The organism is Enterovibrio calviensis DSM 14347, assembly GCF_000621165.1.
GTDB lineage: Bacteria > Pseudomonadota > Gammaproteobacteria > Enterobacterales > Vibrionaceae > Enterovibrio > Enterovibrio calviensis.
Window position 1 is genome coordinate 290210 of record NZ_KK211218.1, and the last position, 115343, is coordinate 405552.

The 115343-nt window shown below is 46.4% G+C and carries 99 protein-coding genes and 4 tRNA genes (2 of these 103 running past the window's edge); 36 read left to right on the forward strand and 67 right to left on the reverse strand.

All coding sequences use genetic code 11. The annotated features are described in order from the left end of the window. Positions 1–608: the 5' portion of a formyltetrahydrofolate deformylase gene (gene purU / locus Q365_RS0122480; protein WP_028025475.1), read on the reverse strand. The gene continues 253 nt to the left of window position 1, outside the view; the window shows 608 of its 861 coding nt (coding positions 1–608); its start codon is at positions 606–608; its stop codon lies off the left edge, out of view. 141 nt (positions 609–749) lie between these two features. Here purU and Q365_RS0122485 point away from each other — a divergent pair, with 141 nt between their 5' ends. Beyond that, a complete protein-coding gene (locus Q365_RS0122485; RefSeq protein ID WP_028025476.1) occupies positions 750–1505 on the forward strand; it encodes an IclR family transcriptional regulator in 756 nt (251 codons plus the stop codon). 3 nt (positions 1506–1508) lie between these two features. Next, the gene (locus Q365_RS0122490; RefSeq protein ID WP_245621599.1) at positions 1509–1940 is read left to right on the forward strand and encodes a hypothetical protein; all 432 of its coding nucleotides are present in this window, start codon (positions 1509–1511) and stop codon (positions 1938–1940) included. 114 nt (positions 1941–2054) lie between these two features. On the opposite strand, the gene Q365_RS0122495 is transcribed toward Q365_RS0122490, so the two are convergent. The 6 genes from Q365_RS0122495 to Q365_RS0122520 all read right to left on the reverse strand — a co-directional run bounded on the left by Q365_RS0122495 (position 2055) and on the right by Q365_RS0122520 (position 5180). Then, positions 2055–2130 (reverse strand) — tRNA-Val (locus Q365_RS0122495). Between the two features lie 49 nt (positions 2131–2179). Further along, positions 2180–2256: transfer RNA gene (locus tag Q365_RS0122500), tRNA-Val, on the reverse strand. A gap of 32 nt (positions 2257–2288) precedes the next feature. Further along, positions 2289–2365 (reverse strand) — tRNA-Val (locus tag Q365_RS0122505). Positions 2366–2388: 23 nt separating this feature from the next. Further along, positions 2389–2465 (reverse strand) — tRNA-Val (locus Q365_RS0122510). Between the two features lie 189 nt (positions 2466–2654). Beyond that, a complete protein-coding gene (locus Q365_RS0122515) occupies positions 2655–3677 on the reverse strand; it encodes a DUF3080 domain-containing protein (RefSeq protein WP_028025478.1) in 1023 nt (340 codons plus the stop codon). A 132-nt stretch (positions 3678–3809) separates the two neighbouring features. Then, complete coding sequence (locus Q365_RS0122520; protein ID WP_028025479.1) at positions 3810–5180, reverse strand: MATE family efflux transporter; 1371 nt, start codon at positions 5178–5180, stop codon at positions 3810–3812. A 259-nt stretch (positions 5181–5439) separates the two neighbouring features. Here Q365_RS0122520 and Q365_RS0122525 point away from each other — a divergent pair, with 259 nt between their 5' ends. Next, positions 5440–6057, forward strand: a complete 618-nt coding sequence (locus tag Q365_RS0122525) for a riboflavin synthase (RefSeq protein WP_028025480.1) — start codon at positions 5440–5442, stop codon at positions 6055–6057. 101 nt (positions 6058–6158) lie between these two features. On the opposite strand, the gene Q365_RS0122530 is transcribed toward Q365_RS0122525, so the two are convergent. The 10 genes from Q365_RS0122530 to hutC all read right to left on the reverse strand — a co-directional run bounded on the left by Q365_RS0122530 (position 6159) and on the right by hutC (position 17009). Continuing rightward, a complete protein-coding gene (locus tag Q365_RS0122530) occupies positions 6159–6362 on the reverse strand; it encodes a CPXCG motif-containing cysteine-rich protein (RefSeq protein ID WP_028025481.1) in 204 nt (67 codons plus the stop codon). A gap of 329 nt (positions 6363–6691) precedes the next feature. After that, positions 6692–7342, reverse strand: a complete 651-nt coding sequence (gene hxpB / locus Q365_RS0122535; RefSeq protein WP_028025482.1) for a hexitol phosphatase HxpB — start codon at positions 7340–7342, stop codon at positions 6692–6694. Positions 7343–7441: 99 nt separating this feature from the next. Continuing rightward, positions 7442–8308 (reverse strand): fructosamine kinase family protein, encoded by an 867-nt coding sequence (locus tag Q365_RS0122540; protein WP_028025483.1) that lies wholly within the window; start codon positions 8306–8308, stop codon positions 7442–7444. A 178-nt stretch (positions 8309–8486) separates the two neighbouring features. Then, on the reverse strand, positions 8487–10019 hold the full coding sequence (gene hutH, locus Q365_RS0122545; protein WP_028025484.1) for a histidine ammonia-lyase: 1533 nt from the start codon (positions 10017–10019) through the stop codon (positions 8487–8489). Between the two features lie 10 nt (positions 10020–10029). Next, entirely contained in the window at positions 10030–11724 is a 1695-nt protein-coding gene (gene hutU, locus Q365_RS0122550; protein WP_028025485.1) for a urocanate hydratase, read from the reverse strand. After that, positions 11721–12734, reverse strand: a complete 1014-nt coding sequence (gene hutG, locus Q365_RS0122555) for a formimidoylglutamase (RefSeq protein ID WP_028025486.1) — start codon at positions 12732–12734, stop codon at positions 11721–11723. Before hutG ends, hutU begins: the two co-directional genes overlap by 4 nt. Next, positions 12727–13935 (reverse strand): imidazolonepropionase, encoded by a 1209-nt coding sequence (gene hutI / locus Q365_RS0122560; RefSeq protein ID WP_028025487.1) that lies wholly within the window; start codon positions 13933–13935, stop codon positions 12727–12729. Before hutI ends, hutG begins: the two co-directional genes overlap by 8 nt. A 143-nt stretch (positions 13936–14078) precedes the next feature. Continuing rightward, on the reverse strand, positions 14079–15065 hold the full coding sequence (locus Q365_RS25995) for an AraC family transcriptional regulator (protein WP_051563854.1): 987 nt from the start codon (positions 15063–15065) through the stop codon (positions 14079–14081). A gap of 107 nt (positions 15066–15172) precedes the next feature. Further along, on the reverse strand, positions 15173–16105 hold the full coding sequence (locus Q365_RS0122570) for an alpha/beta hydrolase (protein ID WP_028025488.1): 933 nt from the start codon (positions 16103–16105) through the stop codon (positions 15173–15175). A gap of 199 nt (positions 16106–16304) precedes the next feature. Next, entirely contained in the window at positions 16305–17009 is a 705-nt protein-coding gene (hutC, locus tag Q365_RS0122575) for a histidine utilization repressor (protein WP_028025489.1), read from the reverse strand. A gap of 298 nt (positions 17010–17307) precedes the next feature. Between hutC and Q365_RS0122580 the strand changes: the two genes are divergently transcribed. Next, entirely contained in the window at positions 17308–18516 is a 1209-nt protein-coding gene (locus Q365_RS0122580) for a glycerophosphodiester phosphodiesterase family protein (RefSeq protein ID WP_028025490.1), read from the forward strand. A gap of 246 nt (positions 18517–18762) precedes the next feature. On the opposite strand, the gene Q365_RS0122585 is transcribed toward Q365_RS0122580, so the two are convergent. Next, complete coding sequence (locus Q365_RS0122585) at positions 18763–19557, reverse strand: hypothetical protein (protein ID WP_028025491.1); 795 nt, start codon at positions 19555–19557, stop codon at positions 18763–18765. 631 nt (positions 19558–20188) lie between these two features. On the opposite strand from Q365_RS0122585, the gene Q365_RS0122590 reads away from it, so the two are divergent. Beyond that, positions 20189–20650, forward strand: a complete 462-nt coding sequence (locus tag Q365_RS0122590) for an RNA methyltransferase (RefSeq protein ID WP_028025492.1) — start codon at positions 20189–20191, stop codon at positions 20648–20650. A 111-nt stretch (positions 20651–20761) separates the two neighbouring features. Here the strand turns inward: Q365_RS0122590 and Q365_RS0122595 are convergent, their stop codons facing one another. Then, entirely contained in the window at positions 20762–22111 is a 1350-nt protein-coding gene (locus tag Q365_RS0122595; RefSeq protein WP_028025493.1) for a magnesium transporter, read from the reverse strand. 368 nt (positions 22112–22479) lie between these two features. On the opposite strand from Q365_RS0122595, the gene thrS reads away from it, so the two are divergent. The 4 genes from thrS to rplT all read left to right on the forward strand — a co-directional run bounded on the left by thrS (position 22480) and on the right by rplT (position 25650). After that, positions 22480–24408, forward strand: a complete 1929-nt coding sequence (thrS, locus tag Q365_RS0122605; RefSeq protein ID WP_028025494.1) for a threonine--tRNA ligase — start codon at positions 22480–22482, stop codon at positions 24406–24408. Positions 24409–24411: 3 nt separating this feature from the next. Continuing rightward, positions 24412–24957: a translation initiation factor IF-3 gene (gene infC, locus Q365_RS0122610; RefSeq protein WP_081796374.1), complete on the forward strand. Its 546-nt coding sequence runs from the start codon at positions 24412–24414 to the stop codon at positions 24955–24957. A 103-nt stretch (positions 24958–25060) separates the two neighbouring features. Continuing rightward, entirely contained in the window at positions 25061–25255 is a 195-nt protein-coding gene (gene rpmI, locus Q365_RS0122615; RefSeq protein WP_017010327.1) for a 50S ribosomal protein L35, read from the forward strand. Positions 25256–25296: 41 nt separating this feature from the next. Then, positions 25297–25650: a 50S ribosomal protein L20 gene (gene rplT / locus Q365_RS0122620; RefSeq protein WP_016962081.1), complete on the forward strand. Its 354-nt coding sequence runs from the start codon at positions 25297–25299 to the stop codon at positions 25648–25650. A gap of 78 nt (positions 25651–25728) precedes the next feature. On the opposite strand, the gene Q365_RS0122625 is transcribed toward rplT, so the two are convergent. From Q365_RS0122625 to Q365_RS0122650, 6 genes are read right to left on the reverse strand one after another with little or no spacing between them, the layout of a single operon-like run. Then, a complete protein-coding gene (locus tag Q365_RS0122625; RefSeq protein WP_035025600.1) occupies positions 25729–26634 on the reverse strand; it encodes an SMP-30/gluconolactonase/LRE family protein in 906 nt (301 codons plus the stop codon). A gap of 4 nt (positions 26635–26638) precedes the next feature. Further along, positions 26639–28219, reverse strand: a complete 1581-nt coding sequence (locus Q365_RS0122630; protein ID WP_028025497.1) for an aldehyde dehydrogenase (NADP(+)) — start codon at positions 28217–28219, stop codon at positions 26639–26641. Between the two features lie 17 nt (positions 28220–28236). After that, positions 28237–29172, reverse strand: a complete 936-nt coding sequence (locus tag Q365_RS0122635; protein WP_028025498.1) for a YncE family protein — start codon at positions 29170–29172, stop codon at positions 28237–28239. Between the two features lie 21 nt (positions 29173–29193). Continuing rightward, entirely contained in the window at positions 29194–30204 is a 1011-nt protein-coding gene (gene araD1, locus Q365_RS0122640) for an AraD1 family protein (RefSeq protein ID WP_028025499.1), read from the reverse strand. A gap of 10 nt (positions 30205–30214) precedes the next feature. Beyond that, positions 30215–31387, reverse strand: a complete 1173-nt coding sequence (locus Q365_RS0122645; RefSeq protein ID WP_028025500.1) for an L-rhamnonate dehydratase — start codon at positions 31385–31387, stop codon at positions 30215–30217. Then, a complete protein-coding gene (locus tag Q365_RS0122650) occupies positions 31388–32425 on the reverse strand; it encodes a 4-hydroxythreonine-4-phosphate dehydrogenase PdxA (protein ID WP_028025501.1) in 1038 nt (345 codons plus the stop codon). A gap of 581 nt (positions 32426–33006) precedes the next feature. On the opposite strand from Q365_RS0122650, the gene Q365_RS0122655 reads away from it, so the two are divergent. The 6 genes from Q365_RS0122655 (at position 33007) to Q365_RS0122680 (ending at position 39546) form a co-directional block, all read left to right on the forward strand. Further along, entirely contained in the window at positions 33007–34113 is a 1107-nt protein-coding gene (locus Q365_RS0122655) for an ABC transporter ATP-binding protein (protein ID WP_028025502.1), read from the forward strand. Between the two features lie 61 nt (positions 34114–34174). Further along, a complete protein-coding gene (locus tag Q365_RS0122660) occupies positions 34175–35521 on the forward strand; it encodes an extracellular solute-binding protein (protein ID WP_028025503.1) in 1347 nt (448 codons plus the stop codon). Positions 35522–35576: 55 nt separating this feature from the next. Next, complete coding sequence (locus Q365_RS0122665; RefSeq protein WP_028025504.1) at positions 35577–36545, forward strand: carbohydrate ABC transporter permease; 969 nt, start codon at positions 35577–35579, stop codon at positions 36543–36545. Positions 36546–36560: 15 nt separating this feature from the next. After that, a complete protein-coding gene (locus Q365_RS0122670; RefSeq protein WP_017010338.1) occupies positions 36561–37388 on the forward strand; it encodes a carbohydrate ABC transporter permease in 828 nt (275 codons plus the stop codon). 158 nt (positions 37389–37546) lie between these two features. Next, positions 37547–38353, forward strand: a complete 807-nt coding sequence (locus Q365_RS0122675) for a c-type cytochrome (RefSeq protein ID WP_245621600.1) — start codon at positions 37547–37549, stop codon at positions 38351–38353. After that, entirely contained in the window at positions 38353–39546 is a 1194-nt protein-coding gene (locus Q365_RS0122680; RefSeq protein WP_028025506.1) for a cytochrome and DOMON domain-containing protein, read from the forward strand. Before Q365_RS0122675 ends, Q365_RS0122680 begins: the two co-directional genes overlap by 1 nt. 84 nt (positions 39547–39630) lie before the next feature. On the opposite strand, the gene Q365_RS0122685 is transcribed toward Q365_RS0122680, so the two are convergent. Beyond that, the gene (locus tag Q365_RS0122685; protein ID WP_028025507.1) at positions 39631–40374 is read right to left on the reverse strand and encodes a FadR/GntR family transcriptional regulator; all 744 of its coding nucleotides are present in this window, start codon (positions 40372–40374) and stop codon (positions 39631–39633) included. A gap of 406 nt (positions 40375–40780) precedes the next feature. Further along, positions 40781–42139, reverse strand: coding sequence for a polysaccharide deacetylase family protein (locus tag Q365_RS0122690; RefSeq protein ID WP_035025603.1), 1359 nt, complete (start codon positions 42137–42139; stop codon positions 40781–40783). 486 nt (positions 42140–42625) lie between these two features. Between Q365_RS0122690 and pheS the strand changes: the two genes are divergently transcribed. The 6 genes from pheS to btuD all read left to right on the forward strand — a co-directional run bounded on the left by pheS (position 42626) and on the right by btuD (position 49831). Next, positions 42626–43609: a phenylalanine--tRNA ligase subunit alpha gene (gene pheS / locus Q365_RS0122695; RefSeq protein ID WP_028025509.1), complete on the forward strand. Its 984-nt coding sequence runs from the start codon at positions 42626–42628 to the stop codon at positions 43607–43609. A 19-nt stretch (positions 43610–43628) separates the two neighbouring features. Next, entirely contained in the window at positions 43629–46016 is a 2388-nt protein-coding gene (gene pheT, locus Q365_RS0122700) for a phenylalanine--tRNA ligase subunit beta (protein ID WP_028025510.1), read from the forward strand. A gap of 411 nt (positions 46017–46427) precedes the next feature. Further along, the gene (gene ihfA / locus Q365_RS0122705; RefSeq protein WP_016962084.1) at positions 46428–46724 is read left to right on the forward strand and encodes an integration host factor subunit alpha; all 297 of its coding nucleotides are present in this window, start codon (positions 46428–46430) and stop codon (positions 46722–46724) included. Positions 46725–46973: 249 nt separating this feature from the next. After that, positions 46974–48029, forward strand: a complete 1056-nt coding sequence (locus Q365_RS0122710; protein ID WP_028025511.1) for a succinylglutamate desuccinylase — start codon at positions 46974–46976, stop codon at positions 48027–48029. Positions 48030–48092: 63 nt separating this feature from the next. Then, positions 48093–49079: a vitamin B12 ABC transporter permease BtuC gene (gene btuC, locus Q365_RS0122715; protein ID WP_028025512.1), complete on the forward strand. Its 987-nt coding sequence runs from the start codon at positions 48093–48095 to the stop codon at positions 49077–49079. Further along, a complete protein-coding gene (gene btuD / locus Q365_RS0122720) occupies positions 49076–49831 on the forward strand; it encodes a vitamin B12 ABC transporter ATP-binding protein BtuD (protein WP_028025513.1) in 756 nt (251 codons plus the stop codon). The genes btuC and btuD overlap by 4 nt, the downstream gene beginning before the upstream one ends. 216 nt (positions 49832–50047) lie before the next feature. Here btuD and Q365_RS0122725 read toward each other — a convergent pair whose 3' ends face one another. From Q365_RS0122725 to Q365_RS0122735, 3 genes are all read right to left on the reverse strand, one after another. After that, positions 50048–50506, reverse strand: a complete 459-nt coding sequence (locus Q365_RS0122725) for a tellurite resistance TerB family protein (protein WP_028025514.1) — start codon at positions 50504–50506, stop codon at positions 50048–50050. A gap of 192 nt (positions 50507–50698) precedes the next feature. Then, entirely contained in the window at positions 50699–51106 is a 408-nt protein-coding gene (locus Q365_RS0122730; RefSeq protein WP_028025515.1) for a VF530 family protein, read from the reverse strand. A gap of 106 nt (positions 51107–51212) precedes the next feature. Then, positions 51213–52817: an ABC-F family ATPase gene (locus Q365_RS0122735; RefSeq protein WP_028025516.1), complete on the reverse strand. Its 1605-nt coding sequence runs from the start codon at positions 52815–52817 to the stop codon at positions 51213–51215. A gap of 517 nt (positions 52818–53334) precedes the next feature. Between Q365_RS0122735 and Q365_RS0122740 the strand changes: the two genes are divergently transcribed. The 3 genes from Q365_RS0122740 (at position 53335) to Q365_RS0122750 (ending at position 57828) form a co-directional block, all read left to right on the forward strand. Next, positions 53335–54396 (forward strand): AraC family transcriptional regulator, encoded by a 1062-nt coding sequence (locus Q365_RS0122740; RefSeq protein WP_028025517.1) that lies wholly within the window; start codon positions 53335–53337, stop codon positions 54394–54396. 304 nt (positions 54397–54700) lie between these two features. Beyond that, positions 54701–56158, forward strand: a complete 1458-nt coding sequence (locus Q365_RS0122745; protein WP_028025518.1) for a coniferyl aldehyde dehydrogenase — start codon at positions 54701–54703, stop codon at positions 56156–56158. A gap of 89 nt (positions 56159–56247) precedes the next feature. After that, positions 56248–57828, forward strand: a complete 1581-nt coding sequence (locus Q365_RS0122750; protein WP_028025519.1) for an AMP-binding protein — start codon at positions 56248–56250, stop codon at positions 57826–57828. Between the two features lie 567 nt (positions 57829–58395). Here the strand turns inward: Q365_RS0122750 and Q365_RS0122755 are convergent. From Q365_RS0122755 to Q365_RS0122780, 6 genes are all read right to left on the reverse strand, one after another. Further along, positions 58396–59691, reverse strand: a complete 1296-nt coding sequence (locus Q365_RS0122755) for an outer membrane protein transport protein (RefSeq protein ID WP_035025607.1) — start codon at positions 59689–59691, stop codon at positions 58396–58398. Positions 59692–60021: 330 nt separating this feature from the next. Continuing rightward, positions 60022–60390, reverse strand: coding sequence for a hypothetical protein (locus Q365_RS0122760; protein ID WP_028025521.1), 369 nt, complete (start codon positions 60388–60390; stop codon positions 60022–60024). 19 nt (positions 60391–60409) lie between these two features. Beyond that, positions 60410–62575: a lipoxygenase family protein gene (locus Q365_RS0122765; RefSeq protein WP_028025522.1), complete on the reverse strand. Its 2166-nt coding sequence runs from the start codon at positions 62573–62575 to the stop codon at positions 60410–60412. Between the two features lie 696 nt (positions 62576–63271). Then, positions 63272–64255 carry an oxygen-dependent tRNA uridine(34) hydroxylase TrhO gene (gene trhO, locus Q365_RS0122770; protein ID WP_028025523.1) on the reverse strand — a complete coding sequence of 328 codons (984 nt, stop codon included), beginning with the start codon at positions 64253–64255 and terminating at the stop codon, positions 63272–63274. Between the two features lie 203 nt (positions 64256–64458). Continuing rightward, a complete protein-coding gene (locus Q365_RS0122775) occupies positions 64459–64872 on the reverse strand; it encodes an OsmC family peroxiredoxin (RefSeq protein WP_028025524.1) in 414 nt (137 codons plus the stop codon). Between the two features lie 574 nt (positions 64873–65446). Next, entirely contained in the window at positions 65447–66283 is an 837-nt protein-coding gene (locus tag Q365_RS0122780; protein WP_028025525.1) for a calcium-binding protein, read from the reverse strand. Between the two features lie 476 nt (positions 66284–66759). On the opposite strand from Q365_RS0122780, the gene hrpA reads away from it, so the two are divergent. The 4 genes from hrpA to Q365_RS0122805 all read left to right on the forward strand — a co-directional run bounded on the left by hrpA (position 66760) and on the right by Q365_RS0122805 (position 73872). Next, a complete protein-coding gene (gene hrpA / locus Q365_RS0122785) occupies positions 66760–70662 on the forward strand; it encodes an ATP-dependent RNA helicase HrpA (RefSeq protein WP_028025526.1) in 3903 nt (1300 codons plus the stop codon). 336 nt (positions 70663–70998) lie between these two features. After that, positions 70999–71610, forward strand: coding sequence for a murein L,D-transpeptidase catalytic domain family protein (locus Q365_RS0122795; RefSeq protein ID WP_028025527.1), 612 nt, complete (start codon positions 70999–71001; stop codon positions 71608–71610). Positions 71611–71835: 225 nt separating this feature from the next. After that, entirely contained in the window at positions 71836–72741 is a 906-nt protein-coding gene (locus tag Q365_RS0122800) for a DNA ligase (protein WP_028025528.1), read from the forward strand. Positions 72742–72867: 126 nt separating this feature from the next. Then, complete coding sequence (locus Q365_RS0122805) at positions 72868–73872, forward strand: substrate-binding domain-containing protein (protein ID WP_028025529.1); 1005 nt, start codon at positions 72868–72870, stop codon at positions 73870–73872. 51 nt (positions 73873–73923) lie between these two features. Here Q365_RS0122805 and Q365_RS0122810 read toward each other — a convergent pair whose 3' ends face one another. From Q365_RS0122810 to Q365_RS0122825, 4 genes are read right to left on the reverse strand one after another with little or no spacing between them, the layout of a single operon-like run. Beyond that, entirely contained in the window at positions 73924–76773 is a 2850-nt protein-coding gene (locus Q365_RS0122810) for an FAD-binding and (Fe-S)-binding domain-containing protein (protein ID WP_028025530.1), read from the reverse strand. 2 nt (positions 76774–76775) lie between these two features. Further along, the gene (locus Q365_RS0122815; RefSeq protein ID WP_028025531.1) at positions 76776–77450 is read right to left on the reverse strand and encodes a LutC/YkgG family protein; all 675 of its coding nucleotides are present in this window, start codon (positions 77448–77450) and stop codon (positions 76776–76778) included. Continuing rightward, positions 77447–78877 (reverse strand): LutB/LldF family L-lactate oxidation iron-sulfur protein, encoded by a 1431-nt coding sequence (locus Q365_RS0122820; RefSeq protein WP_028025532.1) that lies wholly within the window; start codon positions 78875–78877, stop codon positions 77447–77449. Before Q365_RS0122820 ends, Q365_RS0122815 begins: the two co-directional genes overlap by 4 nt. Beyond that, on the reverse strand, positions 78874–79647 hold the full coding sequence (locus Q365_RS0122825; protein ID WP_028025533.1) for a (Fe-S)-binding protein: 774 nt from the start codon (positions 79645–79647) through the stop codon (positions 78874–78876). Before Q365_RS0122825 ends, Q365_RS0122820 begins: the two co-directional genes overlap by 4 nt. A 151-nt stretch (positions 79648–79798) precedes the next feature. Between Q365_RS0122825 and Q365_RS0122830 the strand changes: the two genes are divergently transcribed. Further along, positions 79799–80704 (forward strand): LysR family transcriptional regulator, encoded by a 906-nt coding sequence (locus Q365_RS0122830; protein ID WP_028025534.1) that lies wholly within the window; start codon positions 79799–79801, stop codon positions 80702–80704. Positions 80705–80773: 69 nt separating this feature from the next. On the opposite strand, the gene Q365_RS0122835 is transcribed toward Q365_RS0122830, so the two are convergent. The 6 genes from Q365_RS0122835 to Q365_RS0122860 all read right to left on the reverse strand — a co-directional run bounded on the left by Q365_RS0122835 (position 80774) and on the right by Q365_RS0122860 (position 86493). Then, positions 80774–81598: an HDOD domain-containing protein gene (locus tag Q365_RS0122835; RefSeq protein WP_028025535.1), complete on the reverse strand. Its 825-nt coding sequence runs from the start codon at positions 81596–81598 to the stop codon at positions 80774–80776. A gap of 153 nt (positions 81599–81751) precedes the next feature. Further along, complete coding sequence (locus Q365_RS0122840) at positions 81752–82471, reverse strand: DUF3581 family protein (protein WP_028025536.1); 720 nt, start codon at positions 82469–82471, stop codon at positions 81752–81754. Between the two features lie 158 nt (positions 82472–82629). Beyond that, complete coding sequence (locus Q365_RS0122845; protein ID WP_028025537.1) at positions 82630–83079, reverse strand: NUDIX domain-containing protein; 450 nt, start codon at positions 83077–83079, stop codon at positions 82630–82632. Between the two features lie 106 nt (positions 83080–83185). Next, on the reverse strand, positions 83186–84820 hold the full coding sequence (locus Q365_RS0122850; RefSeq protein ID WP_028025538.1) for a sensor domain-containing diguanylate cyclase: 1635 nt from the start codon (positions 84818–84820) through the stop codon (positions 83186–83188). Next, entirely contained in the window at positions 84804–85238 is a 435-nt protein-coding gene (locus Q365_RS0122855; protein ID WP_028025539.1) for a type 2 periplasmic-binding domain-containing protein, read from the reverse strand. Before Q365_RS0122855 ends, Q365_RS0122850 begins: the two co-directional genes overlap by 17 nt. Position 85239: 1 nt before the next feature. Then, a complete protein-coding gene (locus Q365_RS0122860) occupies positions 85240–86493 on the reverse strand; it encodes a hypothetical protein (RefSeq protein WP_028025540.1) in 1254 nt (417 codons plus the stop codon). A gap of 168 nt (positions 86494–86661) precedes the next feature. On the opposite strand from Q365_RS0122860, the gene cobB reads away from it, so the two are divergent. Next, complete coding sequence (cobB, locus tag Q365_RS0122865) at positions 86662–87387, forward strand: Sir2 family NAD+-dependent deacetylase (RefSeq protein WP_281173705.1); 726 nt, start codon at positions 86662–86664, stop codon at positions 87385–87387. 116 nt (positions 87388–87503) lie between these two features. Here the strand turns inward: cobB and Q365_RS0122870 are convergent, their stop codons facing one another. The 4 genes from Q365_RS0122870 to potA all read right to left on the reverse strand — a co-directional run bounded on the left by Q365_RS0122870 (position 87504) and on the right by potA (position 91382). Beyond that, a complete protein-coding gene (locus tag Q365_RS0122870; RefSeq protein WP_028025542.1) occupies positions 87504–88547 on the reverse strand; it encodes an extracellular solute-binding protein in 1044 nt (347 codons plus the stop codon). 129 nt (positions 88548–88676) lie between these two features. Continuing rightward, complete coding sequence (gene potC / locus Q365_RS0122875) at positions 88677–89447, reverse strand: spermidine/putrescine ABC transporter permease PotC (RefSeq protein WP_028025543.1); 771 nt, start codon at positions 89445–89447, stop codon at positions 88677–88679. Next, positions 89444–90298, reverse strand: coding sequence for a spermidine/putrescine ABC transporter permease PotB (gene potB / locus Q365_RS0122880; protein WP_028025544.1), 855 nt, complete (start codon positions 90296–90298; stop codon positions 89444–89446). Before potB ends, potC begins: the two co-directional genes overlap by 4 nt. Continuing rightward, the gene (gene potA / locus Q365_RS0122885) at positions 90285–91382 is read right to left on the reverse strand and encodes a spermidine/putrescine ABC transporter ATP-binding protein PotA (protein WP_035025614.1); all 1098 of its coding nucleotides are present in this window, start codon (positions 91380–91382) and stop codon (positions 90285–90287) included. Before potA ends, potB begins: the two co-directional genes overlap by 14 nt. 358 nt (positions 91383–91740) lie before the next feature. On the opposite strand from potA, the gene Q365_RS0122890 reads away from it, so the two are divergent. Genes Q365_RS0122890 through Q365_RS0122900 form a run of 3 tightly spaced genes read left to right on the forward strand, consistent with a single transcriptional unit; the run spans position 91741 to position 93968 of the window. Continuing rightward, positions 91741–92550 (forward strand): DUF2189 domain-containing protein, encoded by an 810-nt coding sequence (locus Q365_RS0122890; RefSeq protein ID WP_028025546.1) that lies wholly within the window; start codon positions 91741–91743, stop codon positions 92548–92550. Further along, positions 92551–93327: a glucosaminidase domain-containing protein gene (locus Q365_RS0122895; RefSeq protein WP_028025547.1), complete on the forward strand. Its 777-nt coding sequence runs from the start codon at positions 92551–92553 to the stop codon at positions 93325–93327. Then, positions 93324–93968: a DUF2987 domain-containing protein gene (locus Q365_RS0122900; protein ID WP_028025548.1), complete on the forward strand. Its 645-nt coding sequence runs from the start codon at positions 93324–93326 to the stop codon at positions 93966–93968. Before Q365_RS0122895 ends, Q365_RS0122900 begins: the two co-directional genes overlap by 4 nt. Positions 93969–94048: 80 nt before the next feature. Here the strand turns inward: Q365_RS0122900 and ttcA are convergent, their stop codons facing one another. The 11 genes from ttcA to ccoN form a co-directional block, all read right to left on the reverse strand. After that, complete coding sequence (gene ttcA / locus Q365_RS0122905; RefSeq protein ID WP_028025549.1) at positions 94049–94981, reverse strand: tRNA 2-thiocytidine(32) synthetase TtcA; 933 nt, start codon at positions 94979–94981, stop codon at positions 94049–94051. Between the two features lie 183 nt (positions 94982–95164). Beyond that, complete coding sequence (gene uspE, locus Q365_RS0122910) at positions 95165–96115, reverse strand: universal stress protein UspE (RefSeq protein WP_028025550.1); 951 nt, start codon at positions 96113–96115, stop codon at positions 95165–95167. 144 nt (positions 96116–96259) lie between these two features. Further along, positions 96260–97003 (reverse strand): FNR family transcription factor, encoded by a 744-nt coding sequence (locus tag Q365_RS0122915; RefSeq protein ID WP_028025551.1) that lies wholly within the window; start codon positions 97001–97003, stop codon positions 96260–96262. A gap of 63 nt (positions 97004–97066) precedes the next feature. Continuing rightward, positions 97067–97741, reverse strand: a complete 675-nt coding sequence (locus tag Q365_RS0122920) for a sulfite exporter TauE/SafE family protein (RefSeq protein WP_028025552.1) — start codon at positions 97739–97741, stop codon at positions 97067–97069. Further along, entirely contained in the window at positions 97741–97929 is a 189-nt protein-coding gene (gene ccoS, locus Q365_RS0122925; protein WP_028025553.1) for a cbb3-type cytochrome oxidase assembly protein CcoS, read from the reverse strand. The genes Q365_RS0122920 and ccoS overlap by 1 nt, the downstream gene beginning before the upstream one ends. Positions 97930–97931: 2 nt before the next feature. Next, a complete protein-coding gene (locus Q365_RS0122930; RefSeq protein WP_028025554.1) occupies positions 97932–100325 on the reverse strand; it encodes a heavy metal translocating P-type ATPase in 2394 nt (797 codons plus the stop codon). After that, positions 100322–100813, reverse strand: coding sequence for a FixH family protein (locus Q365_RS0122935; protein WP_028025555.1), 492 nt, complete (start codon positions 100811–100813; stop codon positions 100322–100324). The genes Q365_RS0122930 and Q365_RS0122935 overlap by 4 nt, the downstream gene beginning before the upstream one ends. Positions 100814–100886: 73 nt before the next feature. Further along, positions 100887–101858 (reverse strand): cytochrome-c oxidase, cbb3-type subunit III, encoded by a 972-nt coding sequence (gene ccoP, locus Q365_RS0122940; protein ID WP_028025556.1) that lies wholly within the window; start codon positions 101856–101858, stop codon positions 100887–100889. Continuing rightward, positions 101855–102028, reverse strand: a complete 174-nt coding sequence (locus Q365_RS0122945) for a CcoQ/FixQ family Cbb3-type cytochrome c oxidase assembly chaperone (RefSeq protein ID WP_028025557.1) — start codon at positions 102026–102028, stop codon at positions 101855–101857. The genes ccoP and Q365_RS0122945 overlap by 4 nt, the downstream gene beginning before the upstream one ends. Positions 102029–102037: 9 nt before the next feature. Continuing rightward, positions 102038–102649 (reverse strand): cytochrome-c oxidase, cbb3-type subunit II, encoded by a 612-nt coding sequence (ccoO, locus tag Q365_RS0122950; protein WP_028025558.1) that lies wholly within the window; start codon positions 102647–102649, stop codon positions 102038–102040. Positions 102650–102660: 11 nt separating this feature from the next. Further along, a complete protein-coding gene (gene ccoN / locus Q365_RS0122955) occupies positions 102661–104088 on the reverse strand; it encodes a cytochrome-c oxidase, cbb3-type subunit I (protein WP_028025559.1) in 1428 nt (475 codons plus the stop codon). A gap of 273 nt (positions 104089–104361) precedes the next feature. Between ccoN and Q365_RS0122960 the strand changes: the two genes are divergently transcribed. Continuing rightward, positions 104362–104772 carry a hypothetical protein gene (locus tag Q365_RS0122960; RefSeq protein WP_028025560.1) on the forward strand — a complete coding sequence of 137 codons (411 nt, stop codon included), beginning with the start codon at positions 104362–104364 and terminating at the stop codon, positions 104770–104772. 113 nt (positions 104773–104885) lie between these two features. Here the strand turns inward: Q365_RS0122960 and Q365_RS0122965 are convergent, their stop codons facing one another. Then, positions 104886–105509, reverse strand: a complete 624-nt coding sequence (locus tag Q365_RS0122965) for a hypothetical protein (protein ID WP_028025561.1) — start codon at positions 105507–105509, stop codon at positions 104886–104888. Between the two features lie 157 nt (positions 105510–105666). Here Q365_RS0122965 and Q365_RS0122970 point away from each other — a divergent pair, with 157 nt between their 5' ends. Beyond that, positions 105667–106860: an FIST signal transduction protein gene (locus Q365_RS0122970; protein WP_028025562.1), complete on the forward strand. Its 1194-nt coding sequence runs from the start codon at positions 105667–105669 to the stop codon at positions 106858–106860. Then, positions 106857–108944 carry a PAS domain-containing hybrid sensor histidine kinase/response regulator gene (locus tag Q365_RS0122975; RefSeq protein WP_028025563.1) on the forward strand — a complete coding sequence of 696 codons (2088 nt, stop codon included), beginning with the start codon at positions 106857–106859 and terminating at the stop codon, positions 108942–108944. Before Q365_RS0122970 ends, Q365_RS0122975 begins: the two co-directional genes overlap by 4 nt. 243 nt (positions 108945–109187) lie before the next feature. Here the strand turns inward: Q365_RS0122975 and Q365_RS0122985 are convergent, their stop codons facing one another. The 5 genes from Q365_RS0122985 to Q365_RS0123005 form a co-directional block, all read right to left on the reverse strand. Continuing rightward, entirely contained in the window at positions 109188–110084 is an 897-nt protein-coding gene (locus Q365_RS0122985; protein ID WP_028025565.1) for a LysR family transcriptional regulator, read from the reverse strand. 63 nt (positions 110085–110147) lie between these two features. Then, positions 110148–112760 carry a nitric oxide reductase activation protein NorD gene (locus Q365_RS26000; RefSeq protein WP_081796375.1) on the reverse strand — a complete coding sequence of 871 codons (2613 nt, stop codon included), beginning with the start codon at positions 112758–112760 and terminating at the stop codon, positions 110148–110150. Positions 112761–112842: 82 nt separating this feature from the next. Continuing rightward, positions 112843–113664 (reverse strand): CbbQ/NirQ/NorQ/GpvN family protein, encoded by an 822-nt coding sequence (locus tag Q365_RS0122995; protein ID WP_028025566.1) that lies wholly within the window; start codon positions 113662–113664, stop codon positions 112843–112845. 207 nt (positions 113665–113871) lie between these two features. Next, positions 113872–114231, reverse strand: a complete 360-nt coding sequence (locus tag Q365_RS0123000; protein WP_028025567.1) for a ribulose bisphosphate carboxylase small subunit — start codon at positions 114229–114231, stop codon at positions 113872–113874. Between the two features lie 48 nt (positions 114232–114279). Beyond that, positions 114280–115343 carry the 3' portion of a form I ribulose bisphosphate carboxylase large subunit gene (locus Q365_RS0123005; protein WP_028025568.1) on the reverse strand. Its footprint extends 355 nt past the window's final position, so only the last 1064 of its 1419 coding nucleotides appear in the window; its start codon lies off the right edge, out of view; it ends in the stop codon at positions 114280–114282.

The following is a 115343-nucleotide window of genomic DNA, read 5'->3' on the forward strand; positions in this document are numbered from 1 at the left end:
CCTTTAAAGCTTGGCAGAAAAGAGTGGTGAATGTTGATTGCTTTGCCGTGCAGCTTCTTACACAGGTCATCGGATAGGATTTGCATGTATCGAGCGAGAACCACCAACTCGGTTTGTGTTTCTGCCATTACGTCGAGCAGCGCGGCTTCTTGGCGCGGTTTATTTTGCGCGGTCATGGGCAACCAAATGAATCGAATGCCGGCACGTTCGACCATGGGTCTGAGATCTTTGTGGTTGGACACCACGGCGGTGATTTCCATCGGCAACTCACCATTCTCGTGACGGTACAGCAGGTCTTTGAGGCAATGGTCGAACTTACTCACCATGATTAACACACGCGTAGGGGCGTCGGCATCGAAGAATTGCCAATCCATGTTGAAGCGGCTGACCTGTGCTTCGAAGCCTTCTCTGATGGTGTCTAATTCCACATCCGGTGATTCGATGCGGCAGACGGCGCGCATGAAAAAGTTTTGGTTCTCTTCATCATCAAATTGATGCAGCTCAGAGATGTAACAGCTCAAACCCGCCAGATAGGAAGTGACTGCAGCAAGAATGCCGCTGGATGCATCACACGTTGCTTTGAGAATAAATTCCTTTGAATCTGGCATGTTTCGTCCTGTTTGATTGCTGGAGATATGTTCACCTTAATAAGTGAAATAACAGAAAATTAACAATCAAGTTGGACATCTCAGTAAAAGAACCACATATTTTATTCAAATATGAAATTTTCATTTACTGATGAGAAAAACATGAGCAAGGCAGACTATCAGGTTCAGTCACTCGCGAGAGGGCTGGAAATCATCGAAATGTACGACGCGGAACGCCGGATCCTCAGCACCCATGACTTTGCTGAGAGATTAGGCGTGAGCCAATCGTCGATTTACCGCATTGTTCAAACCTTGATCGATAAAAACTACCTGCGGAAAGTGGCAAGAAATGCCTATACCATCGGGCCACAAGTGGTGTCTCGCGGATTTTCGTATTTAGCGGGGCAGAATTTGGTGGATGTTGCCGCCCCTCACTTGCAGCGGCTCAGGGATGAAACCAGTATTTCTTGTCACTTGGCAGTAAGGGATGGGTTGGAAACCCTGTATATCTATCGCGCTCAGGCGTCTCAAAGGCTGTCGGTGAATATTCCTCTGGGAACACGGCTTCCTTGCCACACGAATGCAATGGGGCGCATCTTGCTGCAACAGCTCAGTGACATTGAATTGAGCGCTGTTTACCAAACCATTCAACTGGATGTGTACGCCAAACCCAATCCTCAAACGTTTCCTGAACTGAAGCACCTTATTGCAACAGAGAAGAAGCAGGGTTTCGCATTCTCACGCTCAGACAATGCAACGGCCATCGCCGTGCCGATCACGGATTATCTCGGAAAGATCATCGCCGCCATCAACATATCGGGCGCAGAACAAATCATGGATAAACAGCATCAATTCGAGGCTGCCAAAACGAGCCTATTGAACACCGCCAAGGCGATTTCTAATGAGGCGGCAGGCTAATTCATGGATAAATTAAAGTCGACGTTAACTTTGGCACTTATTGCGCTGACTTCAGGCATTGTTTTCTCTGAAGAGGTATCGATAGAAAGGACGAATGAAGCCAGAAATAGTCTTAAAGACTATGGTTTGGTTTCTTGTCTTATCGCTATCGAGCCGAGCAGTGTACTGGCGACAGATCTTGGATACATAAAACGTTCACTTTCTTTTATGGGGAAGGGGAGTTATTCAATCGTTCAAGATGAAGATACGTTTGAGATTAAACATGATCCTTACTCAGAAACCGTCGTGTTCATGCTTAAAGAGGCGAAGAAGTCAGTTGGCTATATGAAAAGCGGAGAGACTTCGAAAAGCATTGGCTGCTTCAAGGTTTATCACTCGATAGCTTTTGATGCATTCATCACTGAGCAGGATGCCTATATCATGGTTAACCGGTAGCGTTATGGGTGAGATTATATTGCAGAGGATTATGAGGATAGTTGCAAATAGGGCTAAGAGGAATTGCAATAACCGGAAAAGCAAAAAGCCTGCTCGAAAGCAGGCTTTTTAATGTGGTGGGCGATACCGGGCTCGAACCAGTGACCCCCTCCTTGTAAGGGAGGTGCTCTCCCAACTGAGCTAATCGCCCGAATAATCGCGATTGGGATTCTCTAAAAGAGAGTGCGATTATTGGAATTTGGTGGGTCTAGGCAGACTCGAACTGCCGACCCCTGCCATGTCAAGGCAGTACTCTAACCAACTGAGCTATAGACCCAAATTCTGATTCCATCCTGGTTAGGGAAGGAATGGTGCGTCCGGGCAGACTCGAACTGCCGACCCCTGCCATGTCAAGGCAGTACTCTAACCAACTGAGCTACGGACGCATTACATTGTTGCTAGGAAAGCTTGGTGCGTCTAGGCAGACTCGAACTGCCGACCCCTGCCATGTCAAGGCAGTACTCTAACCAACTGAGCTATAGACGCATCGTTTGCTGAACTTCAGCGAGGCTTTCCGTGAAAGCGGGGTGAATATTAGCGAGTAGGGCGAAGGCGCGCAAGCGTAAAACCCGACTTTTTTGCGCTTCTGCGTTCGTTTGATGCTTTGGTGAGCAAATTGCTCTCTCTGTGTGCATCAAAGCACAAGTAATTGGTTTCACGAAAGTAACGCGTGGTCTATTTTTTGATCGAATGGCCGATTTCTACGTGGCATCGCGCAAAGAGGGTTTGCCAATAACTCACGTGATCTTTGACAGAATCTTGAAAATTTCGGTAATGCTCACCACCGAAATAGGCGTCATTGAAGTCAGATGAGGGTGAAGTCGTCGATAAATGTTGATGAAATGCATTAAGTGAAGGCTGAACATCGAGATAAAGACTGTTTATTTTGGACAAATATGGCTGAACTGCGCCAATGAAAAACGTATCAAACACATTTCTCATGTAATTGAGCCGAGTTTGATTTCGATTAGCGCCGCATATGACCAAGGCATCATCGCGTTTTAGTTGTTGTGTAATGGTGTTCAGCCAACGCGTCGTCTCATCCATAGAATAAAATAGTGCGCCGAGGTAACGCTGTTTCTCAATGGGTTCTTGAAGAGCCACCACGTCCGTGTGAGTCATGGGTGTATTGATCGCCTTTGAGTATTTCTCGATAGCGAGTAAGGCTTCACTGTGAGGAAACGGCTGTCCAGGCGCGATTAGTGAGGTACTCGGAGGCGTCAGTTGTTTTCTCCATGCCTCGCTGCCTATTAAGGTATTCCAGTAAACCAGTGGGAGTTGTTCCTCCTTCTGACTTTGAACCTCTTTTAGTACATCCGACAAAACGGGGTCTTCAATCATGCCTAAACATGTCGCTAACGTGTTGATTAGCCGTATCTCGTAGTCCAACTGGTGAAAGGCATCTTGAACCTTGCCTAAAATGGAATTTCGATCAGCAATCAACTGGAACAAACCGCACTGCCTGAGTTCGTAAGCATCGAGCAGACCCATGCGCACATCACCAATGGGCAAAACGGCATCGCGCTTTCTAGGCAGTGCAATAGCGATAGAGTCTTGAAGGGGGACGGGGTCAGTGTCGACGACGTTGGCGAGGCGTTGCTGATAGGTGGAAAAGGACTCTACAGCGGGATCAGTGCCAAAGCAGCCAAACAGACTGAGTACGAGTAGTGTACCGACAACTGATCTAAGTATCTTCAAGCAGCCTGTTTCCTTTTTGATTCCCTCATGTGGGTTGCTACGAAGTATATGAAAAGGACGATCGAAAATCGTGTGACAGAAAGAAAAATCCCGACATGACGTCGGGATTTGAGAAGTAAGGATCTTAAACTGTTATTTCTCTGCCATTGCCAACTGGTAGGAGTCGGGTTGCTTACGAATCCACTGCAGTCGCATACCTAGCATGATAGCTGCAGAGGTTAAGCCGATAATAATACCAATCCAAAAACCGTAAGCCCCCATAGGCTCAACGATCCAATCAGTCATACCCAACACGTAACCCATAGGTACGCCCAATATCCAGTATGCGATAAAGGTACGTTCGAAAATGGCGCGCATGTCTTTGTAACCGCGCAGTGCACCGGCAGCGACAACTTGAATCGAGTCAGTGCATTGATAGATAGCAGCAAGCAACATTAAGTTTGCTGCCATAGCAACTACCTCAACATTGTCGGTATACAATCCAATAATCGATTCACGGAAGACCACAGTCAGTGCTGCGGTGATAATCGCGCTGCATAGGCCAATAAGAATGCCTAATTTTGCCGCGCGCGCAGCACCTTCGATTGAACGCTCGCCCAATTGGTGGCTAACACGAATACTGACCGCAGTCGCCAAACTCATTGGCAACATAAACACCATAGAAGAGAAGTTAATCGCGACTTGGTGTGCAGCAACAACGGTAGAGCCCAATGGCGCAATCAAAAGTGCAATGACAGCAAACAAGGTCACTTCAAAGAAGATGGCTGCAGCAACAGGAACACCCAGTTTGAAGATTCGCCAAAGCGCTGAGACATCTGGTTTGCTGAAACCGGTGAAAGCTTCCACACGGTTAAGGCGTTTGTTAATTTTGATGTAAAGAAGCATTGCTGCCAGCATCAGCCAATAAACGATGGCCGTTGCGACGCCACAACCCACACCACCTAGCTCTGGTGCACCGAACTTACCGTAAACAAAGATCCAGTTCAGGGGAACGTTTGCCGCCAAGCCAATAAAGCCAATCACCATCGCAGGAACGGTGAGTGACATACCTTCAGCTAGGTTTCGTAATGCTTGGAACAATAAGAAAGCAGGCACAGCCCAGCTCACTGCATGTAGATAACCGATGGTTTTCTCCGCAAGAGCAGGTTCAACATCCATATAGTTGACGATATGGCCAGCATTGATCAGAACTAGGATGATAGGCACCGACATGATCAATGCCATGTAAATACCTTGCTGAACTTGAAACGGAATTTTGCTTTGACGGCCTGAACCATGCAGTTGTGCAATGATTGGTACCATGGCGAGCAAAATGCCAATACCAAATAGTATTGAAGGTAGCCAAATACTGGATGCCACCGCAACCGCAGCCATATCGGTCGCGCTAACGCCGCCAGCCATGACGGTGTCTACAAAACCCATAGAGGTTTGCGCGAGTTGCGCGATAAAAACAGGGATACCCAACTTGATGATGGATTTGGCTTCTAGGCGGTAATTTTGCACCTATAACTCCGAAATAAAAAGGAAGCAGAAAAAAGGACAGCGCATTATACGTTCGTATAGATATTGGGCAATCAATACTACGGGTAAACTACAAAATATTCACATATGGTGCCGCATCAAGTGAGTAGCGCCGAGCAAGATGTTGTTTTAGTAATGATTACCGAAATTGGCTGAATGCTTTGTGTCTGTTTTCAGACTTACATACACTGAGCGCTAAGAGTTTGAAATACAGATTTGAAATACAGATTTGAGGGTGGGTATGTTTACAGGAATTGTTCAGGCAACGAGTGAAGTTGTACATATTGACAAGAAAGTGGACTTTCAAAGCCACGCTGTTCGTTTTACGAAACCGCTGTTGGATGGATTGGCGCTTGGTGCGTCAGTGGCGCATAACGGTTGCTGTTTAACGGTGACCAAAATTGAAGGCGATTTGGTGTGGTTTGATTTAATGCAAGCGACACTCAATTTGACCAACCTTGGCGCAGTGAAAGCGGGCGATAGCGTCAACCTCGAAAGAGCAGCAAAGTTTGGTGATGAGATTGGTGGGCATTCGATGTCCGGACACATTATGTGTACTGCAGAGGTCGTGAAGGTGATCGATTCGCCTAACAACCGCCAAGTATGGATGGAGTTGCCAGAAAACATCACAAAGTATGTTTTTGACAAAGGCTATATTGGTATTGATGGTATTAGTCTGACCGTTGGCGCTGTCAATGGTCAGCAGTTTTGTGTCAATTTAATCCCCGAAACCCTCCAACGCACGAATATGGGGTGGAGAAAAGAGGGTGACAGCGTAAACATTGAAGTGGATCCGCAGACGCAAGCTGTTGTGGACACTGTCGAGCGCGTGTTGGCGGCAAGAGAAACGGCAAGCTAAACTAACGAGATTCAATCTAATAACGCATTGAGTTATTGAATATTAAAGTGAAAAAGCCAGCGAACGCTGGCTTTTTTAGTTTTATAGGTGCGCCGTCACTATTAGAAAATTTGCTCGTCGTCTGCATCAACGAATAAGTTAATGGTCTTGTGCAGTGAGTCTATCTGTAGGTTAAGGTGAATGGCATTACAGCATGCGGGGCAGTCATCATAAAATTCTTGGTCGCCGCCACTCGTATCTAACGTAATTCGAATCTTGTGCCCACAATGCGGGCAGTCGATTCCTCTCTCTGTATAATTTTGCATGTCCAACTCCCTATCTGAACTGCGAGCTTTTTAACATGAAGGTAAAAAGGTAGCTGTTCCTTCAACCTTTCACGTGTTCCCATTCTAAGAAGTGAAGAATCTTTGCTCAGTGAAATAAGGTCAAACTATGACCCGAGGCCAACATTTACGCTAAGGCATTCAGTTGCATGATGGTTAAATGCAAAAACATAATGTGGTTGAAGTGGTATACGTAAGAGGATGTTTCAGGGTGTGTGTGGTTTTGTCGAAATGCGATCGGGATTGGAATAACGGATGAATAAGGGGCGAGATATAAAAGAAATCTCGCCCTTTGCGTCAACAAATTGGTCTTATTTCGTCAACATTTCGGCGGTTAATTCGTTTAGCGAGTTAAGTTTCACATCACTGATTACCCAACGTTCTTGATCTGCTACCAGGTGCTCTGGGACAACGACGGTGCGCATTTGCGCAGATTTAGCAGCAAGTAATCCCGCAAAAGAATCTTCAAAAGCAATACAGTTTTCCGGTGAAATACCGAGACTATCTGCTGCATTCAGATAAACCTCAGGGTGGGGTTTACCGTATTTCAAATGTTCAGCGGAATGACAGTGCTCAAACCATGTTTCTAATTCAAGCGCTTTCAATGTGGTTTCAATCAAACGAAGTGGTGACGAAGACGCCAATGCTATACGCAGGTTGGCTTCTTTACATAGCGTCAGTGCGTGGATTACACCTGGCATAATCGGTTTGTGAATGGCAACAAGCTCGATCACTTTGTCCAGAATCATCCCACAAACTTCATCGCAAGTTGGGCCTTGCCAACCTTGGGTGTCAAAGTAATGCTTAACGATTTGGTCAATACGAATGCCAGTGGTGTCGATTGTGTCTTGTCGGGTAATGTTGATACCAAGTTCACTAAACACAGCCAACTGTGCGTCTTGCCAAAATGGCTCTGAGTTAACGAGCAGGCCATCCATATCAAAAATTGCAGCTTCAATCATTGGAAATATCATCTTCGAAGGGGAAAAAACGCGCACACAGCAAAAGAGGGCGCTTAACGCCCTCAATCTAATGCAACTTATCGCAACACGTAAATGACTTTATTCGGTTAATGCCAGTTTGTTGAGCAGTGCTTCAGTTTCTTCCAGATAATGCCCCCCAAAGAGCAAGCAGTGGTTGATCATGTGATACAGGTTGTAAATATCTTTGCGAGATTCAAACCCTTCGTCGAGTTGCCAAACTTCGTTGTAGCCTCTGTAGAATTCGTCTGGGAATCCGTTGAACAGGAGGCTTGCTGCAATATCCACTTCACGGTCACCCCAATAGCAGGCTGGGTCAAACACGACAGGACCATTAACGGTAGTCGAGGCGTTGCCTTTCCAAAAGTCACCATGTAATAGGCTTGCTTTGGGTTGGTGTCCGTTCAATCTTTCTTTTACTGCATCAACAATGGCATCTACATCGCCAAACGACATGCCACGTTCTTCAGCCAGTTTTAACTGCCAGCCAATTCTATGGTCAGCAAAGAAATTGGACCATTTCCGATGCCAACTGTTGCGTTGTTCGGTTGTTCCTATGTAGTTATCAATATCGAAGCCGTATTCCAACTGCTCTCCCCATTGATGAAGCTTCGCCATATCTCTACCCAGCAAATAGCCACTTTCAGAATCCAGTGGTTTCATTGGTAAGTAGTCGAGCACCAACACCGCTTTCTCTTTGATGACACCCATATAGATGACTTGTGGCACGGAGACTTCGCCGCTATTGGCAAGGTGTCTTAGCCCTTCAGCTTCAGCTTCATAGGTGGGGAGATTTTCTCGGGAGTTGATTTTGACGAAGAAACGCATATCACCGCTACTTATGACATAGCATTCATTGATGTCTCCACCATCAATGGGCATTTTTTCTTCGACTTCAAACTCCTGTCCTAGCGCAAGCGTGAGCTGAACAGAAAGGGAGTGCCACATAGAAACACCTCTGAATAAGACTAAGAAAATTGGTGAGATAACAAAATAGTAGCGCAATATGACGAGAGTGAAGTGTGGCTAACCTAACAATATATGATAGATGTTCGGTTTTTGTACAAAAAACACCGAAGCCTTTACGGTTAAGGCCTCGGTAAGACAATTGAAAGCGATTGAACGCTTAGATGCTCGGCAACAATTTCTCGGGCAAATATTTGTTGTGGCTGGCTTCTAATAGATGCAGGTTGGCTCTTTCAATGTCGGGAGCGAAGTAGCGATCTTTGTCATAGAAGTCGACATGTGCTCTAAGCTCCGCTTTGATTTGCTCAATCTTCGCTGTGCTTTTGAGCGGGGCACGAAAGTCTAACCCCTGACAGGCCGCCAGTAGTTCAACAGCCAAAATGCCTCGCGTATTTTCAGCCATTTCTGTTAGTCGGCGTCCTGCGAACGTAGCCATAGACACATGGTCTTCTTGGTTAGCCGAAGTAGGTAAGCTATCAACCGACGCGGGGTGAGCCAGTGTTTTGTTTTCGCTGGCAAGCGCGGCGGCTGTGACCTGTGCAATCATAAACCCACTGTTTACGCCGCCATTGTCGACCAAAAATGGCGGAAGCTTGCTCAATCCGCTATCAATCAGTAGCGCCATTCGACGCTCTGAAAGACTGCCGATTTCTGCTATCGCCAAAGCGAGATTGTCAGCCGCCATGGCAACAGGTTCAGCATGGAAGTTACCGCCTGACACAATATCGTCGTCATCGGCGAAAACCAGCGGATTATCAGACACTGAGTTAGCTTCAATTTCGAGTACTTCAGCGGCAGAGCGAATTTGTTGTAAACATGCCCCCATGACTTGGGGTTGGCAACGCAGCGAGTAGGGGTCTTGGACTTTTTCACAGCTTTGGTGACTGCTGCCAATCTCGCTCTCGTCTTCTAAGAGATAACGATAGGCTGTCGCAGCATCAATTTGGCTCACGTGTCCGCGAACATGGTGAATGCGAGGGTCGAAGGGGCGACGGCTACCTAACGCCGCTTCGACGGATAAGCTGCCACAGGCCGTGGCTGACGCATAAAGATCTTCTGCGGCGAACAAGCCTTCGAGTGCAAATGCGGTGGAAGCTTGTGTGCCGTTTAACAATGCTAGCCCTTCTTTTGGCCCTAGGGTAATGGGAGAGAGCCCCGCGATTTTTAACGCCACTGCCCCAGAAATGATTTCGCCTTTGTGTCTGGCTTGTCCTTCACCCAATAAAACGGTGCTCATGTGCGCAAGCGGGGCAAGATCGCCCGACGCGCCGACGGATCCTTTCTTCGGGATACACGGATAAACCTCGGCGTTGACCAATGTCGCAAGTGCATCAACGACAGAGAAACGAATGCCTGAGTATCCGCGCGCAAGGCTATTAATTTTGAGTACCATCATTAAGCGTACAGTTCTGTCGTCCATCAATGCACCAATGCCGGCAGCATGTGACAGCACGATGGAACGTTGAAGCGTTTCCAGATCTTCGGCATTAATTCGTGTGTTGGCGAGCAGGCCGAAGCCAGTATTGATGCCATATACCACGCGCCCCTCTGAAAGTACCTTTGCAACCGTGTCGATGCTGGCTTGCATTTGCGCTTCGACACCGTTTGCAAATGACAGTTGAACACCTTCACGGCTAATAGCGCGTATTTGCTTGACGGTCAATTCACCCGGGGTAAGTGTCAATGAGTTCATGATTATTCCTTTACTTAGACACAGGGACGTTTGGGATATCAAGCAGCGGTAAATCCAGCTGCTGTTCTTTCGCGCAATTGATCGCGATGCCATAACCCGCATCGGCATGACGCATCACGCCTGTGGCTGGGTCATTGTGCAATACGCGCCCAACACGCTGCGCTGCTTCGTCGCTGCCATCACACACAATCACAACGCCAGAGTGTTGAGAAAACCCCATTCCCACGCCGCCACCGTGGTGGAGTGAAACCCAGGTTGCTCCCGATGCCGTGTTCAGTAGTGCATTCAACAAAGGCCAATCAGACACGGCGTCTGAACCGTCAAGCATGCCTTCAGTTTCGCGGTTTGGGCTAGCTACCGATCCTGAATCCAAGTGGTCGCGACCAATGACAATGGGCGCTTTCAATTCGCCATTTTTGACCATTTCGTTGAACGCCAAACCAAGGCGAGCACGATCTTTTAAGCCAACCCAGCAGATACGAGCAGGCAGACCTTGGAACTGAATGCGCTCTCGTGCCATATCAAGCCATTGATGAAGGTGTGGGTTGTCTGGGATCAGCTCTTTTACCTTCTGGTCGGTTTTGTATATATCTTCAGGATCGCCTGAGAGTGCCACCCAGCGGAAGGGGCCAATGCCTTGGCAAAACAATGGGCGAATATATGTTGGAACAAAACCCGGAAAATCAAAGGCGTTTTCTACACCTTTTTCCAGTGCCATTTGGCGTATGTTATTGCCGTAATCTAATGTTGCTGCTCCGCGACTTTGCAATGTCAGCATGGCGTTTACTTGTTCAGCCATGGAAGACTTTGCAGCTTCTACGACGCCGGCTTCATCTATCTTTCTCTGTTCAGCAGCATATTCCATGCTCCAACCTTTCGGCAGGTAGCCATTCAGAGGGTCGTGCGCGGATGTTTGGTCTGTGACTACATCTGGCGTGATTCCGCGCTCAACCAGTTCTGTGAAGACATCAGCGGCATTACCCAGCAAGCCAATTGAGGTGGGTTTATTGTCGTCAATGGATTGCTGCAGCAGTGATAAAGCGTCATCGAGGTTGACGGCCTTTTTGTCGATGTAGCCTGTACGAAGTCGATAGTCGATACGGCTTTCATCGCAATCAACCGCAATCATTGAAAACCCTGCCATGGTTGCTGCGAGGGGTTGCGCGCCGCCCATGCCGCCTAAGCCGCCCGTGAGAATCCAGCGGCCTTTTGCGCTGCCACTGAAATGCTTTTGGGCAACCGCAACGAAGGTTTCATATGTTCCTTGAACAATGCCTTGTGAGCCAATGTAAATCCAACTGCCCGCTGTCATTTGTCCATACATCATCAAGCCTTGCTTATCGAGCTCGTTGAAGTGTTCCCAGTTTGCCCAGTGCGGTACCAAATTCGAGTTCGCAATCAGCACGCGTGGCGCATCTCGATGCGTTGGAAACACACCGACAGGTTTGCCGGACTGAACCAACAGCGTCTCGTTATCTTCCAATCGGGTCAGCACTTCGATGATCTTATCGAAGCATTGCCAGTTTCTTGCCGCTCGCCCGATACCGCCATACACCACCAGCGCATGAGGGTGCTCGGCCACGTCAGGGTGAAGGTTGTTCATCAGCATTCTTAACGCGGCTTCGGTCAGCCACGATTTGGCAGTCAGCGTGGAACCTGTTGGCGCGTGAATCGCCCGAGAAAGATCTAAACGAGGGTCATTCATTGCATCACTCCTTTTGCAATGTGGCTTGTGGGTTGCGATAGGCTGTGTGTGATTGTCCAAACAAGGCGTGCAGCCAATCGTGCTGTATGGTTATCAATATCAAATGATGGGTTTAGCTCGGCAATGTCAGCGAGTGTGAGCTTTCGCTGTCCATGTTCGTTGCAGGTTTGACAGATCAGCCGGACAAGATGTTCTACGATGGGAAAATCGACGCCGTGCACAGCAGGGGCACTCACTCCGGGCGCAACGCTGGCAGGGAACACATCCAGGTCGATGGTCAGATATATCGCATCTAGATCCGCCATAAACATTGCTAACTGGTGGGATATGTCGGCTAAGCGATAGGGCTGACATTCAATGTCTTCCACCGTCAGTACGTTAAGTTCTTTGGCCTTAGCGAACAGCGCTTGGGTGTTACTAGATCGACTGACGCCAAGACACGCATAGTGAAACGGCCAAGCATGTTGTTGGCAATAATCAGCAATTTGAGCAAAAGGCGTGCCCGAGCTGCCATCTTGAGACGAACCCGAGGGCGTTCTTAAATCAAAATGGGCATCGAAGTTAATAATGCCTATGCGAGGTGGCGAAGAAGCGTTGAGCTGCACAAAGTGTTCAGCTAAACCTTGAAAGCTTCCCCATGCAACCTCGTGTCCGCCACCAAGAATCAACGGAAAGTGTTGATGACTGAGGGCGTTACAAACATGTCCGGCAAGGTTGGCTTGTGCGCTTGCGAGGTCATTATCATCGCAGCGCACATCGCCTGCGTCATAGATATTCATTGTATTGTGATGCCAAGGAAGATTGGCCAGCATTTTTCTTATCTCGACGGGGGCGTTTTGCGCACCGACACGGCCTTTGTTACGCATGACGCCTTCGTCGCTGGCAAAGCCCATTATCATCACACCAGAGGGAGTGCCGTCTTCCATTGGTTGGATCTTTTGATGGAAACGTAAACCTAGATCGCCATCTTCATCGTCACGACGACCTTGCCACACTGTCTTGTCAATCATGGGTCTTCACTCCTTTAAGATAACGAGAGTGAAGCGGGGAGAGCCCGATTTGATAGCTCAACTCGGCCGGTGAACCAAGATTCCAAACAGAAAAATCAGCGTCAAAGCCCACCGCTATTTGTCCTTTTCGATGCAATCCTGCCGCCTTAGCTGCATGCCTTGTCGCGCCATACAGGGTTTCTTTGGGGGTTAAGCCAAACAAGGTAGACGCCATGTTCATCATCAATGTGAGGCTGGCGAAGGGCGATGTGCCGGGGTTGAAATCTGTCGCGACGGCCATTGGTACTTGATGGGCGCGCAGCAAATCAATGGGCGGCTTTTGGGTTTCACGTAAGAAATAGAACGCCCCCGGGAGCAATGTAGCAACCGTGTTATGTTCGGCGAGGGCTTTAACCCCGATCTCGTCGAGGTATTCGATGTGGTCGACAGACAATGCGCCCATGCTCGCGGCCAGCGCACTGCCTCCTTGGTTTGATAGCTGCTCTGTGTGGCCTTTGATGTTTAAGCCATGTTTAAGTGCGGATTCAAATACACGTGCCATTTGTGCTGGTGTAAATGCCATGGTTTCGCAAAACACATCGACTGCGTCGGCGAGGCTTTCTGCTGCTACGCTAGGGATCATCTCATTGCAGACAAGCTCAATATAGGCGTCTGCGCTGTGTTGATATTCGGGTGGTAAGGTATGCGCTGCCAATAGCGTGGTTGTTATGTTTATATCGACGTGTTCAGAGATTGCTTTGGCGGCTCGCAGCATTTTCAATTCATCAGCGACCGTCAGGCCATAGCCACTCTTGATTTCAATGCTTGTTACGCCGTCACTTATCAGTGCTTTTGCGCGAGGAATCGCCAACTCAATTAGGTGCTCTAGAGAGGACTCCCGTGTTGCTTTCACCGTGGAAAGAATGCCACCACCTGCACGTGCGATATCTTGATAGGACGCGCCATTAAGTCGCTGCTCAAACTCTTTTGCTCGATTACCCGCAAAGACAAGGTGAGTATGTGCGTCAATCAGCCCCGGTGTAACGAGTCGATTTTCCAGCGAGCAGCACTCAAACCCATCAATTGATAGGCCTCTTCCAACCGCGATAACTGTGCCGTTCTCGACTGCAATCATGGCGTTATCAAGCACTTCAAATCCATCTGCTTGTTCAATGTCGGTGTGCATTGAGACTAATCGGCAGTGGGTGAACATCCTTCTCATCGCGCACCTCTTTAGTGTATATACAAATGTATAGACAAATGGCGAGGCGTTTTCAAGATGCTAAGTGATCAAGTTGTGACCGCAGGTGTAAATATAAGTGGCCGGAAAGCATTTTTGTGGCATCAAAACACAGTATTGCAGGGTTAGGTTCGTTGGCAGCGGTAGGCGAGTGGCGTGATCTTGTTTCTTGCTTGGAAAGCTCGGAAAAATGACGTTTGCGCCTTGTAGCCGAGCAGAAAGGAAATTTCGGCAAGGTCAATTTTTGAGTATTTGAGGTAATACTTTGCGAGGTCATCTCGCAAGCTAGCGAGAACGGCATTGTACTGGGTGTTTTCGTCATTTAGTCGACGTTGTAACGTACGGCGGCTAACCGCGAGATAACGACTGGATGCATCAATAGAGAAGTCATCCGCTGGGATTGTTTTTGCGAGAAGACGACGCACTCTGGCAGTAAAAGGCTGGTAGTCACCGTCAAGGATTAGCGCATGCTCGAGCTGCGATTCTAATGACCGCCACATACTGTCACTGACGGTTAAAAATGGCTTATGAAGATCGGCATGATGAAAGGTGATGCTATTGGTTTTCCCAATATCTATTGGAACGCCAAAAAATGCTTCGTATTCACAACTATTCATGAGTGGCACGGTTGATTCAATCTTGTGCGGAATAACATGGTCTCGTGTTCCCATTCTCGCGAGATGAACAAAGAAAGCCATTTCCAGCTCAATAACTGCATCAGGAATAGGTTGATGATCGGGAAGGCCCGAGAGCTGGATGCGTGTGGTCATGTCCGATTCGTTTATTTCTAGCGTCATCGGCCCAATCAAGGGTTTGAAACGAGCGAGTCGATGCAGCGCCTGAGAGAGATTAGCACTGCAAAGCGCGGCATAAAGTGGTGGGCTAAAGGTTTCAGGACGGAGATGCGCCACAATGCTAAGGGCATAAGCCGAGGTTGCGTTGTTATTGCGTAGGTTTTCCCAAAACGCGTAGTAATGCTCAACGCTCAACATGATGTTTTCTGATTGACCTAGCGATGTCATAAACGGAAGTGGGTGGAAAGACCCTTCAACATCGTGATTGAGGTCTTTCAGAAGTAGTAGCCAATTAATGTTGAGTTTAAATCGCTTCATATCGTCTCTTTCGTTAATGACTCTTTTTACTATAGAAGAGAAGACGCAGAATCATGCCGAATCACAGTATCTGTTTGATTCGGCATGATGGTTTAGGGAATCTGGCTTTAGTTGGCTTTCAAGAATGTAGCGAGAGCATTAGCAACGGGTTCGACATTTTCCTTGCGCCAGTAAATATCAAAGTGTCCTTGTCCTTCCAACATGAACAAGGCTTTCGGCTCGGACGCTTTTTCATAGAAGTCTTTACTGTTGTCTACCGTATAAGCCTCAGAACCGAGAGCCATAAACATTGGGATGTTATCCATCAATGGAATGACGTTGAACGCGGAGAAAGTGAGTATGGCTTCTGCGCCATAAAGGTTGAGTTTGTTTTGCCAATTGGCAGATTCAGCACCGGGATGACCAGGAAGATAATAGCCTCTCATCCCGTTGGCGATGGGCAGCACCTCGTTACTATCGCTTTCTGGAACGGGCGAGAAGTATGTGTCGACCCCGTTTTCAAAGAAATCCTGTCTCGCTTTGCTGGTGCCACTGAGGTAGTACTCGCGAAGATTGGCGACCGTTCCGAACGCCGCGATGTTTTGTTCCGCGGCGTTAAGGTAAGGGCTGATCATACCGACAGCTTTAACACGCGCATCCAATGCGGTGGCGTAATATGCGTAGCCTGCTCCCATACAAATACCGACATTGAAGAGCCGTTGGGTATCGACCAAAGATAATGTCGAGAGGTAAGAAACAGAATTCTTGATGTCTTCCACCACCGAGTAGGGATTTTCCACTTGAAGGTGCGCACCCTCGCTGTCACCAAAACCTCTGGCATCAAACGCGAGTGTGATAAATCCTCTTTGGCTAAGTGCTTCGGCATAAACCTGAGCAGTTTGCTCTTTTACACCCGTCCCCGGTCTGGCAATGACCATGGCAGGAAGTGGAAGGTTGCTTTCTACTTCTTGAGGTATATACAAAAGTGCAGAAAGTGTTTCTCCTTCACTTTGAAAGGAAACAAGGTTTTTGCCTACTTGTAGCTCATCTACGTTGGTCATACGGCTAACTCCATACTTACGTTATCGATCCTTCTGTGAGAGAAGGTCTTTATTCAAAGGGGTTGAACGTAAGTATTAAAGTTCCAAAGAAACGAGAGTTTCATTGCGTGCCAAAGTTAACGCAAACTGCGCCAAAAATGATGAGCTAGGATTTGGCGAGTGGCAAAGTCGTGCTTGGCTAAAGGCTAAAGGCTAAAGGCTAAAGGCTAACGCTAGCACTGAGTTTGTATCGATTTCCCGGATGAAACAGTAACGCTGAACTCACTAACTGATTTTCGCTCCACGTGCGTCGATGCAATAACAAGCACGGCTGGTCGGTATCAATTTTCAGCAGTATCGCAATGTGTTTGGGGGGTAAAATGGCTTCTACCGTGTGCTCTATGGTGCCGAGTGGACAGTTGGCCATGAGGTACTGATTCGGCGTGATGAGAGAAAAATCTTGCTTGAGGTAGTCAGGCGCAAACGCAGGGTTAATCCACCGCAGCTCAACTTGAAGCGGCACGTCATCGGCGTAATGAACAATTTCACTTTTGTAGACATCACTGCCAAGCATAATGCCTAGCCGCATTGCGACATTTTCGGATGCGCTGACTCGTCTGAGGGTAATGATTTCGCTGTGATGGCGTCCACCTCGCTCAGTGATTTCTTCCGCGATGTTGCGGATCTCCATCAGAGGGCTTTCGACTTTGCGCTGGCACACAAAGGTACCTAAACGCGGTGTGCGCTCCAGCCATCCTTCATTGACCAAATCTCTGACGGCTTTGTTGACCGTCATCCTGCTAACAGAAAATTGGTCACAAAGTGCAGCTTCAGTAGGGACTTTTGCACCTACAGCCCATTCTTTTGATTCGATCTTCTGAATCAGAAAGTCTTTAATTTGCTGGTAGCGGGGGGATTTGGTCATAACGTCGCAACATCAATTCGTATATACAATTAATAATTAACGAACTTTCTATGAAAATCAAGAATGAACGGGCTTTGATTAGCCGAACCGTAAATAAAATAAATGAGGTTCTGTTTTATTTCTAAGAAGTGACTAGAACCAAATACAATCCGTCAAATTACTGTATTAAAACGTTCATTATTACTAGACAGACTTTAGTCAGTTACAAGGATCGTCTTTATCGCTTGGATGTAACCTCAGGCTCATCGCCAATTTCGATGCTTTGGAACACATCTTCCCACTATTGGAGTTATGGATAATGAACATTGTTACGACGTTAGGTTTACTCGCCTCTATTTTTGTTGCTAATGGCGCATTGGCATCTGACGACTATTCAATTGGCCCTCGGCCTCAATTTCTTGTGCTCGACATGGATGATGGCGCGCTTAAGCAAAAATTGATGAATTGCTTGGACCAAACGGCAAAGAAAAGCGATTTTTCGATTGGCCATCGCGGTGCACCCTTGATGTTTCCTGAGCACACAAAAGAGTCCTATATTGCTGCCGCCAAAATGGGGGCGGGCATTGTCGAGTGTGACGTGACATTTACCAAAGACAAAGCCTTGGTTTGTCGTCATTCTCAGAAAGATCTTCACACGACAACAGATGTTCTGGCTCACCCAGACTTGGCGAGCAAGTGCAGTGTGCCTTTTACGCCAGCAAATCCTGAAACGGGGGACAAAGCCAACGTTGAATGCCGAACGTCAGATTTTACGCTTGCAGAGTTTAAGCGTCTAAAAGGGAAAATGGACGGCGCAAATGCCATGGCAACGACACCTGAAGAATACATGGATGGCACCGCAGGATGGCGGACCGATCTTTATGCCAGTCGTGGTACCTTGATGACTCATGCGGAAAGCATCGAACTCTTTAAGACGCTGGGCGTGAAAATGACGCCTGAGCTTAAAGCGCCGGTTGTCGATATGCCCTATGAGGGTTTCACTCAGCAAGATTACGCTCAAAAAGCGGTGGAAGAATACAAGGCTGCTGGCGTGAAATCTGGGGACGTGTTTTTGCAGTCCTTTAATATAGACGATGTGAAGTATTGGATTGCCAGTGAGCCTGCTTATTCAGAACAAGCTGTATTTCTCGATGCACGAATGTACGAAGATAAGAACTGGAAACCGACGCTAGCAGACATGAAGGCGATGAAAGCGTCTGGTGTCCAGTATATTGCGCCGCCTATGTTTGCGCTGGTGGATTTAAATGAAAAAGGCCAGATTGTTCCCTCTGAGTATGCTGAATTAGCGAAAGAAGCAGGTCTGAACATGATTACATGGACACTCGAACGTTCAGGGCATTTAGGAAATGGTGGCGGTTGGTATTATCAAACCGTAAAAGACGTCACTGACAACGATGGCGACATGCTCAAGTTGCTAGATGTGTTGGCAAAAGATGTGGGCGTGAAAGGGGTGTTCTCCGATTGGCCTGCTACCACAACCTTCTATGCAAACTGCATGGGGCTATGAGCATCAAGACAAAGGGAATTGGAAAGTAGAAAAAAAACTGGTCTCGACGATAGGCTCGCGAGACCAGAAACTACAGCATTGCAACATCACATATCATTACGCCACCTATTGCGCTTTGGTTCACTTTATATGTTGAAGCTAATCGTACTCGACTGAGTGGCCGTTATTCTGTGGTTCCCAAAAAAATGCCTCAGAATTATTCTGCGGCATTGCTCCTTTATTACGTGCAGTTGAGAGGAGGCAGGATTAAACCCACATGAACTCGTCAGCTGCTGGCATTACCGTATCGCCACAACCACAGTCAGTGCCGTTGCCCATGTCTGTACCGTGACCCATGTCTGTGCCGTGGTCTGTTCCATGATCAGTAACGTGGTCAGTTAGCCAACCCATGCCCATTTCTGCATGTGAAAGACCGTCTACTGTGTTTCCGAAGACATGGTTGTTTGCGGTTTCCCAGGTTTCCATCGCAGGATCAACAATGTGGTCAGTCAGGTTATCGAACACAAAGCTTTGAGCATCATCTAAAAGTAGGGGAGCTTGAGAAATGTCATTGTGACCAATGATGCCAGTAAGCAGTTCGCTTGACGCTTCAGACACCATGTCGATCGGGATCTGCAGCAGTTCAATGTCGTGCTCTAGATGCATAGCGATATGTTCTTCGGCGGTTTCAATAATCTCGCCAACACCGTCTTTGATGATTTCTGGAATGCACTCAGCATTGCCTTCGATTGCGGCATCAACAACTTCGCCAGTCGTTGATACAACAGTTCCAACGGCTTGGCCAACTTGAGCAACGTTCATCATAAAGTGGTGAGTGACGATTTCAGCGGCGTCAGTAACACCGTCAACGACCGTAGCTACCGCAGCGGTAATGCCATTAATTATGGGTATATCAGCTGTTACCTCGGCAATTTTATCACCCACATCGCTGATGAACTCGTCCACCGCGCTCACTGCGGTGCTGACTGTATTGGCTACGGTTGTTACTACCGTAGAGATCGCATCACCAATGCCTTTAAAGATATCTGTAAACCATCCCATGATGTTCTTCCTTTTCTTACTGTGAAGTTATTTCACGTTCCATAAATGTCTCGTACTGCTATTTCCGAGACCGTTTGCATGCAATCCGTCAAAATGCGTCTACCTCATCGTCGTGAGATATCTAAACGTTTTGCAAACTCCTGTGACTGAGCGATGAACCCATCCGTCGTTTCGCTCGTGTTCTTGATGCAACTTGCTTTGATGAGTGATCGTTGAGCCTGAATGTCTAGTTTTTATGAGAGTCTAGTTTCATCTAACGCACTGACTTTTCGGTCAATCTTGTGGGCTGTTGACTAAGTGCCTAAATCTAATGTCACTCAAAACATGCAAAGTGATGAAAAAATTAGACGTTGGTGCAAATCACTGTGGATTCACGCGTGAACGTCGTGTGAATGCCGAGGAGTGAGAAGAGAAAACATAGGCTGATTACGCGCCGTTAGGATGACAAGCAAGGTGCTTGGCGCTTTTGTATATTGGTGCTTCTGTATAAAAGCGGGAAGTGACGTCTTGTGGTATGGCATACGCATAACGTGTGCTTTTTGCTTTTCGAATTAAACTGTTTTCAATCCGAGAGGAAAACTGCAATTTGATGTAGAATGTCGGCAATTTAATTCATGGCGTTATCTGAAAAATGAAACAAGGCTACAGTTGTATCGGGTTAGTTAACCCAAAAACTCCCGAAAATGTGGGTTCTGTTATGCGTGCCGCTGGCTGTTACGGCGTTAATTCAGTGTTTTACACGGGGACACGTTACGACAGGGCAGCAAAATTTTGCACCGACACAAAAAACCGAGTGTTAGACACACCGTTAATTGGCGTTGAAGATCTCAAAGCGATCGTTCCAGTGGGATGTATTCCTATTGCTGTGGAACTGGCTGAAGGCGCAAAACCATTGCCTGACTATAAGCATCCTGCTCGTGCGTTTTACATCTTTGGCCCAGAAGATAACTCACTGAAAAAAGAGATCACGGATTTCTGTGCTGAAACCATTTACGTGCCAACCAATGGTTGCATGAACTTGGCTGCTGCTGTGAATGTGATTTTGTATGACCGCATGGCAAAGGGCACCAATTTTTCAGGGCACCTAAAATAGAAGCGCGAAACATTGCCTATGTTGTTGTAAGAAAAAGCCTCAGTGAAATGAACTGAGGCTTTTTCGTTTGGCTAACCGCGAGTCGCGTGAGCCAATCGGTTTGTTAGCCAATCAGCCAATTAGCAATAAGCTACCGAGCCCCAAGAAGGCAACAAAACCAACAATGTCAGTGACGGTGGTGAGAATGACCGAGCCCGAAAGAGCGGGGTCGATTTTGAGCTTATCGAGTATGACGGGAATAAAGATCCCCGCGATAGCAGCGCAAACAATGTTAACAACGATGGCGACGCCAATAACCACACCTAGCCACAAACTATCAAACCAATACCCCGCAACCAGACCAATGACGATTGACCACAATACGCCGTTTAGCGCACCGACCTTTATTTCTTTCGTCAGAAGGGGTTTGAGGTTGGCTTTTGAGATTTGCCCCAACGCCAAACCGCGCACAATCAGAGTGAGTGTTTGACTGCCAGCAATGCCACCCATGGATGCGACTACTGGCATCAATACCGCCAGCGCAACGACTTGCTGAAGGGTTGCTTCGAACATTCCGATAAACCACGACGCTAAAAATGCAGTCATAAGGTTAATGCCAAGCCAGATGGCTCGGTTTTGGGCACTTTTACGCACAGGCGCAAACAGATCCTCGTCTTCATCAAGACCGGCTTTTGCCATTAATTGAGATTCTGCTTTTTCGCTTTGGAGTTCATACGCAGTGCCCATGTCTAAGCGGCCAATGAGCAAACCACTTTCCGTTACGACGGGTAACGATGACTCACCGCTCAATGCCACTTTGTCCGCGGCGGAGTAAATACCTTCTTTCGCATTCAGCGAAGGAAAGTCATCTTCTGAAAATTCTGAAATACGCAAGGCGGGGTCAACGCCAAACAGACGATTGATCCGAACTGTTCCTTCCCAATTACCTCGGCTATCTACCAGAAATATCACATGGCTGTGCGGTGGCAAATGACGACGTAGCAATCGCATTACCACTTTGATTTTGGTTTTTGCGGGGACAACCAACGGCTGATGATCGCACCAGTGGCCAACTTCATTGTCATCAAATTGTTGTGCGGCCGAGTAACGGTTTTGCTGCTCTTCATCCATGCGCCCGAGGACATTCTCGAGCAAGTGATCGGGGATACTATCTTGAAGTTCAAGCAGGGTATCTGCATTAATACCAGTAAACAGCGAGAGTAAAACGTCTTCTTCTTGATCGTAAAGAATGGATGCGCTGGCATCCGTTCGCATTTCGACCAATACCGGTACTTTCATGGAGTCAGCAAGCTGATCCCAAGTACTTAGACGTTCGGCAAAAGGAAGTGATTCGAGAAGGAGTGCCAAATCGACTGGCGACGTTTCAAGTTTTAGTTGTTCAATAATGGCTTGTTGTGAATGAGCGTCGCCATTTTCTGTCAGTAGTTCACTGACGACATCCTGAATAGATTGGTTTTCCATGTATCCCCAAAAGAAGCAGATAAGTCATAGCGCAAGGGTAAGGAAGGGGTTTTACAATGGCAACCCAAAACGAGCGGTAATGAGCAAGGTGTTAGTGACAAAAAAGGTACTGTCTTCCCAAATACAGCCCATATATAGAGAGAAGTGAATCGATGAGTGAGCCTGGTGACCCCCAGATTAGTTGCGTTATTCTGTCACATGGTTACAATTCCACTCCGGTTTTAGCACGTCCATTTTGATTTGTACCAAAAAGACGCGCTTATGAACCCGCTCAATAATCTCCTTGTTTCTAACGTATTGTTACTAACAAGAAATAAATTCAACAAGTGCTACTGCGTATGTAGCACCACTGTAAATAGGACAATAAAATGCCTGTAATTACTCTTCCTGATGGTAGCCAGCGTTCATTCGACAACCCTGTGTCGACGTACGATGTTGCTTTTGACATCGGCCCTGGTCTTGCCAAAGCCTGTATTGCTGGTCGTGTTGACGGTCAACGTGTTGATGCATGTGACCTTATCGAAAACGACGCCAAGCTTGAAATCATCACTGCAAAAGATGCTGATGGTCTAGAAATCATCCGTCACTCTTGCGCACACTTGCTAGGTCACGCGATCAAGCAACTGTTCCCTGATGCTAAAATGGCAATCGGCCCTACCATCGACAGTGGCTTCTATTACGACATCGACTTGGATCGTTCATTGACCCAAGAAGACCTAGATGCGATTGAAAAGCGCATGAAGGATTTGGCGAAAACCAAATATGCCGTCGTTAAGAAGAATGTTAGCTGGCAAGAAGCACGTGATACGTTTGAATCACGTGGCGAGTCTTACAAAATTGAAATTCTGGACGAAAACGTTTCTCGTGACGACCGCCCAGGACTTTACCACCATGAAGAATACATCGACATGTGCCGCGGTCCGCACGTGCCGAACATGAGCTTCTGCCAAAACTTCAAGATTCTGAATGTTGCTGGTGCTTACTGGCGCGGCAACAGTGACAATAAAATGCTGCAACGTATCTACGGCACTGCGTTTTACGACAAAAAAGAATTAAAAGCGCACCTTGTTCGTCTTGAAGAAGCAGCGAAGCGCGACCACCGTAAACTAGGTAAGCAACTTGATCTGTACCACATGCAGCAAGAAGCGCCGGGTATGGTGTTCTGGCACCACAACGGTTGGACTGTTTTCCGCGAGCTGGAAGTGTTCATTCGTGAAAAGCTGACTGAATACGATTATCAGGAAGTAAAAGGCCCATTGATCATGGATCGCGTTCTTTGGGAACGTTCAGGTCACTGGGAAAAATATGCTGATTACATGTTCACGACTCAGTCTGAGAGCCGTGAGTATGCACTGAAGCCAATGAACTGTCCTGGTCACGTTCAGATTTTTAACCAAGGTTTGAAATCTTACCGTGATCTGCCATTACGTATGGCAGAATTTGGTAGTTGTCACCGTAACGAGCCATCAGGCGCTCTACACGGCTTGATGCGCGTTCGTGGCTTCACTCAAGATGATGCACACATCTTCTGTACGCCTGAACAGGTTCAGAAAGAAGTTACATCTTGCATTGAGATGGTATACGACACATACAAAACGTTTGGTTTTGATGAAATCGTCGTTAAACTATCAACTCGCCCTGAACAGCGTGTTGGTTCTGACGAAATGTGGGACCGTGCTGAAACAGCTTTGGCTGAAGCACTTGACGCAATGGGCATCAAATTTGAGATTCTGGACGGCGAAGGTGCCTTCTACGGACCGAAGATTGAATTTACGTTGCATGATTGTTTGGATCGCGCATGGCAGTGTGGTACTGTGCAACTCGATTTCGCTCTGCCTGAGCGTTTGGGCGCAACGTACGTTGGCGAAGACAACGAACGTCACACCCCAGTAATGATTCACCGTGCGATTCTTGGTTCATTAGAACGTTTCATCGGTATTTTGATCGAAGAATACGCAGGACATTTCCCGACTTGGTTGGCTCCTCAGCAAGCTGTTGTGATGAATATCACCGACAATCAGGCCGAATATGTTCAGGAAGTAGCGAAAAAACTGCAAAAAGCAGGATTTAGAGCATCAGCGGACTTGAGAAACGAGAAGATTGGCTTTAAAATCCGCGAACATACTTTGAAGCGCGTACCTTACATGCTTGTTTGTGGCGACCAGGAAATGGAAGCTGGCGAAATTGCAGTACGTACTCGCAAAGGTAAAGATTTGGGTAAATTCAAGATTGAAGATTTTGTTTCTCTGCTCGAGAACGAAGTTCGTACCCGAACGCTCAATATTTTGGAGGAATAAGGTATTAAAGGCGCAAGAAAAGCCCCGGTTAAACAAAATGCTCATCGCTTGAATGATGAAATTCGTGGTATTGACGAAGTTCGTTTGACAGGTCTTGATGGTGAAGCGATTGGAGTTGTTACTCTCCAGGAAGCGATTAAGGTCGCTGAAGAGGCGGGAGTAGATCTGGTTGAAATCAGCCCTAATGCCGAGCCGCCTGTCTGTCGTGTGATGGACTACGGTAAGTTCATATTCGAAAAGAGCAAGGCTGCGAAAGAGCAGAAGAAAAAGCAAAAGGTTATTCAGGTTAAGGAAATCAAATTCCGACCTGGTACCGACATTGGCGACTATCAGGTAAAACTACGCAACCTGGTTCGCTTTATTGAAGAGGGTAACAAGGTCAAGGTTACAATCCGATTCCGTGGTCGCGAAATGGCGCACCAAGAAATCGGTGTTGACGTTTTGAATCGTTTGAAGGAAGACACTGCCGAAATTTGTTTGGTAGAAAGCTTCCCGACTCGAATCGAAGGTCGTCAAATGATCATGGTTCTTGCCCCTAAAAAGAAGTAATTTCGGCATACAAGTAACATAAGAGGCTATGCCTTATGGCATAGCCTCTTTGTTCGCCGGATTACATTGTTATTAACATGCATACAATGCGGAGTTATTCATCATGCCTAAGATGAAATCAAACAAAGGTGCAGCTAAGCGTTTCAAGAAAACTGCTGGCGGCTTCAAGTTCAAGCACGCAACTAAACGTCACATCCTGACTAAGCGTACTACTAAGAACAAACGTCAACTGCGTCCAAACGCGATTTTGCCTAAGTGCGAAGTAGCAGCAGTTGTTCGTATGCTTCCATACGCATAATTTTTCTTAGTTTATTAACGATTTAGTTTAGGAGAGAGTCCATGGCTCGCGTAAAACGTGGTGTACAAGCTCGTGCACGTCACAAGAAAGTTCTAAAACAAGCTAAAGGTTACTACGGTGCACGTTCACGTGTTTACCGCGTAGCTTTCCAAGCAGTTACCAAAGCTGGTCAATACGCTTACCGTGACCGTCGTCAGAAGAAACGTCAATTCCGTCAACTTTGGATTGCACGTATCAATGCTGCGGCTCGTCAGAATGGTATGTCTTACAGCCGTTTCATCAACGGTCTGAAGAAAGCGTCTATCGAAATCGATCGTAAGATCCTTGCAGATATCGCTGTATTCGACAAAGCAACTTTCTCTGTACTTGTTGAGAAAGCGAAAGCTGCTCTGTAATTTTACAGAATAGATTTTGCAAGAAAGGGGAGCCTCGGCTCCCCTTTTTTATTGTCTGCATCTTGTGTTGTTTCGTCGTTAAGGCGACTCGATAAGGTGTGTATATTGTATTCCTGATGTGTTGAGCTGAATACCGTATAAAGAGGTGGTGGCGGTGATGTACAAATAGGATTGATCTTGGCCTCCGAACGTACAATTACTGACACGTTCCGGCACGGGAATGAGCCCAAGTTTGTTACCTTTGTTATCAATAACCGCGATACCACTGTCGCAACTACAGAAGATATTGCCTTGCGTATCTATCCGAAACCCATCTGGAATTCCAGGTTCAACGACACATAGTGTTTTTCCTCCGCTAAGAAAACCATCGTTACCCACTTGAAACGCTCTTATTTCCCTGCGTCCTTTGACGGGAAATTCCACTACCGACATATCTGCGACATAGAGTGTGCACTCATCTGGCGAGAAAGCGAGTCCATTAGGGCGTTGAACGTCGGTTGTCATGATGTCGAGTTCACCGGTTAAAGGATCAAACCGATAGACATAGCATCCCACCATTTCACTTGATGATTTGAAGCCTTCTTCGTCGCTTAAAATACCGTAGGGTGGATCCGAAAACCAAATGGTTCCGTCGCGCTTAACGATGAGGTCATTTGGACTATTGAGCCGCTTGCCGTCATAATTATCAACGAGGATCTCGTTCTCTCCGTTAGGTAACGTGCGGCTGATACCACGCCTGCCGTGTTCACAGCTGAGCAAATTTCCATCGAGGTCGAGGTAGTTGCCATTACTAAAATGCGAATTGTCTTTTAGAACAGTCAGCCCTTCTTGGGGATGCCAACGTAGAAGTTTGCATCCTTTGACATCACTGAATACAACCGCATTTTGATCCGGCAGCCAAACGGGCCCTTCGGCCCAAATGGCGCCAGTGCAAAGTTGTTGTACCTCTAGACCTTCGATCAGAAGTGATGAAATATCAGCCATATCGCTACCTCTTCTCAGGCTCGCCATCAATATGACGAGGAATGGAAAGAGGGTTGTTGGGGTTAATTTCTGGAGGAAGAAGCGTATTTGGCACGTTCTGATAGCAAACGGGTCTCACAAAGCGCTCGATAGCCATGCTGCCGACGGAGGTTGTTTGGCTATTTGAGGTAGATGGATAGGGGCCGCCATGTACCATTGCCGTTGAGACTTCTACACCGGTTGGAAAACCATTGAAAAGAATTCTTCCGACTTTCAGTTCCATTGTATCAATCAACTGCTGTGCGAAGGTTTGGTCGTCACTTTCACTATAGTGAATTGTACCGGTGAGTTGGCCTTCCAGTGATCCCAAGACATCAAGGGCTTCTTGCTCGCTGTTGCACGCCACTAACATTGAGAACGAGCCAAAGACTTCTCTATGCAGTGCGCGATCTTTTATAAAATCAGAGGCTTCTACTTCGACAAAGGCGGGTTCACAGGCATTATGACCTTCAGCATGCCCTTGCGTGATAACGCTTACTTCTGGGCTGTTGATCAATGCGCTCTTGTTTTCGCAGTAAGAGGAAAATATTGAGGGCGTTAGCATTGAGCCTGCACAATTGCCTTCCATGAGTTTGGACATGTGCTGTTTGAAATGAGTCAGCGCCTCACTCTTGAGCGCAATCACGAGGCCTGGGTTGGTACAGAATTGACCCGCTCCCATCATGAGTGATGCATAAAACTGTTCAGCTAGTGATGCTGTTTGTGCTGCTAGGGAGGCGGGCATGAATACCACTGGATTGATGCTACTCATTTCTGCATACACAGGGATAGGCTCTTCACGTTGCTGAGCAAGTGACATCAATGCGGTACCACCTGATTGCGAACCCGTAAAACCCACCGCTTTTATTTCTGGGTGTGAGACTAAGTGCTGACCAATCTCATTGCCAGAACCAAACACTAATGAAAATGTGCCCGGATGAAAGTTCAATTCGGCTAATGCATCTACAATACAGCGTCCGACCAACTCAGAGACGCCTGGGTGTGCGGAATGGCCTTTAACGATCACGGGACAGCCTGCAGCAAGTGCTGACGCGGTATCTCCACCAGCCACAGAAAATGCCAATGGAAAGTTACTTGATCCGAAGATAACAACGGGCCCAAGTGGAATTTTTCTTACCCCAAGAAACGGCCTAGGAAGCGGATGGCGATCGGGTAGGGCGGTATCTATTCTCACACCTTGCCAACTGCCATCTTGGATGACATCGGCGAATAGTCGAAGCTGATTGGCTGTTCTGGCGCGTTCGCCTTCAAGTCTTGCTGCTGGCAATCCCGTTTCTTTCATGCCCCTTTCTATCAGTGTGTCACCGAGCGCCATGATGTTATCAGCAATAAGACGTAATAAGTCGGCGCGTTGAGAAGCAGAGGTATGACGAAACAACTGAAAGGCTCCCGCGGCTAACACGCAGGCTTTATCGGCATCCTCACAGGTCGCCAGCCCGAAAGACGGTTCAAGCTTTTCGTTGGTCTTTGGGTCAAACCCTTGAATGCTTCCATTGGTGCCATGAACTGCGTGACCACCAATAAACATATTTCCCTGAACTGACATTAGTAAACTCCTTAACTCTATGAATATGCGGGCAGTAGGAAAGAAACATCTGGCTCTGCTAAGCAATCAAAGGTGCGTAAAATATGGGTGTTGTTGACATCCAACACTGCAACTTGATCGTTTGTCATGGAGACATAAGCCGTTGTACCGTCAGGATGAAAACTCACTGCAATGGGATCTGCAGGTAGTTCAATCACGCCTTGTGGCATCAACGTTTGATCATAAATAGAGATTGAACCGCCTTGATAATTGGTAACAAACAATTGTTGATTGGGTGAAAGGTAGACACGGGTAGGGTCTTGGCCTGACTCCGCCGACGCTTTCACCTCTAAAGACGATGTATCAACGGCAACGATGCTGTTGTCTAGACGGTTCGTGACAAAGAGTGTTTTACCGTCTTGTGCCAGGCAGTTTCCCTCTGGTTTTTTACCCGGATACATTGGTATGGGTTCAACGGTGGGTTCCCAAGGTCGTATTTTGGTTACCGTATGACTAAGCAAGTTCAGACAAAATGCGGTTTCACCGTCGGCGCTTAATGAAAAAAGGTGCGTCTTAAGTCCGCCAGAAGGCAATGCACGGTCCGGCGCTGTTGCTGTTTGTGGGTTTTCGTATATCACCATGACGTTGTGCGACTCACTCATGGCATAAAGTCTGTCTTGGTCGTCCATGGCAAGGCCATGAATGCGATAGTATGGCCAGGCACTGATGGTGCGAACATGTTCCTTTCGCTTGATGTCGATAACGAAAATATCGCAACCGCCGTTGTCGCCGATGATCCCCGAATTTTCAACGCCATAATGACCGACGTAGGCGAATTCACGGTTTGAATCTACGACAAATTCATGTGGGTAATTTGGCAGTATGATCTGCGTGATGGCTTCCCCTTTTTCCGCATCAAAAAAGCCGAGGGTATGAGCACTTTTTTGGTTCAGAATCAGCGTATCCCTATTCATTCTTCCCATTCCTTCGTTGTTTTAGCGCAAGGCTGCAATATGGATTGGATGACTAGACGTCTTTGTAGTCATGGTCAGTGTATTACGGAGAGGCTTACCAAACTCCGGCACACAGATTTCAAATACATCACCGTCTTGTGTTTCGATGCCATCGGCAAAGCTCAAGGTTGATGTGCCGAAATAGTGGATATTCAGATCACCCGGTTGACAGAAAAGGGCGTATTTAAAGTGGTGGTGCTCTAGGTTCTTAATATTGTGCGACATGTTGTCTTCACCCGAGGTGAAGGGCTTTTCCCATATCACACTGTTGTTTCGAATAATTTTACTGCTGCCTTCTAATGAAGGAGGCAAGTCACCGATCATGAGTTCGGGGCCAAAACTGGCTTGACGAAGCTTGGAGTGAGCAAGCCACAAATAGTTGTGACGTTCGGTGACATGGTCTGAAAATTCATTGCCTATGGCAAAGCCAACCCGATGTGGTGTGCCATTACTGTCATTGACATAAACACCAACCAACTCAGGCTCTTCTCCCGCATCTTGCGCAAATGCCGGTGATTCAATGGTGCCATAAGGACGACGTATGATATTTCCCGTTCCTTTGTAGAACCATTCTGGCTGAGAGGCGATGTGCTGTGGGGTGGCTTTTCCATCTTCAAACCCCATTTTAAACATACGCATGGAGTCGGTCAGTGCTGCCTCCTCATCGGCAATTTTTGCATGCATGGCGTCCCGAGTATCGGCGCTACCTAGATGGGTCAAGCCTGTGCCCGCGACAAAACAATGTGCATTATCAGGATGGTGTATCGGCGGAAGCAGCAGTCCATCATCAATCACGCTTTGGTAGCTCATCGTATGCTCGGAGAGCAAACTGTCGATCAGCGAGGTCAGCGTCGTCTCTTCGTTTACGGCCATGTTAACAAGCTCGTAAGTCGTTAATGGCAATGAAAGCGCTTGAAGGCTTTCGCCGTCTAGCACTTTGGCTACACGAGGGCCTGTTGGGCTCTTGTATTGAATAATGCGGTAAAATGACATGTGTGTTCCCTCACTCAATAATGTTGAAGTCATTGAGATATTTATCAGAAATTGAAATACCAAGACCGGGAGTGTTGTCGTCTAAGTTAATGGAGCCGTTCTGTGGCACTGGCTCGCCTTCAAAGATGTAGTAAAAGAGTTCATTCCCCACTTCTACATCGTGCACTGGGAAGAATTCAGAAATCGGTGATGCGAGCGTCGACATGGTGAGATGATAGTTGTGCATTTGACCTGCGTGAGGAATAACGGGAACACTATAAACCTCTGCAAGTGCATTGATTTTACGCGCTGCGGTAATACCACCGACACGGTTTGTGTCGTACTGAATGACGGACACCGCACGTTTATCGAGAAGTTCTTTGAAGCCGTGACTGGTAAATTCATGCTCACCGCCTGAAATAGGTATAGTGGTCAGTCGGTTTAACTCTGCATACCCGTCGATATCATCAGCGATCACTGGTTCTTCTAACCAGCGGGGTTCAAACTTCTCAAGTTTAGGGAGCATGCGTTTTGCGTATTCTAGGTTCCAGCCCATGTAGCACTCGAGCATAAGATCAACGTCATCCCCAATTACTTCTCTAACGGCTTCTACGCTTTTGATGTTTTCTCTCATGCCTTGCGGGCCATCATTAGGGCCATAACCGAAACGCATTTTTAGCATGTTGAACCCCTGATCCAGATAAGACTGCGCCTCGCGTTGCATCTCATCCAAATCTGTTCGGTAAAGCTTAGAGGCGTAGACGGGGATCGTCTCTTTGGTTCGTCCCCCCAGTAACTTGAATACGGGTTTGCCCGTTGCTTTGCCCATCAAATCCCAAATCGCGATATCCACACCAGATATTGCTGCCATACCAATGCCTTTGCGTCCCCATGCTAATGTGGACCGATACATCAATTGCCATAGGTATTCATAGTCAAAGGGGTCGTGACCAATAATGAGCGGGGCAAGGTAGAGATCAATGATCTCTTTTGCTATGCGAGGTGCAAGGGCGACGTTGCCTATTCCGACCAATCCGGTGTCTGTTTCAATTTCGATGACGGCCCAATCGTGAAATCGAAACGTGCCCATTGAATCCCCTTTACTCCAAAGCAGGTCTTTCGCGTTGGAACAAAAATGCTGTGAGGGTGGTACCGTTTTTCCTTTCCATTGGAAAACTCTTGCTTTAACGGATGTGATTTTCATTTATGCCTCTGTGTTATTTATTGCCAACGTTTCTTTGAAGGCTGATTGAGCCATGACGCAAGCGAGATTGAATGCATTCAGTGTGGCGTTAACGTTGGCTTGGTTTTTACCGGATATATCAAACGCAGTGCCATGAGCGGGGGTTGTAATTGCAATGGGAAGGCCGCCTTGAACGGTAACGCCTTTTTCGAAACCAAGGAGCTTTATCGCGATTTGACCTTGGTCGTGATACATGGTGACCACGGCATCAAACTCTCCGTCTCTGACTTTTAAAAAGAGGGTGTCCGCCGGAAAAGGGCCACTGACCGGGTAATGTTGCTCCTGGAGCGTCTTGACGGCGGGTTGGATGATCTCTATTTCTTCTCTGCCACAAATACCCCCATCACCACCATGCGGATTGAGTGCTGCAATGGCTATTTTGGGACGGGCTATCCCAGACTGGATAAGGCAATCGTGGATGAGTTTGGTTGCCTCAATGATTCTGTCTTGAGATATGTATTGCGTGACATCTTTGAATGGCACGTGTGACGAGATCCGAGAGGTCCAAATATCTCCGAGTGTGTTGAATTCACAGAAGTATTCTTTCACCTCTAGCTGATCGGCAAAAAAGTGCAGTTCATCCTCAAAAGGCATCCCTGCCAGCTTCATGGCTTGCTTGTTAAGGGGCGCGAAACAAATGGCATCTATTTCAGAAGCCTTCGCTGCATCTAGGCACATGGTCAGTACGTTGAGCACTGACGCACCACTTTCTTTATTCGCAACACCTACTTTGTGATCCGTTTCTGTCATCGTGGAGACGGGAAGGAAACACACGCTACCTACGGGTGTATGTTTTGCCTCCTCAAATGCGTTAATCACCGGAAGGTCATGCATCAATCCTGTCAGTGTCTGTGCATTGCTCCATAACCACCCATCGCCAACTAAGACGCAATGGCAGTGACGAACACGCTGTTCATTGGCGAGTAGTTTGGCCACCAGTTCAGGACCAATACCAGATGGATCCCCCAAAGTGATTGCAACGACGGGTGCGTTTCGCATGGTGTTCTCCGTATTCGATGAGTGATTGCGTCTTTCATCATTTTCATTTGGGTACAGAGGTACGCCTCGACCTTAATGGTATATAAAGCGTACCAGTTGATTTTATTCTTAACAATGTTTTGAAAAAATGGAAGCCACAAAACTAATGATCTAGTGGATTACGTATCTACATTTCATACGTTTAACCCGAAACAATACGCGGGTTTTAGCATTTGGCTATTACGTAACCTGCCTTATATTTGTTTTTTATCAGCAGGTTAAGTTTGTATTGGTAGGGGGGGATTTAAGGGTGGAAGATTTTCTTGTGTGAATCAAAACTAAGATCTATTTCTAAAATTACACTGGTAATTAAGAACTAAATCTTATTTTGGACAAAAAGTGCTCAGTTGGCATATTGGTCTTCAAGTCTTCTGGTATTGTTAATAGACCAGTTGAGAGCCGGGAGTGATACGGTGCTTAGCGAAAGGAATACAACTGCTGTCGATATTCCTTCGTTTGGTTAAGCGAGTGTCACTTCGAAAAATCTATCAACGAAATACGACGTTGGTTTAAAAAATCATGAGCACGTAAGGGAAGCGAAGATGCCTCAGATTCGAATTCAAAACCTAGTAAAACGCTATGATCATGTCGAAGTCGTTCATGGTCTTGATCTTACCTTTGATGACAATGAGTTCACCGTGCTGGTCGGCCCATCTGGCTGTGGTAAATCAACGACGCTGAGAATGATCGCGGGGTTAGAAGACGTGACCTCTGGGGGGATATACATTGGTGATCGCGAAGTGAGTTCGTTGGAGCCACGCGATCGCGACCTTGCGATGGTTTTCCAAGATTACGCGTTATACCCCCACATGAATGTTGAGAAAAACATCTCCTTTGCTTTAAGGCTCGCCAAAGTCAACAAAGAAGACATCGCGAAAAAGGTAAAAGAAGTATCGGAGATGCTTGGACTGGAACATCTTCTCCATCGTAAACCCGGCGAGCTATCAGGCGGGCAGCGTCAACGCGTTGCGATGGGCAGAGCGCTGGCTCGCGATGCGTCCACATTATTGATGGATGAGCCTTTATCTAATTTGGATGCCAAACTTCGTGCCCAGATGCGTGCTGAACTGATCCTGATGCGAAAGAAAGTAAACAAAAACATTATCTACGTGACGCATGACCAAATTGAAGCCATGACATTGGGCGACAGAATAGTCGTCATGAATGATGGATACGTTCAACAGCATGGCACGCCAGAGGAATTGTTTTGTAGACCTATCAATAAATTCGTTGCGGGTTTTATGGGGTCGCCATCAATGAACTTCCTTGAGGGAGAACTGATTAACACTGACGGTGAGTACTTTGTTGAAGGGGAGGGTTTTTCCCTAAAAACCGCTCCGGAATTAGCATCTTCCCTGTCTATTTTGTCGCAGACATCATCTTCTATTCATGTGGGTTTCAGACCATCTGCATTTTCCACTGAGTCTATTGCTGATTCAAACCCCATTTCATTACCCGTTTTGGTCACAGAATATTGCGGCTCACAGTCGATCATTGTTTCCGAAATTAACGGACAGCGTATCTCTATTGAAATTGATTCTGAATTTCTACCCAAACAAGGTGAGAACATTACGTTCTATCTCAAGTATACCGATATCTACCTATTTGATTCTAAAACGGAAAAAGCAGTTTACTCAAACGCACAGTAACGTGAGTCAACATGCCAAATCCATTCATCATCTACCCCAAAGCAGTTATGCGGGAGGAGCAATGTTACAGAATATCAATACGTTAAAACGATACACGGCCACGGTGATCGCCACAGTGGGTATGTTGATTTCACCTTTTGCGCTTTCTAACCCTTACAAACCCTATGAAGGTGAAGTGCTGGTGGTCAATTTCCCCGCGCATCCTCACTATGATGCGGTAATGAAGGTATTGCCAGATTTTGAAAAAGAGACGGGCATTGAGGTAGAAGTTGACCAACTTCAATACTTGGCAATGCGTCAAAAGCAAACACTCGAATTAACCAAGCGAAAAGGGGATTACGACTTGATCGCCTATGTGGTTTTTTCCAAAGCGGATTACGTATCGGCCGATCAAATTGAACCGCTCGCACGTTTTTTCATGAACCCTAAATTGGCAGACCCAAGTTACGACGCTGACGATCTGATTGATGGTTACGTACAAAATGTCGGTGTTGCTGGCGGTGCGAAAGGATACTTGCCTGGGCCAACGGGCGCACTATTTGGCATTCCTTTTGGTTCAGAGACGTCAGTGTTGGGTTACAGAAAAGACATTTTTGACAAGCACGGCATCAAAGTGCCAGAGACCTATGAAGAGCTGCTTGAAACCTCTTGTAAGATCCAAGAGCTAGAGCCAGACATGGTTGGGCTTGCTTCTCGTGGTAAATCTGGCCACCAAACCTCCCACGCATTTCTTCTTCACCTCGCCCCGTTAGGCGGCAGAGTGTTTGATGAAAATTGGCAGCCGACGTTGAACAGTCCGCAGGCAATTCAAGCAGGTAACGCCTTGAAGACCATTTTGGAATGTGGTCCAGAAGGTGGCACCTCGTTTGGTTTATCCGAAGCGAAGAATGCATTCCTACAAGGAAAAGCGGCCATGTACCTCGACACAACTGTGGTTGCTGGTGAGGTCGACGACCCTGAGAAATCAAAAGTGGTGGGTAAAGTGGCATGGGCTAAGCACCCAATGGGGGTGAAGCATGCCTCACAAACCGGTGGCTTTGGCATTGCGATTCCAAAAAACGCGCAAAACAAAGAAGCAGCATTTTTGTTGATGCAATGGCTTACCTCGAAAGAGACGGATAAGAAAATTGCTCTGGCAGGTGGTAATCCGTCTCGTTTCTCTACTCACCAAGATAGCGACGTCATTGCCAAATTCCCGCAAATGGAAATTTTCGGTGAAGCATTAAAAGATGCTGACCCTGATTGGCGTCCAATCATTCCTGTATGGGGACAGATAAACACCGAGCTAGGCACGAACTTGTCTAAGGCAATGACTGGCGAAATCACGGTTGAAGAAGCCCTTAACAAGACCAATAAAACGGCGGAGAAAATAATGAATAAAGCGGGTTATTACACTTATCAACAGTAAATAACGACAGGAGGCAGATATTGGTCTGCCTCCGATGCACAAATGGATGTGGAATATGCGAGACAAAGTCATGGTTTCCGCCGGTAATAGTGAAGCACCAGATAAAAAGTCATTCCGGCAGGTTTTAAATAAAGCTGCTCCCTATCTTTTCATGGCGCCAGCGGCAGTTATTTTGATTTTTGCCCTTTTATACCCAATGGCTTACATGATGACGGCGAGCTTCTTCGATTGGAGGCCAAGCCAGCCTTTTTCAGATGCCGAGTTTGTGGGCTTAAGTAACTATGTTTGGCTACTTGAAGATGAAGGTTTTTTTGAGTCTTTCTTTGTCACCTTCTCTTTCGCTTTTATCGTTGTTGGCATTGAGATGGTGCTCGGGGTAGGGCTTGCGTTAATGCTGGAAAGGCCGACAAGAGGCATGTCAATTTATCGAACAATTTTCATTTTACCAATGATGATTGCGCCGATTGCTGTGGGTCTCGTTTGGCGGTACATGTACAACCCCCAATTCGGAATTTTCAATAAAATTCTAAATGGATTGGGCATTGATAGCGTGCCATGGTTGTCCGACCCATCGTGGTCACTCTTCTCAATCATTTTGGCAGATATTTGGCAATGGACTCCTTTTGTCATGATCTTGTCCTTGGCGGCACTTCAATCTCTTTCTAGCTCGGTTGTTGAAGCTGCCAAACTAGACGGTGCGTCGAACTGGGCACTTATTTGGCACATTAAAATTCCATTGATGCTGCCCGTGCTCATTGTCACCTTACTGCTCCGGTTGATCGATGCGTTCAAGGTATTGGAAGTCATCATGATCCTGACCAATGGTGGACCTGGTCTCTCAACTGAAATTCTTGCGTTACGAATCTTTAAAACGGTGACAGACAGCCAAGAGCTAGGCCTCGCTGCCGCGTTATCAAATATGCTGCTTGCGCTTGTCCTGGTAATTACCGTCGCCATGTTCATGTTTAACAAGATGCGTGAAACGCGCAGTGCAAAAATCAAAGTCACTGCAGAGCAGTACTGAGGAAGGAGGATAAACATGAACAAGAAGACTTTGAATACAGCGCTTTATTACTTGGTACTCGTCTCGCTGATCGTTTTTTCTTTGGGGCCAATTGTATTGATGTTCGTGACGTCTTTTAAGTTGAAAGTCGATATCATGAGCGATTCGACGGCATGGTTCTTCATGCCGACGCTTCAAAACTATGCGTCCATGCTTGATGACCGCTCGTTGGTCAACAACATTGGTAACTCTCTCTATGTCGCGATTGTATCAACGGCTATCACTCTGTTTGCTGGTTGTATGGCAGCTTATGCCATTGTGCGTTATCGATTTTTTGGTCGCGATGTGGCGTCGATGACAACGTTGATCATGAGAATGGTGCCACCTGCTGTCTTGCTCGTTCCAGTCTTTGGCATTTGGACATTTGACTATGAGATTGATGGCACGCTAAATGGCATTGTTCTTATCTACAGCGCCATGAACCTTCCTTTTGTTATTTGGATATTACAGAGTTTTATTCAGCAAATTCCTATCCAACTGGAGGAGGCGGCCAGAATGGATGGGGCGAATCCTTTTCAAGTGTTCTACCACATCATTCTGCCTGTCATACAGCCAGGCCTCGCTGCAGCTTCCATATTTACGTTTCGTATTGCGTGGAATGAGTTCCTCATTGCAAATGCTATTTCTGACCGAAGTACGAGAACCACACCTGTATATATCGTGAATTCACTGACGGAATATAACATCGATTGGGGGGCAATCATGGCCATGGGTGTATTGCTCGCCATACCGCCGATCATATTTACGTTTGTGGCATCGAAACAAATTATTTCAGGGATGACCGCGGGTGCTGTGAAGGGGTAGAGATGACGTGGTTGTTAAAAAGGTTAGCGATAAAGCGATTATGTCGTTGGCAAAAAAGGCTGATCCTGTCTCTCACCCTTGTTGTCATAATCTGCTTGTCCGTGGGAGCCATCTTTATTTTCGCACCGCATTGGATATGGCCGAAAACGGGTGATCACTTGAATAGGCTCTCGGCTGATATTAAGAATGGCGAGTATGTTTTCCATTTATCTGGATGCGCGGCTTGCCATTCAACGGCGGCGAAGAAAGACGCACCGCTGGCTGGCGGAAAACGTATTAGAACACCGTTTGGCATCATTATGTCGACGAACATTACACCGGATGATGAATTTGGTATTGGCGGTTGGACGCGAGCGGAATTTGCAGATGCTGTTAGACAGGGAATATCTCCGCAAGGAGAGCATTATTATCCTGCTTTTCCTTACACATCTTACATAAAGATGAGTGATCAAGACGTTGTTGATGTTCAATCTTACATTGACCAGCGTATTGCGCCAATATCAGAGCCTAATAAAAACAAGGCCTTGCCATTTCCGCTGAATATTCGCGCCGGTATTGGTACATGGAAACTGCTATATAACCAACCTGCTTACGTGTCAGATGTTTCAGCTTATAACGAGATGGAGCAACGTGGTGCGTATTTAGTGGAGGCGTTAGGGCATTGCGGTGAATGCCACACGCCAAGAGATACGCTTGGTGGGCTTTTGCGCGATCAATGGATGGCAGGAGTGCCTCAAGGAGAGTTTAATCCAGCTCCCAGTTTACTGAATACCGGTGACGCGATGGGTGATTGGACGGACGAAGAGTGGCTCGTGTTTCTTCAAACAGGGAGGCTCTCTAATGGAGAGTACACGGGGGGGGAAATGAGCCATGTTATCAAGGAGATTACCTCGCATCTTATTCAGGACGATGCCGAAGCGATGGTTGCTTATTTTCGAACACTCAATGGTAAGGATAATCGCTAATGCCTGTAGTTTGGTTATTGCTTTTGCTCTTAGCAACTCCTCATAGTGCAAGTGCTGATGACTATTGCAAAGATTATCAGCATCAACAGACGTTGATAGACAGTGATCTTAGGCTTTGCTGGTCTTTGATCAATGACGATACGTTGCGCGTGAAAGCCATTCACCCCTCAAAGGTATGGATTGGCTTAGGCTTTGGTAAATTGATGAGCAATGCGGATGCGATCATCGGTTACGCGCACACTAAAGATGTGAAAGACAGTCAGTTAACGGGAAGGCTATTGTCATCAGTCAAGACAGACGCGGAACAAAACATTAAGCGCGCGCAAATTGACGTAAATGAAAACATGACAGTGTTGGTGTTTGAACGTGCATTAAATACGTCAGATGAGTCTGACGTTGCCATAGACCCGAATGCTGATATTGATATCATTTGGGCGATAGGGGATGGAGATAGGTTCAGCTTTCATGGTGAATACGGGGCACAGAAACTCAATTTTTCTACAGGAACGCAATACACTCGTGATATTCCATTACTGCTGCTTGTTCATGCGTGTTTGATGGTACTGGCGTGGGCTGTGATGTCACCGGTCATTATTACGATTACACGCTATTTTAAAGTGACTCCAGGCCAAGCATTTCCCAAGAAGTTAGATAATAAATTTTGGTGGATAACACATTGGCTTGGTCACAGTGTGGTCATCGCTATTTCTCTTATCGCCTTTTTGTTTAGTCTCATTAGTTTGAATGGTTTAGATACATCAACCATTCATACGAAAATTGGGCTGGTGGCCATTTGTCTTTCCTTGATACAAGCCTGTTATGGCTGGGCGAGAGGCACAAAAGGTGGGCCTGTTGACGATAATGGGAACCCCGTTCCGAGCAATAAAGTATTTGGTGACCATTATAATATGACCATCTACCGGCGCGTGTTCGAATGGGTACATAAATCATTGGGTTACATCTTATTGGCGGCCAGCCATGTGGCGATTTATAGCGGATTTTTCTTGTTTGAGCTTGGAGCTTGGGCATATGTCGCGATGCTTGTTTCTGAACTGGTTATGTTCGCCTTCTACCTGTTCTTCAGCCTTCAGCATCGCTGGATTGATACCTATCACGCGATTTGGGGGTTTAGTCGACGTCACCCGGGGAACAAGTACAGTAAAAGCCCGTATAAGGATATCGATCACAAATAGCTATGCACCCAAGCAAACTGAAGAGGTAGGATTCAGCGAGCTTCTTCAGATCGTTTGTGTACACAGGTCGTTCGGGTATACGGGTTAACCAAAACCATTTCTGTTTTTCATGGCAATTAATGTCGTGTCATAAACGCTATTGAGATGGTTAATCATCATCTCTTCTGCCCTGTCAGGATCTCTATTTTCAAGCGCGCGAAAGATCATCATGTGTTCTCGATAGCTTTTTTCGATGCTGCCTTCCACCGACAGAACAACCCGCCTGAACTGAAGTCCATATGAGTAGAGTTCTTGAACATACTTGTTCAGGAGCTCATTAGGGACGCACTCTGCGATAATTCGATGGAATTGTTTGTCTGACAGTTGGAAATGTACTGGCTGGTCGAAGAGCTTCTCTTGCTGCTCTAGAAGGACGCGAAGTGCTTTTATTCCGCTAGCATCGATGTTCAGTGTCGCTTTTCTAACAACGGCGCGCTCAATGATTTTTCGCGTTTCAAAGACGGTATCAATATTGTAATTATTTACTTCTAAATCAGAAAGGCTAGGGAGAAGACTCTGGCAAGTTTGAAGTAACTCAGGGCTTCGGTTGATCGTTGTCTTTGCACCGTGGGAAATATTAAGCAGGCCAAATTCAGAAATGACCCCCAATGAACCTCGGACTGTTTCTCTACTAACGCTAAACGTATTGGCTAGCTCTCTTTCACTGGGTAACACATCGCCATCCCTCAGCAGCCCCGTAAAGATCATCTCTAATATTTTTTCTGCGAGCACTTCCTTTTTTGTTTTGTTTTTCAGTACGTTCTCATCACCAAATAATGGTATCGGCATAGGGAAATATCCTCTATAAATGGTAGCCCTAGCGTAAGGTTGGAATTATATCCTTTCAGTGGTATCTAAACCATACCAGATCAGTGCAGAGGATGAAACGAGACCACTGTTTTCTCGTTAATAGTTGTCATTGAGAAAGGGAAAGTCAGTAAGAAACGTCATTGATGTGGTTGTTGATGAAAATAACCAAAAAAGAGGGGTCAAGCCCCTCTTGAATTTAGTTGATGCTCTGATCTCCATCAAAAAGGGACAACACCGAGCATGGCGTCAGTAAACTCGGCCGAAGGGAGACCCTCAGAGCGTTAAATTCCCGTGAAATAGAATGACTATTCCTACAAGAATTTGCCTTGAATTGAACACTCTGATGGCCTCTGAAACCGAGAATCTTCAGCTTACTTAGGTATATTTACTTAGGGGAACAAGCATCGAGCAGTGACCATGGGGAGTTTTCATATAATCCAGGGATCTGCTGCATTGTCCACCAAGCGGCTTGGTATTGCTTACCCATATATGTGACGCCGTCACCTTTCTGATAAGCTTTATGGGCATCCCACTCTGAAGTAGCGCATAGAGTGAGGGGTTCAGGTTCTTCCATCCAATCAACTAGCTGTTTATGGCTAACAAATCTTACGGCTGGTTTGGACAAGGCATAGGCTGTAAATTCTTCAAGAACACGTCGCCTTGATTCGACAGTAGACTCTGGCATGCCAAAGTGTTCAGCACCGTTCTGATATCCGTAAAACCCTGAATGTAAACCGAGTACTAATGGCGATTTGTTTCCACTTAATCTCAGGTCGAGGTTATATTTGTATATCGCTAACACATCATGTTCATTCAAGCCGGCAGCTCCCCATGCTGGCTCAAAGTATAAATTCCAATCGAAATTATCCCCTTTGCCTGATACCGCATCAAACCACGGAACACGTGATGAGATTTTGTCTCGCAATGAATAAGCTAATCCATAGCGATCCATTTCACTGTCGGGCGGCACAATTAAGGTATGTAGTGGGATTTCCCAAAGGTTGGGGTAGGTTGAGAGCGGGGGCTTCCAACCACCATTCACACCAATATCATGTTCTGGGCTGCCATTATGCAGGGTATGGGGCCAGAAATTGTTGGTGCCGTCGTGTTCTGGTGTGTTTCCAGCCGGCAGGCTCACATCGTATTGAATGTTATTGGCAGAAAGCGCAGCAAACGTATTGTCGTTATAGGTTAGAAAGGGTGCGCGATAACCATTGACGTTTGCGATGCCTACACCACCTTGTGCTTCAGGCATCATCAATAACTCATTACATAATGCGATTTCCTGTTGCCATTGATCCGCTGTCATCCAGCTATCCAATGGATTCCAGTTAACCTTATCATCTGGGTGCGTTTCGGTGTGATTACCAATGTCATGACCTTCCGCATTTGCCTGTCGCCATTTTTGCAGGATTTCTTCATTCCCTCTCGCTGGCCCACAGTGCATGAAGAAACTTGCTTTCAGTGACGCATTAGCAAAGGAATCTGCACCGTCTGGGTTTTTGTTTTTTTTGAGCAATTGAAGAACCCAAGACAGGCCATCTTCATCGAGGTTGTCATCAAAGCCTAGACTGACAAGCATCGGTGTTACATGAACAGGAATGGGGGAGTGTTGCTGTGGAGCCACGCTTATTTCTCCAGAGTAGGAAGGTAGTGAGAGGAGCAATATAGATGGCGTGATAATGGCATTTTTCCAAAACGATTGTGTCAGGCGATGCCCTTTCTGCCGTAGAAATGTATTCATTTTATTACCTTAAAAGTATTACAACGATTACGTGCTAGAACGGCGCACTTTTACAAACTAGATGTTTTGGATGCAAATAAGGCGGGTATGCGCCAAGTTGATAGAAATTTTTGGACGCTAAATTGAAAACTCAATGTTTGTTACATTTTCCGAATGAAGCGGATTTGGTGTAGGTCTCGTTAGTGGCTTGTTCTTGATTGGCAATCTGAACCTTACTGGCGTATTTCCCATCACCTAACCCATCGCGCTGGGTTTCTTAATTCGAGAAAACGATAAATTGATGATGAATTGTCCATGACTCTTACTTTAACGCAGTTTCAGTTTGGCTTTGTCACGCGGTTTATTTACTATGTAGCGTTACGTCTATACCAATTCTCAGAACGAAATTTAGGCGGTTGCTGGAAAAGCGACAAATCCAAATTTTGTTACGAGAATTGGTATTTTACTCACCGTAGGACACTGCCCGATTGGGTAGATGAGGAAACGATGCAACAACTAGAAGACATTCTGTCCAACGCAACAGTAGCCATTGAAGCGGCTGACTCTGTTGTGGCTCTGGATGAGGTACGCGTAAAGTACCTGGGTAAGAAGGGCGACCTGACTTTGCAACTTCAGGCTCTAGGTAAATTACCACCTGAAGAGCGCCGTGAAGCTGGCGCAAGCATCAACAAAGCGAAGCAAGCTGTTCAAGCTGCGATCTCTGAGCGCAAAAACGCGCTGGAAAGTGCAGAACTTGAAGCGAAGCTTGCTGCAGAATCTATTGATGTGACTCTGCCTGGTCGTCGCATCGAAAATGGTGGCATTCACCCAGTCACGCGCACCATTGAACGCATTGAGAGCTTCTTTGGTGATCTTGGCTTTGACGTGAAAACGGGCCCAGAAATCGAAGACGCATTCCACAACTTCGATGCGCTGAACATCGCAGAAGATCACCCAGCACGTACTGACCACGATACGTTCTTCTTCAACCCAGACTTGATGCTTCGTACGCACACTTCTGGTGTTCAGATCCGTACCATGGAAGAAAACCAGCCACCGTTGCGTTTCATCGCACCTGGCCGTGTTTACCGTAACGATTACGACCAAACTCACACCCCAATGTTCCACCAAGTGGAAGGTATGCTGGTTGATGAGAACGTAAACTTCGCACAGCTGAAAGGCATCCTTCACGACTTCCTATGTAACTTCTTTGAAGAAGATCTTGAAGTACGTTTCCGTCCTTCTTACTTCCCATTCACTGAACCTTCAGCAGAAGTGGACGTTCGTCGTAAAGACGGCAAGTGGTTGGAAATCCTTGGCTGCGGTATGGTTCACCCGAACGTGCTACGTGCTGTAAACATTGACCCAGAGAAATACTCAGGTTTTGCCTTCGGTATGGGTGTTGAGCGTCTGACCATGCTGCGTTACGGCGTGAATGACCTGCGTGCGTTCTTCGAGAACGATTTGCGTTTCCTGAAACAATTCAAGTAAGCATTGGGGTAATTGAGAAATGAAATTCAGTGAATCCTGGCTTCGCGAGTGGGTAAGTCCTGCTGTAAATAGCGAAGAACTGGCACACCAAATCACGATGGCTGGTCTAGAAGTAGACGACGTTGAGGCTGTCGCTGGCGAATTTACCGGCGTTGTTGTTGGTGAAGTTGTTGAGTGTGGTCAACACCCTGATGCAGACAAATTGCGTGTAACGAAAGTGAATGTGGGTGGCGAAGAGCTACTGGACATCGTTTGTGGTGCATCAAACTGTCGTCTTGGTATCAAAGTTGCGGTTGCTACTGTTGGTGCGGTTCTGCCTGGTGATTTTAAAATCAAGAAGGCGAAACTACGTGGCCAACCTTCTCACGGCATGCTGTGTTCGTTTACCGAACTAGGTATTAACGTAGAATCAGACGGCATCATGGAACTACCTGCAGACGCAGTTCTGGGTACTGACTTCCGTGAGTTCTTGTCGCTAAACGACGTCACCATTGACGTTGATCTTACCGCAAACCGTGCTGACTGTTTGAGCCTGAAAGGCATGGCACGTGAAGTCGGTGTATTGAACCGTGCTGAAGTGTGCGAGCCTGCGTTTGAAAACGTTGCTCCGTCAATCGACGACAAAATCTCTGTTGCTATCGAAGCACCTGTAGCGTGTCCACGTTACTTGGGTCGTGTTGTTCGCAATGTGAACGTTAAAGCTGCGTCTCCGCTTTGGATGCAAGAAAAACTGCGTCGCAGTGGTATTCGTTCTATTGACCCAATCGTCGACATCACTAACTACGTGATGCTGGAACAAGGTCAACCAATGCACGCATTTGATCTGGCTAAGATTGAAGGTGGCATTGTTGCGCGCATGGCGAAACAAGGTGAGAAACTGGTTCTTCTTGACGGTAACGAAGCTGAACTGAATGACAACACACTGGTTATTGCTGACCACACTAAAGCGCTAGCGATTGCGGGTATCTTTGGTGGCGAGTTCTCAGGCGTAACAACAGAAACAACTGACGTATTGCTAGAAGCTGCATTCTTTGCACCTGACGCAATTCGTGGCCGTGCTCGTAGCTATGGTTTGCATACTGATTCTTCACACCGTTTCGAACGTGGTGTTGATTCAAATCTTCAGTACCATGCTATGGAACGCGCAACTCAACTACTGATTGAGATCTGTAGTGGTGAAGCGGGTGAAATCGTTGGTCAAGAGTCTGAAGAGAACCTGCCAAAAGCGAAAACAATCGCATTACGTCGTACTAAGCTGGATCGCCTTTTAGGTCACGCTATCTCTTCTGATGATGTTGTTGAAATTCTGACGCGTCTTGGTTGTGAAGTCGAAACCACAGAAGCGGGCTGGACAGCGAAAGCACCTTCATGGCGTTTTGATATGGCCATCGAAGAAGATTTGGTAGAAGAAGTAGGTCGTATCTTTGGTTACGACAACATTCCAAACCAAGCGCCTCAAGCTCATCTGACCATGAACGAGTACAAAGAAGCTAATCAGCCTCTTAAACGTGTTCGTGATCTGCTGGTTGACCGTGGCTACCACGAAGCCATCACGTACAGCTTTGTTGAGCCAGCTCAGCAAGCGCTTATCGTGCCAGGCGTTGAGCCACTGATTCTGCCGCACCCAATCTCTGCTGATATGTCAGCAATGCGCTTGAGCTTGTGGACAGGTCTGCTTAACACGGTTGTTTACAACCAAAAACGTCAGCAACCACGCGTTCGTTTGTTCGAAGCGGGTCTGCGTTTTATTCCTGAAGCATCTGCCGAAAATGGCATGCGTCAAGAAATGATGTTAGCAGGTGTGATTGCTGGTGCTCGTTCAGAAGAGCATTGGGATATCGCTACCAACACGGTTGACTTCTTTGACTTGAAAGGTGATTTGGAAGCGGTTCTTGAACTGACTGCCAATGAACTGGCTTATAGCTTTAAGGCTTCTAAGCACCCAGCACTGCACCCAGGGCAGAGCGCGGCTATCGAAGTAGACGGCAAGATCATTGGTCACATCGGTACAGTGCACCCAGAACTAGAGCGCAAGTTTGGCCTGAACGGTCGCACCATTGTGTTTGAAATCGAGTGGGCTGCTATCAATCAACGTGTGATCCCTGAAGCGGTTGCTATTTCGAAGTTCCCTGCGAACCGTCGCGATATCGCGGTGATTGTTGCTGATGACGTAGAATCAGAAGCGGTTGTTCGTGCTTGTTTGAAAACAGACAACACGCTAATCACCGGTTCTAAATTGTTCGACCTTTACAAAGGTAAGGGTGTTGAAGAAGGTAAGAAGAGCCTAGCAATTGCTCTGACCCTGCAATCAACAGAACGTACTTTAGAAGAAAGTGATATTTCTGAGGCAGTTGCAGCTGTCATTGCTACACTTGGCGAGCAATTTGGCGCACATCTTCGCGATTAATGCCAAAATCATCAATAAAAAGCAGCCCTCGGGCTGCTTTTTTTTATGTCCAAAAGTTCTAACACGTATCGTTTTGATAAACCTATGTTTTATCGAACCATATATAAATGATGGTTTGCAACGGATTAAAAAATGAATAAAAACATCATCTAAACGAATATTTGTGAAGTCTGTGTCTCATTTTTTATGCATGACTCAAGAATGAAATCCTCATAAACAGAGCACTGTTCTAAATAATGATATGGAAAAAAGTTGGCGCAAATCAGCCAGTTGGCTTACACTATTCGTAAGTTACTGATGCGGAATATGCTGCCCGACATAGGAGCAAGTGAATATTTCCAATGCAGTGCAATTGGTAGTGTAGATACAGAGTATCTCATTTATGTTTAACATTTCTTGAGGGAATGACCTATGGCGCTCACTAAGGCCGATTTGGCTGAGAACCTGTTTGAAAATGTCGGGATGAGCAAGCGGGACGCCAAGGACACCGTTGAAGCCTTTTTCGAAGAAGTTCGAAAAGCTCTCGAAGGTGGCGAGCAAGTCAAGCTGTCTGGTTTTGGTAATTTTGATCTTCGCGAGAAGAATGAACGACCAGGCCGAAACCCAAAAACGGGTGAAGATATTCCAATCACTGCTCGTAGAGTCGTGACATTTAGACCAGGACAGAAACTGAAAGCACGCGTAGAAAACGCTAAAATCGACAAGTAATCGTCGACGAGGACTTCTTGAGTTGCCGTCTGTTTCTTAGACTTAGCCTCGTTAAATTCTCGCTCTCAGTGGTAAACCTGATATGAAACCGTAGCTTTTAGCTGCGGTTTTTTATTGCTTGAAAATCGTACGTATCCCTTTCAATCTCTCAAATCTGGCGTCATTCCATGACGTAAACATGAATCCTGCGATCGTTTGGGTATAGTGAGTGCTGAGATACAAAAATAAAATAATTAGGGACGTATGAAAATGGACACTTACCTCTCTGAGGGCTTTCTACAGCACACCTTATTTCCGCCTGAAACTTTCGTACCGCAAACATTTCAGCTCGCCAACGGTACTGATGTTATTCATCATTCTATCGGGGTTTTAGAGGTTATCCCGCCAAAGGCCGAACTCGCTATTGTACTTTCTTCGGGTGTACACGGTGATGAAACAGCGCCTATTGAACTGGTTAATGAGCTAGTCAGTGAAATTCTCAGTGAGCAGTGGGTACCGACCGCGCGTATTCTGTTTATTATTGCCCATCCTGATGCTATTCATGCGCACACTCGCTTTATTGAAGAGAACCTCAACCGTCTATTTGCGGATACAAACCCTGAACGCAACAAAGAGTGCTTGTTGGCAAATCGCCTGCAGCACCATGTGGACGCTTTCTTTGGATCTTGTGAAGAGGGCTCAGACAAATGGCATTTCGATCTTCATAGCGCCATTCGTGACTCTAAGCACTATATGTTTGCCGTTGTACCTGCTTCGACGAAGGCGACTGATGTTCGTCCTTTGATTCATTTCCTAAGAGCCGCAGACATGGATGCCATGTTGCTCAGTCTCACGCCGTCCTCAACCTTTAGTTGGTGGAGTGCAGAGCGCTTTGGCGCACTTACTGCGACGTTTGAAATGGGACGAGTGGCACCTCTGTATCAAAATAATATGGATGAGTTCGCCGCACTCAAGCATGCGCTAATAGCGAGCCTGACGGGGAGTGTATTTCCCTCGAATCAGAAAAAACCGGCGCTAGAGATTTACAAAGTCACGCGCACTATCACCAAAACCGATGAAGCTTTCTCGCTGGCATTTAGCAACGATGCCGCTAACTTTACTTTCTTTAAAGAAGGCGAGCCCCTCGCGAAAGAAAATGGCACTGAATATGTCGCCATAGAAGGGGGCGAAGCGGCGGTGTTTCCGAATGCCAATGTGGCAATTGGCCAACGCGCATGTTTGCTGGTTCAACCATTCTCGCCGGATGAATCTCAGCCGCTTTTTGTGAATGTGAATAATGAGCCGGGACCTTATGCAATCAGTTAGCGCTTTTCATTTTTCGACGTTCTCTGTATGGTTGGCGGCTAATGATGTTTAAGCCTTAAAACCATGCATTTACTTCAACTCGTTGAGCGACACACTCGCCGCTGGCACATCGCGCTTCTTACTGCTTTCGTGCTTCTTATCGCGTGTGCACTTCTCTCATTGTCGGCAGGTGAAATCTGGATTTTCCCATTTCATACTGAGTCTGCGTTAGCGCAGCAATTGTTGATCGAACTCCGTGTTCCTCGGGTCATTGCCGCTATCTTGATTGGCGCTTCATTGGCCGTTTCTGGCGCTGTGCTGCAGGTGTTACTCGGTAACCCACTTGCTGAACCCGGTGTGCTAGGGATTTCTGGTGGGGCGAGCCTAGCGCTTGTGCTCGTGATGTTCTTCTTTCCCGCCATGGCTAGCCAATATGGCTTAATGTCCGCGGCGATGTTGGGCGCACTCGCGTTTACCGGCATATTGGTGTGGTTGGCGCGAAAACGCTCCATGTCGACAGCACGCCTGCTTTTGATTGGCGTAGCCTTGGGCATATTGTCAGGCGCTATCGTGACATGGGCCTTTTACTTCAGTTCTGATCTTAACCTTCGACAGCTTTTGTACTGGCTAATGGGGAGTTTGTCCGGTGTGCACTGGGCACAGTTAACCCTTGCGGTCGTTGTGGTTCCGGCAGTGCTTTGGCTGTGTACGCAAGGGCACAACTTAGATTTGATGATGCTTGGTGAAACACCGGCTAAACAGCTAGGTTTGAACATTCAAGCATTGCGATGGCAGTTAATTTTGATGGTAAGTATTCTTGTCGGTGCATCGGTAGCCATGGCGGGTGTGATTGGGTTTGTGGGACTTGTTGTTCCACATTTCCTAAGGCTATGGCTAGGAACAGAGAACAAATTTTTGTTGCCGTTATCAGCGCTTGCGGGAGCTTCTTTGCTGTTGCTGGCTGACACCATTGGTCGTATGGCCATAGCTGAAGCCGAACTGCCAGTCGGGGCAGTGACAACGTCACTTGGTGCGCCGCTCTTTATTTGGATGTTGCTGAGGCGCGTATGATTGAAGTAAAAAATATCGCCTTGGGCACACGATTATTGCCATTGAGCTTTTCTGTTAAGGAAGGCGAAATCGTCCACTTGCTAGGTGCCAATGGCAGCGGAAAAAGCACGTTACTGGAATTGTTGTCGGGACTCGAAGAAGGGCAAGGTGATGTTTTTTTGCAGGGCGTATCTCTCGATAGTATCGACAGCAAAACACTGGCTAGACAGCGGGCGTATTTAAGCCAGCAACAGAAACCAGCATTTGCTATTGGTGTCTATCAGTACCTAAATTTAAGCCTTTCTGCATTAGCGGTAAGTGACCCCGAAATCCGAGACAAAGCGGTTCAGGACATTTGCACAACTTTAGGAATTGTAGACAAGCTAACTCGCAACACAGAGCAGCTTTCAGGCGGTGAGTGGCAGCGAGTGAGGCTGGCCGGTGTGTGTTTACAGATTTGGCCTGACATTAACCCTGATGGCAAGCTCCTCATTCTTGATGAACCAGCAAGTGCTCTGGACATCGCACAACAAAGCGTGATGTATAAGATGGTTCGACGGATAGCAGACCGAGGCATCGCCGTTGTGATGTCTAATCACGACATCAACCGAACCTTGAGTGATGCGGATAGAGTGATGCTGTTGAAAAATGGGCATCTTGTCGCTCAAGGAGAGCCCAAAGACGTGATGCATGTTGATACGCTGGAAACCGTTTTCGGCACTCGACTGCGCCGTATAGAAGTTGATGGACAGCTACTGTTATTGAATACCTAGATACCCAGCATCTAGGTATTCAACACTTAGATATTCAACATCTGTTTACTCAATCATTTGATACTTCAGACGTATAAACTTCAAATGCAGATGCTTCAGTCTTAGACACTTAACATGCAAAACATCTTACTATCGCGCTTTAGCAACTAATGATAGGCACTTAGCGATAGGCATATAGCGATAGTAAGGTAGTTCTGTTTTGTTGATGGCTGCTAACTAAAGGTTGTGGTCTGCTTGTACTTCCAGTTTCGCTTTGATGAACATAGCGTGGTCTAGATACAATAATTCAGCAGTTTTGCGTATCACCGAGTCTTCCAACGGATCTAACTCCCCATCGGCATACGCCACCTCCCACATTGCTTTGACCAAATCGAATCTTTGTTGCTGGTCCAATTGGCGCAATTTGTCGGTGTAGTCGTAGAGCGAGACTGAATTTGAGCTATCTATTTTTGCTTCATTAACCAACGCCGCAGCAGCCACTTCATCTATGTCCAATAGGGCGGTTAACATGCGCGTTTTCGCGGCTTCCTCTCTAGGATCCAGTTCGCGGTCTGCGTCAGCCACTTCACACAGTAAGCCTGCCATTGCTCTTTGATATCGGTCTTCGTTTGATGCGGCACTTCCACCTTCTTCGGTGAATACTTCCCTTAGAATCGAAGATAATTTTGAAAACATGACGGGTATCCAACTAAATCAATGAGTGATCTCTATCAAAGAGTATCAGTAGTTGAACCCAAAACGCCAAAAAAATTAAAACACAAAGCTGGTAGCGTAGAGGGAAGGTTGGCGATGGGTAAATAGACTAGAAACAAAAAAGCCAAACCGAATTCGGTTTGGCTTTAGATAAAATGCGTCACACTCTCAGGATTAACGACGGCTAGGGCGTCTTCCGGTGCGGGCTTTATGTGCTGATGCTGCTTTGGCTTGAGACAGCAAAATGGACTCAACGGTGAGTTCCATCGGTTCGCGAGGCTCTAGTCCATGTGGAAACGTGCGTGCACGAGGTGGAATTTCGAACTCTTCTTCTGTCGCTTTAGGCATGCGCTTAAAACGGTATAGGTAGAAGTTCTCTACTTTTTCTCTCGCCCATTCTGTTTTCTTCAGGTATTTCACGCTGCTTGTAATGCTTGGCTTGGTGTTAAAGCAGTTCAATCGCATTGCGGTGTCTAGAATGATCCAGCCATAGTGATCAACAAGCTGTTGCAGCATGTCTTCCATTTTCAACCCATGCAAAGGGTTGTTCTGTTGTAGTTCGATTCTTTCTTGTTCTGTCATGAAGGAATTCTCCATTTTTAAATGAATCGCACGCTTTACTGATTGTTGAGTCTTCAGTATGCGCGCGGTTCGAAATCTTGTATCTGCGTTATCAAGTGATAACGCGTTAAGCGACGTTCAGCATCTTCTGCTGGTGTGCTAGGTACTCGTCAAACGTACCTTGGAAGTTCACCAGTGTCTTGCCTTTTACGTCAATAATAGACGTGGCAAGGGATGAGACAAATTCGCGGTCATGGCTAACAAAGATTAGCGTACCCGTGTACGTTTTCAGCGCATTGTTTAGCGCTTCAATCGCTTCCATGTCCATGTGGTTCGTTGGTTCGTCCATGACAAGTACGTTGATGTCTTGCATCATCAACTTACCGAACAATAGGCGGTTCTTCTCACCACCTGAGCAATTCTTAGCTTTCTTGTTAACGTCATCTGCAGTAAATAGAAGACGACCAAGAATGCCGCGCACCATCAAATCATCGTGTTTCACGGTACGCCACTGTGAAATCCAATCAAAGATCGTCATATCATTGTCGAAATCTGCCGTGCTATCTTGCGGGCAGTATCCAACTGATGCGTTTTCTGACCATTTCACCACGCCATTATTAGGAGAAAGCTCGTTAACTAGGCAACGCAATAGGGTGGTTTTACCCACACCATTTTCGCCGATGATAGCGAGACGTTCGCCTGCTTCTAATAGCAAGTTTCCGCCTTCAAACAACAGTTCTTCACCAAATGCATGGCCAACGTTTTGAAGCTCTAATGCTTGGCGGTGGAGTTTTTTACCTTCGCCAAAATCAATAGACGGACTCATACGGCTTGATGACTTCACTTCATCAAGCTTGATTTTGTCCATTTTCTTCGCACGAGAACTCGCTTGCTTCGCCTTCGATGCGTTTGCGCCAAAGCGGTTAACGAAGTCCTGCAATTCGCTGATCTCTGCAGCTTTCTTGGCGTTACCAGACAGCAGCTGATCACGGATCAGTGCCGATGCTTCTAAGAAATACTCGTAGTTACCTGGGTAAATACGCAATTCACCGTAATCGATGTCTGCCATGTGGGTACATACAGAGTTCAAGAAGTGGCGATCGTGCGAAATGATAATCATCGTACACTTACGCTGGTTCAACTCTTCTGCTAGCCAGCTGATGGTGTGAATATCCAAGTTGTTGGTTGGTTCATCAAGCAACAAGATATCTGGGTTTGCGAAAAGCGCTTGTGCCAACAGCACACGCAGTTTCCAGCCTGGTGCAACTTGTTGCATCAAACCGAAATGAAATTCTTCTTCAATACCTGCTTTAAGCAAGATGTCACCAGCACGACTTTCTGCCGTGTAGCCATCCATTTCTGCGAATTCGCTTTCAAGCTCAGCGACCTTCATGCCATCTTCTTCGCTCATTTCTGGTAGCGAGTAAATGCGTTCACGTTCTTGCTTGATTTCCCAAAGTTTTCTATCACCCATGATCACAACATCAATAACGCTGTGCTGCTCAAAAGCAAACTGGTCTTGGCTCAATACACCCAGCTTGTGGCCTGGGGTGATAGATACGTTGCCAGAGCTTGGTGACAACGCACCGCTAAGAATTTTCATGAACGTTGATTTACCACATCCATTGGCTCCGATTAAGCCGTAACGGTTACCGTTACCAAACTTAGCAGAAATGTTTTCAAATAATGGCTCGGCGCCGAATTGCATGGTGATGTTAGCGGTTGAAATCAAAGAAATATTCCTAGGTAAATGAGACGGGTGATTCTCTGGTTAAGTGCGTCTAAATCAAACAGTGTAAAAGCACGAATGAATAGGGCGCGAATTATACAGACTTATTTAACAAATAACAGATGTGAGAAGTGAGTCACGGAAAATGGCAGGAAAAAAACGGATAGATTTTAGCACTTTCCCCGGGGTAGGAACGCTTTGCTGTGATGTTAAATATTTATGTCTAAGATTTCGACGTCATACGTTGAGCGTTTTCAGCCTTTAGGTTTACTGGTGGTTATGACTTAACCAGGCGAGCGCTATATGAATGTGAGTTTATATGTCTTATAAATGGGACTATTGATGTAAAAATATAATGAAAATAGCGGGAATAAAACAACGCCATTTTATTAATGCATTTTGTATCAATTCCTTATGAATTTATGAGGACGGAGAGGCGTTCTGAGCGAGGAATACCCAGCTTTACAATTTGAAACAATATGGTGACACTCAACATGTTGTATCAAGGAATGAAGCACAAATGAACGCATATTACTCCACTCTGAGTGGCTGGATCATTCCCGTCACACGTGCCATAAAAGCACTGGGACTCGATCCTGTAGAAACATTGAAACGATTTAATATTGATCCCGCTGAAGTGAATGATCCGGAAGGTCGGATTTGCGTTGAAAGTTTGGGAAACTTATTCACGTACTGTAATAAAGAATTTGGTGACCACAACTTTAATATTGAGGTTGCTAAGTGCTTTCACCCGTCGGTTTTGCATGCATTGGGCTATGCAGTGCAGTCAGCATATAGTTTGCAAGAAGCGTTAGAGCGAGTCAGCCAGTACAAGCGAGTGGTTTCAAATTGTAGCAACATGGAAACTTATGAGGTGGGCGATGAGTTAGTGGTTGAGCTGATTGTCTATCGTTATCCAGACAGCGGCCGCTCAGTGCTAAGCCCTGACTTGATTGAATGCTTCCTTTCGACACTCGTGCGTTTGTGTAGAGACTTGGTCGGCGGTGATTTGGATCCGGTTAAGCTTCAATTTGCATTTGACCGTCACAATGTCGAATATGATAGCGACTCTGAATTTTTAAACTGCCCTGTTGAATTCGGTTGTGAACGAAATGCCGTATTGCTCGATTTAAAGCAGTGCAAAGAGCGGCTTTTTGGCAATAACCCCGCGATTAATCAAATGCATATTGAGCTATTGAATCAGTTCATGACCCGCGTAGACAAAACAAATTTAACGTATTTGATTGAATCCAAAATCCTCGATGAATTACCTGTAGGCGCGCCGTCGCAAGCGGATGTTGCCAAACATCTTGGATATAGCTTACGAAACCTTCAGCGTAAGTTGAGTGAGCAAGGTACGTGTTATAAAGATATATTAGATAACACCCGCAAACGTATAACCTTGAATTATATTCGCCAGCCACACATGAGTATCAGTGAAATTGGTTATTTGGTGGGTTTTTCAAATGTAGCGAATTTCAATCGCGCTTTTCGGCGTTGGGAAGGGTGCGCGCCTGGGGAATATCGGGCAAATTACCTTTCTACCAGTTCAACGGTCGAGCAAATCAAATCTAGAGCGTAAAACGCAATATGTCTTCATGAAAGCGGCACGCATTGTGCCGCTTTTTTCGTTTCCCATGCTCATGAAAGCCCCATTTTTCAGCTTCTCCAGCCAAGTGATAAGCCTTTGGCATAAAATCACAAACTGATTCAATCTTTCTCCCCCATATTGGAACTAAGGGCGTTGGTTAGCTATCTCGCCCAACGCATGTTGTCATCATTGCTTTTGGACGATGTCTAACTCATGCGCAAGTCTTGGCGACGCGAAACGCTGTGCATCACGTTGATGCAAAGAAACGCGGCGCACCAACCAGGAGTTCCGACCCATGAGCAATGCAGAGAAGATTTCCGAGTTAAAACCCGCTAAGCAATCCGCCGTAGCGGATACCAGCCTATTGTTTGCCTTGTTTGATGCCCAAAAATCCGCATTTGACCAAGATCGCTATCCTCGTTATGAAATGAGAGTAAGCAGCCTTAAAAGGCTAAAAGCGGCCATTCTCGAACAAAAAACAGCCTTGCTTAATGCGTTGGAAAAAGACTTTCGTTACCGCAGTCATGATGAAAGTATGCTCGGCGATATCTTCTCTTCGATCTCATCAATTGATTATACGATCAGGCATCTGAAAGGTTGGATGAAGCCTGAGAAGCGCGATGTTGGTATTGTGTTCCAACCAGCGCATGCCAAAGTGCTTTATCAACCGAAAGGAGTGGTGGGGATCATCGCGCCTTGGAACTACCCTGTTTTTTTGACCATAGGACCATTGGTTGCGGCGATTGCAGCAGGTAACCGAGCTTTGATAAAAGTGTCTGAATATACCCCGAATACCAATGCGGTTCTCACCGAGTTATTGGCAAGTGTATTTGACGCTGACAAGGTGGCGGTGGTTCAAGGGAATGTTGGTATTGCTCAAGCATTTTCATCCTTGCCATTCGATCACATCTTGTTCACGGGCTCAACAGAGGTAGGTCGCCATGTGATGAAAGCGGCAGCAGAAAACCTAGTGCCAGTTACGTTAGAGTTGGGGGGCAAATCCCCAGTCATTATTGACAACAGCATCTCGTTGGATGAAGCCGTGAAGCGCTTTATCTATGGGAAAACCATGAATGCTGGCCAAACGTGCGTGTCTCCCGACTATGTCTATTGCCCTAAGGAAAGAGTTCGTGAATTGGTGATCGCGCTCAAAATTCGCTATGAAATGATGTATCCCTTCAATGAAGGGTTTTCGCAGCGGACGCGGATCATTAACTGTGCTCAATATCAGCGCCTTGCGGGCTACTTGGATAATGCAAAGCAACACGGTGCAGAGATAATTAGCTTGGGTGAAGTCTCAACAGATCCCGAACAATGCTATATGCCACTGACCCTTGTGATAGGGTCAGACCGCAGTATGACGGTGATGCAAGAAGAGATCTTCGGGCCGATTTTACCTATTGTGGCGTACGATAACCTGAACGAAGTGATTGACGATATCAATGCGAACCCGCGACCGTTAGGGCTCTATGTTCAGAGCTTTGACACGCAGTTCCAACAGAAAATACTGACGCGCACGCATGCAGGTGGAGTGTGTATCAATGACGCTGCGTTTCATGTAGTGGTTGATGATTTGCCGTTTGGTGGCGTTGGAGATTCAGGGCTAGGAAGTTATCACGGGGTTGAAGGCTTCAAAACATTCTCCCATGCTAAATCGCTATTTAGCCGAGGTCGGTTGTTCTTCGCCGATATGCTTTTCCCCCCTTATGGCAAGCGAGTTCATCAACTTTTCTATCGATTTTTTGTTAGCTAGCCCTAGGTGCTTTCTTATTCACTGTGAATGATGGACTACATAATTCGTAACCCGACAAAGGGTTCAGTTTGACACAAGGAGATCTTCCTATGTTGCGAAATGTAAAAGGTAAAACCAGCACAAATTTGGCTCGATTTATCGTAGATGCATGCGAAACCTATGGCGACAAAGTGGCATTCTATTGTGGCCCCGAACAATTGACTTATCGAGATATTGAAAGCCAATCTCGCGCTTTAGCGTGTTGGTTTCAGCAGCATACGGCATTGCAACCCGGCGATCGTATTGCTATTCAGCTTCCCAATATTTTGGCGTTTCCTGTTGTTGCCTTTGCTGCATTGCGTGCAGGTCTGGTTGTTGTCAATACCAATCCTCTGTATACACAGCGGGAGATGCTTCATCAATTCTCGGATTCAGGTGCGAAGGCGGTGGTTATTTTCGGGCCGTTTGTCGACAAATTATCAGGCATTATCGATAAAACAGACATTGACGTTGTTCTGTGTACGTCCTCAGAGCAAACCCCGCCTATCGTCAGTGAGAAAGAGGTGAACATTACGGCGCTTGAAAGTGCGATTAGCCGTTGTAACGGGATGAAAATGGTCCCCGTTGCCGTGCATCCTGACAGCGTTTGTATGCTGCAATATACCGGTGGCACGACAGGGCGAGCGAAAGGCGCATGTTTAACGCACCGTTCGGTACTCAGCAACATGGCGCAGTTGTTCGAGCGGTTGGATGGGGTCGTTGAACCGGGAGAGGAGATATTTGTTTGTCCTTTACCGCTTTACCATATATACGCGTTTGCAGTGAACCTCATCCTCTTTTTCTCCTTGGGTAATGCCAATATCTTGATCCCAAATCCACGTGACTTAGACAGCATGGTCGCATTGATTAAGCCGCATAAGTTTACGGGTATGGCAGGCATTAACACCTTGTTTGTGGGTTTATGTCAGCATGAAGGATTCCGCGCTCTCGATTTTTCTGATTTGAAAATTACGCTATCCGGCGGTACGGCTTTAATTGACAGCGCAAGACTAGCGTGGAAAGACGTGACAGGAGGCGAAATTACGGAAGGGTATGGAATGTCAGAAACATCCCCTGTTATTAGTATCAATCATCCTGGCAAAGAACATTACGGTACCGTTGGTCATGCATTGGTGGATACCAAAGTAGAAATATGGGATCTCAATGAAAACGCCTTGCCGAAAGGTGATGTTGGTCAGATCGTTGTGAAGGGCGCACAAGTGATGAAAGGGTACTGGAATAATCCCAAAGAGACCTCTGAAGTCATTACCTCCAACGGATACTTCAAAACCGGGGATTTGGGCAGGATCCTTGAAGACGGCAGTATTCAAATTGTGGACAGGCTGAAAGACATGATTCTGGTGTCAGGGTTCAATGTTTATCCCAGCGAAGTCGAGCAAGTGCTGTCTTCCCACCACGATGTACTAGAAGTGGCCGTTGTTGGTGTACCAGACCCAGATACTGGCGAAGCAGTTGTGGCGCACATTACGACAAGAGCATCCCTTGATATGGATGAGCTCAATCGATATTGCCGAGAGAATCTGGCTGCATACAAAATCCCTAAACAGATCAAGATTGTTAGTGAATTGCCGAAATCAGCGGTTGGGAAGATTTTGCGACGTGAATTAAGAGCGACCCAATCAACCGATTAAGCAAAAAGGAACAGAGATGTTCCTTCAATCATGACCTGTTCTATTCATGACTGTTAATTATTGACAGTTTGCACCTAAGCATGAGCCTGCTAGGTGCTTTTTTTTAGCTTCGATATCTGTTCAATCGATCGCCTCATCACCTGACTTATTCTCGCAATAACCCCATTATCTAGAATCAAAGCAGCAAAAATTTAGCAATAAGAAGCTAAGCAACAAGAACCTAAACAACAAGAAGCTAAGCAACAAGAACCTAAACAACAAGAAGCTAAGCAATAAGAACATGGGCCAAACCCAAAGTAACAAAGCCAAAGCGTCGCATAGACTGAGTTGCAATAGCAAAGTAGCCAAGCGAGACCAGTTGAAGGGGGTATGATTGGTTTTTGGCGCGACTTGAAGTGGAGGTGTTGTGCAATAGCGGCTTGTGTCGGCAATTTGCAAAGACATGGACACAGGAATGGAAAACCAACAAATAGCCCAGAGACCTGGGCTATTGAATAATACCGCTTTCTGCTATGGCGCTTTTCTTAACACCGAAATGTTATCAACGATCTAACACGGTTATGGGAACTAGAAACGGTAATTGGCTTGAGCACCAAGGATTAGTAGGTAGCCTTCGGTTTGATACTCTTGCTCGCCCACAAACAAACTGGTTTCTTTAAAGGTTTCTTTTGAGCGATCCATATATGCAAGGCCAACATCAAATGACCATTCAGCACTGTGTTGGTAGTTGAGGCCAGTTGCTAACCACAGAGCATCTTGATCTGGAATACTCAAGGTGGTTTCACCCGCCTTCTCATCCAGTGCAATACCTGCTCTGAGCGAAATGGCTTCGTTTAGCTGGTAGGTTGCGCCTAGTGACCAGCGCCAGCTGTCATCGTATTTCTCTGGCTTAATAAAGCATGTACCACCATTGATAGAGCATCCTGCGCCGCTCGCTTTAAACTCGGTGTAGTCGCTCCATTGCGTCCAAAGTGCACTGTAGTGAACCGCGAGTTTGTTGTTGAGTTGATGAAAGCCCGATAACTCGATTGTCGCAGGCAAAGGAACATCTGATCTACTGTCAGAAACACCGCCACCAGGAATAGCGACCCCAACGGAGTGATCGGTGAAATCGCCGCTCAGTTCAAGGTCAACACCGGCACGATAGGCGAGGCCGAATCGGTTGTTTTCATCCAATTCGACGAGCCCACCAATGTTCCATCCGAATGCCCAGTCGTCAGCTTCCCAACTGACCAATTTGTCCGAACCGTTTTGGCCAAAATTGCTGCCGGCGGCACCATAATGTCTGTTCATTTCGGCTGTGGCGTAGATAACACTGATACCACCACCCAGGCTTAACATTGGGTTTATCCGATATGACACTGCGGGGTTGAAGTTCACAGTCAGAAGAGAAGTATCACCGCCAATATCACCGGCGGCAAAATCGTCTTTTAAATCCGTGCCCAAACCATAATTCGAATAGAAGCCAAGCCCGACCGCGAGTTTGTCACTAAGTGGTTGAACATAATAAGTGGAAGGAACGAACTGAGAAGGGACGGTGTCGTTTGAGGAAAGGGAGTCGGAACTGCCATCCACATTAATATCTGCGTCGAAATAGAGCAGTGCGCCCGATATTTCTGCTTGTTCGAAGAGAGACATCAGTGCAGGGTTGCGTCCCATTGCGGCGGCGGTGTCACCAATTGCCGCTTCCCCAGCATAAGCTCTGCCTAAACCGCTGACTGAGTCAAAGGCGATTTGGTAACCAGCGGCATTGGCGGAACCAATGCTGAGCGTTGATGCAATAAGGCATGTACTTGTCGTTAATACCGTGGCGACTCGCTTTGTCACAGAACGTTGAATACTTGGATAATGCGTCACTAACATATGGACCTCCGTAGTTTCTCTCAATAACGCTGTGATCGACTCGTGAAGCGTCGTGGTTAATTTGATGTTATGCGCTTACGGCGGAGGGTGCTTGTCTTGGTGTGCCAGAAGACTATCTGCCAATATGTTTAAAGAGTGTTGTTCTATATTTTTATTTAAAACAATGGGTTGATGAGGGGTTAGGTGCATTCCATAAGCGACGAGACGTCTGTTTTATTCGACAGAACAGCCATGGCTTGTGCACTTTTTGAAGTGGTAGAAACTTAGAAAGGATAAATGAACGCTTTGAATCCGAAGAGACGGGCTATTCAGGAATAGCCCGACAGTGCATTAAGCGTTTACATAGCGGATGAAGTAATCCATCAATTGAAACTCTTGTTGTAAGTTGCTGAACGCAGTTTTGAAATCAGTGCCTTCGGGACTGGCTTCCACAAACTGCTTCGCAAAATCAGCAATTTGCTCATCTTTAACCTTCTTTGAATGAATGAGGTTTTGTTTGATTGCGATAAATACATCTTGCTCTGGGGTGGTTAGGGCCAATTCTTCAGCCACACTGACGGATGTTGAACCATTTCGTGCGCCGGCCAAGCTCTGTTTAGGCTGTTTCCAAATATTGACTTGTGATAGCGCTAGGCAAGAACCACCAGCAACCAGAAGCGTTCGCATTGTCGCTCTACGAGATAAATTGATCTGTTTCATTGCTTCCTCTCCTAAACAACTAGTTCCAAGGGCTGACAGTGATGGTTGATGGCAGTCTCAAATCGTAACTCCAGCGACGGTCTGCATTTTTTGCACGAATATCGTCATCGAGTGATTGAAGTTGAGATTGGAAAACATCCAAAAGTGGGTAAACATTTGGATCGTGTTTAAATTGCCCTTTAGGGTATTTGCCTAACGAGCGATGCCAATCTTCTGGAAGATCGGTGAAGATCCTTGAGAAGAAAAACAGGCCAGCACCAACATTCATTGGCGGACAAACATTCAACCAATCCCTTTCGGAATAGCCATGAGTTGGCTCGATAGGGTGATCGCGATAAAAGCCGAGAGCGCCAAGCTTCATAAATGATGCGAAACTCGAAAATGCATGGTTTACCGACATCCAGTAAATCAAGCTCGAGATAATATCAACCAATCGCTCAATTGAATCTGCATGGTCAGGGAAGCCGCGAACTTTACCGTCATGATTTGTTTCGTAGAGAAACGCTTGAAGTTCGGTGTCATCGATAACATCGTTGTCCGAGTGATAGTAAAGACGAAGATAGCCGTCCACCCACTCTCGGATAATGGGCATCATGTTGTCATCATCATGTTGCGGGTAATCGTCAATTTGGGAGAAACTTGGATCATCCATGCGGTCAAACGGCGTACCTTGTTCGAAAAAGCTGTAGTAGTTTTTTCTTCTAAGTGTCGCGTTTACAAAAGTGACGCTGCTAAAGCCGGATAGCTTTTGAATAGCGCCTGTTAGAAGACCGTTATAGGGATTCCCATAGGGGTCATCCTCTCCGATGATTTGTACACCTACCTCATCAAATATCCCAGTGTGATTGTTAGTGACCAAAGCCATTAAGTGTGTGTCTAACAGCGGTCGAAGCGGGTGATACTCTGGAATGTTCCGGAAGTAAGCGACAGGAATCGGACCAAGGTAAACATGGGTGGACAAATGATCAACAACCGAGGCCATAGACGTCATAGTGGTGATGGCATTTTTAGCCATTTGCCACGCCCAATAATCATCAGCAGGCGTGATTATTTTTGATTGAGGATGCTTGTTATCTCCATAGCCGAATATACTTGCGAGTGTCCAACCAATACCTCCCCAAAACGAGTCTTCGAATGGAGTTTGAGTCGGTTGTATGGCGACGGTTTTTAACGTGTTGCTATGCGTTGGCATAGCAAACAACGCGATACCTGCATGCAACCTTGCGCCATAGTTATTCCAATTTCTAGGGGCAACGGTTTCTTCATGAAAGTCTTTGAAATCTAATATGAAAAGTCTTCCTTCTGCCATGGCTTGGTCGAGGTTGTCCGATTCAAATCCGGGAACACGCTGAAACTTGTCGTTCGTCATTGGAAACTTACGCATGTGTTCGGTATATGGTTGTAGATAGTTGAAAACGGGGGTTTGAGCGGCTGTCATTAGCCATGCAATCAAATCATCTGAACGGAAGTCGTTGTCATAAGATGCTTTGGGCCATTGTTTGATTCGCTTTTCGTACTCAGGGTGTGATGGACAAAAGTCGGGGTAGAAATCGAGTTCTTCAACACTATTACACTTGCGGTGGGGGAAGGTAACCAATATTGGATCCATGATCTCAATCGTGAATCGTCCTAGGTTATTGTCGAATATCGTACTGTAGATAACATCAAGAAAACTCAAGAACCGTGCTGCAATATCCGGTGTTAATACGATGGCTGCAAAGTGCTTACCCAGATAGGCAATGGTGCCTTCGAACATACGAAGACCTTCAAAATCAGGGTCGGCATCGTTGACACCAAAATTGTATTCTTGCTCTTCCAGCCCCCCTCGATATCGCCAGTCATTTGCCGCTTGAACATCATCACAGGTAACGTTTCCGTGAACGACAGCTCCTCGTAATTTTTCGTATTCAAAGAAGTTATCTATTTTTGCTTGAATAAGAGCTTGTTCACGTTCGTTAAGCGTGGAGTTGTCATATTGTGGAAGTGAGACTGTGTGGTATGGCGCTATTGAAAACTCACCGCCGCCAAGACCAACCGGCGGGCCACCTTCAAATAAGTCACCACTGTGACAGTGAGGTGCATTGAAAAATCGAGCAGCTCTTAGATCATCGCTATTTGCTGTTGTCTTGGGCGCTTTAATCAGCGCCCTAAGCTCTTCAATTTTATCATTTGTATCATCGCTCATTGTTTCATTCCTTGCTTGCTAGTGAGGTACGAGTTCGATGTGATTCAACGACGTGTCGATAGCTCTAAGTCATTAGTTAATGACTGACACTGGCATTGAAACAACCAGACACTCTCATAGGTAGCCAACTCAAAATGTGCAATCGTTGTTCTGCTTGCAGCGATCTTTGCAAACTTTCAACAATGTCATCCGCTAGAAATTAACGCTGTTTTTCGTTCCAGAGACCCCTATTTTTGGGGCTTTTTTAGTTCGCCACCAAAACACGTTAGCAATGAAGCGAGAAACTCCTGTTATCCCAACGCGAATAACTTCTGTCCGAGCGAACATTGTCTTGGGAAGTAGGGGCGCTCTATCGTTAAATAGCTCATGGAGTGTAAATTTTTCCGACGGTAATTCTGTCTCATTTATGGTATTTGGTGAGAATTAAAAACACATGTTAACTTTTAACGTCAGCAATGTTCCGTTGTAAAAGAGCGTTATGTTATTGAATAAGCGTTTAAAAATATGGATATGTCATTGGGAATAATCGTTATAGAGGTGCGACTTGGGGAAATGGATAACTGTGTAACTTGGGCTAGTCGAGGGGGAATGTTGAAGATTGGGCGAAATACAGGGGGCTTTCAGTATTCTAGGTCTTTTTAAGTTCGAAGAAGGAGGCCGAATGGTCATTCGGCCTCTGATAAGAGATAGGAGCGACTACTTACCGCGAGTGCGTTGTTTCTGTTTTAGCAATAGCTTTTCAGCGCGCTTCATTTCTTTGTGTTTAATGGCATCAGAGCCGACATGCACTTCACCACGCTGATTAGCAAGCTGAACTTGTTTTTCCCGTTCTCTAAAGCTCGCTATTTGTTCATCACTATGTGTGCCGAAGCACTTCGGACAGCTGACACCTTGCTCAAATTGCGGAGATTGTTTGTCTTCTTCGGTGATGGGGAAGCGGCATGCATTACATAAACTGTAATCGCTTTGCTCAAGCTGGTGGTTGACGGCAACACGACCATCAAAGACATAGCAGTCGCCATTCCAAAGGCTGCTTTCTTCCGGTACTTCTTCTAAGTATTTGAGAATACCGCCTTCGAGGTGGTAAACCTCGTCAAACCCTTGTTCTTTCATGTAAGCCGTAGACTTCTCACAGCGAATACCGCCGGTACAAAACATGGCGACTTTCTTGTGTTTAGTCGGGTCCATGTTCTCTTTAACGTAGTCTGGAAATTCGCGAAACGTCTCCGTATGAGGGTTCACGGCGCCTTCGAATGTACCTAGTTCGATTTCGTAGTCATTTCGGGTATCCACCACGAACACTTCAGGGTCGGCAATCAATGCATTCCAATCAGACGGTTTCACATAAGTACCCACCACATGACGAGGGTCGATACCTTCGACGCCCATGGTGACGATTTCTTTCTTTAACTTCACCTTGGTTCGGTTGAAAGGCTGTTCGTCGCTGAAGGACTCTTTGAAATTAATGCCGGATAAACGAGCGTCTGCGTTGAGGTAGGCAAGCACGATATCTATGCTTTCACGGGAGCCCGAGACTGTGCCGTTAATACCTTCTTGCGCTAACAGTAATGTGCCCCTGACCTGATGTTTCTCCATCAACTCTGTCAAAGGTGATTGAATATCTTGGTAATCTTTTAGCTCAACAAACTTGTATAACGCACAAACTACATACTGACTCACACGGCATCCTTTAAATCACTGCGGGTTTACTTGACGGCAAATAGTGTAACTGAAAGACGCAAAGTTAAACATGCAGCAATAGTGTGGTTATTGCGGTAGGTAGAAGTGAAATAAAAGCGTACTGCTCACGTAGCGAGCAGTACAAAAAGACAATGAATTAATCGGCTCTTCATTGTCAAAAGGTATCAAGTGGATATACAGCGTTATTTTAGCGACAGGGATAAAGTGATCTCAGTTCCAGCAAAAAGACGTGAAACAGGGCACTTCTCTTTAGCGATAGCACCTAATGTCTGGAGTTCTTCATTAGTCAGGCCTTCTGCCGATACCGTAGAGAACAGTTCAATCAGTGTGATTTTTGGTCCATCATCTTCACCGAGATGTACATTTGCAGAAGTGCTTATTGTGGGAGAGTAGTTTTTTTCTGATAACAAGGCAGAAAGAAACATTGAATAGCAACCGGAGTGGGCTGCACCAATTAGCTCTTCTGGATTCGTCCCTTCTCCTGTTTCGAATCGCGATGCAAAAGTGAACGGACCCGTAACGTCACCATATTTCATTACACCGTTGCCATTTTTTAATGTCCCTTCCCAGACAGCGCTCGCATGTTGAACTGGCATATTTCATTCCTTAAAGATTGAGAATCGTATTTTAATAACTTCACCAACTGTGTGAGTCGCAAGTAGAGGTTTTCACTCGTACTTTTGTATAGTTACACTATGAACACTCACCATTGAACTATGTCGATTCTGTATATTTGTCACAAGCAAATATTTATTTGCTCGGAACAAAGAAATTCTTTTGTTACACACAGAAGATATTGTTGGAAAAGATAAACTAAAAAATATGAGGGAGTACCAGTCAAGCGGGGTTAGGTAAATCATCAAGTATCTGGAATCTTATAGAACTGGCAGAGATTCACATATTAAGTCACTAAAAATTAATAAAAAATGGAAGATGAGCTGGGTATGCTAATGCGTTGAACATTCGATTTAGACGTTGAGTTAGGGCGCTGCGATGACTAAGGCTGCGATGACTAAGAAGGAAGAATAGAAAGAAGGGAGAACTAAGACAAGAAAGGCAAAGCGCGTACCTTTCTTATCTTTTCAAGTGTTTTTACTATCAATAAGTACACCTTCAATAAACGCACATTGCGAGTTCATTGATTGAGTCACTGATGATAGTGACTAGCGGTTAAACGTTATAGAAAATGAAGTCATCCGATGAAAAATCCGAAAGCTGCGAGTTGTTAAATATCACTGAGTGGGTATCTGAAAGAGTGAGAAGCACGGTTGGTCCAGCTTGTTCAATGAGCAAGTCATCAAAAGACTCAGCCACGTTGAATAGGAAAACGGTATCGACGTCTTGCTCAAAATCGACAATACGATCGACACTTTGTTGGCCTTCCAACAGGTTGGAAAACATAAAGTAATCTTGACCTTCGCCACCAAAATAGAAGTCGTTACCACTTGTACCTACGAGATAGTCTGAACCATCATTCCCGAACAGGCGATCATTACCGATACCACCAATAAGAACATCATCGCCACTGCCACCCAATAAGGCATTGTCACCAGCCAATCCAATCAAGACATCGTCTCCGCTGCCTCCTCGAAGCACATCGTCGCCAGCGCCACCATACAGAATATCGTTGCCGCGACCGCCGACAATCGTGTCATCGCCGCCGTAAGTGGCTGCATGGTTCAATAGTGCCTGATTCTCGGCAAAGAACTCTTGAACTCCCGCGACTGCATAGCTGACGTCTGACGGTGATACCCATGAGAAGTCTTGTTCTTTGACTGATTCATACAGAGTGCTGAGGGTATCTGAAAACGTGGGATCTTCTGTCTCTAAGTATTCATCGACAGGAATGTCATCACCGAGTAACACATCGTCGCCGCTAAATCCGACAATACTGTCGTCGCCATCAAGTCCATTGATAAAGTCGTCACCAGTCGAACCCGTTAGGGTGTCATCCTCAATAGAACCTAAGCCTACATAGTCAAACTCTACGCCATACACTGTTATCATTGTTGCCTCCATTGCAAATTCATCATCTAACCTTGCTGAATTGAGTGTAGAGCTCGAGTCTTTCAGGGATGTGTCAATAAGTTGATAATCCCTTTGATAGCAAGGGCTGAAACGGATATGTCACTGCTGAGAATATGAATGTGCTTTGAAAGGTATGTACGGTAGCAAGTAACAAGATAGCGCTCGTTGAAGCCTGAACCTTTAGGCTGCTGGGCATCACGGGTTCGTAAAGGTTCGTATATATGGAAAGAAAGGAACGTTAGTCAGAAGCAAAAGCACCATTCAATGTAAATTGGCTTGCAGTGCAGATAAACAAAGCAGATACCGATTTGCTTAGTGGCTGATATTGGAGAGAGAGTTTGTTTCGGTCTGTGATAGAATCGTCGCAATTTTTAAGACGGTATTGCGCCATTTTGTGCCGCGACAACGTACCGTGTATGGATATTCACCATTAACCGCATTTCTTGGATACCGTTTTGACTGCTTCAATCCATCAAAATAACGCGAAAACCTTATTTAGTGCCCTTGATGACTGCATGCTTAGAGACAAATTTCGTCTCAGCAAACGCATCAAAGGCGCGCAACGCATTAAGCAAAACGATGCTCGTCAGGCTGTTTTCGACCAAATCGCTTTAGACATCGCTAAGTCGATGCAAGTGCGCATTCAACGACAAACCAATACCCCAAAAATCACTTACCCAGAGCAGCTGCCTGTTAGTCAGAAAAAAGACGACATTGCAGAAGCTATTGCCAACAATCAGGTAGTGATTGTCGCGGGTGAAACCGGTTCGGGTAAAACCACGCAGCTACCAAAGATCTGTATGGAGTTGGGGCTGGGTGTGTCGGGTATCATTGGTCATACTCAGCCACGTCGCCTTGCAGCTCGTACCGTTGCAACACGTATTGCCGAAGAGCTTGAATCTGAGCTTGGCAATACCGTCGGCTATAAAGTTCGATTTAACGATCAGGTGTCAGAAGCGTCACGTGTAAAACTGATGACGGACGGTATTTTGCTGGCAGAAATCCAGCACGATCGTTACTTAAATCAGTATGACTGCATCATTATCGATGAAGCGCACGAACGTAGCCTAAATATCGACTTCATTCTTGGTTACTTGAAGCAGCTGCTGCCAAAGCGCCCTGATCTTAAACTGATCATTACATCAGCAACCATTGACCCAGAGCGTTTCTCAAACCACTTCCGTGGTGCGCCGATCATTGAAGTGTCAGGTCGTACTTATCCGGTTGACGTTCGCTATCGTCCATTAGTGGAAGACAGCGAAGATACGGATCGCGATCAGCTTCAGGCGATTTTTGATGCCGTGGATGAGCTTCATGACGAAGGGCCTGGCGACATTCTGATCTTTATGAATGGTGAGCGAGAAATCCGCGATACCGCCGATGCGTTAGAAAAACGTAACCTGCGTGGCACGGAAATCTTGCCGCTGTACGCACGTTTGTCTTCGGGTGAACAAAACCGCGTTTTCCAAACCCATTCAAATCGCCGAATCGTTCTTGCTACCAACGTTGCGGAAACCTCGCTAACCGTGCCGGGCATCAAGTATGTGATTGATCCTGGTACTGCACGTATTTCGCGTTACAGCTACCGTACTAAGGTTCAGCGACTTCCGATTGAAGCGATCTCGCAAGCCAGTGCGAATCAGCGTAAAGGCCGTTGTGGTCGTGTGTCTGATGGTATCTGTATCCGATTATTCTCTGAGGAAGATTTCCTTTCTCGCCCAGAGTTCACCGATCCAGAGATCCTGCGTACAAACTTGGCATCCGTTATTCTGCAAATGACCGCTATTGGGCTTGGCGATATTGCTGCCTTCCCATTTGTGCAGCCACCAGACAGTCGAAACATTTCTGATGGCGTTCGTCTGCTTGAAGAGCTGGGGGCGCTTAAAGAAGGTAAAACCCATGATGAACACAAGCACCTAACCGAGACGGGTCGAGCGTTGGCCAAGCTGCCGATTGATCCAAGACTTGCGCGTATGGTGCTGGAATCCGCACGCATGGGTGCGCTGAAAGAAGTGATGGTGATTGCCGCCGCGCTGTCGATCCAAGATCCGCGTGAGCGCCCATCTGATAAGCAGCAAGCTTCAGATGAAAAGCACCGCCGTTTCAGTGATAAAGAATCAGATTTCTTGTCGTTTGTGAACATGTGGGATTACATCCAAGAACAACAAAAAGCGTTGTCAGGGAATCAATTCCGTAAGCAGTGTAAAAAAGAATACCTGAACTATTTGCGCGTGCGCGAATGGCAAGATGTGCACTTCCAAATTCGTCAGGTCGTGCATGAGCTAGGCTACAAGATCAATCAAGAACCAGCAGATTATCAGTCTGTTCATATGTCGCTGTTGGCAGGTTTGCTTTCACACATTGGCTTAAAAGATCAGGAAAAGAACGAGTACCAAGGCGCGCGTAACGCCAGATTCGGTATTTTCCCTGGCTCTGGCATCTTTAAGAAGCAGCCAAAGTGGGTCATGGTGGCTGAGCTGGTGGAAACCTCGAAGCTATGGGGACGTGTTGCTGCCAAAATTCAACCGGAATGGGTTGAACCGCTCGCGAAGCATTTGATTAAGCGTAGTTACAGTGAACCACACTGGGAGAAAAAGCAGGCCGCTGTTTTTGCTCATGAAAAAGTCATGCTTTACGGGATTCCAATTGTTCCAAAGCGTAAGGTCAACTACGGCAATATAGATGCTGTGGTCAGCCGCGAAATTTTTGTTCGCTCCGCGCTGGTGGAAGGGGATTGGGATACCAAGCATAAGTTCTATCACCAGAACCGTAAGCTACTCGCTGAAGTTGAAGAGCTAGAGAAAAAGTCCCGTCGACGCGATATTTTGGTGGACGATGACACCCTCTATGAGTTCTACGATCAGCGCATTGATTACAGTGTTGTTTCTGGCCGTCACTTTGATACTTGGTGGAAGAAAGTCAGCCGAGACGAACCTGAAAAGCTGAATTTCGAGAAGGCGATGCTGTTAGCGGGTGATGCTAGCCATGTGACTGAACTCGACTACCCGAACTTCTGGTATCAAGGCAATTTGAAGCTCAAGCTCTCTTATCAATTTGAGCCTGGCTTAGATCACGATGGCGTGACCGTTCATGTTCCGTTACCGGTATTGAATCAGGTTGAGCCTGATGGCTTTGATTGGCAAATTCCGGGGTTACGCCATGAGTTAGTGGTAGCGCTGATAAAATCGCTACCAAAAACGTTACGTCGTAACTTTGTGCCTGCACCAAACTATGCGACAGCCTTCCTGCAGCGCGTGACACCAATGGAAGCGCCAATACTGGATTCGCTAGAAAAAGAACTCAAGCGTATGACAGGTGTGACCGTGGTGCGCGATGATTGGCAGCTAACACAATTGCCTGAGCACTTGAAGATTTCCTATCGGGCAGTGGACCATAAGAATCGCAAACTAAGCGAAAGTCAGGATCTCTACGCGCTGAAAGATGGACTTAAAGAAAAAGTTCAGGAAACCTTATCGCAAGTAGCTGATGACGACATTGAGCAGCAGGGCCTGACAACGTGGAGTTTCGGACAACTGCCGCAAATGTATCAGCAAAAACGTGGTGGTTTTGAAGTGAAGGCTTTCCCAGCCATCATTGATAATAAAGATTCTGTTGGTATCAAGCTGTTTGAAACTGAAGAAGAGCAGCGTCAAGCCATGCAGCAAGGTCAACGTCGTTTGATTTTGCTAAATGTGCCTTCACCCATTAAGTACTTACACGATAACTTGCCGAATAAGTCTAAGTTAGGGTTGTACTTCAACCCATATGGCCGCGTGTTGGATTTGATTGATGACTGTATTGCCTGTGGTGTGGATAAGCTGATCGAAGCGCAGGGTGGCCTCAAATGGGACCCTGAGTCGTTCGGTGCGGTGAAAGAACATGTGCGTGCAGAGCTTGGCGACACAGTGGTGGACATTGCCAAACAAGTTGAGCAAATCCTGACCACAGCCTTTAGCATCAACAAGAAGCTAAAAGGAAAGATCGATTTCACCATGGCGTTTGCACTGTCAGACATCAAGGCACAAATAGATGGTCTTATCTTTAAGGGCTTTGCGACAGAGTGTGGCTGGAAGCGTTTACCTGATATTCAGCGTTACTTGAATGCAGTGGAACGCCGTTTAGAGAAATTGCCAATCGATCCAAACAAAGACCGTTTACACATGTTGAAAATTGAATCGGCGGCCGGCGACTACAAAGAGTTACTGAATAAGATCCCTAAAGGGCAGAAAGTGCCAGTGGCAGTAAAAGAAATTCGTTGGATGCTAGAAGAGCTGAGAGTCAGTTATTTTGCCCAGCAATTGGGAACCCCATACCCAATTTCAGATAAGCGAATTAAGAACGCCATCGACGCGATATAACGCCTTTACAGCGCTGTTCCACATCAGATGCAATATCCCATAAAAACAGAAGCCAGCAGCAATGCTGGCTTTCTCACTTTTTGCCGCTATGGCAAGATCTTCGCTAGCAGATGAAAAAAGCGGCAAGCTCATGCCTCTGTATTCTGCAGAACGTCACCTAAATGATGAACAAAAAGTCAGCGGCGGTGACATCCAAATTCTAACTCTTTGAATGACCATTACTATTCGTTCTCAGGCAGCGCTTGGCACGAAATTTGGTATATCAATAGTCAATATACAAAACATCTCTGTTTTGGCGAGTTGAACTTAATGATGTGCTAATTGATAGGGAACAACATGTTTAGGGCTGTAAAAGCGCTATTTGCGCTAACGTTACTGTTATTGTCGAGCAATGTGTTTGCGTCACATCTTTCTGATGCAAAAACCATGTATCGTCAACTTAATCTTTCTCATGAAGTGTCGTATGACAAGTTCAAGAAAGCATATAACCATTTCAAAACACACCGCGGCGACTCGTCTGTATTCACTTTGATTGACTACAGCAAACCGTCTTCGCAAAAAAGGTTTTGGGTGTTCGATGCAACAAAGCGAACCACGCTTTTTTCTTCGTATGTTTCTCATGGCAAAAATAGCGGTAATCTCTACGCCAAGACCTTCTCCAACCGTGTCAATTCACATCAAACATCTATCGGTGTTTTTCGTGCGGGAGAAACCTATTACGGAAAACATGGCTATTCACTGCGCTTAGATGGGCTTTCAAAAGGTATTAATGACAATGCGCGTAAGCGTGCCATTGTCATCCATGGTGCCGCCTATGCGCACCCAAAAGTCATTTCGAAAACAGGTCAACTCGGCAGAAGTTGGGGATGTCCTGCATTGCCAAGCTATTTGTCAAAAAACGTGATTAACACCATCAAAGACGGCACATACATTTACGCATTTGGTTAGCGAGTAGCCCTTCGAAAAGGGTCAGTATTCCCCGCGATCAGCTAATGCCCGATGACAGAGATTGCCTCATTAATTTGGCGCGTATCGAGATGACGCGCCATTTTTATGCATGAACCTGCAACGTGGGTAGCCTATTTTCATAGACACTCCCAGTGTGGGTTCATTTGTCTGGTACTTACGATTCTCCAAGCGAGAATGACGCTCTCGTTTTCACTTGGAGTCGTCATGAAAAAGTATGTGCTAGTCGCCGGTGCCATAACATCGGTGCTGAGTTATCAAGCCTATGTTATGGCAACGGAAAGCCAGTCGATATCCATCGAAAACAGTACGATAGTACAGAAACACAACGCGACCATTCCCATTCAACTGGCCACTGAATACCGGCTCGGTATGGCGATTGATTGGGCGGATTACTTATTCAGTGAGAAATTGGATGGGATTCGTGCGATATGGACGGGGAAGTTGCTTATTACTCGCCAGGGAAATCCAATTTCGGCGCCTGCTTGGTTCACGGATGCTTTGCCGCCCTATGCGGTGGAAGGCGAACTTTGGGCGGGTAGGAATCGTTTCGAGCACGTGATGTCAGTGGTCATGGACGACAAGCCCAATGACGATGAGTGGCAAACCATCCAGTTTATGCTGTTTGATTTACCGACTTTAGATGGAGATTTCACCACACGATTTGATGCATTGGTGAGTCTAGTGAGTTCAATTGACTCGACGCATGTTCAATATGTACCTCATTATCCTTCTTTGAGTGAGCATCACATGGAGGTATTGCTTCGAGATATTGATACCAAAGGGGGAGAAGGTCTCATGCTGCGCAAAATGTCAGGTGACTATGTAGCGGGGCGTGGCGATAACGTATTGAAATTCAAAGTATCAAAAGATGCAGAAGCGATGGTGATTGGTTATCACGAAGGAAAAGGAAAACATCTCGGTCGAATGGGCTCACTGGTGGTGAAAACAATCAACGGCAAAGTATTCAAAATTGGTACTGGCTTTAGCGATCACCAAAGAGATAATCCCCCTGAAATAGGCAGCATGGTGACATTTCGTTACAACGGATACACCAAGAATGGCATTCCCAAATTTGCACGGTTTATGCGTGTTGATGAAACCAAGCAATGATAGCCAGTGTAAAAGCGCTTCAAAGAGAATCCTTGAGTCACAGTTTGCATATAAAACATGGAAGATTTTCGAATTTGTTCAAAAACTTAACAGAGTAACTTTCGTGCTTGGTTAAGGGTTTGGAATATGCAAAAAAAGCGTCGGCCAACAATGCAAGATGTCGCTGAACGGGTAGGGGTTACCAAGATGACGGTAAGCCGTTATCTAAAATACCCAGAGCGTGTCGCTAAGGCGACTGGCGACTGTATTCAAACCGCACTGGATGACGTGGGCTACATCCCCAATCGCGTACCTGATATTTTGTCCAACCGCCTTAGTTATACCATTGGTGTCGTCCTTCCTTCATTGAGTCATCCCGTCTTTCAGCAAGTGATCCAAGGCATTGAAAAAGTGACGGAGACGTCTAAGTATCAAGTCATGGTGACCCACTGCGGCTACAGTTTGGAAGCGGAAGAACAACGTATTCAGTGCTTGCTGTCGTTTAACGTTGATGGCCTTATCCTCGCTGAGAATCAGCACTCAAATCGAACATTGAAAATGATTAAGACTGCCGGCATTCCGGTTGTTGAGGTTTTAGATGCAGATACCGACGTTGAGAGAATGTCTGTGGGGATCGACAATGAACTGGCCGCAACCTCGATGGTGAATGTAATGATTGAGCGAGGTTACAAGCACATCGTTTGTTTGAGTGCCAGAAAGGGGATCAGAACGCAAAGTAAGCTCCAAGGCTACGTAAACGCGATGGAGAGTGCTGGGTTACAGGCAAGAAGCTTGACGGCAAAATCAGAATCGTCGGTGTCATTGGCTAAGAAGATGACGCGAAAAGTCCTAGAGCGCTATACCGATACAGATGCGTTTTTCTGCACTGACGATGAGCTAGCTGCGGGTGTGTTGCTTGAATGCCAGCGACAAGACATTAATGTGCCTGAGTCCATTGGTATTGCAGGCATACATGCGTTGGACATTGGGCAATCAATGATGCCTAAGCTTGCAAGCATTGTGACACCCGATGTCGAAACCGGTGAGCGCGCAATGTTATCACTTCTTTCGATGATAGAAGGGCATAGCATGCCAAATGATACGCTGGAATTTGAGATTGACGAAGGCGAGAGTTTACTCTCGCCATACTAAACGTTTCAGCGTGCTTGGTGTTAGATCATTAAGCCAAATAATTTCGCTTAATCAACATCTTGATGACTGTGCAGTTTGATTTTTCGTTGCTTCTTCTAACAAGAACAAGATAGATCGATAAGGTATCCCGCTGTGCTGAGTTAAACCGATTTCACAGGTTCGACTGTTGCTAAAACCGCGCGTACACCCGTCTGGAATTTGCCCCTTCAGCGGATTCAATGCGGACTTATTGAGCTCCGGTGTAAAGAACCCTTTGTCACCGGCGAAACCACAACACTCAATATGTTCTGGTACAATCACTTCTTTCGCACAGGCCTGTGCGGCTTTTAGTAACGTATCACTTAATCCCATTCGTTTTGAACTACACGTTATATGAAGCATGACAGTTTCATCGAGCGGCGTGACATCCAATGCTGAAAGAAGGTGTTGAGTAATAAAGCCTGCTGGCTCAAAGATCTCCATAGGTTTATCAAACTGCTCTTTGCTCATCTTGGTACAAGGACTCGTGTCCATCAGAATCGGCAACTTCCCGTGCTGGCTGGCATGCCATAAAACGTCCTGTAGTTGGTCACTCTTCTTCTTCGCGATGTTCGCCATTCCTTTACTGTCATAAGGCATACCGCAACATTGGTCTTTCAGTGCGTTGGGGATGATCACTTGATAACCCGCGCGCTCTAGTAGTGACATTGTCACTTCTGTAAGCGGTCTGTCATCATCACTACCTAGTTCATTGCCCATATTTCGGCTGGCACAAGAAGGGAAATAGACCACTTGCTTCTCTCGGGCGATCGATGAACTTTCGACCTTGCTTCTGTTCGCTGTCGGGAAGCTTTTGTGCCAAGCGGGGCTTCGTCCTTTGGTGAGGGCGCGAAGTCCATTCACTGTTTTGTCCATGGCGTTCTCGCCCAAGGATTTTTGCATCACCTTGTTAACGTAGAGGCCGGTGCGTGTGATAGCGGTGACCGTTGAGAAATGATCTGCTGTCCAGCGCGCAATAGGTTGGTAACGCTGGTATTTGTCTATACGAATCTGTTTGATGAGATCGCCAGTGTTTATCCCGACGGGACACCTATCCGCACATAAACCTGTTGCTGCGCACGTATCCACACCAAGGTAGTCAAATGCCTTCTTGATTTCCTGATGGCGAGATCGGTTACCTTCGCGCTCAAGGCGGCTTAGCTCGCGATAAATGACGATACGTTGGCGAGGAGAAAGAGAGAGCGTTCTAGAAGGGCACACAGCTTCACAGAACCCACATTCGATACAACGATCGATAATATCGTCCGCTTTCGGCATGGGCTTGAGGTCAGTGATGTGCGCATCGGGATTGTCGTTAATGATCACGCCAGGATTGAGCAAACCATTGGGATCGAACAGCACTTTAATACGCTGCATCAATTGATAGGCGTCCGCACCCCATTCAAGCTCAACATAGGGGGCCATGTTTCGGCCTGTGCCGTGCTCTGCTTTAAGCGAGCCGCCGTATTTTACCGCCACTAAATGCGCGACGGCGTCCATGAACTTACCATAGCGCTCAACCTCATCTTGGCTTTCAAAACCCTGTGTAAACACAAAATGAAGGTTACCTTCGAGCGCGTGCCCAAAAATGATGGCTTCATGGTAGCTAAAGTCCGTAAACAAGGCCTGTAGCTCTCGAATACCCGCAGCGAGGCGCTCAACAGGAAAGGCGATGTCTTCAATGATAACGGTTGTGCCCGCTTCTCGCACCGCGCCGACAGCCGGAAACATTCCTTTTCGGATCCCCCAAAGCGTTGCAACCGTTGGTGCGTGCATGGTGAAAGCGACCTGATGCGGAATATCAAATGTCGACAGTATGGACATGATGGATTGGCACTGGGCGTTAACGGTTTCTTCTTCGCTGGCGCGAGACTCCACAAGGAGTGCGCAATGTTCTAGCGTCAATTGAGGGAGAAAGTCGGGCACACCCGCGTTGTCAGCGACCGATCTTAATGCTCGTCCATCCATCATTTCTACAGATGATACTGGGGCTTTTGACAATGCTGTGACCGCATTAGAGGCCGCTTCTATATCGTTGAAGACAAGAAGCGCTGATGCTTTGAAAGGATGCTCGATAACGGTGTTGTAAACGATCTCTGCAATAAATCCCAATGTCCCTTCGGATCCGACCATTAAGTGTGTCAATACATCCATGGGGTCTGAAAAATCAATCAGGGCATTCAGTGCATAACCCGTGGTGTTCTTAAGGCGGTACTTATGCGCGATACGCTGCTTTAACTCAGGGTCTTGGTTGACGTCATGGCAAAGGGTTTCAATTCCATCCAAAAGGTATTTGTGGCTGGTTTTAAATGCGCTAACCGACGTTGGATCTGCGGTATCAACAACCGTACCGTCATGGAACACCAGCGTCATGGAGTCAACTGTTCTATATGTGTTCTGTGCTGTGCCACAACACATACCACTCGCGTTATTGGCGGCAATCCCCCCAATTTTACAGCTATTGATAGAAGCGGGATCGGGGCCAATCTTACGTTGGAAAGGAGCAAGGTAGCGATTGGCATCAGCGCCGATAACGCCGGGCTGCAAACGTATTTTTTTGCCGCTATCGATCACTTCATGTTGTCGCCAACTGTCCGTTAACGTGATCAGAACCGAATCAGACACCGCTTGCCCAGACAGGCTCGTACCGGCTGCACGAAAGGTAAAGGGAATGCGCATGTTGCCACAGGTCGTGATGATGACAATGACATCGTCGAGCGTATCCGCCTGCACAATCAACTCGGGGATTAACCGATAGAAACTGGCGTCCGTGCCAAACGCTAGAGTACGAGTGGCATCAGTGATGAGTCGCTCGGCTGGGATCTTCTGTTGGAGCCGAGCGAGAAGCTCTGTTTTGGTATCGATTGCCATCCGTTGTGACATGGTTACTCCTTAACCATAAAGACAATAAGCCGCTTAGGTCCGTGTGCGCCATAAGCCAAGGTTTGTTGAATGTCGGCTGTTTTTGATGGCCCCGAGATGAGCAATAAGTTGGTGGGAGGTTGAGTATCCCATCCCGCTTGTATCCACCATGGTGTTGCCATCAAGTCATTGAAGTTAGAGACAATGTCACATTCACGAAGGATGGCAATATGTGTAGGGGGAACGAGTGACAGAGCTCTCGGTTCTTTTTCACCTGTGACGATAGCAAGTGTGCCTGTATCTGCGATGGCGGCGGGAATGATCGATAAGCTGGCTTCAATGTGGTTGAACAGTGTGACTTTATTGCCATCGATCGGTTGGTCATACGTTTTCACGTCACACGCCAAATCCGCGACTCGAAGCGACTCAGCAAGGGGGTTGTCTCGACCAAGCAGCAGGTTATCGAATGCATTGTCACGAAGAAAAGCGACCAGTTGTTCTTCTAGGTTGCGCTCAGTCACTGATACGATCTCGGTGTGCGCAGCGGTCATACAGCTAAGAAAGCGCTCAACACGGTTGGTTAGCTCGTTATCCTGCCATGCTTGCCAATCGGGAAGAGGCGTATCAACAACGTGTCTCGGGGCGGCGTTGAGTTTTGCGAAAATGGCCGAGCGAGCTTGGGCACTTTGATTTGTCATTTTTCCTCTCCTTTACGCTTAGCCAGTTTTGCTTTTAACGATTGCATCGCCAGCTTGGGTTTGACACGGCACTGCGTCCAATGACCAAGGTTATTGGGGATGATTCCGTTCATCTTGCGGGCGACCCCTAACGCGTTATGGTAAAGAGAAGGGTGGCTGGCCGCGTAAGCAAAGCTTTTCATCGTCAGCTTCTCGATGGTGCTTTCATCTGAATTCTGTCCACGCAAGGGCGCATTGCCTTCGGCCGTGTCGTTTTTGGCTTCTTGTCTAAGACGTTGCAGCATCGCGGGGATAGGAATTCGAACGGGGCAAACCTCTTCACAGGCTCCGCACAAACTCGAGGCGGTCACAATCGATTTCGTGTCTTCTAATCCCATCATGTGTGGCGACATAATTTTGCCAATAGGGCCGGGATAGACAGTGCCATAGGCATGGCCACCAATGCGCGTGTATACGGGACAATGGTTCATACACGCGCCACAACGAATACATTGCAGAGTTTTGCGTAACTCTTCGTCGTGATAAGCCTGAGTGCGACCGTTATCGAGCAATACGAGGTGTACCTCTTTCGGGCCGTCCAGCTCACCTTCTTTTCGAGGGCCACTGATCATGTTGAAATAGGTTGTGATGTTTTGCCCCGTAGCGGAGCGAGTCAGCGCACTGTATAGCGGCGGGATATCGGACAGGAATTCGACCACTTTTTCGATGCCCGTAATCGCTATATGGACATCGGGAATAGTGGTACACATTCTCCCATTGCCTTCGTTTTCGACCAAACATAGGGTGCCTGTTTCAGCGACAGGGAAGTTGACGCCTGAAATGCCAATGTCGGCATCTTGATAAGCCTGACGGAGCATACTCCGCCCTGTATTGATCAGGCTGTCCACATCTGTTGTTGGTGTGAAATCGGTAATGTTGTGTTCAAAGGTGTCGGAAACTTGCTGCTTATTTTTGTGAATAGCGGGCATGATGATGTGCGAGGGCGTGTCTCCATCAAGTTGTACGATATATTCGCCCATATCACTTTCAAGGCACTGAACACCCTGTTTTTCCATGTGATGATTGAGACCGATTTCTTCGCTCACCATCGACTTGCCTTTCACCATGAGCTTGGCACTGTGTTTGGCGGCGATGTCGCCAAATAAGGCGTTGGCTTCTTCAGAATTCTGCGCCCAATGAACCTGAATGCCGTTTCGTTGGCATTGTGTTTCTAGCTTTTCTAGAAGGTCGGGGAGTTTGCTTAAACAGCGTTGGCGTATCGCTTGCGCACGATCTCGAACGGTTTTCTCTTCATTGGCGTCAGGAAACGCATCGCGCCGCTTGTTTCTAAGGTAATCCATCGCACCGCGAAAATTACTTCGCAGTTCTTTGTCTTCGAGTGCGTCGTGGGCTTGTTGGTGAAACCGTACAGGGCTATTTTGGCTCATGATACTTCCCCGTTAGCCAGCGTGCGTTTCGCTAGAAATCGTGCGATATGCTGGCCTTTTAGTGGCTTGCCTTGATACTCCAATGCGCCGTTAATGTTTAACATGCAGCCCCAGTCCGCGCTGATGAGTTCAACCGCATCACTGTTGACCAGATTCTGTGTTTTGTCGGCGACCATGGCCTCACTAATATTGGGGTGTCGAACCGAGAAAGTGCCGCCAAATCCGCAGCATTCTTCTTCGTACGCCGCTTTTTTAACGTCGACGTTAGTTAGTTGACCAATCAAGTGTGAGGAATACTGGTGGACATTCATTTCGCGTCTGGCTGCGCAAGACGTATGGATGACGACGGAGGTAGGCTGGCCCTTGTCTTCGAATCTGACTCGGCAAACGTTGGTCAGAAACTCGGTAAACTCATATACGCGTTGTGCAAACGCTATCGATTGCTGCTCCAGGGGATGATTAGCGAAAAGCTTGGGATAGTGATGCAGCATCATGCCGCCACAAGAACCTGACAAAATAACAATGGGGAAAAATTCGGGAAACAGTGACATTTGATGTGCGGCGACATCGCGTGATTCTTCTGTATAACCGGAGCTGTAAGCCGGTTGCCCACAACAGGTTTGTTTTTCGACAAACACCACCTCGATACCTTGTCGTTCAAGCAACGAAATGGCGTCTATACCCGTATCGGGATCAAACATATCAACGAGGCAGGTGGCGTAGAGGTAAACCTTTTGAGGTTTTGCTGGGTAAATCCGAGCCTGTTGCATAATCCTTCCTCGTGATACTGAATCCATTGCAAACGCGAGTCCGCACACGTGCTAGGACTGCTTCCATTTATCCTTCAATGAGAATAGGGAATTGCGATAAGCGAATAAATAGCATTAAATGAATTAATTATTTCCAAAATAGAGATAATATATGCACGCTGATGATGTCATTCTATTTGCTCAGGTCGCAGAGTTAGGGTCATTTAAGCTCGCCGCAGAAAGGTTAGGCTTAGCGAATTCCGTTGTCAGCAAGCGTATTCAGCGGCTTGAACACGATCTAGATGTGCAGTTGCTTCATCGCACTACGCGAAAATTATCGCTCACAGAAGCTGGCCTTTCTCTCTTACCGACCGCAAAACAGATGGCACAGCTGAATCAAGATGTCGCTGAATCTGTGACTCAACTCTCTTCGAGTATGAAGGGAAACTTGCGCGTCTCTGTACCAACCATCTCTGGTGACCTTTTATTGGCAGAAGCCATTGCTGAGTTTGCCTCTCTGCATGATGAGCTAAGAATAGACGTAAAGCTCAGCAATCGATTTGTCGACCTTATCGACGAAGGCTTTGATCTGGCGATACGTACGGGTTACCTAGAGGATTCTAGCCTTATAGCAAGGCATATTATTGATTCACAATGGCTCGTTTGCGCCTCACCCAAGTACATCGCCAAACATGGAAAACCCGAATCGCCTGACTCGCTCGAATACCATAACTGCTTACATTACACGTATCAGTCGACTGGCGAGGGGGATTGGGAGTTCTTCATACCAGAAACCGCAGATAAGCGAATTATAAAAGTGAACGGTAATTTTTCTACGAATAATGCGGCCGCATTGAGGAAAGCTGCGCTAGCAGGGCATGGCATTGTGTATGTTCCCAAATGTTTGGTGTACCACGATTTACAAGCCGGAACATTGATGGATCTGTTTCCTCATCAAGTGGCTAAGAAATTAGGGATTTATGCCATTTACCCTTTTACACGCCATCCTTCTGAAAAGTTGAAATCACTTATTGCCCATATTCGGGAACGTTATTTATCGATGTCGCATTACTTTTAGCTTTGCCATGCTTTGAATAGAAACAACCGCCTTATGTGGCGGTTGCTTTATGGCTTGTTATATTGATGCTTAGGCGAGAGAACTTGCTAAGTCTCGACCTAAACCTCGGTTTAGATCAACAACGGAGACCAAATCATCCGTCAAGCCAAGCATGCTGTATTCAAGTTGATGATTAAGCCATGTCTGTTGTGCTTCTTCGTCGGCAAGATCATCCCAGTTTTCATCAATTTTACGCGATAGGTTGATAATCGCAGCGAGCTGGGAGAACTCGTCACCTTGCACCGCAGAGTATTGATGCGCTATTGCACTCACTAAGGTATCAGCAAATTTCCAATTCTTCGCCAACAGTCCGCCGAGCTCAGCGCCGTCAGTACCAAGCACAATCTGTTGCGCTTCAGATTTGGTTTTACCCGTTTCCATATGTAGTTCGACTTTTTGCGCCTTGTCTGGGTATACGGTGTAAATCAGCAAATCACCGATGTTGTGAAGCATACCGGAGGTAAAGGCTTCATTTTGATCTGCTTTTAGCTCTTTGGCGATAACCTTGCACATTGTTGCCACTTCAAATGTTGTTCCCCAAAACGCATTAAGGTCTAGGCCATCAATTTTTGGAAATGTACTCATCAAAGCAGACGCTGTCACAAGCGTACGAATCGGCCCAAGCCCAAGGCGAACAACCGCATCATCAACAGAAGCGACGGTGCGGCCTCTGCCAAAATGTGATGAGTTTGATAGGCGCAGAACTCGTGCACTAATCACCTGATCCAACGCGATTTTCGAAGAAATGTTATTCATGTCAGAGTTGTCGTCGTTGACGAGATCCATAAGCTCCTGAACAACTTTCGGAATTTTGGGAAGCTTGTCAACGTGAGAGAGTAAAGAGGCAGTTGTCATATTCGACTCCAAGGCTAAGACTACATGTATAAATATAGAACACGGTCTCAATTTTGGGTTGAAATATTATGACTAAGACACTGACAGGTATAAAAAACCCCGATTCAATCGGGGGTTTTATCGTGACTAATTATTTGTGCAATTCGTAATGGCTTAGGCTGGTTGCGTCGAAAGAAACGCTGACTTTCTCAGGTTAAATTGGTCAACAAGCGCTTCAACGGCTGAGTGTTCAAACTCTCTCAAACCACTGCATACCATTGTCTTTTTGCCTTCACCAATAATTTCGCCATTTTCCTTAAAACAAAAAGCTAGAGAGACGTTGCCACGTTTTCCACTCACTGACATATCAGAGCTGGTCAGTTCAACGGTAGGTGAGCAGAAATTGAGATGATGAAAATCAAGCTGCATGCTTTCGTAGATAACGAGTGGGCGGTCTGGGTTGATCATCATCCCGCTCTTTTCCATTAATGGAACCATAATGTGAGGGAAGTTCATCCCCGAAAACTTTACGTAGTTTTCAGCAACGCGGTTGGCGAGTTCTTGATCAAAAAGATTGTCTCCACTGCGAGCCATGGTGAGGTAGCATTTCCCATTGGTATCCAACACTTGCATGTTCCCTGCATTATCTTCTTTAAAGAAAAGAGGCATGTTATCCGAAACCATACCAGCAAATGACACATGCATTTTTTGGCTAATCCCAGCCTTGGCTAACAGGATTGAAAATAACAGATCGCCCGGAACACAGAAACGCTTGGAGTCTTCATCATGAATCGGGTTGTAATCACCCGCAACCAGTTTGGCAAAGTGGCTTGCTTGTTGACGAGAGAAGGTTAACTGATCGTCGTTTTGACTAAAGAAGTTATTTAATTGCATGATGTTATAGAAGGCTTTCCGGTTAATATTGTAGGCATTGTAACTGAGAGAAGAACATTTAATGGTCTAGCCAGTTTACTGTTCACGAACCAATCACCTTGGAAATGTCAGCGGTGAGACGGTGTAATCACCGATAAACCGCCGCGATAAGTTGTACGTTACATAATATGGCCTTGATATATTCGGTCAAACTGTCGGGTTTGAAACGCCTCTGTCATGGTTTTAGGGAAGAAAAGCAGTTCAGGAAGTTTATCCAATGGCATCCATACAAAACCAATTTGGTCTTTGTCAGGATTGGACGGCGCAGCGATTGAACGAAAGTCGGTTGCTTCAACGAATAGCTCAATTTGATGTAAGTGCTTCGGTAAGAATGTGGTGTCCAATTTGTCTGCAATCACTTCTCTGACAAACAGCACATCTCCCATCGTCGCTTCGCCACCTGTTTCTTCGAGGAGCTCTCGCTGAAAGGCGACATCAAGTGTTTCATTATGTTGAATGCCACCGCCAGGTAAGATGTACCACAAGCCTCGTTCATCTTTATGCTCGGCGAGTAACAGTGTGTTGTCGCGATAACAAACGGCTCTGACAGAAACGCGAAGTGGGTGCATGGTTCATCCTTGGAAATAGACAGTGGCAGGCCTAATAGCCAGAGCCTCTCATTGCATAGAGAGACCTTAGATGCAGAGTAACGCGTATGCTTGATTCACTTCAAGGTCAGGTCAACTTTGTTGTCGAAGCGGGTGTGGTTTCTTTCTTATAGAAATTGAAAAAGTTCTTTCCGTTGTTTTTAACAAAGTACATGGCTTCATCAGCTTGTTCGATGAGAGCGGATACCGAACTTTCATTGTCTGGATATAAGCTAATACCGATACTTGATCCGACACTGGCTGTTTGTTCGTGACCAATGTTGATTGGCTGTGATATTTGGAATTGAAGGTCCGTGGCTATGTCAGAGACTGCCGAATCATAGTTAGGGTTGTACGAGAACGCGATTAAAAATTCATCTCCGCCCCAACGAGCAACGACATCTGACCCACGGAAAAACTGCTTAATCCGATGGGCAACTTCGATAATGACTTTGTCACCTGCATCGTGTCCGTAAGTATCGTTGACGTATTTGAAGCCATCTAGGTCAATCATCAGCACCGCAAAACTGCGCTCTTTCTTCTGCGCGTCTATAACTGAGCTTTCTAATTTACTCATGCCCGCCCTGCGGTTAAGCAATTGAGTAATTGGGTCATGCTCAGCCTCGTAGATAATATTCTGTTCTCGCTCTGCGCGTTCAGTGATGTCATAAAGCACAACTTCCAGCAGGCTATCGTCTGGATTATTAATGTCTTCAACTTTTGAAAACAGACAATGTACCCAACGATCGGCGGCTCTCACTTTGTGTTTGAGTTGGATATCAACAGCACTGAATTGATTGCCTGGCTTCGCCCAAAAGTCTTCAATAAATTCTTTAATCACTTGAGGGTCATTAAAGAAAGCCGTGAAGTCTGTCTTAGTAAAGCGTTCTGTATCAATAATAAAAGTTTGCCCGAGTAACCTGAGTAGCGCAGGGTTGGCGACGATTAGAAGATTATTGGCATCAATCAAACCGATGCCAGCACTGGCGCGTTCGAATATAAAGCGGAATTTCTTCGACAGGTTCTCTGTTTGTGAGCGGAGATCTCGCTCGTTTTCTATTTGACTATTCACGGCGTTTAGCAAGGTATTGATATCTTTAACTAATGCGCCTATTTCGTTTTGATCATTCCCTGTGGGAACGTCGATACGCGTTGAATCACCGGGCGTGATCAAGTGAAAACGATTTGCGACGTACTTGAGTGGCTCGGTCAATATTCGGTTAACAATAAATAGCGTTAACAACGCGATAATAATGGAGTAGGCGACCAAAACAACGACTTGGACTTTGGCCAGTGATATCGCGTTGTTTTCTATATATTGCTGATTGGGATAAATGAGGAGATCCCCAACAATTTCGCTTTCGTTAAAAGGAGAACGAATAGGGTAGATCACCGCGATATCAGAACGGTTGAGGCTACCTTCGCCTTCAAATGACGCTGATAAACCAGTTTGACTTGTTAGTCTTGCAGAGGAAATGATGTCATTGGCCTCAAGCCCTCTTAACACCTCTTCGGCTAATTCTTTGTTGCCGAGGTACATTGCGATAGACGCCGTTTGCTCAACAGTAATAACAATTTGATCGATTTGATTTCTAGAACGATTAACTTCTTCGTGGTAGGACATATAGAACCAAACGACGGAAGCGATGATCGAAAAAAGGAGCGCACCACTGGCGACTCCTGAGGCAACGCGAATGTGTACTTTTTTACTGAGGATCTTCAAATCGGTATACCACTTTTAGCCCCTGAGTGAGCTCTGCTTCATGAATGTATGCAATGGCATTTTTGTTATTCTTCACGTAATCAACGACATCATTAATTGACGGGATAGTTTGCGGAGGCTCTGACTTACCCGTGAAGAGGAGGCGCGCCCAGTAAGCATTAATTTGAGCAACAGATTTGCCGACCAATTGGCGATAAAACGCTTCTCGGACAGGGCTGTCGCTCGGTAAATCCGTGGTTAACACCGATGACCCATCAGGGTAAGCATTGAAACGCCCCATATAAAGGTCGATCACTTGACGTGAAGATAAGTCAGAGACGGGGTTATCTTGATTAACAACCACAACTAGCTCTGCACGGGCTGAAGAAGCCCATGCTATCCAAGCGATTGTGAGTAGTGCTAATACAAGTCTCTTCATATCAGAATACAAACGTTAAGCTAATTGAGTAAGTATCAATGTAGCGAGGTGGCGTAATGAAAATGCCTTCATCGGTTGTCAGCCACGCTCCAAAATTATCGTCATTTAACCACGTACGTTCTACTTGCCCCTTCAGTGCGATTTGAGAGTTAAGATCTATACGAACGCCTAAACCAAGGCTTTCTTGGTCAATGACGCGCGCATCTAATGAAGCTTTAGTAAAGTTATAAAGGCCAGCAATGGCTGGAATTTGAAGGGCTTGTAGACTTGGCGCGTCTAGCTCATAGAAGTCGCCAACCGATTTTGCCCTTGAGAGAAAGCTGAAAGCTGTCACATTGTTAAACGATTTCCCCGCACTGACGTAGCCTGCGGCTAAGTCAGGAAAGAATGGCCATTCTGCATCTGTGTAGCTAAGTTCCGCTTGAAGTGTCCAGTCTCCGGTTTCATAAAACGCACCGAGCGAATAATATTGAAAGCGGGAATCGATAAAACCGAAATCTTCGTCGATATTTGCGATGGCAGGCCAAAGTAAACTGACAGTAGGATCCTGCTGAAGGGTGGATGTTAGCCCTTCGGACGGGTTACCTTCTTCTACTTTGGTAGTTGCAGCCGCACCCGAGAATAGCCAATCATCGATTGAATAGGAGAGTTTGGCACCAAGTACTGGTGACAAGGTGACATCGTACGGTTCACTCGTGGTTTCAATGGTAACATTTGATTTTCCGCCAAACACGCGGGTCTCTAGCAGACCTCCACCTATCTGATAGATGTAGGCTAAATCTGCGCCATCAATACTGGCAATCGGTATATTGGCATAGAAGTCAGTAATCGGTTTTGTCCAAAGATAAGCAAAACCTACGTCTCTGTATTCGGAAAGCATATAAAGGGGGGTGGCAATTCTACCAACACGAGCAGTGAAATTTGGTGTTGCTCTATATCTCAAAAACGCCCATGCAATGGTTTTATCTAAATCGTTCTCTATACGGTCTTGAAATACACCTTGTACGACAAAATCAACCTTCTGCGATACCTTGGCGTTGAGTTGAAGGCCAAACGCAGAACCTGTATCGGCGGCCCAGCCACCATACTGTGCGTCTTTTGTTAGGTCGTACTTGTAGCCGAAATCTTCTGTGCCTGCTTTGATGAGGCTGACATTACCAAACCCACTGACTTGAATGTGCTCGTTAGCCGAAACGGTATAGGCCGTCAGCAACAGGAGTACATTGGTCAGTAAGAGGATAGTAAAACGCAGCAAATTTAAGTTCCGGTATCAAAATAAACACACCTATTAAATATAAGACATATTTTAGATTTCACTTGTAAATTCAATAAATCAAACCAAATTCGACCATGGTCTACCATCCTTGCCCTGTTTTGCTTATATCAACAATGTTATAAAGGTTTAAGTTCAAGTAGAGAAAGGATGCTCAACATGCAATTCCCATACAAAAACATAGTGATACTGACCGGCGCGGGGATCTCTGCAGAATCTGGGATCCGTACTTTTCGTGCGCAAGATGGGCTATGGGAAGAGCACCACATCGAAGATGTCGCGACGCCGGAAGGTTTTGCGAGGAATCCAGCGTTGGTTCAGACGTTTTATAATCAGCGTAGAATTCAGCTGCAATCCGGTGTTGCCCCAAATGTGGCTCACGAAGCACTTGCCAAATTGGAGCAAGAGCTTGAAGGGACGGTCACTATCGTGACGCAAAACATTGATAACCTGCATGAGCGGGCGGGCAGTGAAAACATCATTCATATGCATGGTGAATTGCTAAAAGCGCGTTGTAGCTATTCCAATCAGGTGATTGATTGGACAGGTGACATAACCGTTGATGATGCCTGCCATTGTTGTCAGATGCCTTCACCCATGCGTCCGCACGTGGTTTGGTTTGGTGAAATGCCGATTGCCATGGATAAAATCCATGATGCCTTGCTAGAAGCCGATCTCTTTGTGTCTATCGGCACATCAGGCTCCGTCTATCCTGCTGCTGGTTTCGTTCATGAAGCATCCATTGGCGGGGCGAAAACTATCGAAATTAATCTTGAGCCGAGCGCGGTAGAAAGCGAATTTGATGACAAGCGATATGGAAAAGCGAGCGTGTTAGTGCCTCAGTTGGTGGATGAGTTACTGGCGTTGCAAGATTAAAGCTTAATTCATGTGATGACCTACGAAAGACGGAACAGAACAATAAAAAAAGCGGCTAGTTAGCCGCTTTTTTGTGTCTGTCACGCAGTCAGCATGGCACAGTAAAACTCGAGATTTTACTGACCCGCTTTAAGCTTTTGGAAATACTCTTCGTAAAGCACGTTTGCTTCACCAACAGAACTTTGCCATTCGCCTTTCTCCATCACATCTTGTGGTGGGTAAACGCTAGGGTCATCTTTGAATGCTTTCGGAAGCAGCGGGTATGCGGCTTTTACTGGCGTTGGATAGCCAATTTCGATAGCAAGACGCGCTGCGTTTTCAGGGCGAAGTAGGAAATCAATCATCTTGTGTGCTGCTTCAACGTTTTTAGACGTTGCTGGAATGGCAAGGTTGTCCATCCAGAAAATTGCGCCTTCTTCTGGCCACACGATATCAATCGGTGCGCCTTCGCTGCGAGCAATGTAAGCAGAGCCATTCCAAAGCATACCCAGTGACACTTCACCGGCCATGTAAGGGTTAGCAGGGAAATCAGAGTTAAACACCAGAACGTTGGGCATGATGCTCTTCAGTGACTCGTATGCCTGCTTTATTTCTTCTGAGTTCGTGCTGTTAGCTGAGTAGCCTAGTCTGGTCAGTGCAATATGGAAGAACTCACGAGCGTCATCCATCATCAACAGTTGACCTTCGTACTCAGGGCTCCAAAGATCTGCCCACGAACTTACGCTGTCTTTTTCAATGTAGTCGGTGTTAACACCAATACCCGTCGCGCCCCAGATATAAGGGATAGAGTATTCGTTGTTTGGGTCAAAAGGCTTATTGAGGTTATTTGGGTCTAGACCTGCAAAATGGCTCAACTTCGACTTATCGATAGGTTGGAGCATGCCTTCATCACGCATTTTCTTGACGTAATAGGTAGAAGGGACAACCAGATCGTAGCCTTCTGGGTGCGTTTTCAGCTTGGCATACATGCTTTCATTTGACTCATAGGTTGAGTAAATGACTTTGATGCCGGTTTCTTCGGTAAATTCTTCAAGAACTTCCGTAGGGATATATTCGGACCAGTTGTAGAAATAAAGTTCGTTTTCAGCTGAGATAGCTGCATGCGAAAAGAGAGAGAAAGCTAGAGAACTTCCCAGCACAAACTTAGACCAGAGTTTCATCGACAACTCCTGTGTTTTTCGTCGGTATTGATAATTTAGAATAACGGGTAGGCTTTGCCATCCGTGACTGAATAGTGCGAAAACTAAAAAGGCGAGGGTGAGATAAACTCACCGCTCGCCTTCATGCAGCTATCGAACTTTATCGCGTGCCAGTAGTTGAGAGAAAATAACTAACACGAGAGATACAATCAGCATCAGTGTTGCAAGTGCATTCACTTCTGGCGATACGCCAACCTTGACCATTGAATAGATTTTCAACGGTAAGATTTCGTAACTTGGACCAGTAACGAATGAACTGACAATCACGTCGTCCAAAGAAAGAGTAAAGCTCAGCAGCCAACCAGCTGCAACGGCAGGTGCAGCAAGAGGAAGAATGATTTTGGTTAAAATCACCCACTCGCTAGCGGCCAAATCTTTCGCTGCTTCAAGCATGCGAAGATCGAAGCCATTTAGTCGGCTGTACACGGTAACAACAACAAACGGTAAGCAGAAAGTGATGTGAGACAACAGAAGTGTCAAAAATCCTAACTGAGCACCGATCATCACGAATAACGCCAACAATGAAATTGCCATGACGATGTCGGGTGACATCATGACGACGAACAGCATGCCGTTGACGAAATTTTTACCGCGAAAACGATAGCGATACAGTGCCACTGCAGTCAGGCTGCCGATAACCGCAGCCGCTGTCGCAGAGAACACAGCAATCGTTAAGGAGTTACCCGCAGCTTGCACCAAACTGTCGTTACTCAACAGTTGGGTGTACCACTTAGTCGTAAACCCTTTCCATTCGATACCAAACTTACTTTCGTTAAATGAGTTAACGATAAGAATGATGATCGGAATGTATAAGAATGCATAGACCAGCGACATAAAACTGGTTTTAAAGAAACGACTCATTCCAGCTCTACCTTCTTGTTGATTAGTTTGCCGACTCGCCAGTAGGCGAACAACATTAGACCCATCAATACCGTCAGAGAAATACTCGCTGCTGAACCAAATGGCCAGTCACGAACATTGAGGATCTGACTCTTGATGACGTTACCAATTAACAAGTTCTTCGCGCCACCCAACAGATCTGAGACATAGAACATGCCAAGAGCAGGGAGCAGAACCAATAGACAGCCAGCAATAATGCCAGGTGTTGTCAGCGGTAGAATCACTTTTACAAATGCTTGGAACTTACTTGCACCCAAATCTTTCGCAGCTTCTAAATAGCTGTTATCCAGCTTTTCGATGCTTGAATACAACGGCAGAATCATGAAAGGTAGAAGGATATAGACCAGACCAATCATCACTGCGTATTCGGTGTACATAATGCGAAGCGGTTTTTCAATTAAACCGAGAGTGAGCAAACCATCGTTTAACAGGCCGCGTGTACCCAAAAATATTTTAAGTCCATATGTGCGGATCAAAGAGTTCGTCCAGAAAGGAACAATCACCATGAACAACATAAAGGGACGCATTCTTTGAGGCATGCGAGCAATGATGTAAGCGAATGGGTAGCCAATCAACAAACACAATAGGGTGGCTATGGCCGCCATATAGAAAGAGTGCCACACCACTTTTGCATAAAGCGGGTCCATCAACTTGGCATAGTTGCTCAAGGTGAAGGTCATCTCAATCAGGTTTGCATCATCGCGGGTAAGGAAACTGGTGATGATAATCATCAGGTTCGGGATCATGACGAACAGCAGCAACCAACCTACAATGACGCCAATAATGGCGTTTTGGAGATTAAGCTTCTTCATCAGGTAGCACCACTTCCCAGCTTTCAACCCAGGTAATCGCCACTTTCTGATCTAATGAGTGATCAACATCTGGATCATCTTCGTTGAAGAATTCACTCACCATGACAGACATGCCAGACTCAAGTTCAAGCACTGAATCCAACGTCATGCCTTTGTAGTTACGTTCGCGAACATAACCCACAATGCCGTTACCTGATTCTGATGCACTGATTTCTTCAATACGAAGATCTTCAGGACGAAGCAATACTTTCACTTTGTCTCCAGCACTCACATCAAGTTTGCAATAAACCTGACATTCTTGGCCTTCAACAGTAGCAGTAATGCGTTCTGCATCGATTCGTGCAATCACATGTGCGTCAAACACATTGATTTCGCCAATAAAGCGAGCCACAAAAAGGTTGGCGGGTTCTTCGTAAATTTCACGCGGCGTGCCGTCTTGAACCACATCACCCGATTGCATCACGATGATACGGTCTGACATGGACAGGGCTTCTTCTTGATCGTGTGTCACGAAAATGAAGGTAATGCCTAGCTTGCGCTGAAGTTGCTTAAGCTCGTTCTGCATCTGTTTACGGAGTTTGTAATCCAGTGCGGAAAGCGATTCATCAAGCAGCAGTACTTTTGGTTTGTTCACAACAGCACGGGCGATAGCGACGCGTTGTTGTTGACCACCTGAAAGTTGATGTGGCTTGCGAGGAGCAAACTTCTCAAGCTGAACCATGCGCAGGGCTTCCATAACACGCGGTTCGATTTCACTTTCGTTGACTTTCTGCATGCGCAGACCGAAAGCGACGTTTTCGAACACAGTCATGTGTGGGAAAAGCGCGTAGCTTTGAAATACGGTATTGACGTGTCGGTGCTCTGCGGGGATTGCAGTCACGTCTTGATCGTCAATGATAATTTGGCCATCGTCTGCATCTTCAAGACCAGCAATCAAACGGAGTACTGTGGTCTTGCCACAACCGGACGGACCTAGGATTGTCAAAAACTCGCCGTTGTTTATCTCAAGATCAAATTTAGAGATGATCTCTTTACCATCGAAACTCTTACAAAGTCCCTTCAGTTGTACAACGGGTTTTTTCATTGGTTGTGTCGCGTTCAATTCTACTCTCTCTCCTTACACCACGGGCGATTAGCTAGAAAAAATTCCCCAAAAAGTAGACGGCGCATGATAGACGTGCGAACCATGAAGTTAAAGCGTTTTTTTGTATTTAGAGAGCATTTTAATGCCCATTATCTGCGAGATAACCAAGATGTGCGGAAACATCAACCAAAATGCGGTTTGTGAAGTCCATCGCGAAATCTGACAAGCAGGCGCTCAACAGTATAGCGCGTTAATTCGTTGCCTAAAAATGCATCACATTGAGACGAATTCAAAAAAAATCACCTATAACTTTATAAAGACGGAATTTTCTTAGGCTGAAGACAAAAGTTACTTTGCTATGAATAAACAACAATTGAGCAATGCACTTCACGTTGGCGGGACGCTAGAAAACGCACTGACAGGGAATTACACGCTCAGTGCGTCCAGTGTGGTCCAAGAAGCCCTCAAATTGACGCAGAAGCATTTCTGGCGGTTTTTGCCCGCCACGATACTGCTAGCGGGCGCAAACGTTGCCATTTTCTTGGTGGCGCTATCGATTATGCAAGATTCACCCAAGGTGTTGTTTGATGCGCTATTGGGTAAAGCGCCGATGAACGAGGATTTATTGGCGTCAGGGCGAATTGCAATTTTTGCCACCACAGTATTGAGCGCGCCTTTGTACGCGGGGGCGAGTTTGATGGGGTTGAGTCACGCCATAGGGTTCCGCACCAAGCCCAGACACATCATTAAAGGCATGGCTTTCGCACTTGCTGTGACAATTGCCATGGGCTTTATCTCTGCCTTGCAAAGTGTAGGTAGCCAAATTATCCCGCTGCTTGGCGTGTTTCTTGGGATTACTTTCTCAATGACGATTTTGTTGATCTGTGAAAAACGCTTACGCCCATTGGAAGCCATGATTGTTTCATTTAGAGCGATAATCAAAAAGCTGATACCATTGAGCTTGGTTTACATCGTCATTGCAATTCTGTTCGTGTTCTCTTACGCGACAGGCGGTATCGCGCTGCTGTTTGCTTTGCCTTTCATGTTTAACGTTAAAGGCGTGATCTACCGAGAAATGTTCGGTGTAGGTATTGAAGTGACCGTGTCACAAGAAGGGGATGATGATTCCCCATCAGACGGCGGTAATAAAGAGGTTTTCAACGCATAAATGAAGCTCCATTATGCTGTACTGGCTTCGGCTCTGTTTATTTCTGCGTGTAGCGACGCACCCCAAGCACCCACAACTCGAATCGACCAACTTCAACCGGCTTCTCCGCCACCAGAAATGGTGAAGAAGCCTGATTTTGCTGAATACAAAATCGTAGATGAAAAGAAGAAAGCGTTCGTCGCGTTTCTCTCGCCTGGTGTGGATTACATCAACAACTTGATTGAGAAAGCGAGAGTCCGCCTAATTCAGTTGTCTGATTCAACATCTCCTACAAAAGATGATCTGGCTTTTCTTGCGAAAGTCGCCGAGCTATTTAATCTGCCTCTCCCTGAAGCCGGGGCGGATAACGCTTGGTTCGATGAGGCGTTGAAACGTGTTGATATTATTCCGAATGATTTGGTATTGAGCCAAGCAGCGAAAGAGTCTGGGTGGGGTACGTCACGATTTGCTCGTGAGGGTAATAACTACTTCGGACAGTGGTGTTACACTTCTGGCTGCGGCATGGTGCCAAGTGCACGAAGCCAAGGTAAAACACACGAAGTTGCCGCATTTAAAGATGCCTATCAGTCTGTTCGCGCGTATTTTCTTAACGTAAACCGTAACAAAGCATATTCGTCACTCCGTGATATTCGCGCTGATCTTAGAAAACAAGGTAAGCCGATCACTGGCGTGGCACTTTCCAACGGTTTAGGTAGTTATTCGGAACGTGGACAAGCGTACGTTGATGAAGTGCAGGGCATGATTCGTTATAACGAAAAATATTGGAGCCAAGGATGATCAAGGGACTTACGGCTGCTGTTATTGCAGCTGTAATTTCGCTGCCTGTTAGCGCAGCGCAGATTGAATTTAGTTACAGCAAATTGTATAGCCAATTAAAGCATAACCTTGGTGAAAACCACCCTGATGTGAAGATTGGTTATTTTATGGTGGCTCCCGAAACCGGTGAGATTTGCACCATCACAAAAGCTTGGATGATAAAGAAGAAAAACTACGAAGAGTTTGTGATTCCTGACTCTCAAGAGTTACCGCTCCCGATTGATAATCGTCTTCGTCAGGTAAACCCTGATGTCTTCATCCAAACAGAAGGTGAGACGCTTTGTGACGTTTCTTTTCAGGTGATGGCCAAAAACACATTTGAGGCTGAGTTGTCAGAGCAAGAGCTTGGGACATTGGTCCCTCAAATGACGGCGATGATGCAAGACTTAGGCGGGATGTTCTCCTCTTGGTTTATGCCTGACGTTGAAGGTGTCTCCGTTCACTTTGATCAACCGCTGACATCTCTTTCAACCTCGGAAGGTCGAGTGATTGACGTGACGGGTAAAGTGGCTGTGGTGAAGTTGGCCGATCTTAATGACGGTGAGCGTGTGTTGTTTGAACAAGCGCCCGTTAAAGTGACGCCTTGGATTCCACAAAGCTGATCGTTACGATGCTTTAATGTCTCTGGAAACAAAGAAGCCCGCATTGCGGGCTTCTTTTTTAGAACTAACGGATAAGCTGGTTAGTTTACTTGAACGACATCTAAGGCCATTGCAGGGTCAACTTCAATTACGTCATCTTTTGATGGTGCAACGTCGCTGAACTGCTCTTTGTCGAATGCTGTATCACCACCATTAATCACACCAGAGTCTTTGGTAATGGTCTTAAAGTCGAACAGATCAAAATCGGCAAGGTGCGACGGAACAACGTTTTGCATTGCTGTGAACATCGTTTCGATTCGGCCAGGGAAGCGTTTATCCCAATCACGAAGCATTTCTTTGATCACTTGACGCTGCATGTTTGGTTGAGAACCACACAGGTTGCAAGGAATGATAGGGAACTCTGCTGCGCTCGCATAGCGTTCAATATCTTTCTCACGACAATAAGCTAACGGGCGAATAACCACATGCTCGCCATTGTCTGACACCAACTTAGGTGGCATACCTTTCAATTTACCGCCATAGAACATGTTCAAGAACAGCGTCTCGAGAATGTCATCACGATGGTGACCCAATGCAATCTTCGTAGCGCCTAGCTCTTTTGCTGTGCGGTAAAGAATACCGCGACGAAGGCGAGAACAAAGTGAACATGTTGTTTTGCCTTCTGGCACTTTGTCTTTGACGATTGCGTAGGTGTCTTCTTCCACAATTTTGTACTGAACACCTAGGTTATCAAGATACTCTGGCAACACATGCTCAGGAAAACCCGGTTGTTTCTGGTCTAGGTTAACGGCGATCAGCTCAAATGAGACTGGCGCGCTTTTCTGCAAGTTTTGCAGAATTTCAAGCATGGTGTAGCTGTCTTTGCCACCACTCAAGCAAACCATGATGCGGTCGCCATCTTCAATCATGTTGAAGTCAGCAATGGCTTGACCGACATTGCGACGAAGACGTTTGTGCAATTTGTTCAGGTTGTACTTTTGTGATTTTGTGAGTTCTTGATTCGACATGGTAATACTGTGTGCCTCTGAAATATCTCTACGCTAGCAAGCATACAATACATTGAAGAGATAGCAGGTTGCTTATCTCGACAGGGCTTGAAGCGAGGGTTTGGCGCGTATGATACGGATTTCGTGACAGGATGCTAGTGTGACAAGAAGAAAAGCGCCCGAAGGCGCTTATATGTAGGAGTTAGATATCTACGCCTCAGATAAATTTGGCGCGAGTGGGCTGACGTAGCCATCTGGCTTGATGGCTAACACGTCACAATTCAACTGGTCGATAGTGTGCTCAGCGGTATTACCAATGAAAATCGCCGACAGACCAACGCGGCCCGTTGTTCCGAGTATCACTAGTTCTGCGTCGAGTTGTTTAGCGACCGCAGGAATGACATCTTCAGGTAAACCCTCTTGGCAATATGTTTGCTGTTCATCAATCCCATGCTTTTGCCTCAACGCTTTCATTTCAAGCAAATGATGTCCTCGAACAGCATCAGTGTAGGACGCAGGGTCGAACTCAGGTAACTCGATCGTGACGTTAACAGGTGTGGCAGGGTAAGCATTGACGAGATTAACTTCTGCATGGAGCAATTTGCTCATTGCATTTGATTCTTCAATGAGCTTGTCATTGAGGGGGATATGCGTTTCGTTTTCAGAAGACACATTAACCGCGGTGAGTATTTTGCCGTTTTCTGGCCAACCGTGTTCTTTAACCAATAAAACAGGGCAGGGGCATTTGCGAAGTAAGTGCCAGTCTGTCGGTGTGAAGATCACAGAGCCTAATTTATCGTGCTCGTGAGTGGCCTTAACTAATAGGTCATGATGAGAGTCAAACACTCGGGCAATCATGCTTTCATAAGGGCGATTGTGCCAAACAACATGGGGGGTGACTTCGATGCCTTGTGTCTCGTGGTTAGTGACTAATGAGGCAACCCATTCTTCACGCTGACGAAGTACACCGGAGCGCATTGCCTGACGCTCTTCTGCAGATAGCATCGAGGTCATTTCATAAGAAAAATCGTAGATAGCGAGGAAAAGAGTAAGCTTAACATCTGCCGAGGATTTTCTGGCGATATCAAGTGCTCGCGAGAGTGCGGGCTGTTCTTCGTGGTCGGGGTCGATGGCCACGAGCAAGTTGGTATATCTGTTCATAACAAACCTCCAGCTTGGTAATGCCGATACTTTACTGTAACGCAATCTTAGCGGATGGTGGAATAAATTCAGATATATAAACGTAAAAAAAGAGAAATGGCGCGTAAAGCGCCATTCGGAAAATTGTCAATTTGTGAGAACGAATTACTTACTAATTCCAGCAAGTCGGCCCAGTTCATCTTGGTCCAGGATCGTAATGTATTTGCCTTTGACACTTAACATTTCACTCTTCTGGAAACGTCCAAGCAAGCGGCTGATCGTTTCAACAGTCAGGCCAAGGTAATTGCCAATGTCACCACGAGTCATGGTAAGACGAAACTCTTTAGCAGAGAAACCACGTTGAGAGAATCGAGTAGAGAGGGTATGCAAAAATGCTGCTAAACGTTCTTCAGCATTTTTCTTAGATAGTAGAAGAATCATTTCTTGATCCCCCTTAATTTCACTACTCATTAGGCGCATGATTTGTTGACGAAGTTTCGGCATTTTTCCTGAAAGATCATCGAGTATCTCAAAAGGAATTTCACAAACCATTGATGTTTCGAGTGCTTGGGCAAAGCTAGGGTGAGACATATGATTGATAGCGTCGAAGCCTACGAGATCACCCGCTAGGTGGAATGCAGTGATTTGCTCATCGCCTTGCTCTGTAATGGTATAGCTTTTAATTGTGCCAGAGCGAATGGCATACAATGAACGAAGCGGGTCACCAGCTTGAAACAAAGGCTGGCCTTTTTGAATTGGCTTCTTCCGTTCAATAATTTGGTCAAGCTGATTAAGCTCACTTTCACTCAAAGTAAAAGGGATACAGAGCTGACTGATACTGCAGTCCTGACAATGGATTGCGCATCCGCCGGATTGAACTCGTTTAGTGATGATCTTGTCTTGAATCATGAGCCTGCTTTGCCAATTTGATTTGAGTCAATATTTTACCACTTCTACGTGATAAATCGAGCCTTAGTACAACTGATTGTATACAGAATAAGCGGTAACAATTCCGTACATTAGCAGTATCACTGATGAGAAACGCCTAAAAATCAAATTGTTAAGCGCCTTTTTGGCCGCTTCAGCAAAAGAACCAATAAGTAACATTGCAGGGAGTGTCCCTAGGCCAAATGCGAGCATTATCAATAATCCATGAAACGCATTACCTGACACTGCAGCCCAACTTAATGCTGAATAGACCAAGCCGCAGGGTAACCACCCCCAGATCATGCCAAAGGGAAGCGCAGATAATGGGCTCTTCAACGGAAGGAATTTAGACGAAAGTGGGGATATATGTCGCCAGAGCACTTTACCAATCCTCTCTACATAAGACAGTCCATTCCAGAACTGTCCTATATAAAGCGCCAGCAAAATCATCATGATAGCAGCGGCCAGTCGTAACCAAATCAACCCTTGGGACATTTGACTGATGCCGACAACACCTGAAACCAAGCCGCCACCGATTGCTCCTATGACGGCATAAGACAGCAGTCTTCCGCCATTGTAGAAAAGTAAAAAGGGGATTTTGTTTTTCTCAGCAGGTGTACCAAAGGAAACGGCAGCGGCGACGCCACCGCACATTCCTAAACAATGGCCAGCCCCTAAGAGGCCGACCATAAATGCCGCAATAAAATCAGTGTACGGCATTACTGTTCTTCCGGCTTATCTGTCTGTTGTTTTCTGCTTACTGGTTCTTTGTCATCATCAAGAAGAATATTCATTCCTTGACGTTCCAGATCTTCAAACTGTTCGGTTTTAACCGCCCATATGAAAATGCCGACTGCAACACAGACAAGTAAGATGGCAATGGGTATGAGGATATACAGACTTTCCATAACTACTTATCCTTGAGACGCTCAATGAGGTCTTTCTTAAAGAGACGCAACGAATTCGTGACGACGATAACGGAGCTACCAGACATGCCTGCAACAGCAATGTATGGAGCGACAAACCCCATCACGGCAAGCGGCAGAATAATGAGGTTATAGCCTAAAGCCCATGCAAGATTCTGGCGAATGATTTTTTGCGTGAACCCCGCTAAGTGACGCGCATCAAGCAGCTTTGTCAGATCGTCGCCGAGCAAAACCATATCCGCAGAAGCTTTTGCGACATCAGTGCCTCCACCCATAGCAACAGACAGATGGGCACCTGCCAGAACAGGGGCATCATTGACGCCATCACCGATCATCATTGTTATTTGGTCTTTAGACAAAGCGTTAAGGTAATCAAGCTTGCCCTGAGGAGATACGCCAGACACCAATTCATCAATACCCAGCTGTTTTGCCACTGATTCTGCTGTTTTTGAATTATCGCCCGTCAACATAGTGACCGCGATACCCGCTTCATGGAACTTGTCGATCAGCGTTTTACTGCTTTGGCGGATTGGGTCAACTAATTGGAACGAGGCGATTTTCTGGCCTTCGCATGAAAGCCATATTTGATGATCGACCGTCGCGGCTTCATTTGGGTTTGTGAGTGCAAATTCAGGCTTTCCTATTCGCCATTCTTTATCAAGATATTTGCCCTTTAACCCTTCACCAATAACATTTTCAACCTGTGTCACGCCATCAGTCACGGTAACGCCATGGAATGCCTCAGCGATAGGGTGGTTCGCGTACGATTCTAACGCCGCAGCGATACCAAGCGCTTCTTGTGACGATAGATTGGCGTATGTTGCGTTATCAGACAGTGTGACATTGCCTTCTGTCAGCGTGCCCGTCTTATCAATAATGACGCGGTTAATCTTGGTGAGCGTTTCAAAAACGTGTCCACGGCGCAGCAAAATGCCCAGTCTTCCGAATGTTGACGTCGAGCAGGTCAGTGCCGTCGGGGTTGCAAGGGACAATGCACATGGGCACGTAGCAACGAGAACCGACAACATGATCCAAAAAGCATCATCAGGACGATGGCTTTGCCAATACCACCACGTCAATGCGGAAATCACCAATATTGCTGCGACAAAGTAACGCGCCACGATATCTGCAATTTGTGCCACACGCGGCTTGGCGAGCTGGGCTTCATCTTGTAATTGAACGATATGGGCAATCAAAGAGTCTTTCTTCTCAGCCGTCACTTTCACATTCACGTTACCATCAATGTTGAGCGTACCAGCGTAAACCAAATGACCAGACTCGCGCGCCTCCGGCATCGACTCTCCCGTAAGCATGGATTCATCGACGGTGGTGACACCTTCAGTAATGACGCCATCAGCAGGGAAGGGTTCTCCAGGAAGCACACGAACAATGTGACCGACGGTTAGCGATTTGGCTGGTATCTGTTCGCCCGAATCAAGCGTTGCCAAACGCGGGATCAGCTTGAGTAGATTTGCACTCGCAGCCGCTGCGGTACGACGCGCTCGCATTTCGAGGAAGCGACCGACAAGCAAAAAGAAGGTAAACATCGCGATAGATTCGAAGAATACCTCGCCGACGCCGGTGACGGTGGCATATAAGCTCGCGAAATAAGCAAACAACAAGGCGATAGAGACTGGAACATCCATGCCGAGGGTTCTGGCTTTTAAATTGCGCCACGCATTGATGTAGAACGGCATGGCAGAATACAACAGAACCGGAGTTGCAAAAATCAAACTAACCCAACGAAAGTAATTACGAAAAGACTCATCCATATCACCAAAAACTTCGAAATACATGGCAATCGCCAGCATCATGACCTGCATGGTGGCAAGGCCAGCAACACCCAGCTTGTAGAGGTATTGTTTCATCGTACGGTGATATTGCGCTTCTTGATTGTCAGCTTCAAAAGGCGCGGCTTTGTATCCAAGGCCGTGGATTTTACTCAGCAATGTGCTGAGTTTGACTTGAGTTGGGTCCCAGCGCAGTGTGGCTCGGTTTGTGGTTGTATTCACTTGAATACGAGAAACGCCGTCTTGGGCGCTGATTTGTTTTTCGATTAGCCAAGCACAAGCGGCACAGGAAACGCCGTCTACAGAAAGAATGACTTCGTCGATACCATTTTCATGGCGCACAAATTCTTGTTGAACGTCTTCGTTGTCGTAAAGGCTGAGAGACTGCAGTTCTTCGGGGACGAGGTTGGCTTTTTCAGCCGGTGCGGTGCGATATTCGTAATATGACGTTAAGCCGTTGGCGACGATGGTTGTTGCAACGGCCTCACATCCAGGGCAACACATTGTACGGTTTACGCCCTGAATTTCGACTTGGTAGGAGTCACCAGTTAATACTGGCTCTCCGCAGTGATAACAATCTTGCGTCATTCCTTGATCTGACCATACAACTTAACAGGTTCGGATGATGGAAGGGTAGCGCGACCATTGAGCGCCCAAGTACCATCAAACGCATTAAGTTCGATATACCAAGGCCCTTCCAGTGGCTCGGAAAGCGCGATACGGTAACGACCATTCTGATCAGCATTGACCATCTGCTCAACATCTTTGTTGGCAAGCGTACGATGTTGGAAGGTAATTTTGAGAGTTGGGAATTGCTCTAGCTCACCCTTATCAAGCGTGAAAACAGCTGAGTCATCTTGTGTGGTTAAGAATGCTGATAAAGACAAAGCATCAGCCTGACGAAGACGAGAAAGGTCTTGGTTAATCCCTTTGCCTTCTTTGTAATAGTCTTCTGCGACGAGAGAAACCTGATTTTTACTAAATAGCGTGACGGTGAATAAGCTCGCAATGACGACGCTGGCGGGTAATGCAATCAGGAACCAAGGCCAGAACTGCTTATACCATGGTTTGTTCATATCGCTTTCCTGTATTTACTATCTTCTTGGGTAAAAAAGCCCCTGAAAGCAGGGGCTTAACAACAACGATTTTTTATTGGTTTTGAGTATTGCTTAGCTGCCAAACATACGCAGAAAGAAGCTGGATCTTATCTTCGTCCAGGATATCTTTCCAAGCAGGCATCACGCCTTGACGGCCATAACGAACAGTGTCTTCAACGGCTTTACGAGAGCCACCAAATAGCCATACGTTATCTGTCAGGTCAGGCGCACCGAAGGCTGGGTTACCCTTACCATCAGTACCATGACATGCAGCACAAACAACAAAGCGAGCTTTACCTTTCGCCGCTTCTTCAGCGTTAACTTTACGGCCAGAAAGGCTTAGAGCATATGCTGATACTTCGCTAACACCATCTTCACCAAACGCATCTAACCAAGCAGGCATGTTACCGACACGGCCGTGCAACAAGGTTGCCTTGATGGCTTCAGGCTCACCGCCATACAACCATGCTTTATCGGTAAGGTTAGGGAAGCCCGATTGACCGCGCGCATCAGAGCCGTGGCATTGAGCACAGTTCTGAATAAACAGACGCTGACCGACTTTTACCGCTTCAGGGTTTTTGGCGATTTCAGTAATTTCAAGAAGTTCATCGCTACCAGGCTTGTAAGCAAGTTTGCGGAACGTTTCACCGAAAATTTCATTTGCAGCTGACAGTTCGCGAGCGTATTGGTCAATACCCTCACTGTTAGCCATTCGCTCACGAGACTCATCGATGTTTTTTACTTGTTGCGCTGAACTTTGCCAGTTAAACAACCCTTGGAAGTTTCCTAGACCTGGATAAAGCGCCAAGTAAACTGCACCGAAGACGATGGTTGCCCAAAACATGTAGGACCACCATTTCGGTAGAGGGTTGTTTAGTTCACGAATACCATCGTACTCGTGGCCCATATCCTCACCGTCAGCAACACCTTTAAGGTCTTTGCCACACCAAATAATCAGTGCAGCACAACCTACAAGCGTAGCAACGACAATGACAGTGATGAATAGACTCCAAAATGTCGTCATTTGTTATCTTCTCCTGTCTTTTTTGTACCTTTATCCTCATCCGCAAAGACAAGGTTCGCAGCGTCTTCAAATTCCGTTTTACGACGGCTGCTGTAGGCCCAAAGCACTATCCCAATGAAGCTCACAAAAATTACGAGTGTCCAGATACTATGGAACGAAACAATTTCCATAACGATTCCTTACTTCATTGCGTGGCCGAGAGACTGAAGGTAAGCAATCAGTGCTTCCATTTCAGTTTTTCCTTGAACGTCAGCTTTCGCGTTCGCGACTTGCTCATCGGTGTATGGCACACCAAACATATCTCGGAAAACCGTCAGTTTCTTCTCAGTCGTGTCACCTGACAATACAGTCTCAGCTAACCAAGGGAAGCCAGGCATGTTTGATTCAGGTACAACAGCGCGAGGGTCAATCAAGTGAACGCGGTGCCATTCATCAGAATAACGACCACCAACACGAGCAAGATCAGGACCTGTACGCTTAGAACCCCATAGGAAAGGGTGCTCCCAAACACTTTCACCGGCGACAGAATAGTGACCGTATCGCTCGGTTTCAGCACGGAATGGACGAATCATCTGGCTGTGACAAACGTTACAACCTTCGCGGATGTAAATGTCTCGGCCTTCCATTTCAAGTGCAGTGTATGGGCGCAGGTTATCGACTGGCTCAGTGGTTTGCTTTTGGTAAAGCAATGGCGTGATTTCTACCAGTGCCCCCAAGCTGATGGCAATAACAATCAAGATTGCTAATAAACCAACGTTCTTCTCTACAATTTCGTGACGACTAGTACTCATCGTTGGTCTCCTTATGCTGGTTGCTCAACGGCTTTCAGGCTAGCTTTAGGCGCTGAGATGGTTTTGTACGTGTTGTACGCCATCAAGAACATGCCCGAGAGGAAGATAGCTCCACCAACGAAACGAACGAAGTAGAACGGGTACGACGCTTCCAGTGATTCTACAAAGCTGTAGGTTAGGGTGCCGTCAGTGTTAACTGCACGCCACATCAAACCTTGCATTACGCCTGAGATCCACATCGCGACGATGTAAAGAACAGTACCGACTGTTGCTAACCAGAAGTGAACGTTGATCAGGTTAAGCGAGTACATACGCTCTTGGTTAAACAGTTTAGGAATCAAGTGGTATACCGCACCGATTGATACCATCGCTACCCAGCCCAATGCGCCAGAGTGAACGTGACCAATTGTCCAGTCGGTATAATGCGACAGGGCGTTAACCGTCTTGATTGCCATCATCGGGCCTTCAAACGTAGACATGCCGTAGAACGACAGAGATACGATAAGGAAACGAAGGATTGGGTCATAACGCAGTTTATGCCAAGCACCAGAAAGGGTCATGATACCGTTAATCATGCCGCCCCAAGATGGAGCAAACAGGATGATAGACATCACCATGCCTAACGACTGAGTCCAGTCTGGAAGTGCAGTGTAGTGAAGGTGGTGAGGACCCGCCCAGATATACAGAGAAACAAGCGCCCAGAAGTGAACGATGGATAGACGATAAGAGTAAACTGGACGACCAGCTTGCTTCGGTACGAAGTAGTACATCATACCTAGGAAGCCTGCAGTCAAAAGGAAGCCTACAGCGTTGTGTCCATACCACCACTGGATCATGGCGTCTATTGCCCCGGCGTATATCGAATACGATTTCATGCCAGAGACAGGAATTGCCATGCTGTTAACGATGTGCAAAACGGCGACGGTGATAATAAAGGCACCAAAGAACCAGTTTGCGACATAAATATGGGACGTTTTGCGCTTAATCATGGTTCCAAAGAAAACCACGGCGTATGAAACCCAAACGACCGCAATAGCGATATCGATTGGCCATTCCAACTCAGCATATTCTTTACCACTGGTGTAACCCATCGGTAAGGTAATTGCTGCTGAAAGAATAATTGCTTGCCATCCCCAGAAAGTAAATTCAGCCAGCTTTCCTCCGAACAGTTTCACCTGACATGTGCGCTGAACAACGTAATAAGACGTTGCGAAAAGGGCACTTGTGCCGAATGCGAAAATTACTGCATTGGTATGCAGAGGGCGCAGACGGCTATAGGTCAGGTATGGAACATCGAAGTTAAGCGCAGGCCATACCAACTGAGCGGCTATAAGAACACCAATACCCATGCCCACAATACCCCACAAAATTGTAACGAGGGTAAATTGACGGACAACGCGGTAATTGTATTCGAGTTCAAGCTGCTTATCTTGGCTCATATTGCATGCTTCCACTTTTTAATTACTACACTCACGTATATACAAAGTGACTTAATGTCACAATGCCACCCAGGAGCAATGCAATGCGAATAGTGCTTGATTTATACCCACTTGATGCATTCCATTGCTATTTTATTGTAAAAGTGGCATTTTCGGTGTTGATAATACTTCACTTATTCAGTTAAAAACAGGTCTCTAACCACACTCGGTTTACCCTTAGGTAACATTTCTACTAAAACTTTGAGCTCTGTAACACGGGAAAAGCTAAGTCATATGGCTGCAGAAAAATTAACCACAGGTCGTTTAATACAAATATTAGTCGTTATGGCTGTACTTATTGCAGCATTTACGTGGCGTACTTTTGACTATTCTGACCCGACAAACGTGTTCCAATGCGAGATCGTAGAAGGTTATTGCCAAGTCATCACCAACGGTGGAAATGTAGGCATTGAGCTTAAAAAACAATCAGATACAACGCCTTTGTTTATCGTTAATTCCTCGATCATGCCTTCGTCTTTATATGTAAAAAGCGATGCGATAAAAACGGAGTTTGAGGTGAAAAATATCAAGGTGACAGATAACAATCGTGCTCATCTTTACGCTTTATCAGACAATGTTAAATATCGGGCAGGCGACCAAATAATTTTAATCATTGATCGAGATCAAATAGAAATTAACTTTTAACAACAAATTAATATTTGTGCGATAGGGGTTAACATTTCGGATATTGGCAATGAATATTCGACGAAGCTTATAAAATGTTACATAAAAGCAGCTGTAGGCTGCTTTTTTACTGCCTATTGACTGTCGTACTTTTTAAAATAGAAGGCTTGGCGATGAACAGATCGAGCATGTATTGATGTCAAGTAATGTATCAGGTTAGAGACATCTGTCGATAAATCCAACAGCAAAGGGCTTTCCAAGTGTTTGTCGCCAGTCTCCGTTGATATCACAACGTAATTTACGCGGAGCATACTCGGTTTTTCGTTCAGATGAGATTGGGAACACAATGCGAGGTGTATTGCCTTTAGGGACTCGGCCTGAGTGTCGTCGTTTGGCACAATGACATAAGTGAGAGGGAGTGTATGTTCTGTTTGATTCGACACCATGGATGAAAACAGCGGCTGCTCTTCAAGCGGCATACGGAGATCTTGAACCTCGGACGCAGACACCATGACGACAATGCCATCTATCGAAGATACGCAACGTTGTGTCCACTCAGCTTCAGACGCAATCATGTCGCTATTTTTAGGCAAACAATAGCGATAGCGAATACGTGGTTCTTCAGCCGCTAATCGATATCCTTCTTGTTCATCATCATCAAGATAGACAACCACATTTCCTTTTTCCGCCAATCGTTTACTTACGTGTTGTCCGAGAGGCTGCTTTGCGTTTATCACTAAATAGAGCTGGCTATCCATGGCAAGCGAATTTTTGGTCTACGATGTCGCAATTCTATCGTCTATTAATAGAGATTTCAGTGATTAAACGAAAAGAATGAACCTAAATACTGGTGTTAGCCGAAAGGAGAGCGCTATTATTGATTTAACTGTAGAAAACACGATAGAACTGAAATCCATGAGAATTGCGACATCGTCGTCTACTGATTTAAACGCTACATCTGCCGTGCAAAATATTGCCAAAGAGATACGTTCTACTATCTCTTCGCCTTCGCTCATTCTGGTTTATTACACAGAAACGCAAGATGTTGAAACCATAAGACAAGAGTTCAGAATACAATTTCCTAATGCGTATATTGTAGGATGCTCATCATGCCGCGGCACAATGACCGAAAAAGGTTATGTGGGTGGGCATAACTTAGCAGCATGGGCAGTCCAAGATGAAGCGGGCACATACGGAACAGCCCTATGTGCTTTGTCGGAAAGCTCCGATGTTGGAAAGAGTGCCAAGCATGTTTTGCAACGCGCGATTGAGAGCAGCGGCAGACCCGGAGAGCTTCCAGCACTTATTGCACTGCACGCGACGCCGGGTAATGAAGAAACCATCCTTCGTGCCATTCGCACCGAACTCGGTGTCAATATTCCTATCATTGGTGGAACGGCAGCTGACGACGGAGTCAGTGGCAATTGGTCGCTGTTTGATAGTGACAGTGTCACTGATTGTGGCATTGCTATGGCGGTATTTTTTCCTTCTGCTCGCGTCAGCTATTCTTTTCACAGTGGATACGCACCGTTGGGCGACAGCGCTGTAGCAACTAAGGTCAAAGGAAGAACCTTGTTGGAGCTGGACAATCAGCCCGCTTCTAAGGTTTACGGTCAGTGGTTTCAAAACGCGACGGGAAAACCGATAGATGAAAACGACCTATTTGCCCAATCAACCCTGTTTCCATTAGGTCGGCAAACCGGAGAGATTCACGGTATGCCTTATTACACCTTGTCACACCCTGCATCTGTGTCAGATGAAGGGGGCATCAACATGTTCTGTAATTTAGGCGAAGGCGAAACCGTACATTTCATGTCGGGAACCAAAGAGATGCTTGTATCTCGCGCGGGGCGAGTCGTCGACTCGGCCAATGAACATGAACGGTATACCTGTGACCCTATAGGTGGTATTGCTATTTATTGTGCTGGGTGCATGCTGCATGTTAGAGAATCATTGGAAGATGTGGCAGCGAACATGAACCGAGCTATGCAGACAGCCCCTTTTATTTGCCCATTCACTTTTGGTGAACAGGGGCAGTTTCTAGGGGGAGAAATTGCTCATGGCAATTTGATGATTTCTGCCGTTTTGTTCCACAAGGATGAATTATGACTGGCGCTGTCTCCGAGAAGTTACAGGAAACGTTGTTTGAGTTGAATCGCGTAGAAGAGCGTGAACACAAATTCAAAGAAGAAAATCGAGCGATCCTTTCCGCGATATCGGCCATGTCGGGAGCAAGCAACAAAATTGAAGTGTTTAACACGCTTCTTAAAGTGATCGAACGGTACGTTTCATTTGAAAATGCACTGGTATTGACGCGAAATAAAGATACCGAAGACAGTTACTCTTGCCTTGTCTCAACGTCTCATGAAGTTGAAAAGTTTCAATGGCAAGATGGCGGCACGTTCTCTCGTTGTGTGAACGGTCAAACCGTTATCTTATATGCGCCTGATCGGGTAAAGGAATTTGACTTACTCGACGCGTCGGATTTTCACTCCTGTCGTTCAGCGCTAGTCACAGGCATGACAGTCAATGCCAGCGAATCTATCCTTCTGCTGTTTTCTTCGCAAAAGGGTGGTTTTGATATCAAAGCCCAACAAGTTATTGAACGTTTTCGACCATTGATTGAACGAACAATCATCGATATCGACTATCGAGAACGCCTACAGTGTTTAGTATCGGTAAAAACCCAAGAACTTACCGCTAGCCGTCAGCGTTTTAGAGACTTTGCAAAAACCGCAGGTGATTGGTTTTGGGAAATTAATAATAATCTGCAGTTTACCTACTTATCTTCTCCATCAAACGAAGCCTTATCCACTGAGCCTCAGGCGATCATGAGCCAGTTTGATCGTCAGCCCGAAGTAAAGAATAAGTTGATGGGCCTGATCCAGCTGGAGCAGCCGTTTTCTGAAGTGGAATGGAAGGTGTTTAATCAGGGGGCAGAACAATGGATCAGCCTGTCCGGTAGGCCGTATTATGATAAGCGCGGAAATTGCCTGGGTTTCCGCGGAACCGCAAAAGACATCACCACGCGAAAGCAACGATTACACGAGTTACAAATGGCACGGAGGCAGGCTGAGTCAGCTAACGCCGCGAAATCTCAATTCCTTGCCATGATGAGCCATGAAATCCGCACGCCGCTCAATGCAGTGATGGGCTTGCTTGACGCACTACAACAGTCACCCATTAATGAAGAGCAAGAGCAATGGGTGCTCCAAATGGACAAGTCAGCGCAACTTTTGCTGACGATCATTAATGATGTTCTCGATTTGTCGCGTGTTGAATCTGATCGCTTTGCTCTCCACCCAGAAAACATGAACCCCAGAGAAAGTGTATCTGTGGTGTTTAATCAGCTCAAAGAGGTGTCATCCGGTAAAGAAATTCTATTAGAAATGGATGTTTCTGATGATGTACCGAAACTTATTTATCAAGATGGCAATCGTTTTACTCAAATCCTGTTAAATCTCGTTGGAAATGCAGTGAAGTTTTCGGATATGGGTGAAATTAAAGTATCCATGTGGACGGAAGGAAGTGAACTCAAACTTAGCGTCCAAGATTCTGGTATAGGGATTGCCCCCGAAAGAAAGAGAGATATCTTTCAGCCATTTACGCAGGCTGATGGCAGTATCACGCGCAAATACGGTGGTACCGGCCTCGGGCTTTCAATTTGCCGAAAACTCGTTTCCATGATGCAAGGCACGATCGATTTTGAAAGCCAACTCGGTGTTGGAACAACATTCTATATTTCTATTCCTCTCATTGAACCGCCGTTGCAGGAAATCGTCAAAAAAGATAACACGGATAATAGTGAAGTGAAGCCGCTCAAAGTCTTGGTTGCTGAAGACAGTAAAGCCAACCAAATGGTTGTCAGACTAATGCTAGAAAAAGCTGGGCATTCAGTTGTTCTGGCGAACAACGGTAAAGAAGCCATAGACATTTTAGATGGTGAAGAGCCTCCGTTTGATATCGTACTCATGGATATGTCCATGCCGGTACTTTGTGGTATTGAAGCGACCAAACAATTGAGAGCAAAAGGTTACTCCCAACCCATCATTGCTTTGACTGCCAATGCAATGAATGAAGACAAAGAAAAATGCCTAAAAGCAGGTATGGATGATTTCGTCACAAAGCCTGTGCGTTCAGTGGTCCTCAAACAAGCATTACAAAGACACACGGGGGGGAACGCGGCTACCTAGCTGCTTTGTTCGCCGTTTAGCTTCATGACATTTGAAGCGTGACGTTTCGCAGCGGACGTTTCGAAGAAGCTGCCTCTGAGTGGCCGTATCTTGGAGTTTGTATCTAGACGTTGTGTCTTGAGCTTGTTTATTAGAGGTCGTCTATCGCGCGTCCCCCCATAAACCAGCATCTTAAACTGTGACATTGTCACTTTTGTGTGTGCTATTTTGGGGTAATACCTGTATTGAGGCGACATCCTATCCTCATAGTTGATTGGGGGTAACACTGAACAAGAACTCCTTAAAAGCAATAGCAATAGGCGACAGCTTTTTCTCCTTTCGATGCACCAAATACCAATGCCGTATGATTGGCATGTTCTCTACATCAAGCACTTGTAGGCGTTTAGTTTCCAGCTCCAACTCAATGGTATGACTCGACACGATCCCCAAACTCAGACCTGCGGAAACGGCTTGCTTGATGGACTCACTAGCGCTCATTTCAGCTGAAACAATGAGTGACAATCCGTGATTATGAAAGAAACGCTCAATCGAAAAGCGAGTTCCTGATCCTTGCTCGCGCACCACCATGGGTTCTTTGGCAATTCTAGAGAGAGGAATATTGGCTTCGCTACACAGTGGGTGATCAATGGGGGCAATCACCACTAACGGATTCTCCATAAACACGGCAGCGTTTAACTCAAGCTCGGCAGGAGGCTTACCCATAATCGCCAAATCGCACCCATTACTTTTAATGTCTTTCAGTAGGTGCTCTCTATTCGTGACTTTAAGGCTTAATTTCACGTCTGGGTGCTGTTGGGAGAAAGAAGCGAGGAGGCGCGCGGCAAAATAGTTGGCGGTGCTGGCAACGGTGATGTTCAGTTTCCCACGCGTCAGTTCTTTCATGCCATCAAAAACATCTTCAGCATCTCGAAGCTGCTCTGAAATACGCTCGCAATAACCGAGGAGCTCTTCACCCGCTTCAGTCAGAAACAGCGACTTCCCCAACTGCTCGAAAAGGGCCAGCCCAATATTGTCTTCAAGCTGCTTAATTTGCATTGAGACGGCAGGTTGCGTGAGGTGCAACTCCTCGGCTGCTCGTGTGTAACTTGATTGCGTGGCTACCGCCTGAAAGATGTTTAGCTGCCGTAAGGTAAGATGCATACTACTTCCTTGTCTCAAACCACGTGCTTAATGACTAAGATGCAGATTACATAAAGACCAGTATCAACCCGCTCGTTTGGTCAAAGAAGCAAACAAGCTAGGAAGAACATCTGGCAGTTGAGCAACCTTATCGACAACCGTGTAGTGACCTTGACCAAAAATCTGACTGACATAATTGTCCGCGTCAGGATCGATGGTTAAGCAGTAGGGAATAACACCTTGGCTGCATAGTTCATCGACAGCACGTCTTGTATCGGCTTGAAGATATAGTGGGTCGCGAACATCAATATCTGCGGGTTGTCCGTCTCCTACCAATAACAGTAGTTTCTTTCGTTGAGGCTGTTTAGCCAAAAATGTTTTGGCATGACGCAACGCTGTTCCCATCCGTGTTGAAAGGCCGCCTTGTATGCCAGCTAAACGTGATTTGGCTTTATCATCGTATTCTTCTTCAAAATCTTTGTATCGTTGATACTGTACATCTTGTCTTCCGTTGGATGAAAAGCCATGTATAGCGAAAGCATCGCCTATGCCATCTAACGCTGACGCCAGCATCACCGTCGCTTCCTGCGCCACATCCAGAACGGTGCGACTCTCCACATCGTTAGGAATGGTATCAAGCGTGGATTGGGATAGGTCCAACAGCACCAATACGGCCAGATCTCTTTCTTGACGCTTTAGTCGTTGGTCAATGTTCATTTCTGGCAACGCGCCACGACGCAGTTCTTTCATCGCATCAATCGCGGCATCCAAATCTAGGCCATCACCGTCATATTGCTTTCTTAGGCGAGTGAGTCCTTTAGGCTGAAGCGACTCAACCAAGGTTTTTATTTTCCTGACAAGCATTTGGCGCTTAGCCAGAATGTTGTCGATGTCTGCAGAAGCACCAAGAGGAACACGCCGTTCTGTTAAGGTTACCCAGTCTGGTCGATGCGCTTGAAGTCCGTAATCCCATTCTGGATATAAGAATGGGGGCGATAGGGTGTTCTTTTCATTGGCCTGTTGTTCATTCATGCTGATGTTTTCAGGATCGCCATCGCGGAAGAACTCAGAGTGTAATGTCCAAATCTCCTGTGCATCTTCATCTGCCAATTCACAATCAATCTCATTGACCATTTCTGTTACCGATACGCTACGTCGAACTTGCTGATGTTGTTGAACTTGCCAACGAACAAGCTCGGCAGTGTTGTCACACCAAAGCACCTTATTGTCATCACGATAAGGCAGCAAGACATCACTTTCGCTCAACGATGACGTTAGGGAAATACCAAAGGCTTTTTCTAAAGATAACGCAAGCCAGCATCCCAAGTGTTCGACTTCCAAGCTGTTGTTATCACGACTGGTATGATTGACTATCTTCGAAAACCCCTCCTGTGACGCTGTCACTAAATGGCGCGTACTATCTGTCTCTATCGTTTCATTCAACCTAGATTCCATTGTCGAAGCTTCATTCGTCGTGAGTAGGGAGTACGCAATCTTTTTGAGTAGCAATAAAGGATTGTCATCGAATTGGTGATTGTCCGTTATAGGCCGTTGTTTACTATGGAGGTCATGATGAAAGCACATCCATAGGCGCTTTAATCCTGGAAACATCGAGATGGCCATCGCCTCAACACGAGCGTCTTCAAACAGCCCAATACAGATGCGTTCAAGTGGCGAGAATGTCTCACTCAGACGAGGGCTGCTGTACTTGATGTGTGCAGCACAATGCGCCGCCATCGCGCGGTAGAGACGTTTATTTGTCGCATCATCAGTTATCGGTTGAGAACTTGAATTCGTGTGTATAGACGAGCATTCAAGATCTCGCGCTTCAATGGCGTCTGGTAGGAGAATAACGCCGTCTTCAATAGTCGCTAATTGCGGCTTAAAGCTAGTAGGCTGAGCCTTCTCATGTGGCAGCTGAGTTACGCCATCGCTGTTAAACACATTGAGACGCTTAGCACGCATAAAGAAGTCCACTCCCCATACTGCACGGAGGAAGAAGTGCAAATGTCGCTGCACATTGTTGAAGAGCGTACCTTTTCGTTGTTTCTGAAACACGGTTTGGCTTTCGGTTGAGGCAAGGGAGAAGTAAGCATCAAGTGCGTCGTATTGGTGGGCATGGGCATTCGCACCAAAGAACGCCCAATACCTGAAGCCGGTTAACGGCAAAGCAAGGAGACACTGCGGTGCATTGTCCAAAAATGTTTTGAGGTTGCGCGGCGCTTTTAGAGCCAATTGATCGACAAGATTGATGTATATACGCCATTCCTCAACGGAACTTATTTGTGGCGCAACTTTATGTAATGAATCAATAAACTGAACTTGTCGCTCTGTGCTTACCCATCTACCAAGTTCCATTGTCGTGCTAAAGATTAATTCAGTGACATTGTCACTTTTATTGTCACTTTTTTGTGCGTCATCATCATTGCTTGCTATACCGTTAAACACGTAGGGAATAGTCGCTATCCACTTAATGGTTAACGCGTCATTGCGCTTATCAGACAACAATCGCTGAATTCCGTCATGGAAAGCCGCAAGGTTCTCTGGCGTGAGCAGGTGTTGGGCATCTGACAGTGCCATTTCTATCTGGGCAAGGTGCGCATCGTGAGAGCTTTCAAGGCCATTATCGATAGTACAGTCGTGTCGAAGATAGACTTGTTCGATGTCATGGATAGAAAGGGGCGTATCACTATTCATATTACCGGCTCCAAAAGTGTTTCTACCTGAACGACTCATTCGCTGCTGACTTTGGCTATTGGCAAAGTTAGCTATCTAGAAATTAGAAACATCCCAAAACCGTTGCTTCTAAAGTGTCTCGAATATCAGGGTCATCACTTAATGGACGAACTAACGCCATATGACAGGCAGAGATGGCAGGAATACCTTGTGTGATCAATTGTGCCGTATAGACAAGGAGGCGCGTGGAAATGCCTTCGTTAAGGCCATGACCAACAAGGTTTCTCGCGTGAGTGGCGATTTGAATTAGACGATGGGCAATATCTTTGTCGACGCCTGTTTCGTGGCACACGATGAGTATTTCAGTCTCCTCATCGGGATAGGTAAACTCTAATGCCGCGAACCGCTGTTTAGTCGACATCTTCAAATCCTTCATCAGCGTTTGATAGCCAGGGTTATAGGAAATCACCAATTGAAAATCAGGATGGGCGGCAAGCAGTTCACCTTTCTTCTCTAATGAGAGAGAGCGACGGTAATCCGTCAAAGAGTGGATAGCTACCGTCGTATCTTGCCTCGCTTCAACCACTTCATCGAGATAACAAATCGCGCCGATACGCGCTGCGAGCGTCAATGGACCGTCCTGCCAGTAGGTGCCATTCGCATCTAGCAAGTAGCGGCCGATCAAATCCGACGCTGTCATGTCTTCATGGCACGAAATAGTAATCAGCGGCCGTTCGAGACGCCATGCCATGTGTTCAATGAATCGAGTCTTACCGCAGCCAGTCGGGCCTTTTAGCATCATAGGAATACGCGATTGGTAGGCAGCTTGGTATAGCGTAATCTCGTCGCCGGATGCTTGGTAATACGGCTCTTTATCGATCAGATATTGTTGATGGGAAGGCAACGCTTCTATTGTTTGAGTCATTGCTGGCCTCCTGTTCGCAAAGCTTGTTTCCAAATGCCGTTCGCAGGTCTCCCTTAAAGAAGGAGAACCGGTATCCGGATGAATGAACCGCACACACGCTAGTGGACTATCAAATACGGAATCAAATACGAAATGATAAAAAAATGGCAAGGGCGACAACTGGATAGGTCGTTGCGCCCCGCCAATAGACAGCGGGCTCATTTGCTGTCATTCAAACCCTGGCGCACGGTAGATCACCATCGACGCCCCTTGGCTTTGCTGATAATTGTCATAACCGACTAACCGGACATGGTGGTTAGCGTTCAGGTTATGGCAAAGCTGCGCTTCATTAAGAATCGTATCGACGTTGGTTTCACCAAACATCGGAAGTTTCCACATGTACCAGAACGATCCACTCGCTTCTTCAGGCTCAGAATGCTCTATCGCAGGGTTCCAACCCTTACTGACAATGTATTCCACTTGTCGCCTAATCTGTTCCGCCGTCATACGAGGCAGGTACGAAAACGTTTCGAATTTACGGCTATGTTTGTCCGTCAACCTTGACGGGTAGTCCATCACTTCGCTCATGGCGTTACTCCTGTTGTAAGATGCGTAGGGAGAGTCGTAATGCTTCAATTAGGCATGAACCACATCGAGTTTATCGACCGTATCAAATTCAAATTTGACCTCTTTCCATGTTTCCATGGCGGCTTTCAGTTCAGGGCTATGTTTCGCTGCAGCAGTAAGAATATCTTTGCCTTCTCGTTCCAATTCCTTACCTTCATTTCTTGCTTGTGTGCAGGCTTCCAACGCGACTCGGTTTGCAGCAGCGCCAGCAGCATTCCCCCAAGGGTGTCCTAATGTGCCTCCACCAAATTGGAAGATGGCATCATCACCAAAGATGGATACCAACGCAGGCATATGCCATACATGAATCCCACCTGATGCGACAGGCAATACACCAGGCATTGAGCCAAAGTCTTGGTCAAAAAAGATCCCACGAGAACGATCTTCTTTGATAAAACGATCACGCATGATGTCTATCCAGCCCAAGGTCGCTTCACGATCTCCCTCAAGTTTTCCAACCACGGTACCTGAGTGCAGATGGTCACCCCCAGAGAGACGAAGACATTTAGAAAGGACGCGAAAGTGAATGCCATGACGAGGATTTCTATCTAACACGGCATGCATCGCGCGGTGAATGTGTAGCAACATACCGTTTTGACGACACCAATTTGCTAACCCTGTATTAGCCGTAAAACCTGCTGTAAGGAAATCATGCATGATGATCGGCATATCTAATTCTTTGGCAAACTCTGCGCGTCGATACATTTCTTCCGGTGTCGCGGCGGTCACATTGAGGTAATGGCCCTTACGTTCACCGGTTTCTCTTTCTGCGCGATGAATCGCTTCGGCAACATATTCAAAGCGGTCACGCCAACGCATGAAGGGTTGTGAATTCACATTCTCATCGTCTTTGGTGAAATCCAGCCCACCTCGAAGCCCTTCGTAACAAGCACGCCCATAGTTTTTTGCAGACAAGCCCAATTTGGGTTTAATGGTGCAACCTAGTAGGGCACGTCCATATTTGTTCATTTTGTCTCGTTCAACTTGAATCCCATTAGGCGGGCCGCCACACGTTTTCACATAGGCAATAGGGAAGCGCACATCTTCCAATCTCAGTCCGCGAATCGCCTTAA

What these genes read in the sequence shown, in the direction of transcription:
- Q365_RS0122485 (WP_028025476.1), top strand. Translation starts at nt 750, where the DNA reads ATGAGCAAGGCAGACTATCAGGTTCAGTCACTCGCGAGAGGGCTGGAA.
- Q365_RS0122490 (WP_245621599.1), top strand. Translation starts at nt 1,509, where the DNA reads ATGGATAAATTAAAGTCGACGTTAACTTTGGCACTTATTGCGCTGACT.
- Q365_RS0122525 (WP_028025480.1), top strand. Translation starts at nt 5,440, where the DNA reads ATGTTTACAGGAATTGTTCAGGCAACGAGTGAAGTTGTACATATTGAC.
- Q365_RS0122530 (WP_028025481.1), bottom strand. Translation starts at nt 6,362, where the DNA reads ATGCAAAATTATACAGAGAGAGGAATCGACTGCCCGCATTGTGGGCAC.
- hxpB (WP_028025482.1), bottom strand. Translation starts at nt 7,342, where the DNA reads ATGATTGAAGCTGCAATTTTTGATATGGATGGCCTGCTCGTTAACTCA.
- Q365_RS0122540 (WP_028025483.1), bottom strand. Translation starts at nt 8,308, where the DNA reads ATGTGGCACTCCCTTTCTGTTCAGCTCACGCTTGCGCTAGGACAGGAG.
- hutH (WP_028025484.1), bottom strand. Translation starts at nt 10,019, where the DNA reads ATGAACTCATTGACACTTACCCCGGGTGAATTGACCGTCAAGCAAATA.
- hutU (WP_028025485.1), bottom strand. Translation starts at nt 11,724, where the DNA reads ATGAATGACCCTCGTTTAGATCTTTCTCGGGCGATTCACGCGCCAACA.
- hutG (WP_028025486.1), bottom strand. Translation starts at nt 12,734, where the DNA reads ATGATTGACAAGACAGTGTGGCAAGGTCGTCGTGACGATGAAGATGGC.
- hutI (WP_028025487.1), bottom strand. Translation starts at nt 13,935, where the DNA reads ATGAGAAGGATGTTCACCCACTGCCGATTAGTCTCAATGCACACCGAC.
- Q365_RS25995 (WP_051563854.1), bottom strand. Translation starts at nt 15,065, where the DNA reads ATGAAGCGATTTAAACTCAACATTAATTGGCTACTACTTCTGAAAGAC.
- Q365_RS0122570 (WP_028025488.1), bottom strand. Translation starts at nt 16,105, where the DNA reads ATGACCAACGTAGATGAGCTACAAGTAGGCAAAAACCTTGTTTCCTTT.
- hutC (WP_028025489.1), bottom strand. Translation starts at nt 17,009, where the DNA reads ATGACCAAATCCCCCCGCTACCAGCAAATTAAAGACTTTCTGATTCAG.
- Q365_RS0122580 (WP_028025490.1), top strand. Translation starts at nt 17,308, where the DNA reads ATGAACATTGTTACGACGTTAGGTTTACTCGCCTCTATTTTTGTTGCT.
- Q365_RS0122585 (WP_028025491.1), bottom strand. Translation starts at nt 19,557, where the DNA reads ATGGGATGGTTTACAGATATCTTTAAAGGCATTGGTGATGCGATCTCT.
- Q365_RS0122590 (WP_028025492.1), top strand. Translation starts at nt 20,189, where the DNA reads ATGAAACAAGGCTACAGTTGTATCGGGTTAGTTAACCCAAAAACTCCC.
- Q365_RS0122595 (WP_028025493.1), bottom strand. Translation starts at nt 22,111, where the DNA reads ATGGAAAACCAATCTATTCAGGATGTCGTCAGTGAACTACTGACAGAA.
- thrS (WP_028025494.1), top strand. Translation starts at nt 22,480, where the DNA reads ATGCCTGTAATTACTCTTCCTGATGGTAGCCAGCGTTCATTCGACAAC.
- rpmI (WP_017010327.1), top strand. Translation starts at nt 25,061, where the DNA reads ATGCCTAAGATGAAATCAAACAAAGGTGCAGCTAAGCGTTTCAAGAAA.
- rplT (WP_016962081.1), top strand. Translation starts at nt 25,297, where the DNA reads ATGGCTCGCGTAAAACGTGGTGTACAAGCTCGTGCACGTCACAAGAAA.
- Q365_RS0122625 (WP_035025600.1), bottom strand. Translation starts at nt 26,634, where the DNA reads ATGGCTGATATTTCATCACTTCTGATCGAAGGTCTAGAGGTACAACAA.
- Q365_RS0122630 (WP_028025497.1), bottom strand. Translation starts at nt 28,219, where the DNA reads ATGTCAGTTCAGGGAAATATGTTTATTGGTGGTCACGCAGTTCATGGC.
- Q365_RS0122635 (WP_028025498.1), bottom strand. Translation starts at nt 29,172, where the DNA reads ATGAATAGGGATACGCTGATTCTGAACCAAAAAAGTGCTCATACCCTC.
- araD1 (WP_028025499.1), bottom strand. Translation starts at nt 30,204, where the DNA reads ATGTCATTTTACCGCATTATTCAATACAAGAGCCCAACAGGCCCTCGT.
- Q365_RS0122645 (WP_028025500.1), bottom strand. Translation starts at nt 31,387, where the DNA reads ATGAAAATCACATCCGTTAAAGCAAGAGTTTTCCAATGGAAAGGAAAA.
- Q365_RS0122650 (WP_028025501.1), bottom strand. Translation starts at nt 32,425, where the DNA reads ATGCGAAACGCACCCGTCGTTGCAATCACTTTGGGGGATCCATCTGGT.
- Q365_RS0122655 (WP_028025502.1), top strand. Translation starts at nt 33,007, where the DNA reads ATGCCTCAGATTCGAATTCAAAACCTAGTAAAACGCTATGATCATGTC.
- Q365_RS0122660 (WP_028025503.1), top strand. Translation starts at nt 34,175, where the DNA reads ATGTTACAGAATATCAATACGTTAAAACGATACACGGCCACGGTGATC.
- Q365_RS0122665 (WP_028025504.1), top strand. Translation starts at nt 35,577, where the DNA reads ATGCGAGACAAAGTCATGGTTTCCGCCGGTAATAGTGAAGCACCAGAT.
- Q365_RS0122670 (WP_017010338.1), top strand. Translation starts at nt 36,561, where the DNA reads ATGAACAAGAAGACTTTGAATACAGCGCTTTATTACTTGGTACTCGTC.
- Q365_RS0122680 (WP_028025506.1), top strand. Translation starts at nt 38,353, where the DNA reads ATGCCTGTAGTTTGGTTATTGCTTTTGCTCTTAGCAACTCCTCATAGT.
- Q365_RS0122685 (WP_028025507.1), bottom strand. Translation starts at nt 40,374, where the DNA reads ATGCCGATACCATTATTTGGTGATGAGAACGTACTGAAAAACAAAACA.
- Q365_RS0122690 (WP_035025603.1), bottom strand. Translation starts at nt 42,139, where the DNA reads ATGAATACATTTCTACGGCAGAAAGGGCATCGCCTGACACAATCGTTT.
- pheS (WP_028025509.1), top strand. Translation starts at nt 42,626, where the DNA reads ATGCAACAACTAGAAGACATTCTGTCCAACGCAACAGTAGCCATTGAA.
- pheT (WP_028025510.1), top strand. Translation starts at nt 43,629, where the DNA reads ATGAAATTCAGTGAATCCTGGCTTCGCGAGTGGGTAAGTCCTGCTGTA.
- ihfA (WP_016962084.1), top strand. Translation starts at nt 46,428, where the DNA reads ATGGCGCTCACTAAGGCCGATTTGGCTGAGAACCTGTTTGAAAATGTC.
- Q365_RS0122710 (WP_028025511.1), top strand. Translation starts at nt 46,974, where the DNA reads ATGGACACTTACCTCTCTGAGGGCTTTCTACAGCACACCTTATTTCCG.
- btuC (WP_028025512.1), top strand. Translation starts at nt 48,093, where the DNA reads ATGCATTTACTTCAACTCGTTGAGCGACACACTCGCCGCTGGCACATC.
- btuD (WP_028025513.1), top strand. Translation starts at nt 49,076, where the DNA reads ATGATTGAAGTAAAAAATATCGCCTTGGGCACACGATTATTGCCATTG.
- Q365_RS0122725 (WP_028025514.1), bottom strand. Translation starts at nt 50,506, where the DNA reads ATGTTTTCAAAATTATCTTCGATTCTAAGGGAAGTATTCACCGAAGAA.
- Q365_RS0122730 (WP_028025515.1), bottom strand. Translation starts at nt 51,106, where the DNA reads ATGACAGAACAAGAAAGAATCGAACTACAACAGAACAACCCTTTGCAT.
- Q365_RS0122740 (WP_028025517.1), top strand. Translation starts at nt 53,335, where the DNA reads ATGAACGCATATTACTCCACTCTGAGTGGCTGGATCATTCCCGTCACA.
- Q365_RS0122745 (WP_028025518.1), top strand. Translation starts at nt 54,701, where the DNA reads ATGAGCAATGCAGAGAAGATTTCCGAGTTAAAACCCGCTAAGCAATCC.
- Q365_RS0122750 (WP_028025519.1), top strand. Translation starts at nt 56,248, where the DNA reads ATGTTGCGAAATGTAAAAGGTAAAACCAGCACAAATTTGGCTCGATTT.
- Q365_RS0122755 (WP_035025607.1), bottom strand. Translation starts at nt 59,691, where the DNA reads ATGTTAGTGACGCATTATCCAAGTATTCAACGTTCTGTGACAAAGCGA.
- Q365_RS0122760 (WP_028025521.1), bottom strand. Translation starts at nt 60,390, where the DNA reads ATGAAACAGATCAATTTATCTCGTAGAGCGACAATGCGAACGCTTCTG.
- Q365_RS0122765 (WP_028025522.1), bottom strand. Translation starts at nt 62,575, where the DNA reads ATGAGCGATGATACAAATGATAAAATTGAAGAGCTTAGGGCGCTGATT.
- Q365_RS0122775 (WP_028025524.1), bottom strand. Translation starts at nt 64,872, where the DNA reads ATGCCAGTTCAACATGCGAGCGCTGTCTGGGAAGGGACATTAAAAAAT.
- Q365_RS0122780 (WP_028025525.1), bottom strand. Translation starts at nt 66,283, where the DNA reads ATGATAACAGTGTATGGCGTAGAGTTTGACTATGTAGGCTTAGGTTCT.
- Q365_RS0122795 (WP_028025527.1), top strand. Translation starts at nt 70,999, where the DNA reads ATGTTTAGGGCTGTAAAAGCGCTATTTGCGCTAACGTTACTGTTATTG.
- Q365_RS0122800 (WP_028025528.1), top strand. Translation starts at nt 71,836, where the DNA reads ATGAAAAAGTATGTGCTAGTCGCCGGTGCCATAACATCGGTGCTGAGT.
- Q365_RS0122805 (WP_028025529.1), top strand. Translation starts at nt 72,868, where the DNA reads ATGCAAAAAAAGCGTCGGCCAACAATGCAAGATGTCGCTGAACGGGTA.
- Q365_RS0122810 (WP_028025530.1), bottom strand. Translation starts at nt 76,773, where the DNA reads ATGTCACAACGGATGGCAATCGATACCAAAACAGAGCTTCTCGCTCGG.
- Q365_RS0122815 (WP_028025531.1), bottom strand. Translation starts at nt 77,450, where the DNA reads ATGACAAATCAAAGTGCCCAAGCTCGCTCGGCCATTTTCGCAAAACTC.
- Q365_RS0122820 (WP_028025532.1), bottom strand. Translation starts at nt 78,877, where the DNA reads ATGAGCCAAAATAGCCCTGTACGGTTTCACCAACAAGCCCACGACGCA.
- Q365_RS0122825 (WP_028025533.1), bottom strand. Translation starts at nt 79,647, where the DNA reads ATGCAACAGGCTCGGATTTACCCAGCAAAACCTCAAAAGGTTTACCTC.
- Q365_RS0122830 (WP_028025534.1), top strand. Translation starts at nt 79,799, where the DNA reads ATGCACGCTGATGATGTCATTCTATTTGCTCAGGTCGCAGAGTTAGGG.
- Q365_RS0122835 (WP_028025535.1), bottom strand. Translation starts at nt 81,598, where the DNA reads ATGACAACTGCCTCTTTACTCTCTCACGTTGACAAGCTTCCCAAAATT.
- Q365_RS0122840 (WP_028025536.1), bottom strand. Translation starts at nt 82,471, where the DNA reads ATGCAATTAAATAACTTCTTTAGTCAAAACGACGATCAGTTAACCTTC.
- Q365_RS0122845 (WP_028025537.1), bottom strand. Translation starts at nt 83,079, where the DNA reads ATGCACCCACTTCGCGTTTCTGTCAGAGCCGTTTGTTATCGCGACAAC.
- Q365_RS0122855 (WP_028025539.1), bottom strand. Translation starts at nt 85,238, where the DNA reads ATGAAGAGACTTGTATTAGCACTACTCACAATCGCTTGGATAGCATGG.
- cobB (WP_281173705.1), top strand. Translation starts at nt 86,662, where the DNA reads ATGCTCAACATGCAATTCCCATACAAAAACATAGTGATACTGACCGGC.
- Q365_RS0122870 (WP_028025542.1), bottom strand. Translation starts at nt 88,547, where the DNA reads ATGAAACTCTGGTCTAAGTTTGTGCTGGGAAGTTCTCTAGCTTTCTCT.
- potC (WP_028025543.1), bottom strand. Translation starts at nt 89,447, where the DNA reads ATGAGTCGTTTCTTTAAAACCAGTTTTATGTCGCTGGTCTATGCATTC.
- potB (WP_028025544.1), bottom strand. Translation starts at nt 90,298, where the DNA reads ATGAAGAAGCTTAATCTCCAAAACGCCATTATTGGCGTCATTGTAGGT.
- potA (WP_035025614.1), bottom strand. Translation starts at nt 91,382, where the DNA reads ATGAAAAAACCCGTTGTACAACTGAAGGGACTTTGTAAGAGTTTCGAT.
- Q365_RS0122890 (WP_028025546.1), top strand. Translation starts at nt 91,741, where the DNA reads ATGAATAAACAACAATTGAGCAATGCACTTCACGTTGGCGGGACGCTA.
- Q365_RS0122895 (WP_028025547.1), top strand. Translation starts at nt 92,551, where the DNA reads ATGAAGCTCCATTATGCTGTACTGGCTTCGGCTCTGTTTATTTCTGCG.
- Q365_RS0122900 (WP_028025548.1), top strand. Translation starts at nt 93,324, where the DNA reads ATGATCAAGGGACTTACGGCTGCTGTTATTGCAGCTGTAATTTCGCTG.
- uspE (WP_028025550.1), bottom strand. Translation starts at nt 96,115, where the DNA reads ATGAACAGATATACCAACTTGCTCGTGGCCATCGACCCCGACCACGAA.
- Q365_RS0122915 (WP_028025551.1), bottom strand. Translation starts at nt 97,003, where the DNA reads ATGATTCAAGACAAGATCATCACTAAACGAGTTCAATCCGGCGGATGC.
- Q365_RS0122920 (WP_028025552.1), bottom strand. Translation starts at nt 97,741, where the DNA reads ATGCCGTACACTGATTTTATTGCGGCATTTATGGTCGGCCTCTTAGGG.
- ccoS (WP_028025553.1), bottom strand. Translation starts at nt 97,929, where the DNA reads ATGGAAAGTCTGTATATCCTCATACCCATTGCCATCTTACTTGTCTGT.
- Q365_RS0122930 (WP_028025554.1), bottom strand. Translation starts at nt 100,325, where the DNA reads ATGACGCAAGATTGTTATCACTGCGGAGAGCCAGTATTAACTGGTGAC.
- Q365_RS0122935 (WP_028025555.1), bottom strand. Translation starts at nt 100,813, where the DNA reads ATGAACAAACCATGGTATAAGCAGTTCTGGCCTTGGTTCCTGATTGCA.
- ccoP (WP_028025556.1), bottom strand. Translation starts at nt 101,858, where the DNA reads ATGACGACATTTTGGAGTCTATTCATCACTGTCATTGTCGTTGCTACG.
- Q365_RS0122945 (WP_028025557.1), bottom strand. Translation starts at nt 102,028, where the DNA reads ATGGAAATTGTTTCGTTCCATAGTATCTGGACACTCGTAATTTTTGTG.
- ccoO (WP_028025558.1), bottom strand. Translation starts at nt 102,649, where the DNA reads ATGAGTACTAGTCGTCACGAAATTGTAGAGAAGAACGTTGGTTTATTA.
- ccoN (WP_028025559.1), bottom strand. Translation starts at nt 104,088, where the DNA reads ATGAGCCAAGATAAGCAGCTTGAACTCGAATACAATTACCGCGTTGTC.
- Q365_RS0122960 (WP_028025560.1), top strand. Translation starts at nt 104,362, where the DNA reads ATGGCTGCAGAAAAATTAACCACAGGTCGTTTAATACAAATATTAGTC.
- Q365_RS0122965 (WP_028025561.1), bottom strand. Translation starts at nt 105,509, where the DNA reads ATGGATAGCCAGCTCTATTTAGTGATAAACGCAAAGCAGCCTCTCGGA.
- Q365_RS0122970 (WP_028025562.1), top strand. Translation starts at nt 105,667, where the DNA reads ATGAGAATTGCGACATCGTCGTCTACTGATTTAAACGCTACATCTGCC.
- Q365_RS0122975 (WP_028025563.1), top strand. Translation starts at nt 106,857, where the DNA reads ATGACTGGCGCTGTCTCCGAGAAGTTACAGGAAACGTTGTTTGAGTTG.
- Q365_RS0122985 (WP_028025565.1), bottom strand. Translation starts at nt 110,084, where the DNA reads ATGCATCTTACCTTACGGCAGCTAAACATCTTTCAGGCGGTAGCCACG.
- Q365_RS26000 (WP_081796375.1), bottom strand. Translation starts at nt 112,760, where the DNA reads ATGAATAGTGATACGCCCCTTTCTATCCATGACATCGAACAAGTCTAT.
- Q365_RS0122995 (WP_028025566.1), bottom strand. Translation starts at nt 113,664, where the DNA reads ATGACTCAAACAATAGAAGCGTTGCCTTCCCATCAACAATATCTGATC.
- Q365_RS0123000 (WP_028025567.1), bottom strand. Translation starts at nt 114,231, where the DNA reads ATGAGCGAAGTGATGGACTACCCGTCAAGGTTGACGGACAAACATAGC.